We start from the raw sequence: 115,343 nt of genomic DNA, 5'->3' as shown, positions 1-115,343 counted from the left end.
TCGCTAGATTCAAAGCCACAATCTGCATGATGCTAATCCGGTCTTGATAGCTTTCAAGGGATCCCCTCTCTCCACGTTCCGTTTTGATTTGCCGAATGGAGTATTGTGTGAGTGCTGCTGCCAGCAAAGGCAAGAAAAGGATCCAAAACAAGCCTGACAATAAAATTTCAACATTTAATTCGACTAAATCTCCTGCCAAAAGCAAAAGATAAACTGGCAAAAGCAAAACTTGCAGAACCAAATTAACAGGCAACAGGGCCGTTGCTAAAACCACATTTCCACCCGCTATCCCTGTAAAAACCAAATACCAATCCGTACAAGGAGTTACCATCAACATGAGCAGGCCAACCCACAAATCTGGCAGATCCGATAAAAAAACAGCCCCCAATCCCCAGGCAAAAATCGGAGTCCACAGAAAGTTGATCGACAAACTGGCCAACGCCACTGCCAATACAGCTTTAGAAGCGCGATTAACCTGCTCAAGTTTCTGAAAAAAACCTTTCCCCCAGATGCGAGTGGAATGCCCAGGAAAGTGAGATAAAGCAGCAAAGCCAACAGAGGTTGTACCCAGCCTCTTAAGATTTGGACAGAGTTTGGCCATCCTGTGAGGGCCAGACCCACGCCGATCGATACCACAACGAGCAAAGGTTGAGCTCTTTCAGAGAAACGCATGGATACAACTCGATGGATAGTGAGCAGCATTTCCAGTCTCTCAGCCCCTGTCAGTGTGGGATCCCACCTCGCAAGAACCAGAGAAACGGCTACAGTAACCTGGAAAGCGTTCCGCTCCTTTGTGCCATGACTCAGCAACTGACTCTCGACGGACTGGGATTGGGATCGAATGGGGGATCCCGTCTGGGTCGGGTGATTGTAACCGATTTGCAGGGGGAGATGCAGCGCTCCTACCTGGAATACGCCATGAGCGTGATCGTGGGGCGGGCCTTGCCGGATGTGCGGGATGGCCTCAAGCCGGTACACCGCCGCATCCTCTACGCCATGCACGAGCTGGGCCTGACGCCGGATCGCCCCTACCGCAAATGCGCACGGGTGGTGGGGGATGTGCTGGGGAAATATCACCCCCACGGGGATCAGGCAGTTTATGACGCGCTGGTGCGCATGGCACAAGACTTTTCCAGCCGCTATCCCCTGGTGGCGGGACACGGCAACTTCGGCTCTGTGGATGATGACCCACCGGCGGCCATGCGCTACACGGAGTGCCGGCTGGCGGAGCTGAGCCACACAGCGCTTCTGGAGCAGGTGTCGGAAGAGATCGTCGATTTCATGCCCAATTTCGACGGATCCCAGGCGGAGCCCACCGTTCTTCCGGCCCGCTTGCCCATTTTGCTGCTCAACGGCTCTGCCGGCATTGCTGTGGGCATGGCCACCAATATCCCACCCCACAACCTGGGGGAAGTGGTGGATGGCCTGTTGGCTTTGATCGACCATCCCGACCTCAGCCCTGAGGAGCTGTTGCGGTGGATCCCAGGGCCGGATTTTCCCACCGGCGGCCAAATCCTAGACAGCCAAGGGATCCGCGCAGCCTACCTCACCGGGCGCGGTTCCATCACCCTGCGGGGGGTAGCCCGATTTGAGGAGATCCAGCCGGGCAAAGGACGCCACCGGCGGCCTGCTCTAGTCATCAGCGAGTTTCCCTATCAGGTGAACAAAGCCGCTTGGATCGAGAAAGTGGCAGAGCTGGCCAGCCAGGGCCGCCTCAGCGACATTGCCGATCTGCGCGATGAGTCGGATCGCAGCGGCATTCGCGTGGTGGTGGAGCTCAAGCGAGAAGCCAACCCGCAGGCGGTTTTGCAGCAGTTGTATAAGCTCACCCCTTTGCAAAGCAACTTTGGAGCCATCCTGCTGGCTTTGGTGAACGGGGAACCGCGGCAGCTCAGCCTCAAGGACATCCTGCAACACTTCTTGCAATTTCGCGAGGCCACCCTCAACCGGATGTTCCGTGCCGAGTTGCAGCAGGTGCAGCGCAAGGCGGAAGAGGTGGCAGGAATGTTGCTGGCGTTGGCGGATCTGGAGGGGGTGATCGAGCTGCTGCGGCAAGCGCCCGATGGCACCACGGCCAAAGCCCAATTGCAAACTCGCCTGGGCTGTACCCCCCAGCAGGCAGAGACGATTTTGGCCATGCCTCTGCGTCGCCTGACGGGATTGGAGCGGGAACGGCTGCACCAGGAACACGCCCAGTTGCAGACCCGCATCGAAGAACTGCAGGGGCTCCTCAGCGACCGCCGCAAGCTCTTGAACTACCTGAAAAAAGAGCTGCGACACCTGAAAAAGACCTTCGGGGATCCCCGGCGCACCCAGATCCTCTCGGCCTCGGAGCTGGAAGCGGAAGTGGCCCAAATCCCCAGCGGCGAAGAGACGGAAGAGACCCACTTCTTGCTGCAATTCACCCGCAAGGGCTATGTGCGCCGCCTGCCTCTGCCTGGCCGTCGCTCCCGCAGCAACCCCGCGCAGCGGGAAGTGGGGGAGGATCTACTGGTCGGCCTGGAATGCGCCACGCTGGAGCAGGAAATCTTGGTGCTCACCGCTGGCGGCAAGGCTTTTACCGTGCCCATCGCAGGGATCCCCCTCAGCACTGGGTCCTCACGGGGGGTACCCCTGCTCACCCTTCTTCCCAACCCTGAGCCGATCGTCGCCACCTTCACGTTGGCTCCGGATCCGGGCAAGGCAAGTTTGGTGGTGCTCAGCCGGCAGGGGCGGATCAAGCGGCTGGCCCTGGCAGAGTTGATGGGCCTTACCCAACGGGGATCCACCGTCCTAAAGCTAAAAGAGGGAGATGAGCTGGGCTGGGCAGCCCTTTGGGATCCCGGCCACCAAGGCTACAGCGTCGTCCTGGCTACTTCAGGGGGACGGGTGCTGCGGCTGGATGTCCAACAGATTCCCCTGATGGGTCGGGCGGCTATGGGATCGCCGGCCCTGCGCCTGGGGCGCACCGAACAGATTGCAGGTATGGCGCTGGTGCCCTCCCAAGGGATCCTGGTTCTGGCCAGCCGGTCGGGCTATCTGAAGCGCTTGTCTCTGGAGGAGATCCCCATCTTGGAGCGGGGTCAAGTGGGCGCGCCGGCCTTTCACTTCTCCGACCGAGGGGATGTGCTGGTGGGCTTGGTGGGTCTCCCCCCCGAGCTGGAGAGGCCTTCCCATCTGCAACTGGATGTGATCACAGAGTCTGAACAGGTGTACTCCTTCTCTCCTGCCGAGATCCCGCTGCAAAGCCGCTCCGGGGGCGGATCCCTCCTGGTCAAAGGGGAGCGGGTCAGGGAGTTGCGCCTGTTCTGGCCGCAGTGGCTGCCGGAAGGCGATGTGGGATAGCTCTTGGGGGAGCAGAAGATCCCTAGGACGAAGAGCCTTCCCCAGGCGAGGCCGAATCGGTCGGCGGGGAGCCGGGATCCGTCTCCGGCACTTCGGGATGGCGAACGGGCTTGGGTAGGGTGCCACCTGACCTGATAACCAAACAGCGCACGGTTTGGTGCAGCTCCTCCAGCAAAATGCTGATGGCAGAGCGGAAGTCTCGGTGGTCATCTCGCATTTGCTCCAGCATGGCGCGGATGACTTCCTGACAATCCTTCAGGATGTGCTGCTGCTGGGCAACAATCTGCACCAGTTCACTTTGTTCCTTGAGCAGCTCCCGCAGACAAGAGCGCAGCTCTTCCACATGGCTCTGCCAAAGGGCCTGTCCTTCCCGCAGCTCCATCACGCTGGTGCGCAAATCGGCGGTCGAGTCTCTTAGGGCTTCGCTGTGGCGGCGCTCGGCTTCCAGTTGCTTTTGCTGCTCCTGCTGCTGTTGGCGCAACTCAGAATTGGCCCGCAAGTTGGCTTCCGCTGCCCTGAGCAATTGAGCCAATCGAACCTCAGTAACAACCCAACGCTCTTCCGGGGAGAGAGATCGACCTCGGCCAACTCGCCTGCAGAAGTACTTCACAGTCGCTGCACCCTATACACAACTCTCTACTTTAAATCAAAGCACCATAGGACTTCAGCCCAAGCAGAGACCTGTCTATCGGGCTTTGTCCCGGCTGTTTTCTGGGTTTACCCAATGTAGCCATGATAGCGGATGCCGAATCCAGAAGTTCGGAAGGCGAGGCTGCCCCTCTCCAGGGATCCCGGTCGTTCTTCTAGGATGGTGGAGAGTTTGGATCAAAGAAACCATGCCTTCACTTGCAAATCAGGTGGTGCTGATTACCGGCGCCTCTGCTGGAATTGGGGAAGCAGTCGCTCTGGAGGCGGCCAAACGCGGGGCTCGCTTGGTGCTGGCGGCCCGCCGGGAAGGGCTGCTGCGAAACGTCAAAGACTTGGTGGAGAGTCGGGGAGCGGAGGCGCTGGTGGTGCCCACCGACATGGCCGATACGGCCCAGGTGGAGGCGCTGGCCCAAAAGGCTCTGGATCATTTTGGCCGGGTGGATATCCTGGTGAACAACGCCGGCTATGGCCAGATGGGGCCGGTGGAAGAGGTGGATGTGGCGGCCATGCGGCGCCAGTTTGAGGTGAATGTGTTTGGCCTGCATGCTCTCACCCGTGCCCTCTTGCCCCAAATGCGGGAACGGGGCAGTGGCCGCATCCTCAACCTCAGCTCGGTGGCCGGCCAGCTGTCCATGCCTTTCAGCGGCGTTTACAGCGCCACCAAGTTTGCTGTGGAGGCCCTCAGCGACGCCCTGCGGGTGGAAGTGGCCCCCTTCGGCATCAAGGTTATCTTGATCGAGCCGGGGCCGGTGGCCACCGAGTTTGGCCGCGTGGCGGAAGAAACCTTTGCCGCTGTTGTCAACCCCAACGGCCCCTACAAGGCGATCTTGGACAAGACCGCCGATCTGGCCAGCTCGTTCAGCAAAATGGCCTGGCCGGTGGAGAAGGTGGTGGAGCCGATCCTGAGGGCGATGACCGATCCTCACCCTTCCGACCGCTACACCGCTTTCACGGGGGGTAAGGTGGCGTTGGGGCTGATGCGGCTCATGCCCGCTGCTCTGGCTGACTCCATGTGGCGGCGCGTCTATGGGCTGGATGGTCTGGGATCCCCCGGCTCGGCCTAACTGCAGGCTTGTGGCGGGCATCGGATGGGGCAGGGATCCCTCAGGAGCTCATCCTTGCGGGGGTAGGGTTGTGCCTTCCAGGAGGGACAGGTTAAGTTTGTTAAAGGACTTTTAATAACCGAGCGTTCTCTTCCCTATGAACAAGCCTCTATCTCCCCAGCGCTGGCTGATCGCCCTCATGCTGGGCTTCTGTCTCTGGCAGGGATCCGGCCTGGTGCTGCAGCCTGCACCCGCCCATGCAGCTTTGGCCTCGGCCCTCACCTACGATCGCTTTTTGCGCTACGTCGAGGAGGGGCGGGTTACGGATGTGCGCCTCACGGACAACAATCTGGTAGCTGAAGTTACGGCTGTGGATCCCCAGACCCAGCATTCCACCCGCTACCGAGTGAACCTGCTGCCCAACACCGTACCGCAACTGGTGAACCGCCTCACCGAGCAGGGGATCGAAGTGGCAGTGGTACCCACCCGCAATGGCAGCGCCTTTTGGGCGCTTCTGGGCAACCTGGTGATCCCGCTGTTGCTGTTGGGAGGGTTGTTCTTTTTCCTGCGGCGTGCCGGTGCTGGAGCGGGCGGCCCTGGGCAGGCAATGAACTTCGGCAAATCGCGGGCCCGCTTTCAGATGGAAGCCAAAACCGGCGTTAAGTTCGACGATGTGGCCGGGATTGAAGAAGCCAAAGAAGAATTGCAAGAGGTGGTTACCTTCTTGAAGAAGCCGGAGCGCTTCACCGCTGTTGGGGCCAAGATCCCCAAAGGCGTGTTGTTGGTGGGGCCGCCGGGGACGGGCAAAACCCTTCTGGCCAAGGCCATTGCCGGCGAGGCAGGAGTGCCTTTCTTTAGCCTGTCCGGCTCTGAGTTTGTGGAAATGTTTGTCGGGGTGGGTGCCTCTCGCGTACGGGATCTCTTCAAGAAGGCCAAGGAGAATGCGCCCTGCATCGTCTTCATCGACGAGATTGACGCGGTGGGCCGGCAGCGGGGGGCCGGCATTGGCGGGGGCAACGACGAACGCGAGCAAACCCTGAACCAGTTGCTCACCGAGATGGACGGCTTTGAGGGCAACACCGGCATTATCGTGATTGCCGCCACCAACCGCCCTGATGTGTTGGATGCGGCTCTCTTGCGTCCGGGCCGCTTCGACCGCCAGATTACGGTGGATCGGCCTAGCTTTAAGGGGCGCTACGAGATCTTGCGGGTGCATGCCCGCAACAAGAAGCTGGCGGAAGAGGTCAGCCTAGAGGCGATTGCCCGCCGTACCCCTGGCTTTGCCGGTGCGGATCTGGCCAACCTGCTCAATGAAGCGGCCATTTTGGCGGCCCGCCGTCAGCGCATGGCCATCACCAACCAAGACATTGACGATGCCATTGACCGCATCACCATTGGCCTGACCAAGCCGCCGCTTCTGGACGGCAAGAGCAAGCGCCTGATCGCCTACCACGAGTGTGGCCATGCCCTGTTGATGACACTTTTGCCCCACGCGGATCCCTTGAACAAGGTGACCATCATCCCCCGTTCCGGCGGCGCAGGTGGCTTTGCCCAGCAACTGCCCAACGAGGAGCAGATCGACTCCGGCATGTACAGCCGCGCTTGGCTGCTGGATCGGGTGGTGGTGGGCTTTGGCGGTCGGGCGGCCGAAGAGATCGTCTTCGGCTACTCGGAAGTGACCACCGGAGCCAGCAACGACCTGCAGCAGAACACGAATCTGGTGCGGCAGATGGTGACCCGCTTTGGCATGTCTGAGCTGGGGCCCTTGATGCTGGATCCCCCCAACAACGAGGTATTCTTGGGCGGCGGCTGGATGAACCGCGTCGAGTACTCGGAGGATGTGGCCGCCAAGATCGACCGCCAGGTGCGGCAGATCCTGGAGAGCTGTTACCAGAAAGCCAAGCAGATTTTGCTGGAGCACCGCCCTCTGCTGGATCGATTGGCCGATACCTTGGTGGAACGGGAAACCCTGGATGGCGACGAATTCCGGGCGATTGTCTCGGAGTATGTGCCCATCCCGGAGAAGGTCGGCCTGCCCAGTCCACTTGCGGAAGCGGGACGGAGTCCAAAGCTGGTCTAGGGGATCCCATCTCCATTGCCAGATAGACAACTGGGGGGGTTGTTGGGGCTGGATCCCGGCAGCTGCCCCCTTTTCCTCGCGAGTTTTGGGTTGCGTTGGGCTGTCGCATGCTCTCTTCGCTCTCTGCTTTGCCGGTTCACCTTTATCGCTGCCTGAGCTGCGGTCGGGAAGGGTTGACCCAATCACCAGGGCGGGAACAGGGATCCGTGGCGGATCGGGTTTATTGTCCCAGTTGTGGCCAAATTTACCCCATCACCGCTTCTGGGGCTGTGGATTTTATCGGCAGCTCATCGGACCTGCATCTCACGCCGGCCCAAGCCATTGCCCATCTGCCTGGGTTTGCCTGGGGCTACGATCGCCTCTGGCGGCCCTGGGCTCTGTCGCTACTGACGGGGGAGAGCTTTGGCAGCGAGCGGGAGGGTCAACTGCTGGCCGAGCTGGTGGGGGAGGAAGATCCCATCTTGGATTTGGGCACTGCCGGGGGGTACTGGAGCCGCTTGCTCCTGGCCAAGGATCCGCAGCGGACGGTGATCGGCCTGGACAATGCAGCAGGGGTATTGGCGGAAGCCGCTCAACAGGCACAGCCCCACTGGCAGCACTACAGCCTGATGCGGGCCCGAGCCGAACAGCTTCCCCTCGCCTCTGGAACTTTTGGGGCGGTGATCAGCGGGGCCACCTTGAACGAATTGCCTTTGGATCCCTGTTTGCGGGAAATTGCCCGCGTCTTGAAACCGGGAGGGGCCTTTGTCTCGATGCACAGCCAGCAGGTACAGGGATGGGGGCAGATGGTGCAGCAATGGCTGGAAGCCACCGGCCTTCATTTTTTCTCGGAAACCCAGTTGCGCGAGCACCTTCAACAGGTGGGGCTGCAGTTGGAGCGTTATCTCAGCTTGGGTTGGGTGGCCTTTGTGCGGGCAGTGCGCCTCTGATCTGGGCCGGGTTAAGTTGTGCAGTGGCCATCGAGTCGATGTCGGAGCCATTACCCCAATCCAAGTCATGCCGATCCCCAGCCCTCCTCTTCCACCGGGAGAGGGCCTGGGAGTGAGGGCGAGAGCGGAGGCTAGGGGATCCACTCCAGCCCAACGCCAAAGCTAAACTCCCGATCCAGGGTCGAGTTGCGCAGGCTATAGCGAGCAGAAAGACGAAAGGAAGGGCTAATGGCGTAGGCAGCAGTGATCTCCGCCAGGGTGGCCTGTCCTTCTTCCGGCTCCTGGGGGGCAACCCAACTGTAGCTGCCGGTCAAATCTACACCTCCCGGAGCCAAGGCCAAAACGGCAAAAGCCCCATAGCTAACTCCGCTGAGGCTGCGGTTCTTTTGTTCCAAAGCCCGATACCCCAGTTGTGGCGCCAGATTAAAACGGGATCCCATGGGGGCCAGAAAGTAACGCATTTCCGACCCGTACTGGCGCACTTCGGGATGTTCGGAAGATTGGCGATAGTCACCGCTGAGGGTGAGGCGATCTCCCAGACGCAAGTCTTGTAGGCTGATTCGCCAGTGCGAAGAGGACTCAAAGCCGGCCTGCAAGCGGGTGGGCAAGACGGGCGTGTTGCGGATTTCTTCCAGGAGATTGGGCGGGTTTTGCAGCCAGCGGCGCAACACGGGGCTGTCTTCTAAAATTCGGTCATCCAAGCCCAAATCCAAAGCGGCTGAGAGGGTGGCCGGCACCGGATCTGGAATAGGGGCTTGCTGGGAATTGGCCCAAACTGGCCGCTCAGGCACCAGTCCAGCCCAGAGGAGCAGCATACCCAGGCGAAGCCCTTTGCCAGACTGTCTCACCACCTGCAACCACATTCATTGCGTCCCTACTGTAGCCGCTTTCCGAGGGATTCTCCACGCAGACGGGCAAGGCTGGAGGTGCTCCACAGCGCGGCAACAACACCTCAAAGACGGCCCAGCGACAACAGAAAGCCTAGCTGCTCCGGCTGTTGGCAACCACCCGCAAGCGCTCGACCAATTTTTGCAGTTGCCGTTCAAACTGCAGACTTTGCCGCTGTAGCTGACTGACCTTTTCACAGCTATAGAGAACGGTGGTGTGATCTTTTCCCCCAAAGTAATCGCCAATTTTGGGCAAGCTGAGGTTGGTGTAGTGGCGCATCAAAAACATGGCAATTTGCCGTGCTTGGCTGATGTCACGCTTGCGGGAGGATCCCAGTAAACTGTCTCGGTCGATGCCGAATTCTTCACAGACCACATCGGTAATCATGTCGGCGGTGATCTCTTTCGGCTCGCTGGGGGGATTGAGGATGGGCTGAATCGTCTCCACGCTCATCGGCAAGCCAGAAATGGAAACATAGGCGACGGCGCGGATCAGGGCACCTTCCAGCTCGCGGATGTTGCTGGTGTAGGTGGTGGCAATGTACTCGATCACGTCGGCGGGCAGGTTCATCCCCTCGTACTCGGCTTTCTTCTTGAGAATGGCCATGCGGGTTTCGATATCCGGCGATTGAATTTCGGCAATCAGGCCCATCGAAAACCGAGAACAGAGACGTTCCTGCAGACGAGGGATCAAATGGGGGGAACGGTCGGCGGCCAGTACGATCTGTTTGCCGGACTCGTGCAGCGTATTAAAGGTGTGAAAAAACTCCTCTTGGGTGTACTCTTTGCCTTCGATAAATTGAACGTCATCCACCAATAAAATATCCACATCCCGATAGTGCTCCCGGAAAGACTGCATGCTGTCTCGCCGGATGGCATCGATTAAATCGTTGGTAAACCGTTCGGTGGACACGTAGAAGACCTTGGCGCGTGAATTGGCCTCCAGTTGGTAGTGGCCAATGGCCTGCATCAGGTGGGTTTTGCCCAGACCCACCCCACCGCAGAGAAACAGGGGGTTGTAGGCGCGCCCAGGCTTGTCGGCCACAGCCAGAGCTGCAGCGTGAGCCATGCGGTTGTTGGGGCCAACCACAAACCGCGAGAAGGAATACTTGGGGTTGAGATCCGGCGCCCGCATGGGCAGGCTGCCGCCGACTTCCAGTCCTAAGGTGGTGGAGGCAGGTAAGCTGCCGGCTCTGCCCGATGTTGGGGAAATCGCCCTTGAAGGGGGTTCTGCCTCGACAGAAGCGTGGGGGGAAACGGAAAACTCCACCTGCAAAGGGATCCCGGCTACCCGCTGCACCACCTCGGTGATGGTGGAAGCGTAGTGCTTTTGCAGCCAGCCCCGTGCCCATTCGCTGGGGGTACAGATGGTGAGGCGGTTGTCCACCAACGATTCAGCCCGCGCCGTTTTGATCCAAGCCTCAAAGGTTGGGCGGCTGAGCTGCACCTGCAGATGACACAGGGCTTCATCCCAGAGCTGATCCAGGGAAATATCCACACCACACACTCAGAGCGACACAGCAGAAGCCCAGAGGAAACAGCGGCGGCTTCCTCGACAGGGGCTTTAGGATCCCCAATTTAACTGCTCGGCGCGGGGTGGCCAATCTAGCAATTTTCCATTGAGTCTGCTAAGATTAACCACCTGTGATCAGTTGCCAGCAGGCTGAATGGCAGTCTGGTCAGCTCTGGCAAATGATCTTGGCTTCATTGGTTGGCTTCTCACCATGACTCAGCGTACCCTTCGTGGCACCAATCGCAGACGCATTCGGGTTTCTGGGTTTCGGGCCAGAATGCGAACTGCAACCGGGCGGCAGGTCTTGCGGCGACGGCGGGCCAAGGGGCGTTATCGCCTGGCGGTTTCCTAAGCCCTTTGGTTGGATATTGGATCCTAATCTGGGATTTTTGGAGCGTTGCAGCCCAAAACAGGCTGACTTCGGGGCCCAAATAAATGTTGCCTGCTCCTCATCGATTGCGGGATCGACGAGCTTTTCAGGCGCTCTACCAGGGAGGCCAACGTCGTTCCGGTGCAGGCTTAACCCTGCTGTTTCAGCCGATGCCCGCAGGGTGCGAAGGGATCCCCAGCCAGGTGGGACTGGTGATCGGCAGAAAGGTGAGCAAATCTGCCGTAAAGCGGAATCGGCTGCGCCGCCAGTTGCGAGAAATCTTGCGCCCCCTGTGCCCAAACCTGAAACCCGGCTACCGGCTGCTGTTCATCTCCAAGGCAAACCTGCTGACCTACCGATGGCCGGAGCTGAGGGCAGAGGTGCATCGTCTTTTACAAAAGGCCGATCTGCTCGTCGGCACAGATGTAGACTCAACAGGTGCAGACTCAGATGCCAAGCTGTCCTAAGAAACTTGAGCTGCACAGGTTTTTGCTACCCATGCTAGCCTGTTGCCATCATCTGCCGGTGGTCACGCTAGATATGGGGTGTGATGTACGTCAAGCGGATTGAGCTGACCCGATTTAAGTCCTTTGGTAGCACAACCTCGATACCCCTGTTGCCGGGGTTCACGGTTATTTCTGGCCCCAATGGCTCCGGTAAGTCTAACATCCTGGATGGGATCCTGTTCGCGCTGGGTTTATCGTCCTCGCGGGGGATGCGGGCAGAGAGGCTTTTGGATCTGGTGCATTCCGGCAGCCTCAACGGCAATCGGCAGGTGGAAACCCATGTTTCTGTCACCTTTGAGCTGGGGCCGGGAGAAGATGGTCAGCCCAGGGAATGGAAAGTCAGTCGCCGGCTGCGGGTCAAGCCCGGAAAGGCTGAGGATCCCACTCGCGATAGCGGGACGGATTCTCTCCCCTACACCAGCACTTTCTACATCAACGATGTGCCCTGTACCCTGAGCGAGCTGCACGAACAACTGGAGGCGATGCACATCTACCCCAACGGCTACAACGTCGTTTTACAGGGGGATGTCACCAGCATCATTTCCATGCACCCCAAGGAACGGCGGCAGATCATCGACGAATTGGCGGGGGTGGCCACCTTCGACCGCAAGATCGCCCAGGCCAACAGCAAGCTGGAGGCGGTACGGGAACAAATTGAGCGCTTTCGGCTCATCGAACAAGAATGGCAAGCTCAAGGAGAGCGGCTGCTCAGAGAGAGCGAAAAGGCCCAACACCATCAGCAACTGCGGCTGCAGTTGCAAACGCTGGAGCAGCAGCAACAGGTGTTGCTTTGGCGGCATTTGCAAGTCCAAGTGGAAGAAACCCAGGCGGCCATTCAGCGGTTTCTGGAAACTCAGGAGCAGGCCACTGCTCAGGTGCAGACCTTGAACGATCATTTGCAACAGGCCGAAGCCGCCCTGGCCGAGTTGCAAAGCCGCATCCATGCTCTTGGAGAGGAGGAATACCTGCACCTGCAAGCCCAAATCGCCGCCGCCGAAGCACAGCGGCAACAGGTCAGCCGACAGATCGCAGCCTGGCAGGAGGAGATCCAGCAAGCGCAGCGCCTACATCAGGAGTGCCAAGCCCAACAGCAGCATCTGCAGGCGGAGCTGGAACACCTGCACAGCCAACAAGAGCAACTGGCCCAAGCCCAGGGATCCCTGCAGGCCCAGGTTCAGAAAGCCCAAATTAGCTTGGAACAGAGCCGCGAACAGCTGCGCGCCCTAGCCCAATCCGCTGATGCCTGGGTGAAACAGCAGCGCTACCTCACCCGCCACATTGAGGAACTCCGCGCTGAACAGGAGCCTCTCCAACAGGAGCAAATTCGCCTGCAAGAGCGACAACGGCAACTGGAACGACAAAGCCAAGAGATCCAAGCGGAGATTGCCCAGATCGAGGCGTGGCTGGGATCCCACCTGGCCCTCACCGCCGAGCTGGAACACACTTGCCGACAGTCGGAAGCTCAGGTTCAAACTTTGGCCCAAGAGCTGGCGCAACTGCAGGCCGGCCTGGAGCTGGATCGCGCCACCCACGAGCGCCTGGCCGCCGAGCTGCACGCCAAGCAGCGGCAACTGGACAAATGGGAAACCCGCCGCCAAGTGTTGCAAGAGTCCCAGGGATCCCGAGCGACCCAAGCCATCCTGAGTGCCCGTCTGCCGGGGGTTTTGGGGTTGGTGGCCCAGTTGGGGCAGGTGGATCCCCAGTATCAACTGGCCCTGGAGGTTGCAGCAGGCAACCGGCTGCACTTTGTGGTGGTGGAGGATGACACCGTGGCCGTGAGCGCTGTCAACTTTTTGAAACGGGAAAAAGCCGGACGCGCCACCTTTTTGCCCTTGAATAAGCTCCAGCCCACCCGCCCCCCCAGCCCCCTGAAATTGGACGGCCTGATCGACTACGCCATTCGTTTGGTGCGCTTTGAAGAGCGCTACCGGGATGTTTTCGGCTTTGTGTTCGGCTCCACCCTGGTTTTCCAAAGCCTAGAGCTGGCCCAGCCCCACATCGGCAAGCACCGCATGGTTACTCTGGAAGGGGAGCTGTTGGAAACTTCGGGCGCCATGACCGGCGGCAGCGCCCCCCAGCGAGCTGGGATCCATTTTTCTGTCGGCGGACACAAGGGCTCCGTCTCGCTATCGCCATCGGAAGAAGAAGCCTTGCGCTCCCGCTTGGCCGAGCTGGAGGAACTGCTGGCCGCCCTCACCCTGCGCCTACAAGCAGCCCAAGCCCGCGAAAAACAACTGGCCCAAGCCCTGCTCCTGGCTCGCCAAGACGCCCTGCAAGCCCAGCAATATCTGGAGCGGCACCAAGCCGACTGCCAAAAGCAACAGGCCCGCCTGCAACACCTGCAGGGATCCCTGGCACAACTGCAAGCCGAAAGCCAACAAGCCCAACAGCGGCTCGACCAGATTCAACTGCGTTGGGATCCCTTGCAACAGCGCCTAGCCGATCTCGCCCTCAAGCTCAGCCAACTGGAGGGATCCCCGGTAAACCAGCATTGGCAGCAACTGCAGCAGGCGGTGCAGCAGCAAGAAAGTCGCTTGGCAGAGCTGCAGCAGCAACTGACCCAACTGGAGCGGCAACAGCAGGAGAACTCCGGCCAACAACACCTGAAACAGGCCCAAATCCAGCACCACCAGGAGCGCCTGCAGGAGAGCAAACAGCGCCAAGCCTATCTGCAGGAGCAAATCGTCCAAGCCCAAGCCACCCTTGGCCAAATCCAGCAACACCTTGCCGAGCAACGGCAACAGATGAGCCAGATCGAGGCCCGACTTTCCCACCTGCGCCAAGAGCGGGATCGGCAAGAATTCCAATTGCGGGCCCAACAACAGCAAATTCAACGCCTGGAGTGGGAACGCTACAACGCCCTCACCCAACAACAGGAAAAAGAGGCTCTGCTGGCCCAACTGCAAACCCAACTGCAAGCGGTGGTTCAAGAGCTGCCGGATCCGCTGCCCGACTTGCCCGCCACCCTGACCTTAGACGAGCTGCAGCGGCAAAAACGCAAAATCGAAGAGCAATTGCGATCCCTGGAGCCGGTAAACATGCTGGCCATTGCCGAATACGAACAGACCCAAGCTCGCCTGCGGGATCTCAGCGCCAAACTGGAAACCCTGCACCAAGAGCGCACCGAGTTGTTGCTGCGCATCGAGAACTTTTCCACCCTGCGTCGGCAAGCCTTCTTGGATGCCTTTCATGCCGTCAACAGCCATTTTCAGACCATCTTTGCCCAACTTTCCGATGGGGATGGCCATTTGGAATTGGAAAACCCAGAGGATCCCTTTGCGGGCGGTCTAACCTTGGTGGCCCACCCCAAAGGCAAGCCGGTGCGCCGTCTCAGCGCCATGTCGGGAGGAGAAAAATCCTTGACAGCCCTCAGCTTTATTTTTGCTCTGCAGCGATTCCGCCCTTCCAGCTTTTACGCCTTTGATGAAGTAGATATGTTTTTGGACGGGGCCAATGTGGAAAAATTGGCCAATATGATCTGGCAGCAATCTCGTCAGGCGCAGTTTTTGGTGGTCAGTTTACGCCGCCCCATGATCGAAAAAGCTGAGCACACCATTGGTGTAACCCAGGCCCGCGGTGCATACACTCAGGTGATCGGCCTGACCAAACCCGCCCCTCACCCCAGTTAAGATGTGGCTTGGTTAAGAGCAGAGGGCAAATCCTGAGGTCCCATTAGACTCATTCTAAGAATGGTTTAGGAGTGTCCAAACGCCTGCCATGGTTGCTCTGACTCTGAATCTATCCCCCCTGACAACCCTGAGCCGAGCAGATTTTATTCGGCTTTGTGCCGCCAATCCTGACCTGAAGCTGGAGCGTACCGCTCAAGGAGAATTGGTTATCATGTCTCCAACCGGCGGGGAAGCCGGCCACTGGAATGCCGAAATCACCACAGACTTAACCCTTTGGAATCGGCAATCGGGCCGAGGGAAAAGCTTTGATTCTTCCACCGGATTTTCCTTGCCTTCAGGCAGCGACCGCTCCCCGGATTTGGCCTGGATCCCGATTGAAAAGTGGGAAGCTTTGGATCCGGAAACCCGCCAAGGGTTTTTGCCCTTGTGCCCCGATTTTGTGGTGGAGATCCTCTCGCCCACCGATTCTTGGATCCAAACTCAGGCCAAGATGCAAGAATACATGGACAACGGCTGCCGGCTGGGGTGGCTGCTGGATCCCAAGGCCAAGCGGGTGATGATCTACCGACAAGGGCAAGCGCCGGAATTGGTCGAAGATCCGGAAACCCTATCAGGAGAGGACGTGCTGCCGGGCTTCACCTTGCCCATTCGCAAGATCTGGTCGGCTTGATATGAGTAGCTTTCACGGATTTACGATCCCTGATACAGCTTTTTTCCACACCCTTAACCCAGCCAACTCTGATGGATCTCTTGCATGACAGGGATCGGAATTGCAGAACTCTCCCAACGTTGGAAGAAGCCGCAGTAAAAATGTTGAGCGATAGGCTAAAAACAGGCGGAGTCACACTACCATGGCTGCTCTGACTCTGAATCTATCTCCCCTGATAACCCTCAGCCGAGCAGATTTTATCCGGCTTTGTGCCGCCAATCCTGAGCTGAAGCTGGAGCGTACTGCCCAAGGAGAATTGGTCATCATGTCTCCAATCGGTGGGGAAACGGGCAATCTTAACTTTGAAATTGCCGGGGAAGTTTATGTTTGGAATCGGCAATCGGGCCGAGGGAAAAGCTTTGATTCTTCCACCGGATTTTCCTTGCCTTCAGGCAGCGACCGCTCCCCTGATTTGGCCTGGATCCCGATTGAAAAGTGGGAAGCTTTGGATCCCTCAGTCCGTCAAGGATTTTTGCCCCTGTGCCCCGATTTTGTGGTGGAGATCCTCTCGCCCACCGACTCTTGGATTCAAACTCAGGCCAAGATGCAAGAATACATGGACAACGGCTGCCGGCTGGGGTGGCTGCTGGATCCCAAGGCCAAGCGGGTGATGATCTACCGACAAGGGCAAGCGCCGGAATTGGTCGAAGATCCGGAAACCTTATCGGGAGAGGACGTGCTGCCGGGCTTCACCTTGCCCATCCGCAAGATCTGGTCCACCTGACATTCTACGGTCGTTTTATAGTCATTTTAGACAGGAATGAAACATTTGTGTATTGGTTTCTAACTCCCCTCTCCCAAAGGAAGAGGGGCTGGGAGTGGTCGCAGAAGCTGCACGGAATGCTTGAGGAGTGTCTCAATCTAGTTTGGAATGACTATAGTCCTCAGATTGGGGTCTTTCGCGCAATTCTGGCGAGACTGGGATCTTGGCCAGGCTGGATAAGGCCCACCGATGCCTTTTGCACCTGCTGGACTTCTTGCAAAAGCTGCAAGTAAAAAGTCCGTCGTTCCCAATCCAGATCTCGGAGCCCACAGCCCGGCTCTCGATGGTGCAGGCAATCGCGAAACTGACAGGCGCCCAAGCGATCCCTTACTTCGGGGAAGCACCGTATCAACTGCAAAGGATGCACCGGCGGGATCCCTTCGCCGACATTGAATCCCGGCGAATCGGCGATCCAACCGCCTTCCGGCAAAGGAAACAGCTCCACATGGCGGGTGGTGTGCCGACCATGGCCCAAACGTCTGGAGACGGCCTGAGTGGCCAGCCGAACGTCCGGCAGCAGCCGATTGAGCAAGCTGGATTTGCCCACCCCGGAAGGGCCCATCACCACCGAGATCTGATCTCGACAGCACTGTTGCAACTGGGGGATCCCAGCTTGGGTGTGGGCACTGACCAACAGAGGCTCATATCCCCACCTCTGCAGACGCTCCACCCAAGTTGTCGCCACTTCTGGATCCACGCAGTCGCATTTGTTCAACACCACCTGAACCCGCAGTTGGCTGGCCTCGGCTTGCACCAGCAGACGACTGAGGGCGTTGGGCTCAGGGTCGGGCTCGGCCAGGGCCACCACCACCAGAACTTGGGTCGCGTTGGCAATAGCGGGTCGAGGCAGCTGAGTGCGCCGCGGCAGGATCGCCTCGATCACCCCCCGCTCCGGCCAGAGGTCGGCGGCAGCAGGCGGCAAGCGCACCTCCACCCAGTCCCCCACCATCACCTGCTGACCCATTTTTTTCAGCTTGGCCCGACTGGTACAGAGAATCTCTGCCGGCGTGGGCTTTTCAACCGGAAACCGAGCCGGGATCTCGGGAAAGAGGGCAGCCAAACTTGGATCGATACGCACGCGATAAAAGTTGGCCTGCGCTGCTCGCACCCAGCCGGTACAATCTTTTCCTTCCGGTTTCACCGGGTTCATGGCGACGCAGGTGTGCCGCGACGCACCCAGAGAATGTAATGGCCTTCGGGGGAAGCTGCCTGTCCCTCAATCCGATGCCCGGCCATGGCTAGACTGTTGGGCACCTGCTCCAGGGGTTCTCCCGCATCCAGCCATAGCTCCAGCAGTTCTCCAGGAGCCATGCGCTCCAGGCGCAGCTTCGCCCGCACGTAGTTAAGTGGGCAAGGGATCCCGCGCTGGTCAAGGATAAACTTGACCTCTTCCGACGAAACAGCCTCTGCAGTCATTCTTCCTCACGCTCCCGGTTGCCAGGCATCTGGGCCAGCCCCCGCAACAACCCGCCCAAGAAACCATCCCGCTTGTTGATGCGTTCTCCGTGCAGCTCAGCCAGGCGCATGAGCAATTCCCGCTCTTCTGAGCTGATGCGGGTGGGGATCTCCACCACCAAGGTGATTTGGTGGTCGCCCCGAGACATCGGGTTGCCAATGCGAGGTACCCCCTTGCCCTCCAGGGTCAGCACTGTACCCGGCTGGGATCCGGCTGGGATGGTCAGCTCCACCTCCTCCTCCAGGCCGGCTTTCGAGTCCACGGTGGGCACAGAGACTTTGGCCCCCAAGATGGCCTGCAAATAGCTCACCCGCACCTCCGAGAGAATGGTCAGGCCATCTCGCTGGAAGTCGGGATCCGGTTCCACAAATAGGTAGACGTAGAGATCCCCGGGCGGGCCACCGCGTCGACCGGCATCGCCTTCCCCGGAAACCCGCAAACGGGTGCCACTATCCACGCCGGCTGGGATGTTAATGCGCAGTTTCTTCGTGGTTTGGGCCAAGCCCTCGCCATTGCAGTTGTGGCAGGGCTCCTCCAACACCTGACCGCTGCCACCACAGGTGGGACAAACCGAGACCTGGGTAAAGTTGCCAAACGGCGTGCGGGTTGCCCGCCGCACCTGACCACTGCCCCCGCAGGTGGGGCAAGTTTTCACCTCCGTACCGGGCTTAGCCCCGCTGCCTCCACAGACGTTGCAGACTTCCAAGTGGCTAATGCGAATCTGCTTTTCGCCGCCGAAGATGGCTTCCAGAAACTCCAGTTTTAGGTCAAAGCGCAGATCATCGCCCCGTACCGGCCCCTGGCGACTGCGGGCATAGCCGGCTCCTGCCCCTGCAAAGTTGGTGAAAAAGCTCTCGAAAATGTCGGCAAAGCCACCCATCCCCGCAAAATCCTGGAATCCACCGGCTGCCGCGGCAGCTCCACTCAAACCCGCTTCTCCAAAGCGATCGTAGCGAGCTTTCAGCTCATTATCAGAGAGCACCTCATAGGCACGGTTGATCTCTTTGAAGCGCTCCTCGGCGCCTGGCTCCTTGTTGACATCCGGGTGGTACTTACGAGCCAACCGTCGATAGGCGCGCTTGATCTCCTCTTTGGAGCTATCGCGGCTAACCCCCAAGATTTCATAGTAGTCGCGAGCCATAGAAGCGCTTCAGAAGAGGTTAAAGATCAAAACACCAGACACACTTGAGATGCAACTTGTCAGGCAGCACAACCGAAGCAGACCTACAAGGCACCGGAGCTGGGGGAGAGCAAGCAGTTGCCTAGAATCCTCAGCGAGCTCCATAGATCTCGCTACCCATCTCCAGCAGGACAGCCCGCAGTTCTTCCATTGCGTTCCGTAAAGTTGCTAAGTCTACGTTATCATTTGCCAGCAATGCCCTCAATGTGCCCGCCACTTGAGCCCCCCGCTGGATTCGAGCTTCGCTGAGGCGATTGCCATGCTCCTGCAGGGTTTTGTCGTAGTTGTAGAGCAGGCTATCTGACTGGTTGCGGGCTTCCACCAACTGCCGCCGGCGCTGATCTTCTTCGGCATAGGCCTCCGCTTCCCGACGCATTCGCTCGATCTCGCTGCTGCTCAGGCCACCGTTGTTGGTGATCTTGACGCTCTGCTCGATTCCTGTCCCCTTTTCCCGAGCCGAGACTTTCAAGATCCCGTTGGCATCGATGTCAAAAGAAACCTCGATCTGGGGCACCCCACGGGGAGCCGGCGGGATCCCGGTCAGCTGAAAGCGGCCCAAGGTTTTGTTGTCTTTGGCCATGGCCCGCTCTCCCTGCAGGACGTGAATCTCCACCACACTCTGGCCATCGGTGGCAGTGGAGAAAATCTGGGTTTTACTGGTGGGAATGGTGGTGTTGCGCTCGATGATGCGGGTGAAGACTCCCCCCAGCGTTTCCACCCCAATCGAGAGAGGGATCACGTCCAGCAGCAGTAGATCTTTCACTTCTCCACCCACCACGCCTGCCTGGATGGCAGCGCCAAGGGCCACCGCCTCGTCCGGGTTGACGGAGCGATCTGGGTTTTTTTTGAAGATTTGCCGAATTTTCTCCTGGACAGCGGGAATACGAGTAGAGCCGCCCACCAGCAGCACGCGGTCGATGTCTGCAGGGGAGAGGCCGGCATCCCGCAGCGCCTGTTCTGTAGGCTCCACGGTGGCCTCCACCAGATCCCGCACCAACTCCTCAAACTTGCCGCGGGTCAGCTCCACTTCCAGGTGTTTGGGCCCCGAGTCGTCAGCGGTGATAAAAGGCAGGTTAATGAGCGTAACCTGGGTGCTGGACAGCTCAATTTTGGCCTTCTCAGCAGCCTCCCGCATCCGCTGCAGGGCCATGCGATCCCGCGAGAGGTCGATCCCTTCCGTCTCCAAAAACTGACGGATGAGCCAATCGACAATTCTTTGGTCGAAATCATCCCCCCCCAGGTGGTTGTTGCCGGCAGTCGCTTGCACCTCAAACACGCCGCTGCCCAGTTGCAGCACCGAGACATCGAAGGTGCCGCCACCCAAATCGAAAACCAGAATGCGTAGGTCTTGATCTTGTTTGTCTAGGCCATAGGCCAGGGCGGCTGCTGTCGGCTCGTTGATGATGCGCAGCACCTCCAGGCCGGCAATGGTGCCCGCATCTTTGGTGGCCTGCCGCTGGGCATCGGTAAAATAGGCGGGAACGGTGATCACGGCTTGGGTCACCGGCTCCCCCAGATAGGCCTCCGCATCGGCCTTCAGCTTTTGCAAGATCATGGCGGAGATCTCCTGCGGAGTGTAGGCGCGATCTTGCACCGCCACTTCCACCATGTTGTCTCGACCGGGGATGACTTTGTAGGGAACCCGCCTCCGCTCATCTTCGGTCTCGGCAAAGGTGCGGCCAATGAAGCGTTTGATGCTGAAGATGGTGTTTTCAGCATTGGTAACCGCCTGGCGCTTGGCCAGTTGGCCCACCAAGCGGGTGTTGTTCTTGGCAAAGCCGACAATGCTGGGGGTAGTGCGCCCTCCCTCGGCGTTGGTAATCACAACGGGCTGACCACCTTCCAAAACCGCCACGCAACTGTTGGTGGTTCCCAGGTCAATCCCGATGACTTTACCCATAGCCCCCTCTCCTCGTGCGCCAAGTCTCAACCCAAGAACGCGATTCCACGGATCTTAAAAGCATTCTGCCCAGAATCCCGCAGAAACCTTCAGACGTTGCTTTCGTCTCCGTAGCTTTACTGTAGCGTTTCTGAGACTGCTCTGGCTCTGTTTGTCAAGGTTCAAGTGAGCAAGTTCGGCTAGGAAGGTTGGGAGTTTTGGGGAGAGGCGGGCGTGTTTTCCGGACCAGCTTCGATGGTGGCTTGGGCTGGGGGGGATGGTTCAGAGCTGGGGCTGCCCGCCGAGACGGCCACCATGGCATGACGGATCACCAAGTCCCCCAGCTTGTAACCCGGCTGATATTCGACGGCTACCACATCCTCGGGATAGTCTGGGCTGGGCTGACGGGCTATGGCTTCGTGCAGGTTGGGGTCGAAGGGCTGGCCCACCGATTTCATGCGGGAGACGCCCATCTTCTTCAGGCATTCCACCAGCAGGCGGTAGACGCTCTGGTAGCTGTTGTGCAACTCCCGCTCGCGGTCGGTTTCCAGCTTCAGCTGCTGCTGAGCCCGCTCAAAGCTGTCCACAACAGGCAAGATCTCCAGCACAAATTTCTGCCGTTCTTTTTGGCTGAACTCTTCTTTTTCCCGCTGGGTACGCCGCCGGTAGTTTTCAAAATCGGCGTAGAGGCGCAGGTAGGCGTCTTCTTTCTCTTTGAGTTGCTGGCGGACAACTTCCAACTCGTGCTGGAGCTGCTTGAGAGCTTCACCGGGATCTGGAGAAGGCTCAGCTGCGGTTTCTCCGGAGGAGGTACCGGCTTCTGCTTCGCTATCTTCCAAAATCAGCTTCTCCAGCTCTGCCTCTACGTCGATCTCTTCTTCCTGTAGTTCAGGATAGGTATCTTCTGGGGCCATCGGTTGCTTCTCTTCGGCAGTCATGGGCGATGTCGGCAAGTGTTAGCAATGAGCAGTGACTCGGATATCCCCAGTTTGGCAGTTTCAAAACCGCCGCTGCACTCAGCCAAACCAGGCTCTGTGTTGATCGTATTCTACCGGGTTCTCTTTCAGCCAGTTGAAGTCAATATCTTTTCTTTCCTAGCCGACCAGCAGATGTTCCCGTGGCCGGCCCAGGCAATCGGGGAAGTAGATCTTGGCCAAGTCGGGGATTAGGCGCCAGTTGGGGCTGTAGATGGGTTGAATGGGGGAGTGGGTGTGAATATAGTAGACCAGAAAGTCGCGGATGCTATCGGCTGAGATCCACAGGGTTTGGGCTTCTTGGAACATGCTGTAACCGCCGCCGCCGCCGGCTCGGTAGTGGTTAATGGCCAGGCGAAAGGTCTGTGCTGGTTCCACCGGCTGTCCGCGGAATTGTAAGGTCACCAGGCGCTTTCCTACGGGGCGGGTGAGATCGAAGCAGTAGTCGATGCCGTGGTAGAGGTCGAAGGTGTAGCCGCGGGCTTCGGGGGCCACGACGGCAGCAGGATCGGCGGGAAGGTGATTGGGATCCAACTGGCGAAAATAGCCGGCAGTCTGTTCCAGGGCGCGCCGCAGAATATCTCCGGTGATCTCCAAAACGCAGAGGGTGTTGTCGTAGACGGTGAGGCTGTAGGCATCTTGCAGGGAGATGGGGCCTGCTGACAGGCCGGCGCTGCTGCAGATGTTGACCAGGGAGAGCTCTGCGGGGAATCCTGCCTCCCGCACTGCTTGCAATTGGGCCTGATGGAGCAGCTCTGCCAGAGGGTTGGCCCCCAGACGGGCTGCCAGACCGCCGCTATAGGCAGAACGGGCTTGGCCAATGGGCTGACGGATGTAGCGCAGGGTGGCTTGATGATAGGGCTCTGTCAAGGCCAAGAGTTCGGGATCGGGAGGGATCCCTTCGGCGGAGAGGAGCTGTGCGCTTTTGCTGATGATTTGCCAGCGGCTGCCCTGGCGCTCCAGCTCCAGGGATACCTGGGAGAGGTGGCTGCCCCAATAGCCGGGCTGCACCACTAGAGCTGGGGATCCCCCCAGACCGGCGATAGTCTGGTGGGTATGGCCGGAGAGGATGACGTCAATGCCGTCCAGTTCGGCCAGGGCCAACAGTTCGTTTTCCCCTGCCAGGCTTTTGTTGCTGCACCAGCCGGAGCGATCTGGGTTGTGCCAATGCTCAGGGGTGCGCAGGGGGGGCAATTGGTTGGGGCCGCTGTGCAGGATCAAGATCAAAACATCCACCTGAGGTCGCAGCAGCGATAGGTAGTGTCGGGCGGTCTCCAACAAGGGGGCAAAGCGCAGCCCCGCAATGTAGTCGGGTCGCTCCCAGGTGTCGATGCGGGGGGTGGTCAGCCCTAGCAAGCCAACGCGAACCCCGGCCAATTCCCGGATCAGGTAGGGCTGGAAGAGGGGATCCCCATTCTGGCGGAGGATGTTGGCACAGAGCACCGGACAGCGGAGATCGCCGACAAAATCCCGGAGAACCTGAAGCCCAAAGTTAAAGTCGTGGTTGCCGGGGGTAAAGGCGTCGTAGCCTAGGGCGTTGAGAGCATGAGCCAAGGGGTGAGGGGAGACGCGCTCCACTTGCGCATAGTAGGTGCCCAAGGGGGATCCCTGAATGGTATCGCCGCTGTCGATGAGTAAGACGGGATCCTCACTGGCTGCTCGCACGCGCTTGATGAGGGTGGCCAGCTTGGCTAAACCGTGCTCCGCAGGGATCCCGGTGAAGTAGTTCCAGGGATGTAGATTGGCATGGAGATCCGAAGTGTGGAGAATTGTTAATCGCATTCTCATATCATAGCCAAAGTCAAAGCCCAACCCAAACTCGTCAGCCCAGCAAGAACAGCACCTGCACACAGCCCACCAAAAAGCCGAGGAGGCCGCCTAAGTTGACGATGGCCTGGAGTTCTTGGCGCACGATCTGCTGGATGGCCTGCTCCAGGTCGGCAGGGGAGGTGGCGTTGACTTTATCGGCAATGACCTGATCCAGGTTCAACACCGGGATCACCTGCATCATCAGGGATTCGAGATCCCGTTCTAGGTAGCGCTCCAAGACCAAAGCCAGGTCGGCGCTGATCTGATCGATGGAGGTGATCAACGCCTTGGAGTTGCGCAGGCGTCCCAACACCAGGCTGGCCACTTTTTCCCAATCGATGGTCTCCCCCAGCCCTTTGATAACCTCTGGCCCTTGGCTGCGCAGGTAATCTTGGATCCCGTCGCGGAGGGCACGGCGCAACTGACGCACGGCGGAAACCGGCAGGTTTTGCAGCGAGAGGTTCTGCAGGATCTCGGTCAGGCGGCGGGAGGCGTTGATGTCTTTGAGCAGATCTTCCAAGATGGCTTCTGCCCCTTCCGGCTCTTCTAGACAATAGGTGCGCAGGCGCAACAGGGCATTTTTCAGGCCGAACAAGTTGGCCACCACCCAGTAGGAGCCGGTCGCTCGTTCACGAAACTCCTCGTCAAGGGATTCGATGTTGCGATCGGTGAGAAAGTCCACCAAGTTCTGCCGCAACACCTTTGGGGGCAGCGCCTGCTTCAGGATCCACTCCGAGAGCTGCTTAGCCTGCTCGGCACTGAGACGCAGCTCCAGCAACACCTGGTCGAACAGTTGGTTAATCGGCCCTTCCAAAAAGGTTTCTTGGCGGGCCAGCACCTTCACCAGGCGGGGCAACGACTCGTTAAACAGGTCGGCTAAAATGCGCGCCAACACCTGAGCAGTTTGCTGCTGTTGCTCAGGGTTTTGCAGCCGATCCAGGGCTACCCCCAGCAGCCAGCGGATCCCTGCTTGCATGCGCTCGGTTTGCAGCAGCTTACGGGCCAGATTGTGCAGTTCCTCCGGCGTGAGCAGGGATCCCATGATGGTCTTGGCGATCTGCTTGGCCAGACGAGGCTGGTTCTGCGGGATCAGGCCGGGGGTAAAGGGGATGCGCCAGCCGAAAACCCGATAGGGGCGGTAGGGCCGGAACAGCATTTTGATGGCAATGTCGTTGGTGAAATAGCCGATCACCAGCCCGGCCAGCGGGGGCACAACGTAGATCCAGAAGGCCATGGAAGCAATTGAGGGTGCTCTCTTCTACTCTACTGACCTGCCCCAGCGCAAGAGAGCGTTGACCAGTTATTGGATGATCAGGCTATCGGTCAGTTCCAGCTCCACCAACGTATTGGGCTGCAGCGTCACCACCCGGTCAATATTGGTACTGCCTGCCGCAGCGCCGGCCAAGCTGCCGGCCAAGATCGGCAAAAAGCCCCATCCCCCCGTGAGGATCCCCAAGGCCAACCCACCTGCTGCCCCATAGCCTGCCCCGCGGGCTACAGTTGTGCCGACGTCGGCGTTGCGATCCAACCCGACTGATAGCGGCGCAGATTGGCCTCTCACCAAGTAGGTGGAAGAGCCGATGGTGAGGCGGTTGGCCACAAAGCGGCTGCCGACGACCCGCTCTTGGGGATCGGCGCTCTCCGACTCCCGACCAGGAAACTTCTGTTCTCGGTAAACCGGCTCAAAAGTGCCCCACACCACACTCCCTGCCGGGATCACCACCTGGCCAAAGCGATCCACCACCGGCTCGGAGACTTCCAGGTGGCCGTTAATGGCCTGGTAGGGCTGGAAAGTGATGGGGCGGTAGACCGTGAGGAGAATACGGGTGCCGGCAGGCAGCTCGCCCCGCGTGGCTCCAGGGAGATCCCCACCTGGACTGAGGTCGGGCCGACGTTGATAGGAATAGGCCTCGCCTTGGGGGAGTTGTCCACCTGGGGCCGCTTGAACGGGCACCACCGGGATCGGATCCAAGGCCGGAGCTGTGGGATCCAGCGGCATTTGCGGCACCTGAGGTACCGGTGGCAGGGCCGTGGCAGAGCCGGGGGAGGGCGGAGGGCTCAGCAAGGGCAGGGTAGGGACGGGATCCCCCCTGGGGGGCACCGGCTGAGGGGTGAACTCGAACTGCTGAGCGGCAACCGGGGCAACAGCAGCGGCCATCAACATCCCACCCAACACCCCCCAAAAGGAACTCCTCTGCAACAAATGCAGGAACGGCTGCAAGGTTGAGCTCATGGATCCCATCCGGTCGCAACTGGCAGTAGCTTAACATCCTGCCCCGCTTGTGCCCACTAGATTTAGTAGGTATTAAGGGATCGGAAGCTCTTAAAACACTATTGAGCCTGTTCGGGGTCTGGATCGAGTTTTCCCTAGGGGCTGGGGGAAGGAGAAGGAGTCGGTCCGCCGGGATCCCCTGGCTGGGGGGCTGGGGATTCTGGCTTAGGAGACTCTGTAGCCTCACTCTCCTGAGCCTCGGGGCTGGACTCCGGCTTGGGTTCTGCAGGAGACCGTCCTTCTGGAGAAGGAGAAGGTGAAGGCTGATACATTTACGCTGAACACTGCTGAACATCACTGTTCAACTATGCAGCGATAGCATTCTGTTTGTTTCCAAACAGAATGGCGGTATCCCGCAAAGCTTTGAGTAGAATACCCAAAGCGCAGTTTCCGTGTCGTCTTACTACCAATTTTCTGCTTTGCTTTGGCTACCATGTTGGCAGACTCGAAAGTAAACAGAAAGATCAACTGGTAGTAATCCGTACTGAACATATTATACATTATTTTCAGTATAGTTGAGCTTATTATTGACTAGAGTCATACTCCCCGCCAGGCTGTGGAGTGGGAGTGGGTGTAGCTTCCGGCGTGGGTGTGGGAGTAGGCGTAGCTACCGGTGTTGGGGTTGGCGTTGGGGTCAGAGCTGGAGTCGGCGTTGGGGTCGGTGTGGGCGTGGCTGTCGGTGTCGGGGTTGGTGTTGGAGTTGGTGTGGGAGTGGGCTGGGCGGCCTGCACCTGGAAAGACCACTGCTGGATGGCAGTGTTGCCGCTGGTATCGGCAATTTGGACGGCGATCAAGGTCGGTCGATCGGTGGGCAGCGGCTCGGCAGGGGTGTAGGTAAAGCCGGTGCGGGTGAGCTGGGCTTGGGCGGTGACATCCGCGTTGTTCACCAGCAAGGTAAAGCTATTCAGGTCAATTCCTTGGTCATCTTGGAAACGGGCTGAGATGGAGGGGCGAGGGTTGTCTGTTAGGGATCCGTTGGGAGGGGCCAGTTCGCTGATGGTGGGGAAGGTGGTGTCGGTCACCCGCCCGATGGTGATGGTCTTATCCGGCAGCTGCACCAGGGTTACCAGTCCATCCCGCTCCAAGCGGGCAAAAACAGGCGCTTCTGAGGCCCGGTCTTGGCTGCGGAAGGTGTAGCTGCCCTCGTATTGCCCTGGGCGGGTTTCCTGCAGTGGCAGGTTGTAGGCAATGCCGGGGATGGAAAACGATCCCTGCGCCCCTGGGGATCCCAGCAAAAACACGGTAACGGTATCCCCTGGGTTTACGGATCCCAGCTCTTCGCGGGCGAAGAAGGTTCTCACTTCTGGGGCGGCGGGCAGCGTTTCCACCAGAGGCTCAATGGGAATGTCCGGCGTGGCCAGGGGTTCGGGCGTAGGAGTGACCTGGGCAAGGAGCTCGGTACGGATCCCAGGGCCGGGAATGGCAGCCCCCACCGGCGGATCCAAATTGGGCACCCGGCCCACCTTGGCCAGCGCTTGGTAGGTAAGAGCAGCCACTTCCCCCCGCGTGGCCACCGCCTGGGCATTCAATTGGGTGGGGTTGGGGTAGAGCACCAACAGCCCTTCCTGAACTGCTGTCGCGATGGGGGCGCGGGCAAAGTTGGGAACCAAATTGGCATCGCCGAACGCGGATAGGATCGCGTCAATTTGGCCGGCATCTTCGATGAGCCTGCCGTTGGTGGCTGCACGGGTCAGGACAGTGATGGCCTGCGCACGGGTGAGCACATCGTTGGGGCGAAAGGTGCCGTCCGGAAAGCCGGAAACAAACCCTGCCGCTGCCGCCGCGCCGATGGAGGGAGCCGCCCAACTGGGAATCGGATCGGCAAAGGAGCGCACAGGAACGTTGGTATCTAGGCCAAAAGCTTTGGTGACAATGACGGCAAATTGGGCACGGGTGATGGATTCATTGGGACGAAAGGTGCCATCCGGGAAGCCGCCGATGATCTGCCGTTCATTCAACCCAGCAATGTACTGGGCACCCCAATAGGTGCTGATATCAGAAAGTTGGGCCCAAGCGGGATCCCCAAGCCAGGCCAAGCTGCTGCAACTGATCACCAGAGCGGCGGTTTTCCAGCCCTGCCAAAGGGAAAGCTCACGCATCGTTCACACCTCAGGTTCTGGGTACGGGATTTACAGTCTTGGATCCCCACTCTCGGTTGGGAGGGGCCCTGGAAGTTGGCCGGACAGAAGTGTAGGAGAGGATATCCAAACCGCACACCCAGACGAGGAAACCTTCTGAAAAGTTCTGTCTGGCCACCGGTTTCGCCAACCTTTCAGGGGGCAGGATTGGGGTAGCGCTGGTGAACCGCTTCGATCTCCGCCAGGATCTGCGGGGACAGCTCCACATCCAGGCAACTGAGGTTCTCTTTGAGTTGGGTCAGGCTGGTGGCCCCAATGATGGTGCTGGTGACAAACCAGCGGCTGCGCACAAAGGCCAAAGCCAACTGGGCCGGTGTCAGACCGTGCCGGCGGGCAATTTGCACATAGGCGGCCACCGCTTCTTCCACATTCGGCTTGCGGTACCGCTGGCCAAAGCCTTCAAACAAGGCCAAACGGGATCCCGGCGGCTTCACCCCCCCCAGATATTTGCCCGTCAGCAGCCCAAATCCGAGCGGGCTGTAGGCCAGCAAGCCCACCTGCTCGTGGCGGCAGACTTCCGCCAGGCCCATTTCAAACGTGCGGTTGATGAGGCTGTAGGCATTCTGAATCGAGACCACCTTGGGCAACCCCAGTTGCTCGGCCACCTGGCAGAACTTGCTCACCCCCCAAGGGGTTTCGTTGCTCAGGCCGATGTAGCGAATGAGACCCTCTTGCACCAATTCCGCCAGAGCCTGCAACTGCTCGGCAATGGGAACGGTGGGCCGCTCCTGGCTGGGATCGTAGGCAACGCCCCCAAACAGGGGCACGTAGCGATCCGGCCAGTGGATCTGGTAGAGGTCGATGTAGTCGGTCTTCAGGCGCTTGAGGCTGCCGGCCACCGCCTGCTTGAGGTTGTCGCGGGTAATGGACAGGGATCCGCCGCGAATCCAATGCCAGGGCCGACCAGGGCCGGTGATCTTGGTGGCCAGGATCAGGCGATGCCGCGGTTGGTGTTGCAGCCACTCGCCGATGTAGCGCTCGGTGGATCCCTGGGTTTCCGCCCGCGCCGGCACCGGGTACATCTCGGCGGTATCGATGAAGTTGATCCCGTGCTCCACCGCGTAGTCGAGCTGTTCGAAAGCCTCAGACAAAGTATTCTGCTGCCCAAAGGTCATGGTGCCCAGGCAGATCTCGGAAACTTGCAAAGGGCTGTGGCCAAGCTGGCGGTAGCGCATGGGGAATCTCCGTCTCCAACCCTAGACAGCGCGCCAGTCCCCATTGTGCCCAAAACCTGTCGGCCTACGGGATCCGCCGCTCTGCCCCCCTCCTACCTCGGTGCGGATCCCAGCAGGGGAACGTACTCGCGGTAGAGCTGACCCAAAATTTCCAGACCGATGCGGGTGCGGCTATCGGGGGGGCGAGCCTCAATGGCCGCCTTGACTTGTAAAATCGTGCCCACCGGATAGGGGGAGCGCAGCTCCTCCCGCTTGCCCAAAAACACATCCGTAAAGTAGTCGATCAGCCGCTTGACTTCCCCCACGTCTTTGCGGGAAATGTCCATATCCAAAACGGTGGTCAACTTGGCCCGCATGGCCTGAAAACTTTGCTGGCCGGTGTTGAGGGCCACCCGCTTGGCCAGGCTATCCACCACAATTTGGGTGATCTTCTCCACATTTTGGGTGACGATTTCTCGGTGGCGGGCGGCAAAGCGCAACTGAACCTCATCCAGAAATCGTTCTCGTTCCAGAATCTGGATGCCCTGTTGCTCCAGATCCACTCCATAGCTTTGCAACTGCTTGTACTGATTCAAAACCCATTGGTTGTAGAAGGAATCGGCCAAAACTCGCCAATAGCCGATGAGGGTGGCCTCGGCAAAGGGAACGCTGACCAAATAAGCTTCGCTGGTGATGTGGCGCAAATGCTCTGTCAGCTTGTCTCGCTCCTTCTCATCCAAGTAGGAGGTGCGCGGCACCCAAACTGCCCCGTACTCGCTTTTCACCTCTCCGGGCAGGGATCCGAAGAGGGTGTCAAAAAACTGATGAATGCTGAAGAGAAGAAACTTTCCCGGATCCTGAAGGCGGTTGAGCAGTTCCTGTTTTTTCTCCTCCTGATATTGAGTTACCAACTGCTGGGCCTCGGCGATCTGGCCGCGGGCCACCTCCACATCTTGCCGCAGCTTTTCAATCTCCTCCGAGCTCACCATCTCAACACCAGTAGGCTCCCGTTCCCCACTGAAATAGCTGCCCCCCAGCCCGCTGCCCCCAATGCCCACCAGGGGAGCGTCGCTGTCGTTGTCCAGGGTTAGAAGGCGAGCAAGAGCCTGGAGTCGAGCCTGCCGATTGGAGGAGCGCAGGGATCCCAGCTCCACCGGATCCCCACTTTCCCAACCGTCCAGCCCGCCGATGCGGTAGAGCGTGTAAAAATACTTGCTGAGTAGAAGCGCCAGCAGATGCCTGTTCTTGACCTCGTTGTACTCCAGGTAGGCTCGCAGACACAGTTGGAAGGCGATGTTGGGCAAGCTGCGACACACCTTCATAATCTGGGTGTAGACCCTTTGCAGGTGAGGCCGAAAGCTGCGTGGGATCGCCTCGGGCCGTAGGCCGCGCAACAAGAACTCCTGCTGGCGCAGATCTTGAGGGGTAAAGTAAAAACTTTCTTGCCAAAGCAGCTCATCCAAGTCGCGGGCAAAAATCGGTTTTAAATGATCGATAATCTGCACCACAACCGACTCGGTGAAGACCGGTATAATCTTTTCGATGTGAAGCTGATCGTAAACGGAGCGCAGCCGCTCGCTGCGGAAGTCTTCGATGGAGATCAGCCCCTTCATGGTTCCGATCCGACCATCGCTCAGCAGGAACTTATAGACCACTTCTGCAGTGGCCCCTGGGGAGAGAACAAGAGTTCCCGTCAAGTCAGGGCAGATTTGCAGGGGGCGTAGCAGGCGGCTGGTTTCACTGACGCTGAAGCAACTCCAAGCTGCCGGGTTTAACACCACCGACGATAGGGAGGCCAACAATTGCTTCTCGTCCAAGTCCTCCAGCCGAATTTCTCCCCTGTGAGCTTCGCTAGGTCCCGGAGGCAAGCTCGCCCGCGAATCCTGAACGGCGGAAGGAGATAAGGATGGGGGAGATGTGCTCATGCGGTAAAGGCTATTGAATCTTAACGTTCACTCTAAGTCGGCGAAGGATGGATGAGTGTGATCTGTATCTCTGTATCCAATGAAAGTCTCTCAAGAAGAATCTGCCCAGAATCTGCCTCGAATTGTCTCCCGCCACCAGTATCTGGAAACGGTTAGCTTTTGGGTAGCGTGCAACCACGGTTTTGAGGATCCACAAATCGATACGTACCTTCAGCTCTGATGGATGAGGCTGCTGAGGCTTCACCCCTTTGTCGTGGACTGCTTGCCGAGCTGGTTTTCCTGACGCAACGCCTAAGCTACGATAAAAGGTCTGCCTACCAGTATGGGGTATTGGGCTGGAGTTGGGTTTGGATGCGTTTTGACTTCAGGATTGGGGTGCAGCGGTCATGGCGGCCATTTTGATTGTCGACGACGATCCGACGATTCGGCTGGTGTTGAAGCGATCCCTGGAACGACAGGGCTACACCGTGGAGATGGCCAGCAACGGTTCCGAGGGGCTGGAGCAAGCCCACCTGCTGGTGCCGGGGCTGATCATCTGTGACTGGATGATGCCGGACATGGATGGGCTGGAGGTTTGCCGACGCATCAAAGCCGATCCCAAGTTTTCCACGACGTTTTTTATTTTGCTCACCGCTCGCACCGAGGTCGAAGACCGCATCCAGGGCCTGGATGCCGGAGCAGATGAGTTTCTAAGCAAACCCATCGACCCCAATGAGTTGCGGGCACGTGTGCGGGCCGGGCTGCGCTTACACCAGCTCAGCTATGACCTGCAGCAGCAAACGGCCAGGTTACGGGCAGAATTGGCCGAGGCGGCCAGCTATGTGCGTTCTCTCCTGCCGGAGCCGGCCTATTTTCCCGACTGCAAAGTGACCCTCGAGTGGCGCTTTTTACCCTCCCAGGAATTGGGGGGAGATTCGTTTAACTATCATTGGCTGGATGAGGAACACCTGGCCATCTATCTGCTGGATGTGTCGGGGCATGGGGTGGGATCCGCTCTGTTGTCGGTGTCGGTGATGAACCAGTTGCGCACTCAAGGCTTGGCCGATGCCGATCCCCGCCAGCCGGACGCGGTCTTGCGCGCCCTCAACCACTCTTTTCAAATGGGATCCCACCATGAGATGTACTTCACCCTTTGGTATGGGGTTTACCAGCCGGGATCCCGTTTGCTCTCTTTTGCCAGTGCCGGCCACCCACCTGCCCTGCTCATCCAGGGTCAGGATTCGCTCCTGCTGAAGACTGCCAACTTGCCCATTGGCATTTTGCCCGACCTCACTTTTCAAAGGGATCAGGTGCGGATCCCCGAGAACAGCCATCTCTACCTGTTCAGTGATGGAGTTTACGAAGTCATAAACCCCCAGAGAGAAATCTGGGGGCTGGACAATTTGATAGCCCTGCTGAGCAAGGGCGCTGGCAATAGTTTGGATCAGGTGATCCATCAGGCCCAATCCTTTCAGGGGCGGACGGACTTTGAGGATGATTTCTCCCTGCTCCGGATCAGCTTTGGTTAGAGGTGAGTTATGGCTATTGCAAGCTGCTTTGAGGCGATCCCTTGAGGATTCCCGTTTGCGACAGCTCCAGCCCCTTTCCCAAAGGAAGAGAGGAGCCGGGAATCGAGGCGATGCCCAGCGCGACCGGAAATGACCCTCTTGGCTCAAGGGGACTCTGTCCTGCTGTCGCGATCAGCCATCCGGCCCCTGGAGTTGCTCCCACTGAGCGGGGGTAAAGGTGCGCAGGGCCAAAGCATGTAGGCGGCCATCCTGCAGGTAGGCTTTCAGGGCCTCATTCACCAGCCGGTGCTGTTTGATCAGGGGCAAGCCCTGGAATTGTTCCGCCACCACAATGGCCTGGAAATGGTGGCCATCGCCGACCGTGTCTTCCACCTGTACTCTCGCACCGGGCAGGGCGGCCCGTACCAACGCCTCAATTTCTCGTGGATCCATGCGCTGTTGTCCCCGTGGTCTCACTGTGTCCAAGCTCAAGATCCCGCCTCGGATCTCGACCTGCTCATCCATTGTGCTCCGCACCGCTATCGCGTCCACCTTAGACGGTTCTGGGGCAAAACGGGATCCCTTCCGGCCCACTACGGGCAGAGGCCAGGCTGGGATGGCTCAGCACCAAGACCTCGGTGATGGGGCCGCGTTTGTGGCCCTGGGCGTTGATGGCACGGCTGGCGGAGATGGTCTGGATGGGGTAATCCCGGTACAGTTCCCGCACGAAGGGGCAATCGGAATTGGAGAGCAGCACCTGCACGCCTCGGTCGGCCAAGGTTCCAAACACCTCTCGCAGGCGGATCTGTTCCGCTTCGCCGAAGGCAAACCGGCTGTAGGCTGTGAAGCTGCTGCTGGCAGAAAGGGGATAGTAAGGGGGATCCAAATAGACGAAATCCCCGGGTTTGGCTCGTTCGAGCACCTGCCAAAACGGCTGCACCGCGATCTCCACGCCTTGTAAAACCCGTGCCACAGCTCGTAGGTTCTCCGCGTCGCAAATGCGGGGATTGCGGTAACGGCCCAAAGGAACATTGAACTCTCCCCGCGAGTTCTCCCGGTAGAGGCCGTTGAAACAGGTTTTGTTCAAGTACAGCAGGCGGGCAGCCCGTTGCGCCGGATCCTCGAAACGAGCCGCGCGGATGGTGTAGTAATGGTTCCGGCTGTGGTGGGCTTGGTGGTGGCTGAGCAGGGCAATGATCTCCTCCACCTGATCCCGCACGCAGCAATACACGTTTACCAGCTCAGGGTTGATATCCGACAAAACAAAGTGTCGAGAACCCGATGGGATCCCTTGGGCCAGATGAAAAAAGACCGCTCCACCCCCCAAAAAGGGCTCGTGATAGGTGTTCCAGGCGCGAGGAAAAAAGGGTTCGTATTGGCTGAGCAGTTGCCCTTTTCCCCCTGCCCATTTTAGGAAGGGACGCGCTTTAACGGCTGGCTCCGCTGGGGTGGGTTCGCAGGAGTCGGGTACAGGGTTCCAGAGTTCTTCCCGCCGCAGAGCACGCCTATGTCCAAGAGAACAAGGGTGGGTCATCGTTGGTTCAGTGATCTGGATTCTCTTCCAGCAGCTTTTCTAGCGTCTCGATCCAATGCTCCAGCTCCTCCAGCGCCTGCAACACTCCCCCTGGGTCGCTCAGATCTGCCTGCAGCAGCTGGGTGGTTTCTTCCAAAGTCAGGGATCCGGGCGGGCTGGCCAACCAACGGAGGTAGTGGGGCAGAAAGTTGCGCGGAGAACTGTGATAGCGGCGGTGACAGGCCAAGGCCACCAGGCTGGCAAGGCTAGCCTGATAGGCACTAAAGGGGTGGAGAAACAGCTCCGGCATCCCCACCCAGTAAAACTGGTGTTCCGGCAACAGTTCCACCGCATCTCCGCACAGCTCTTGACACAGCTTCAACCACTCTTCGCTCACCCAGGAGGAGTAGGTTACACCGTTTTCCCATTCGGGGATCCCCGACCGATAGAGAATCAGCTCCAGCCGACTGATCAAGCTCTGGTAAAACACCGCCTGCAACTGGGCTTCCAAATGGTGTATCAACAGGGCCTGGGCCAACTGGAGGCTGCCGGAGCGTTCCCGCCAGCGCTGCGGAGCAGTTTGCCCCTCTGGGTCGTAAAGAGCAGGCCTGCCCATGCGAGGGGATCCCACTGCTGAGGCAACCAGGTGATCCAGGAGTATTTGCTGCAAAAAGACGGTGTGAGCCTGCACCCCCCACGCTCGCGGCAGCAGTGCGGAACTCCCCTGCATCTCCTCCAGATCCAGCCAAACTTGGGGATCCTCAGGCCGGAGCCGCCGGCTGAGGGTGGCAAGGGTCTTCAACAAGAGCTCGCTCCCGCCGGATCCCGTTTCTCCTGGTCTAGACGAGGACTCTGTTTCGCTGACGCGAGTGGGCTTGTCTGCCTCGGTTGCGATAGCGCCGACTTCCAGCAGCCAGGGTTTGGCCTGGGCAGCACACTCAGGGCAAAAGTCTTGCAAAGCAGCCCAGATTAGAGAGGTGGCCTCAGCAGGGGTCAGGGGTGGAACGGGATCCCCCCAGGGCGCATGCAGATCGCAGATGCGAATGGAACGTCCCATTGTTCTGCTTTTGAGGCGGTAATAGTGCTGGAACAGGTCAAACCGATCGCGGATCCCTTCCAATAGGTTCTCCAAAAAGGTCTGAGTCAGGCCCTGGCGGGCCAGATACAGCTCGGCAGCAGAGTCATAGCCCCGCCATTGGGCCTCCCACAGGTGGTCGCGGATCAGGGTGCTGAGGATAAACCCACCCAGATCGGCATGGGCTTCTAGGTGTTGGACTAGCCGCTGGTAGGCCACCCAGCGGATCTCCGCGCTGGCGTGAGTTTGTAAGCTCTGCAGCTGGACAAGAGTGTGCTCTGGGAGCGCAGCAGGCGAGTTCAGGGTCACTTGCCACAACTGCCGCCAAGCTAACCTTCCTGTTGGGTACTGTTGGTGGAGCAGGCACTCCAGAGGCTCCGGTTGTTGGTGACCCCGCTGCTGCAGGAGGCGACACAAAAACTGGCGAAAGGGGCGCAGCTCCGGCTCGGCACAAGCAGCGGCCAAGGGATCCGAGGGCCGATCCTCTCGCTCCTGCGGCGTCTCAGCTGCGGGTTCGCCGAGGGGAACGGCGGTCAGGGATTGCAGTTCCAGGGGGAAAAACAACAGCTGGCTCTGCAGGGAGATGACCCGCTCCAGATCCCTCCAGCTGGGGTCTGCCTTCGTCCAGGCCATCTCTGGTTCGGCCTCAGCCGGGATCGCTGTTGGAAGGCTGCTGCTCTCGCAACCCTCGGCAAGATGGGCTGCCAGGGCGAGCGCCTGCGTCAGCTCCGACAACTCCTGCAGCGCCACCGCCAGCTCTGGCGGGCTGAGCTGGACCACCTGCCCCCGGTAGCGCTGGGCAAACTGCTGCACCTGCTCCTCCAGTTCATTCCAGGTTAGGGCGCGCTTTTTCCCAGAGCCAGAGAAACGCTCGAAAGGGGGTTCAGCAGCAGGAAAGACCACCGGCATCAGCCTCCTAGAGATGGGGTCGTCCCTCTGTTGGCTTGTCGGCAGAGGGGTGTGCCCGCCTTTTGACCTCTGCCAAAGGGCAAATGGCTGGGGAAATCTGGGTTGGAGGTGCAGGCTGCGATCAGAGGGATCCGGATCCCTGCTATCCCCCCCTGGGGGTTCCCATCCTGGTCAGAACATAGCCTCACCGCTGCTGTGCTGCGCAAAGGCGGCAGCAACAGCCAACCCAAGCCTGAGCCATTCGGCAAGCTCGGATCCGGGATCCCGCATTCATTAAAGACTGCGACTGCGAAAACCGACGTGCCTCCTTGGGGGCAGGAAAAACCTGAGATGATTGTGACATTCTCCTTGGGCAAATGCAGCCGGCAGCGTGGGGATCCCAATTTCGGCCAGGATACGTGTTGGGACAGAATAGGCCTGCGGCCACTTGTGCAAAGGGTAAAAGAACTATCCGAGGGAGGTGACAGCATTGTTTGCCCAAGTCACTGCTGCCGCTCTGCTGGGACTCCGGGCCGTGCAGGTTACGGTGGAGGTGGATGTGGGCGGTGGCTTGCCCCAGATCACCTTGGTGGGACTGCCCGATACTGCCGTTCAGGAGGCCAAAGAGCGAGTGCGGGCGGCGATCAAGAACTCCGGCTTTGCTTTACCCCAGCGGCGGATCATCGTCAACTTGGCCCCTGCCGATCTGCGCAAAGAGGGCCCCAGCTTCGATCTGCCCATTGCCATCGGGATCTTGGCGGCCTCCGGGGTGATCGAGGGGGAAGCGCTGGCCAACACCCTGATGGTGGGGGAATTGGCCCTAGACGGCACCCTACGCCCGGTGGCCGGGGTTCTGCCTATTGCCGCCAGCGCTGCCGAGATGGGGATCCGCCGCCTGGTGGTACCCCAGGAAAATGGGCCGGAAGGAGCGGTGGTGCAAGGGATCCAAGTGTATGGGCTGCCCTCCTTGGCGGCGGTGGTGGGCTGGCTGCAAAACCCAGAGGGAGTTGAGCCGGTGCGGATCCAGCCAGAACAGATGTTGCCAACCGAAACGGAACCCCTGCTGGATTTGGCCGATGTGAAGGGGCAAGAACATGCCCGGCGGGCTCTGGAGATCGCGGCAGCCGGCGGGCACAACCTGTTGCTGGTGGGCAGCCCGGGAGCGGGCAAGACCATGCTGGCGCGGCGACTGCCCGGCATTCTGCCCCAGCTGCAGTGGGAAGAGATGTTGGAGATCACCCGCATCTACTCGGCAGCCGGCCTGTTGCGGCAAAACCTGCACCTGGGACGCCAGACCCCCCTGATCGCCCAGCGGCCCTTTCGCGCTCCCCACCATTCGGCTTCGGCAGTGGCGCTGGTGGGTGGCGGCCCCTACCCCAAGCCCGGGGAAATCTCGCTGGCCCACCATGGCATCCTGTACCTGGATGAGCTGACGGAATTCCGGCGGGAGGTGCTGGAGGTGCTGCGCCAACCCCTGGAAGATGGCAAAGTCACCATCTCCCGCGCCCGCGTTTCCCTAGAGTTTCCCGCCCAAACCACCCTGGTGGCCTCCACCAACCCCTGTCCCTGCGGCTTCTACGGGGATCCCGTTCACCCCTGCACCTGTACGCCGCAACAGCGGGAGCGCTACTGGTCCAAGCTCTCCGGCCCGCTGCTGGATCGCATCGACCTGCAGGTGCGGGTCAACCGCCTTAAGCCGGAAGAAATTGTCCGCGCCCAGGGCGGCGAATCTTCCCAAGCGGTGCAGCGGCGGGTGGAGCGGGCACGACAACGGCAGCGGCAGCGCTTTCAAAACGAGCCTGGGATCCACTGCAACGCCCAGATGCAATCCCGCCACCTGCGGCAGTGGTGCTCCCTTTCGGATCCCTGTCGCAAGCTCTTGGAAAGCGCCATCCAAAAGTTGGCCCTGTCTGCGCGGGGGAGCGACCGCATCCTCAAGGTGGCCCGCACCATCGCCGATCTCGAGGGCGCGGAGGCCATTGCCCCCACCCACATTGCCGAAGCGATTCAATACCGCAGCCTGGATCGCGCTCGGCTGTAAAGCCCAAGCGCTCGGCGCCGCTGACGCGACCACCCCCAGCCCCCCTCCCAGATAGGGTTTCCCTCACTGCCAGAGCTCCGGTCTGTCCTACGGGATCCCATCCCCTGTTTTGCTGGGAAAAAGCTGCCCCCCTTGCACCTGAAGGATTTGGGCGGCCTTGAGCCAGCTGGCGTCGAAGGATCCCAGATGGGTGGTGGTAACCAAGGTTTGCACGCGCTCCTGAATGGCTTCCAAGAGCTGGTTTTGCCGCTGCAGATCCAGCTCGGCCAGCACATCGTCCAAGAGCAGCAAGGGCGGATCCCTGACCACCTGCTCGATCAGCTCCAGCTCGGCCAGCTTTAGGGCCAAGACCAAGGTGCGCTGCTGCCCCTGGGATCCGTAGGCGCGGGCGGCGGCTCCGTTGATGCACAGCTCCACCTCGTCCCGGTGGGGGCCGACCAGGGAAGTGCCCAGGGCCTGTTCGGCGGCGGCCTTGGCGCGGAGCTCCGTCAAAAATTGGGCCTGAGCCACCTCGGGATCGGCCTGGGGATCCGGCAGGGGCACCTGGGGTCGATAGGTGAGGGTGAGGGTCTCCCGTCCGCCGCTGATGGTTTGGTGCCAGCGGGCGGCCAGGGGTTCCAGCCGTTGCAGCAGCCGGGCACGACGGCGCATGATCCGGCTACCGGTGGTGGCCAGTTGGGCATCCCAGAAGTCCATCTGCGAGAACTTGTCGCCGGCAGCCGCGGGATCCTGCTTCAGTAGGGCGTTGCGCTGCTTGAGGATCTGGCGATATTGCTCCACCAGGCCGAGGTAAGCTGGCTCCAGCTGCAGCAACACCCCATCCAACCAATTGCGCCGCGCCTCTGGCCCCCCTCGCACCAGCTCCAGATCCAGGCTGGAGAACACCACGGCATTCACCTGTCCCAAAAAGTCCACCTGGCGGCGCAGCACCTGCCCGTCCACCTTCAGGGATCGCCTGCCGCTGCTGCGCAGCTCCATCACCAGCTCGTGGGCCACCCCCAGCCGTTCCACCGTGGCGGCAATCCGGGCTTGTCGCTCCTCTTGGTATACCAGCTCCCGATCCCGGCTGGCCCGCCGCGAGCGCAAGGTGGCCAACAGCTCCACCGCTTCCAGCAGGTTGGTCTTGCCCTGGGCGTTCTCCCCCACCAGGATGGTTTTGGGCGCGTCAAAGGTGATCTCTTGATCCCGGTAGTTGCGAAAGTGCCACAGGTGCAGGAAACGCAGGTACACCAAGGGAGATGTAAAGACGCGATCAGTCAGTATTCGAGAAGAACAGCCCCCGCTCTGGGGGCTTTCACTTTAACCCAACTGCAGCAGGGGCCAGAGAAGATAGAGGGGTTAACCCCGGAAACTCAGCCAGCAGGGATCCCTTCTATCCCCTCAGTTCAGGGTAGGCCAGATCAGCGCCTACTCAGGGCAGCCACCCCTCCGAGGCGCTCAGCCGCCAACAGATGGAGGGCTGCGCGGGCAGAGTAGCGGGCAGCTTTGCTGCGACTGTAGTCGGCGAAGGTGTAGCTGCCGGGATCCGTACTCACGTTGCCCAACAGGTTCTGCACTTGATTCTGCAGGTCAGAGACGCTGCCGGAGTTGATGTTGGCGAAGGCCATCTCCGCTTGCAGCCGGCTGAGGTACTCCTGAGCCCGGAAAGGGGCCTCGAAGAAGGAACGGCCAGGGCGGCCCATGAAACCCAGCTCCGCCTCATAGAGAACTTTGGCTGCTTTGGCTAAGTTTTCCGCTGCTTTGGCCTGCTCGCGGGCGGCGAAGAAGTTCCCCGCCTCAAGTGAGGCTTGGGCGTTGGTGAAGCTCTCCTGGCCGTGTTCCAAAAGGCGGGCAGCCTCTGGGGAAGACCCCCGCTGAGAGAGGAAGCTGGCTTCGGCCAGGTGTCGCTGCGCCTTAGCCAGATCGCGGCTGGCTCGCTCAAGATCCCGCGGGCGCTGCCAAGTTGGCTGTACCTGAAGGGGAGCTGTGGCTTCAGGAGCAGAGCGTCTGCCCCGCTGGGCTTGCGCCGGGGATCCCAGCACCAGGGGGGTGAGCAGAGCCAAAATCGTCAGAGAACAACCCAGAGCGCGAGCAAAAGAGGAACGAATCGTCATTGGTCATAGACTCCAATCGACAGGACAAGCCGGTTTGGGTTATCGCGGCTCATCTTGAGAATGGCGGAGAAAAATGACGTGAAGATGACAAGGGCAGCTCTACCGTAAATATCGATCCCTCTCCCACTTGGCTGGCCACTCGCAGGGATCCCCGATGGGCGGTGACGATCTGCTGGGCCAAGGCCAGGCCCAGACCGAACCCACCCGTATGGCGAGCACGGGTTTCATCCACCCGGTAAAACCGCTCAAACAGATGGGGCAGATGCTCGGGGGGAATGCCAATGCCTGTATCCTTGACGTGGAGGTAAGCGCGCTGGCGCTGGCTTTCCAGGCTCACCTGCACTGTGCCGCCTGCAGGGGTGTACTGCAGGGCATTGCGCAGTAGGTTCTCGATGGCCTGCCGCAGCAGGGCAGCGTTCCCCCGCACAAGCCAACCCCCAGAAAGATCCGTCTCAGGCAGGTGGCATTGCCAGTGAAGGCCAAGGGCCTCAGCTTGGGGGCGGTATTGCTCGCTCAGCTCCTGCAACAGCGCTCGCAAATTCAGAAGCGGCAGATCCTCCAGGGGCAGGGATCCCTGCTGGCGGGCCAACTGCAGCAAGGTATCGATCAGCACGCTGAGGCGGCGGGCACCGCTCACCACCTTTTCCAGGCGAGGTTGAGCTTGTTCCGGGGCCAGCAGAGCCATTTGAGCATTGCTCATCAGGGCGGCCAGGGGGGCGCGCAACTCGTGGGAAGCATCGGCAGTGAAGCGTTGCAACTGCTCGTAGGAGCGACGAATCGGCTGCATCGCCAGCCCCCCCAAGATCCAGCCGGCCCCGCCGATCAACGCCAGCGTCAGCGGGATCCCGATCCCCAACCCCCAGCGCAAGCGACCCAGGGTAAGTTGCAGCGGTTCCAGGGGCACCGCCAGTTGCAAGTAGCCCAGTAGCTTTTCCTCCTGCTGCACCGGCAGCGTGAGCTGGCGCAACAGTAAGCCGCTCTCTCCTTCCACCGTTTGGAAACCCAGTTGGAGATGGTGAGGCGGGCCATCCAAGTCAAACAGCTCCAGAGGAGGCCGGGATCCCGTGTACTGGCGTAGGGATCCCAAGCTTTCCCTTCCGGTGCCGGGAGCAGGATCGAACCAGCGCACATAGGCCAAGTGATGGTCGAGGGGTTGGGTTTTCCCCCCCAAAAAGGGCACCTCGTTCAACACCAACCGCCACTGCCCCTGGCGCAGCTCGTACTTAATGGCTGCCGCCATGATCCCGGCCTGAACCTGCAGCTCCTCGTCAAAAGCCTGCAACTGGTTCTCCACTTCCAAGCGGTAGAAGACGGCGGCAAACACCAGCAGGATCCCCCCCATGACCCCGGCAAAGCTGCGGGCCAAGCGACGGCGGCTGTGGTGAAACACCAGGGATCCCGTCCCTCTTGTCGCAGCCTTCTGCCCCAGGTGCGGCTGAAGGGGGTGTGCCAGGGAAACCCAGTTCCAGCCCAGCCATGGGAGAGAATGCTTGTGTTCAGCTCTTTTCACCTCCATCGCCACCCCCTAGAAACTGCTTTCATGGGTTCTCTTCTGGAGAGGCTATGCGCAGCCGGTACCCCTGGCCATACACCGATTCCAGCCAATCTTGGGCCTCCACCTCTTTTAACCGTAGCCGCAACCGCCGCACCAATGCAGCCACGGCATTGCTCTCCGGCTCACAGCCCCATTCCCACACCGCCTGCTCGATCTGGCCCCGACTGAGCACCTGGTTGGGATGGCGCATCAGGTATTCCATCAATTGAAACTCCTTGCCCGAAAGCTGTACCTGCCTCCCCTGCCGCTCTAGGGTCAGGCTGGCCAAGTGCAAGTGCAGGGATCCCAGGCTGAGGCTGTCTCCTTGCCATTGGGGGGAACGGCGTCCCAAAGCCCGCACCCGTGCCAGCAGCTCCACCAGATCCACCGGCTTGACCAAATAGTCGTCCGCCCCCGCATCCAACCCCTGCACCACATCCGATGTTGCGTCTTTGGCAGTTAACATCAGCACCGGCGCACATCCCCCCGATTGGCGGTATTGCCGACAGAGCTGGATCCCGCTTGGCCCCGGCAGCATCCAATCCAAAATCAGGAGATCATAGGCTTTCTCCTCCATCAGCCAGGCAGCCATCTCCCCTTCCTTGGCACAGTCAACCACGTGGCCGCACTTGGACAGGGCAGCCTGTAAAGGCTCCAACTGTTCCGGGTCGTCCTCCACCAGCAAAATTCGCATCGTCCTGTGCGCCGTTGACCAAGACGGCCAGTTCCCACTGCCCAGGCTAGGATGGATCACGGAAATAGCCCTCTGCAAGGGAGAGAACAACGGTGGGGTGGCCCAAAATCCATCGGTGGCAAGATCTAGGGTTTGATTTTTGGCTGGTGCTGCCCTTGGCAGGGCTTCTTTTTGTGGCGGGGGGAGAGTGGGTGACGGGCCAAGCGCTGAGCCGTCCTCGCCGGCTAGAGCAACCTTTGGCGATTCGCAGCCAGCAACAAGCCACCTTGGCTCTGGATATTCTTTCCATTCAGGCGGAGATCCGCCGCTCCCGTGGCTACACCAAGGTGGAGGTGACTACCACCAATCCCCACCTGCGCAAGCTGGAATTTGAATTTCCACAACTGGATCCAGACCAGGTGTCGGCTCAGATTGCCCAAGAGCTTGGCCTTGCTCCCGAGCAAGTGCAGCGCCTGACCCGCTATAGCTTGGACTAGAGAGACACTCCAAGTCCGTTCAAAAAATGCGGGCTAACTGCTCGCAGGCAACTCTAATTTTCTCCAAGCTACCGGGATTGACCAAGCCGTAGTAGTCAAATCCATAAACTTTCCCAGTTTGGACGGCTTGCAACCGATTCCAAAAGGGGCGGGAACGGAAAAACGCCAAGGGATCCGCCGCCTCCGGGTTGACCACTAGCAGAACTTCTGGGTTGGCTTCCAGGATGCGCTCTGCCGAAAGGGTGACGTAGCCCCGAAAAGGCCCTTGGCTTTGCAAGGTAGCGGTGAGATTGTCCGCGCCAAAGCGTTCCAGCAGATCCCCGGCCCAGCTTTGCCGGTTGGGAGAAAGAATCGGCTGGGTGCCCACCAAGAGCAAGGTTTTGGGTCGAACGCGGGGCAGTTCCTGGGGCAAAAGGGATCCATACTGCCGCAGCAAGGGATCGGGATCCGCCCCCAAAGCAGCAGCCAGGGTGGCAATCGTCTCTTCCAAAGCAGCCCAACTGTCCACGCGGGTGAGGTAGGTGGGGATCCCCAGCTCCTGCAGCCGTTCTGCCAGAGCCTCGTGAAAGCCACTGGCCCCCACCACCCAGTCCGGTTGTAGGGCCACAAGCTGCTCCAGGTTGGGTTGGTTGCCCAGCCCCAGGCGGGTCAAGCCTTGGAAGCGGGGATCCTCCTCCAACAAACGACCGGCAGGGATCCCCACCAACCTATCGGGGGCCAAGCGATAGAGGATATCGGCAGTCAAGGTGGTGAGGCTGGCTACCCGACGAAAAGGACTCTGTCTCGCTGACAGGAGTGGCTCCTGAGGGATCCGACCTTGGGCTTGGGCCAAACGCCCCATTCCCCAGGCCCCCACGCTGGCCAGACCAAAGGCGAACAGTTGACGGCGAGAAAGACGAGACAGCATAGACAATCTCCAAAACAATTCCCAAACAGCAATCAATTGAGGGTGAACTGGATGGGCACCACCACCCAAGACTCGATGGGGGCGTTGTTTCTCAAGGCCGGGCTGAATTCCCACCGCTGCACCGCCTCCTGCGCTGCCCTATCCAGGGCGGGAAACCCACTGGAAGAGGCGATCTCCACCTGCTGCACCTGCCCCTGGGCATTGACCTTGGCCCGCAGCAGCACCTGCCCCTGTTGGCCGAGACGGCGAGCTTGAGGAGGGTAGGGGGGCGGAGGATTGCGACCGGGGATCGGGCGGGCCAGGATGTCCGGCTGGGGGTTGGCAGCCACTGTCGGTGGGGAGGAACTGGGGGTGGCAGGTGTTGGGGCAGAGGAATGGGGTTGGGCTGCACCTATACCGCCAGGTGTCCCAGTTTCAGGATCCCTTGGCCCCAATCTGCTCTCGCTGCCGGGGGAAGGCGGAGCGGCGGCAGTCTTTACGCTGGAACGGATCCCTTGGATCAAGGGGGTAAAGCGGGGCAGAGGGGTGCTTGAGGTAACCGGGGCGGAGGTGAGTGGAGTCGCTGTAGAGGTGGGGGTAACCGCCGGAGTTGGGGTGGGCTGTTGTGGCGGAGGAGTGGGTTGCGGGGTGGCTGTCGGTAATGGGGTCAGTGGAGGAGTAGGGGTGGGTTCTGGCTTTGCCGTGGGAATGGGTGTAGGGGTCGGTGGAGGCGTAGGGGTCGGAGTTTGCAGGGCCAGCAAAGATTCAGCCTCCGGGATGGCTGGCATCTCGATCTCTTGGGGCACAGGCTCCGGTGGGGATAGATCGTCTGCAGGGGGCGATTCCGGGGCCGGGCCGGGCGGCTCTGCTGTTGGCTCTGGTGGGAGAGATTCTATGGATTCTGAATCCGGTTCGAGCAACTGTGGCTCGGGATCCTCCAGCAAAAGCGTGACTGGGATCCGGAGTTCTGCGTCTGATAAAGGCCGGGATCCCCACCAAGCCAGCCCCAGCAGCGCCATCAGGTGCAAGAGGAGGGAAATCAACCCCTCCCGGCGCAGCGGTCGGGGATCCCTGGCTCGCAGGTGGAGGACGGTCCCCGGCGGATCTTCCCCCTCCTGGCAAGCTGTCCAGAGGGCAGCCCAGCTATAGCCGGCCACCCAAGCCTCTTGCAGCAGCTCCTCGGCACACTCCAGCCAGCCGCTCTCTCTTGCGCCAGCCCAAAGCCACAACGCCAACCAAGCCAGCCCCGCCTCCCAGGCCATGCCCGCCTGCTGCCAATACCACCCCTGCAGTCGCCACAAAAGCTGGGGACAGGACTTCCGAAGAAGAGAGAGGGATCCCTTGGGGGTGCGGGCAGGTGGCTCGGCAAGCATCGGTTAGAGCAGGATCCAGAGTAAACACGGCCTCAGGTCTTGGCCCCTAAAACCGGGTGGAAAAACTGAGCGCAGCATGCCGTCCCGGCTGGGCCCGCCGTTCCACTTCAGGGCCGACAAAGAGAGAGCGGGTTTCGGAGTAGAGAAAATACTTTTCATCAAAGAGATTGAACACCCCGAAATTCAATTGCCAGTTGTCGTCCAGGTTGTAGTAGCCCAGCAGATCCACCACGGTGTAGCCCTTGGGCACAAACGGAATTTGAGGTGGAGCGTTGGGGTTCGGTTGCACTACCTCCCGTTGCGGGTCGCGGGGATCCGCCACCAGCGTGGCCACCAACCTGGCTCCCCAGATCTGGCTGGGATCGTCGTAGTGCAGTCCCAGTACTGCCGTCAGTGGCTCAATGGAAAGGAGGGGTTTGTTTTCGGTGAGGTTATCCCCCACCGCCCAGGCAAAGCTGCCATTGAGGCTCCAGCCGGTCAAATTGGGGCTGAAGAAGTACTGCCCGGTGGCTTCTACACCATAGATGCGGGCCCGACTGACGTTCTGGCTCTGAAAGAGAGTCACCGGTGGAGGTGGCGGGCTCCCTGGCGGGCCGGGGGGTGAAGGCTCGGATCCCACCTCCCGGAAAGCCTCGATAAAGTCGTTGTAGGTGTTGTAGTAGGCGGCCAAGCTAAAGCTGGCCTGGGGGTAGATCCCCCGCAACCCCACTTCAAAGCCTTGGCTGGTTTCCGGTCGCAAGTTGGGATTGGAAAGGGTGCGGTAGCGGAAGAAGGGGCTGACCAGGTTGGTGAAGCCGCTGTTGATTTCGTTGTACTGAGGGGCCCGAAAACCGGTGTTGTACTGGGCCGTAAAGGTGAGGTTGGGATTAATCCTCCACACCAGGCCCACCTTGGGAGAAATGGCATCGGCAAACAGGCTGGCGGCTTCTGCCCCACTTTTCAAGAAGGCTTCGTCAGGGCTGGGGGTGAGGCGGTAGGTGTCGTAGCGGATGCCGGGGATGAGGGTAAAGTTGCCGCCCCCAAAGTCGATCTCATCTTGCAAATACAGCCCAAAGCGCACGGTATCGGAGTCGGGAAAATCTTTGGTGGGAAAAGTGTCCGGGGGGATGTTTTGGGTGACTGCCCCGGTCAGCAGGTTGGTTTGGAAGCGGTTGCGGGGACGTTCGTTGCGGGTGGTGGAGATCTCCATTCCATACACCAAGCGGTGGGAGAGATCCCCGGTTTGGAAGCGGCTCTGGGCCTGTACGCTGGCTCCCAGAATGTTGCTGACCAGCTCGTTGAAGGTATCCCGACGCACAGGCACGGGCCGACCTTGTACCGTGAGGGTGCGTTCTTCCACGCTGGGCTCCTGGGTGCGGGCCGGCTGGTAGTAGATCTGGACGGTGGCCAGCTCAAAAGCGGGGGTATCGGGGTTGGCGTAGCGATATTCCAAGCTGAGGCGGCTGCGCTCGGTCTCAATGGTCTCCCTGAAAAAGCGGATGCCGGGATCCAGGTTGCGGGGCGAAAAGGTGGTGGTGGTGCGGTTGTGGAAGTATTCCGCCGTCAGGGTGAGGCTGTCAAAGGGACTGAAGCGATAGACCAGCTTGGCCAGAACATTGTCTCCCTCCACCGTCTGCCGATCCTTGAAACTGGGATCCGCCTGGATATCCGGCTCTCTGGCGTCGCGGCGAGTGTAGATGAGCAGGGCCTCTAAGTTATCCTGCCGACCCGCCAAGCTGAGGGTGTTGACGTACCCTTGGTTTTTGCTGTCGTACTGGCTGGACAGGCCCACATGGCTGTCCCGTTCCCCCAGCAGATCGGCTGGATCCAGGGTGGTATAGGTCACCACACCCCCCAGCGCGTCGCTGCCGTAGAGGGTGGAGGCGGGGCCGCGGATAATTTCTACAGTTTTCAGGGTCTCCAGCTCAAAGGTATCCCGGCCAATGGTGAAGGGGCCGAAGGAAAATCGCTCCGGCTGGCGGATCCCATCCACCTGGATCAACACCCGGTTGGCGTCGAGGCCGCGGATGTTGAAGTCCTGCAGGCCGTAGCGAACGCTGCGCCGCACGCTCACCCCCGGCTCGTAGCGCACCAGATCCTGAATGTTTTGAACCAGCTCCCGCCGCAACCGCTCCCGGTCGATGACGGTAATGCTGGCGGGCGAGTCGGCCAAGGTGCGCTCGGTGCGAGTACCGGTTACGGTGACCTGTTGCAGGTTAAAGATCGGCGTGCCTTCCTGCTGGAGAGCCCGAAGTTCGGCCTGTAGCCGCTCCACCTCTGCCTGATCCCCCCGCTGGCGGGCAGCTTCGATTTGCGCCTCCAGCTCCCTAATCTGCTCTGGCAGGGTGGTCGGTGCAGGGGTGGCCTGGGCCAACAGCGGCGGAGTTGTCGAATCAGGGATCCGGGCATTGGGCTGAGCCTGGGACAGGGATCCCCAGCCCACTCCCAAACTCAACCCCAAACTCACCACCCGCCACCAACGACCGTTCATGCGCATAACCTCTCAGACTCCTCAAATCCACCCCAGGAAAAACTCACTGCAAAACCGGACAAACCCTCCCTCAGCACCCTGACACCGGCAGGGAGAGGAGCCTTGCTGCCGCTGGAGCTGTGCTGCGCAGGGGGCAAAGCTGTGGCCCTACCGGAGTCGAGATCCACTCCACCTCCAGGCCAAACACCTGTCGCACCCGGCTGGGGGTCAACACCGCCAAGGGAGACCCCAGGGCCTGCATCTGGCCGGATCCCAGCAAGGCAATCTGCTCGCTGTAGCGAATGGCCAAGTTCAGGTCGTGCAGCACCGTAACTACCGTCAGCCCCTGCTCCTGCTTCAGCCGTTGCAACAGCTCCAGCAGCTCCAGTTGGTAGCGCAGATCCAAAAAGGTGGTGGGCTCATCCAACAGCAACACCTGCGGCTCCTGCACCAAAGCCAACGCCAGAAAAGCCCGTTGCCGCTCGCCCCCCGAGAGGGTTTCCACCCGCCGCAGCGCCAGGGATCCCAGTCCTGCTTGCTCCAGAGCCCACTCCACCCGCTGCCGATCCGCCGGCGTCAACTGCCACGCCCACCAGGGCTGGTGGGGAGAACGCCCCAGACTCACCAATTGCCGCACCGTCAGCCCTGCCGGGATCCTCGGCTGCTGGGGCAAAAGAGCCAACTGCCGGGCCACCTGCTGGGGAGTGAGTTGAGTGTGCAGATCCCGACCGTCCAGGTACACGCGCCCAGCTTGGGGAGTCAGAACCCGACTCAACAGCCGCAGCACCGTCGATTTGCCCGAACCATTGGGGCCGACAATGCTCAGCCATTCCCCCTGTTGCACGCTGAAGCTCACCTGTCGCACCACCGTCCGGGATCCGTAGCCCCCGCTCAAGTCCTCGACCTGCAGGATGGGCTCTCTCATCGCCCCGCCCCCTGCTGCCGCAGCAGCCAGCCGAAAAAGGGAGCCCCCATCACAGCGGTGACAATCCCCACCGGCAGCTCTATCGGGCCCAAACGGCTCAGGATGTCGGCACCGCTCAGCAGGGTCGCCCCTGCCAAGGCAGAAAGGGGCAACAGCCAGCGGTAATCGGATCCCACCCCCTGCCGCACCATGTGGGGCACCACCAAACCGACAAAGCCGATCACCCCCCCCACACTGACAGCGGTTGCCGCCAGCCAAGCCGCCACCAGACCAATCACCACCCGCGTCCGCGCCAGAGGGATCCCCAAACTCACCGCCATCTCTTCCCCCAAGCTCAGCAGGTTTAAAGCCCGCGCCTGCCCCCATCCCAATCCCAAGCCGACCAGGATATACGCCCCGGCCACCTGCACCTCTGGCCAGCCCCGCCCGCTCAAGCTGCCGATCAACCAGGTGAGAGCCACCTGCACCCGGTCATCTGCCATCAACAACAAGGTGGAGCTAATGGCCCCAAACAGGGCGCTGACGGCCACCCCCGCCAAGATCAGCCGCTCCACCGCCAGTCCCGAGGGAGTACGCGCCAACCCGTACACCAACACGGTAGTCAGCACCCCGCCCACCCAAGCGGCCAGGGGCACCCAAGCCGTCCACTCTCCCAAGGTGAGCAACCCCACCGCCGCCAGGCCCGCCCCCGCCGAAATGCCCAGCAGGTAGGGATCCGCCAGCCCATTGCCCAGCATCCCCTGCAACAGGGCCCCTGCCATCCCCAGAGCCGCCCCCAGCAACTGGGCCAAGAGCGCCCGCGGCAGCCGCAACTGCCAAACAATCGTCTGCCGAATGGGATCCCCCTGCCCCCACAGGGCTTGCCAGAGTTCTGGGAAAGTCATGGGAACGGATCCCAAAGCAATCGAGACCAAAAGTACTAGGAAAATGAAACTCAATAGCAAACAGGTCAAACCGATTGGCGAGAGCAGCCGCTTTCTTTGCCCCCAGCCTCTGCCCCCCTCAACCTCTGTATACGGACACTCGCGATCGACCAGCACCGGGAAAACCTCTCGAGCTTTGCCCAGGAAGAGAGCCTTCTGAGGCCAAGAAACCCCCTCCGCCCGCAAGGGCGGGATGGAAAACTCAGCCAAGTTGGCCAGGCCTCCCTCCCGAGCTTTATTGAAAGTCAAACTCAACAAAACGTAGTCGCTAGAATAGCAAGGCTTCTTGGATGTTGCAAGTCAGTTTCAATAGCTTGTGCCTAAATTTCTCCCTCTTGCGCTTCAGGGCTTTTGGACAAGACCGGGCAGCGCCTCTGCCCAGCCATTCAGACTTACCTCAGGGGGGATCCAACTACCCTGAGCGAGGTCATGGCAACCAACCGCGAAATGGGAATCAGGGGAGAAGGGCTGGGGAAACGTCTCAAACTTCATCTAGACCTGGATCTAGAATGGCCCAAGCTGGTCGGCCCGAGTTGGCTAGACTCCGAACCTTCAGCCCATTGCTTGCCCACGTTTTGATGCCATGAGTTCTTCCGCCGAGCCTACTTGGGATGCCTTAGAGGTGGATCCCGCCCTGCTCACCCCCATGATGCAGCACTATGTGGAGCTGAAGCGGCAGTATCCCCACGCCATCTTGCTCTACCGCCTGGGGGATTTCTACGAGATGTTCTTCCAGGACGCCCAGCGGGTGTCGCGGGAGCTGGAGCTGGTGCTCACCGGGCGAGAGGCCGGAGCCATCGGCAGGGTACCCATGTGCGGGATCCCTTACCACGCCTTTGACCGCTATGCCGCCCAGTTGGTGGCCAAAGGCTATGCCCTGGCCGTCTGCGACCAGATGGAGCCAGCAGAGCAAGCCAAGGGCTTGGTGCGGCGGGAAGTAACACGGGTGATCACCCCTGGCACCGTCCTCGAAGAAGAGCTGCTGCAGGCGCGGCAGAATAACTACCTGGCGGCCATTGTGCAGCTCAAAGGATCAAGGCAAGCTCCCTGCCGCTGGGGCCTGGCCTACGCGGATGTCTCCACCGGCGAGTTCTGGGTGTGTCAAAGCGAGGGGCAAGAGCCTCTGGAGCAGGAACTGGCGCGGCTGCAGCCGGCGGAGATCCTGCTGCCCACCGAGGAGGGACTGGGCCTGGGTCTACTGCGGCCCGGGGATCCCCAAGGGCCTTTGGGGCTACCCGGCCAGTACGCCTATACGCTGCGCCCAGCGGAGCCTTTCGAGTTGGCGGTGGCGCGGGAGAACCTAATGCAAACCTACGGCCTGCGCTCTCTGGAGGGATTGGGCTGCGAGGGGCTGCCCCTAGCTATTCGAGCGGCGGGGGGGCTGTTGCACTATTTGGAGGAGACGCAAAAGAACCTAGTGCAGCCCTCTCCTCAGGGGGGCCATCCGCTCCTGCGTCCCCCTCGCACCTATCAGTTGACGGATTACCTCATCTTGGATCCCCAAACCCGCCGCAACTTGGAGCTGACCCAGACCATCCGCGAGGGATCCTTTGTCGGATCCCTGCTCTGGGTGCTGGATCACAGCCGTACAGCCATGGGGGGGCGCACTTTGCGGCGCTGGCTAATGCAGCCTTTGCGGGATTCGGAGCAAATCCGCCTTCGCCAAGACACCATCCAAGAGCTTTTGGAAAACCCTTCTCTGCGGGCCCGCCTGGGATCCCTCCTGGACTCTCTGTACGACCTGGAGCGCCTGGCCAACCGCGTCGCCTCCGGCACCGCCAACCCACGCGAGCTGGTGGCCCTGGGATCCTCCTTGGGCAAACTGCCCCAACTGGCCGAGCTAGTGGCTGAGGCCAAAACCCCCCTCCTGCAGAGCCTACAGCAAGTGGATCCCGCCCTGGTGGATCTGGGCCGCCGCATCGAGCACACCCTCCTGCCCTCGCCCCCGCCCATCCTTACCGAAGGGGGGCTGATCCGGCCCGGGGTGGATCCAGAGCTGGACAGGCTGCGGCAGCAGGTGGAGCAAGACCGCCAGTGGGTTGCCCAGTTGGAAAAAAGCGAGCGCGACCGCACTGGGATCCCCACTCTCAAGGTGGGCTTCAACAAGGCCTTCGGCTACTACCTCAGCATCAGCCGCGCCAAGGCCCACCAAGTCCCCAAAGAGTACATCCGCAAGCAAACCCTGACCAACGAAGAGCGCTTCATTACCCCTGAGCTGAAAGAAAAAGAGGCCCGCATTCTCACCGCCCAGACCGACATCAACCAGCAGGAATACGAGCTGTTTGTGCAGCTGCGCCAGCAGGCGGGATCCCAGACCGAGGCCATTCGCCAAGTAGCCCAGACCCTGGCTGCTGTCGATGCCCTGTTTGGCCTGGCGGAAGTGGCCGTGCAGCAGGGCTACACCCGTCCCGTAATCACCGAAGACCGCCGGCTGATCATCGAGGAGGGTCGCCACCCGGTGGTGGAAAAATCCCTGCCTCAGGGCCTATTTGTCCCCAACTCGGTGCAGCTGGGATCCCCCCACGGCCCCGATTTGATCGTCCTCACCGGGCCCAACATGTCCGGCAAGTCCACTTACCTGCGGCAAATTGGGCTCATCCAAATCCTGGCCCAGATGGGCAGCTTTGTCCCCGCGCGGCGGGCAGAGTTGGGCCTCTGCGACCGCGTATTTACCCGCATTGGCGCTGTGGACGATCTGGCTACCGGCCAGTCCACCTTCATGGTGGAAATGAACGAGACCGCCAACATCCTCAACCACGCCGGCGAGCGCTCCTTGGTGCTGCTGGACGAGATTGGCCGAGGCACCGCTACCTTCGATGGCCTTTCCATTGCCTGGGCGGTGGCGGAATACCTGGCCACTCAGGTGCGCGCCCGTACGGTCTTTGCCACCCACTACCACGAGCTCAACCAACTGGAGACCTTGCTGCCCAACGTGGCCAACTTTCAGGTGGTGGTCAAGGAATTGCAAGATCGCATCATCTTCTTGCACCAGGTACAGCCTGGGGGGGCAGATCGCTCCTATGGCATTGAGGTGGGGCGCATGGCTGGCCTGCCGCAGCCGGTAATCCAGCGGGCCGAACAGGTGCTGGCCTTGGTGGAAAAACACAGCCGCATTGGCCTGGGCTTGAGAAACCAAGGGAAAAGCCGCCTCGCCCAAAAGAACTCCAAAAAAGAGCCCGCTCCCAATGGGATCCCCGACCCTGCCGTTGGGGATCAACTGTCTTTGATCCCAGCACCTCTCTCTCCCGATTGGCCTTAGACTCCCCTACCCCTAATCCAGATCCCGTTCTTGCAACCCCAGGGCTGCAGCCAGCCCATCCAGCTCATCCCGATGCCCCTCCACCCACAGGTGGGATCCAGAAGCCGTTGGCGTTCGTTCCCAGGACGAGAGCGGGACAGAGTCCTCGTCGGCTTCCTGCAGTTTCAGGCGGATTTGTTCCGGGCGTTGGTTGCGCTGCCGGTAGTACCAACCCGCCCAAGGAGAAGCCAGCACCACCATCCAGGGCCAAGCTCCCCACCCCGGCTCAAGGGTCTGCAGCACCAAGGCCAAACAGGCCAGTCCCGTCCCCGCCAGCCCCGTCAAAAAAAGGGCCAGCCCCACGCTAGCCTGACCCTGCCCTGCAAAGGTGGCGATCCCCTCGGCATCGGCGGACTGGAGACGATAGCCACGCCTTTCCAAGTGCTCCCGTAGAGCGGATCCCATTTCTTCCAGGCTGCGACTGCTAAAGTAGAGGCGACTCTCCACGCGATCCTTGCCCGCAGCTCGCAGAAAAAAGAATAGACCGATGGCCAATAGAGTCGTCAACGCCAAGGTTGAAACCTTTTCCCCCGTCAGCGGCGCTATGGCCAACCCAAGTGCCTGAGCAGAGCCCAGTCCGCCCAGAGGAAGGGGGTTGACCTGTTCGGGGAGTCTGGCTCCCCCACAGCTGGGTGGGATAGGTGAATGGGAACAGTTCATCGAATAGAATCGAATAGATTGGAATAGGCAAAGCAATTTACACGCTACCTTTGAAGTTTAGACCCTCTAGGATGGAGGGGTTACTTCCCCCAAGGACGAGCTGCTGGGTTCACCCTGAGGGCAATACGCTTTTTCGCAGTGGCGGTGACGGTTGAACTGGGGGGATCCTACGCTGGATCTCATGCCTCTGAAGATGAGAAATGCAACTATAATTAAGTTATGATAAGGGACTCACGCTCTACCCGTTGCGTGATCCCTTCACTGCCACGTTAGCCTTTCTCTGTGGGGTATGGGCATGAGGTCGGGTTGAGGAAGAGGTCAATGTGTGATTTTCCTCCGAATGCCGCAAGGCGTTGAGCAAAGGGGAACACTTAAGCTTAACCCGCTCCACATCGTTTACTATCCCTCTCTCAGCCCACCGGACTGTCCACCCCTGTCGCTACATCAGCAACACCCTACATGTCTAACTACGAACCTGAACTCAACGACATTTTGTTGGATGGCCCCGCCGATCTCCTCGATGCTGCCGAAGAAGCAGAGGTGGATCTGGCCGATGGCGAGTTTCTGGAAGAGGAGCCAACCCGCCGCTCCACTGATCTGGTGCGCCTCTATTTACAGGAGATTGGTCGTGTTCCTCTGTTGGGGCGCGATGAAGAGGTGGCCCTGGCCCAAAAAGTCCAAGACTACATGAAGCTCTTGGATTTGCGTCTGCGTTTGCAGAAAGAGTTGGGACGGGATCCCACTCTTGCGGAATGGGTGGCCAAGGCTAACCAGTACCCCGAGTGGGCGCAACTGACCCCTGAAAAGCTGCAGCAGGTTCAGCGAATTGGCAAGCGTGCCAAAGAACACATGATCAAGGCCAACCTGCGCCTGGTGGTGTCGGTGGCGAAAAAGTACCAAAACCGCGGCTTGGAGCTGTTGGATCTGATCCAAGAGGGTACGCTGGGCCTAGAGCGGGCGGTGGAAAAGTTCGACCCAAAAAAGGGCTACCGCTTCAGTACCTACGCCTACTGGTGGATCCGGCAGGGCATTACCCGTGCCATTGCCACCCAAAGCCGCACCATCCGCCTGCCCGTTCACATCACCGAGAAGCTGAACAAGATCAAAAAAGCGCAGCGCAAGCTCTCCCAGGAAAAGGGCCGCACCCCCACCATCGAAGACATCGCCTCCGAGTTGGAGATGACGCCGCCTCAAGTACGCGAGCTGTTGGTACGGGTGCCCCGCTCGGTTTCTCTGGAAACCAAGGTGGGCAAAGACAAGGACACCGAACTGGGGGATTTGCTGGAAACTGACGACATTTCTCCAGAAGAGACCATGATGCGGGAAGCCCTGCATCGCGATCTACAGCAGTTGCTCTCGGATCTCACCAGCCGCGAGCGGGATGTGATCCGCATGCGTTTCGGCTTGGGGGATGGGCGCACCTATTCGCTGGCGGAAATCGGTCGCGCCTTGGATCTGTCGCGAGAGCGGGTGCGGCAAATTGAGGCCAAAGCCCTGCAGAAGCTGCGTCAGCCGAAGCGGCGCAACCGCGTGCGAGATTACCTGGAAGCTATCAGCTAGTTCCGGCTTGCCAACTTGCTCCCCCGGCGTCCTACCCGTTTCCGCAGTCGGGCTGCTACCCACTCCACTTCTGGGATCCGCAGGTAGAGAGCTCCGGCGGCGAACAAGCTTAGACCTAAACCCGCGGCCAGCCCGGCCCAAATGATGACGGTGAGCAGGGGAGACCCCACAATCTCGTAGGAGCGCAGTTGGGTCCACAGCCAATGGCTGAGCCCCCCGGCCAAGACGGTGATCCCCAGCAACGGCAGCAGGGCTTGTCCCATCTCCCGCCAAGGGATCCCCGGCAGGTGCCGGTGCAGCCGGATTCCCAAACCGATCAGCGCCACCAGATTAACCCCCGCCGTGGCCAGGGCAATGCCCGGCGCTCCAAAAGCCTGCAAAAATAGAAAGTCCAGTAGGGCATTCAGGCCAATGGCCATGCTGCTGATGCGCAGAGGCGTAGCCCCATCCTCCAGGGCATAGAAGATCCGCACCAGCACATCCCGCAGCAGGTAACCGGTCATCCCCAGACCATAGGCCATGAGCAGGGCTGCCACCTCTTGTGTCACCTCCGGCGTAAAGCGCCCCCGCTGGTAGGCCACTTGGACAATGGGCTCGGCCAAAGCCACCAACAGCATCGACAGGGGCAGGGTCACAATTGCCGTAAGCATCAGCCCTTGGCGGATACGCTGGCGCAGCTCCGGCCAACGGGATCCATCCCCTGCCAACTGGGCATAGAGAGGCATCAAGGGCACCAGCACCATGTTGGAGAGGATCCCCAGCGGCGTTTGTACCAGAAGCTGGGCATATCCCAAGTTGCCGATGGTGCGATCCCCAGGTACGAAAGAGGCAAAAAACAGATCCACATAAACATTGATGTGGATCATCCCGGAGGAGATCACCGCCGGCAACATCAGCAAGCCCACCGCCCGTACCTGCGGGGATCCCCACTCAAAGCGCAGGCGCGGTCGCCCCAGCCCTAACCGCATCTGGAGCGGAACTTGGGCCAACCATTGGGCAATGGCCCCGATGAGCACGCCCCAGGCCAGCAAAGTTGGGATCCCCGTCCATCCCAGCGTGACCAGGATCCCGATCACCGCCAAGCTGGAGATCAGCGGGCTAAGGGCAGGCAAGGCGTAGTGTTCGGCAGCATTCAGCGCTCCAAAGCCGATGCCAATCCACCCCGAGAGCAAGGCCAAAGGGGCCATGATCCGCAGTTGCGCAGCGGCCAGAGCATGGACTTCGGGGCTGGCTCCCGGCGCATTCAGGCGCACCACCCAGTCCGCTCCCCACCAAAGGCCCAAGCTGACCAGCAGGAGCAGGCAGCCTACCAAGGTGGAAATGGATTCCAGCCAGGCAGCCGCATCCTCCCTGTCCCGATCCCGCTGCTTTTTGAGGACACTGACGATGGCGCTGTGAAAAGGGCCGTTGATCCCTCCCAGCAGAATCAACAGAAAACCGGGCAGGATGTAGGCTACCCCGAAGGCGCTGTACTCCGGCCCCGAGCCATACACTGCTGCAATCAAAGCTTGGCGAATAAAGCCTATGCCCTTACTGAGCAAGGTCGCCCCGGCCACCAAGCCCGCCACCGACATCAACGAACGGGATGGCCCTGCTGAAGGAGATCCCCCAGGGATCTCTTCCTGAGTGGCAGACTCCTCCATTACCTTGTGTCCTGCACCCCAACCACTGCCTCAACAACAAACTGATCCCGGATCCCTCTTTGAATCCCAGGAGCCGCTTCCCATTATCGGGAATATCGAACCCTTCTGGGCAATTGTCGGGCATTAGCTGGATCCCTTGGGCAGGCAGCGAGCTTGTCAGGCCAACAGTTGCCGTTCCTGTTCCAGTTGCTGCAACAGATGCTCATCCCCACGGGCTTGAGCAGAACGGATGCGCTCCTGCAGCCGGTGCAGCAGGTTCCGCCGATGGGTTTCCTCGACCAAGGTCATGAAGTGCTTCCGAGAGGAGACAGCCGCTGCCGGGCTCCCTTGCACCTCAGGGATCCTTGCTGTTGCCCTTGCTCCAAAACTGAGGGCGGCACCTCGATACGGGAAGGCAAAAGACTGAGGCAGTGCTACAGCCACGGAGCCCAACCCTGGTGCCGAGCGGACAGATTCTGACGGCTTTGAATCGCTGCAGAGGGATGCACAAACTCATGGGCAATGCCTTGATAGGTCAGTTGCAAAGGACTCCGTCCCGCTAATGTGAACAGCAAGGGCCCAGAAGCACCACCGCTCACAGCAGCTCGTCGATCAGCCGGAGCACCTGCTGCAGCTCAGTGCCGGGGATCCTTTGATGTTGTTCCAGGTTGATCTCCACCAACTGTTTGAGGGCGAGGAGCTTCAGGTTGACCTCCACCGCCGCCACCGCAATGGCTTGTGCTGCCGGCAAATAGCCACTGGCCCCCAAATCCAAAAGGGCAGCCCGCCGCAGATGGATGTTGTGGTGATTCAACACCGACAGCAGGCGCTGAGCAAAAGTCGGATCCCCAGTGAGACGATAGCAGGCCCGCGCCGCCGCACATTGCAAACGGATGGAAGTGTGCTCTAGGTAGGGACAGATTGGCTCCAGGGCAGCAGCCACCTGCAGTTGTCCAAGAGCCTCGATAATGGCCTCTAGGGCGGCTTGGGCTTCTGTTTGCAGTCCTCGCTCCACACGGCGCAGCCCTTCCAGCAAAGCGGATCCCAGCTTTTCCACTTCGTCGGGATCCCTATGGAGGTTGTTGGCAAAGGCAATCTCAACCAGTGCCTGGGCAGCGGCTGCCACCACTTGGCCATCGGAGCAAGACAAAGCCGCCTTCAGGGGAGGGATCCCGGCGAGGGATCCCAGTTTACCCAAAGCACGAGCAGCATTGCGCCGCAGCGGATATCCCCCTTGAGCGGTGCGATCCGTTTCATCGGCCAGGGCCTCGATCAGGGCCGGGATCCCTTCGACGATGCGCATGCGTCCCAGCCACCAAGCGGCATAGTAGCGTTCCCCCGGATCCCCGTGGCGCAGCTTGGCGATTTGTCCAGCCGGGGTGAGATCCACCGATGGATCGGGATCCAGAGGAACAGCAGTGGTCATGGAATCGACAACGGAGAAGACACCGAGAAGGGATCAAGCGCTGCGGACACTGACGATCTTGGCGCCCGATTTGAGCAACCGCTGCATTGTCGCCGACAGTTGATCGGCAGAGACGAAGATCTGCTGGTTGGATTTGCGCACTCGGCTGGAAGTGGCCAGCGCCGAAGGCGGATTCAGCAGCCGGGTCACTTCCACACAGAACATGCGATCCGACTGGCCCGTTGGCGGCCCCAGGTGTTTGGAAATGGGGCTGGGCGGCAGCAGGCCCCGCACCCCAATGCGGCGAATGGCCGGGGTAAACCCGGTGGCCAAAGGCATCATCAGACGGGGTCTGGGCCCTTGGGAGCGATCGTTGTTGGCGTAGCCCCCGTAGAGAGCGAAGAGATTGGTAAAGTCGCGGGTGGAATGAGCCTTGCGGTATTCAAACCCACGCGGGTAGGGGACGATGTTGTCTCCAAAAGCTTCTAGGTATTCTGGGCTGTCGATGTAGGAATCGATCTCCGCGCTGTGGCCGCCAGATTGGTAGATGTCCAAATGGCGGGCGATGTCTTTGGGGCTGGTGGGAGCGCGTCCCAGCAGATGCTTGAAATTGAGCTCGATGGCCCGGGTTTGCGAGTTGGGGTAGAAAAACCGCTTTTTGTAGGCTTCGGACTTGGCGATCCATCGCACAAACTCCCGCACCGTCAGGCTGCCCTGGCGCAGCAGCGATTCCGCGCTGGCTAGCTCCTTCCTATCGGCCCCAAACAAATGGTCGTTGCCCAGCACCTGACGATAGATGGCCCGCAGCACCGCATTGAGCTGATCCTGGCTGGCGTTGGGGCGCAACTCCAGTGGGGTGGTCTCCGTAATGCCCCGGATCCCCATCCGGCTTGCCGCTGTAATTGCACTCATGCTAATTCCCCCGATTGAACTGAATGGACACAGATTGAGAACAAGCTTGCGTTTAGGGTCATTTCGATTCAAGCTAGGACATTGCACCCACACCTAAAGTGTTGGTTGCGTCGTCGCGTCGGCGTTGCGGAGCAATAATGCAGGGGGCCAAAAGGCTTTTCAAGGACTCCGTCCCGCTGGCGCGATCAATAGCCCAGGCGTCTCACCCTAGCCTGAAACGACTGTAGAAATCGAAAACTAAAATTAGAAATCAAAAATCGGCAGCCCCAAGCTGCAGAAGAGCAACAGTGGCGCCTTCCTATTGGGGAGACTGATCCGCAAACCCACGTGGTCAAACGTATCTCTCCGCAACGTAGCAGGCTCACCACCGTTGCCCTCAACAACCTTTCCTCGCCATCCCCCCTGGTTTATGGGATGAGCCAACTGGCTAGCCGGCGTCACCCTTTTAGAGGGATCCCAAGCTCCAGAACTTAGCTGAGCGCGTTGATGGCGTAGTCGATGTAGGTGTTGGCCTCGGTGGCCGCTTGCCCGGTCAGGCCGTGGTTGGCTTTGATGTAGCGCAGGGCTTCGATGAACCAACTGGGGGAGAGCTCAAAAGCGGCGTTGATTTCGCGGATCCCGGCCAACTGATACTCGTCCAGAGGACCGGTGCCACCGGCTACCAAGCAGTAGGTGATGTAGCGCAGGTAGTGGCGCACGTCGCGGGCGCACTTGTCTTTGCCGGCTTGGGTGTGGCACTGCCCACCGGGTTGGGTGGTGTAGGGGAACTTGGCGTAAACCGCTTCGGTGGCACCGCGCACCAGCTCGTCGGCACGGCTGCTCAGAACTCGGGCGGCTTCCATGCTGGCGGCAGCCCGCTGAAAACGGCCATTGATGGCCTGCAATTCGCTGTTGCTCAGGTAGCGCCCTTGGCTGTCGGCAGTGGCGATGGCGTCAACAATTGGGGTTTGCATGATTCAAAACGCTCCTTTACTTAACTCAAGCTCAATGCAAAAAACAAAGCAAAAGATTCAAAGTCTCAACTGCAAAATCGCTGCAAAACAGGTTACTTTTCCAGGGATCCCCTGCCAACCCGAGTTGTCTTAGATCCCAGAGAGGTCTTCACAACTGGATCCGGACACAACAGAAACTTCAGTCCACAAGGGATCAAACCACAGCAGCAGCAGCGCGATCGAAGTAGGATTCGATTTCGGCAATCAGAGCGCTGCAGTCACCCCGGGTGATGCCGTTGGGGTCGTTTACCACAGCCACTGCAGCCTTTTTCATCTTTTGGATACCGTTGGCCACTGAGCTGCCGGGGGTGCCCAAGGCTTGATAGGTTTCCCGCAGGCCGTTCAGGCAGCGCTCGTTCAGCACACTGGCATCTCCGGCTGCCACTGCGTAGGTGATGTAGCGGAGAATAATGTCCATGTCCCGCATACAGGCAGCCACATTGCGGCTGGGGTAGGCAGGGCCACCGGGAGCGTTCAAATTGGGCTCCTCGGCGAACAACTGACGGATGGCATCGGTCACGATCTTGGAGGCATTGCTGGTGAGGCGGTTCACAGCGTCCAAACGCTTGTTCCCCTCGGCAATTACCTGCTGGAGAGCGGCAAACTCGTTCTCTCCCAAAAAAGCGCCTTTGGAGTCAGCTTGTGCAACCACTTTGCCAAATACATCGTTCATGGTTTTGAATCTCCCTAGCAAAAGTAAAAGAGGTTATGAATCCACATTCCCTGCAACGGCCCAGAGAGCACCTGCCGGCCAGGAATGCAACACCGCTTGGATCCCCAGTGCCGAGAGGTGCTGTTTAACTCACAGAACCGCCGACGGGATCGAAGCCGATAGAACCAAGATGAGCAAGCGAAGCTCGCTCCCAGATCCAGGCCTTCATCCAAGGGATCGGACTTGGGCTAAGGAGCCTCAGCCGCTGCTGGCAACCTCAACTGGGCAGACGAGGAGAAGCTGGCTCGCCTTGTTTCCAGTCTTTTTCTACCGCGAAGGCAAGAAGCGATGAAATCAAAAAATGTAAATCGGCTTTACCTCGCGCAAAAGGTCTTAGATCGGTTTCCAACCTGCTTCCCATCTCGGATCCCAGGCTGTTCTCCCTGTCCTTCGCGGGAGTAGTTTTTTACAAAAGAGAATGTTTCTTTGCCTAGCTTTACAACATGAACAAAGATGTCAGCCCCGATCGCGGCTTTGCAGCTTGCAAGGGATCCATTTTCAGTATCGGAGCGAACATTCTCATAAAGGATACATAATTTAACACTTGCTGCAATCCTCGGTCGGGCCTGAGGTTGGGGCAAAATCTGAGAAGGTTCCCCTTGCTCTCCGGAGATTTTCGGTACATACCTTTACAGAATTCTCGATGCCCGCTTATGTCTATTGAGTCGGATCGCACTCCTTCCCCGGAGCTGCTGCAGATGGCGCGCTGGTTGGCAGGAGACTTCAGCAACCAAGAGCAAGCCTGGGAAAATCCACCGTTTTTCGCCCAGATCCGGGTGGCCTATCGCCCCTTGCCGGCCCACGTTTTGGGCGGGATCGGCTTTTATGTGGAGCAAGCCTACAGTGGCCATTTGGAAGATCCCTATCGGCAGGCGGTGGTGGAATTGACTCAGGCAAGCGCTGGGATCGTGATTCGCAACTACCGCCCTCTGGAGCCGCAGCGGTGGCGGGGCTGTGCTCGGGAAAGGGCAGACCAACTGAGTCAACTGCAGGCTGCCGACCTAGCCTATCTAGAGGGGTGTGATGTGCATGTGAAGAGGCAGGGATCCCTCTTCATCGGCGCGACGGAGCCGGGGTGCCGGTGTTGCGTGGTGCGCAACGGCCAAGCCACCTATTTGCAGACCACCTTGCACCTGAGCGAGAGCGAGTTTTGCAGCCATGACCGAGGGATGGATCCCATCACCCACCGACAGGTTTGGGGGGCCCTGGCGGGCGCTTTTCGCTTCCAAAAGGTAGTCGATTGGCAGGCGGAGCTAATGCTGTAGGCTGCAGCCCATCCAGCCCCACAACTCCACAGTTGACAGCGCTATTGCGCACTCTCCCTCAGCCAGCTTTGTGTACACTGTCCTTGGCCGGGATCCAAATCCCCCAGGTTTGAGCGTGCTGTTTACCGGTTGCAACCGGGCTAGGCTCCTTTTAATTCAGTGTGGGTGTTCAATGCAGGCGAGGTCGGGCCCAAAGGATGAGCCACGGTCTGGGTGGGCTTGGCACAGCCCTTGGGGAATGGTGATCGCCCTGGTTGGGATCTTGACCTTGCTGCTGCTCGGTGCCGGCTGTTCTGGCCAGGGGGAATCTGTGGCTTCCCCCCCTGCGTTGATCCCTCTCCCACCTCAACCGGGAACCGAGTCGATTCCCATGCCGGTGCGTACCCTGGGCAACAGCCGCTTCAAGCTCCTGGGCCTGACAGTGGGGGTGGCCGGGAGCGGAGCTGAGGTGTTACTGGATACCGGCTCGGCAGGTTTGCGCATCATAGCGACAGCAGCAGGTCGCTTTGGCCTGGAGCGGACGGGGATCCCTTCCACCGTGACGTTTGGAGATGGCACGCAATTTATCGGCGTGTTGGCCCGCGCCCCCTTCAGCATAGGCGGGATCCCCAGTCGAGAGCCGGTAACAATTCAGTTGATCGACCAAATCACTTGCGTGGAGCCACTGGTGGCCAACTGTTCCGACAATCTGTTTGGGCCAGGACGGCCTTTTGCTGGGATCCTAGGCACATCCTTGGATGAGCGCAGCCCCAACCGGGAGCTGTTTAGCCCGCTCACCCGTCTTCCGGGCAATTTCCGCTCTGGGTACATTATTCAAACGGAGGGCTTCAACTCCACCCAGGGCCTGTTCACGGTTGGCCTAACGGCTGCCAACACCGTCGGCTTCAATTTCCGGCAGTTTCCCCAGGTGGGAAGCTTTCCCGACGGCACCCCCATCTGGCGGGATGAGGCTTTACAAGTGGCCTACAGCATCAGCAACACTTCTATTCAAAATGCCCTCAGCCCCACCGTTTTTGACAGTGGTTCTTCCGACATTTTTCTCAATGTCAGGCTGTTGGGGGCAGCTCCTTTCTCCACCTCGACCTTGCCCCCCGGCGCTGAATGGCGAGCTGTGCTGGAGGGGGCTTTTGACTACCGCATTCGGGTTGGCTTTCCCATTACGCCCAGCTGGGATCGGATTTTTGTTAACGGCAACCAAGGAGTGCAACTGTTGGGCATGCCACTGTTTTTCAACGCCGACGTTGCCTTTAATATTGAAGGCGGTCGGATCGGCTTTCGCCTACGTTGAGACGAAGTTGTTTTCAACATCCAAAAGCATTGGGATCACTTGCGGAGAAGAACTTGCCATGTTCGGCCGAGCCTTGAAAACCGGGAACAGCACGCTGCACAGATGGCCTTGGGTTTGGGGGCTACTGCTGCTCTGTTGGCTAGGGCTGAGCGGGCCGGCTTGGTCGATCAGCTTGGGGGATCCCTTGCCGGAGTGGGCTGAGTCTGTGCAGGTGGGACGACAGCGGCTGCGCGGGGTGGAGCAATACCGCGGCCAGGAACAAATCCGCGCCTATGGCAACGAAGCAGGACGGGTGTTTTGGATTCAAATCAACAGCAGCGCTGACTTGCCCCCGGATTACCGAGACTATTTGGGCGAATACCAACAATTTCTGGTAGAAGCTGTAGAAGTGGCGCCGTTGCGAGCCCGACGGCTGCGCTTCCGCCAGGGAAATCGCAGCGCCGAGTGGCAGGTGGTGGGCATGAGCGGTCGGTTTCAGGCGGAGGCGATCAGCAGAGATTTGGCTCCGCCAGGGTTGTTTGGAGATCCCTCCTGAAGAGCAGGAGAATTAGAGCTTATCCTAGAGATCCTAGAGAGAAACTTGAAACTAGAGTCTGCCAATGAATTTACTCCAGAAGAAAGTTGAGGTTACTCTTAATCGCTTCTTCGTCAAGGAGCTAACTCAAGAAGAGCTCACCTTCTATGAGTATAGTTGCAGGCCAAACCCTCTTCCAGATCTAGGAGAGGAGCAGAGGGCTCTCTCCAAGATTTGTAATCAGCTAGGTGTAATGGCTGTTCGTCTGGGAAATCGCATCATAACCCGAGAAAAAGTTCCGGCCAGTAAACTCAAAACAGAGGAATGGGAGTTGGAAGAGCTTGGTTCTAAGGCTCTAGATTGTACAGACCCTACAGAGAGACAGGCTCTAGAAACTTTCGAGCGCAAGAAACTAGATTGGAGTCTAAGATCTAAGTACAAAAGAACAGAGATTGAGCGATCAACAGGAGGAGGATTGATCTGGTGGGTTACGGGTCTGGAAGGAGTAGAACGGATTGAAGGAGTAAAACCACTTTGCGGAGATGGGTGGGAGGTTCACAGAGGAAGAGAGCTAGACGTTGTTATTAGACAAGATAAGAAGCTCTATCTAGAGATCGACATCCGATACCATTTCTACAGCCCATGGACGCTGCATGAGTGGCTGGAAAATTACCCAGATTTCTCAATTGAAATTGTACGAAACACATACAGGACAAAAAATAATAAATACCCAACTTGGGAGTATCGAGGCATTATTTCCAATCAGTCGCCAAGGGAAGTATGGTTAGCGGAGCTAAACACTAGCTTAGCGGATTATCATGTACAGAAGTACGGAGCAACTCCAGAAGAAGTTGATGGCTCTCTGGTGGTTCAAGTGGTCTCCAGAGAACGCAATTTCAGACAAAAGGCAGAGCCTATCCTTCATCTATCGCGGAGACTGTCGCCTGTTTTAACTTTGGAGATGCTAGCAAGTATAGAAGATCAAAGATGGACTGGCAAAAAAGTTAGCTCCTTGGTTAGCGAGCACATCAGAAAAAGTTTAGAAGAGAGATTGAAAGAGTCTAAAGAGACCGCAAAAACTATTATAGAAAATGTCTACAATATTTCTGACTTTCAGGCTGATCCCCTAAAAGCAGAAGGATACATTATGCCAAGTCCAAGGCTATTGGGGTTTGGTCATAGACAAGTCCAAAACCCCGCGAGAGTTAGGTACCAAGGATGTGCAAGAGTTGGCGAGACAAAGTTTGGACTTCTAAATCTTGACGATAATAAACGTGAGTATCCTACTGAGGTTCGCAAGTGCCTACTTGAAGTAGCTAAAAAGAGCGGAGCAAGAGTTGAAATAGACTTTTACGCAACCCGTCAAGATTTGCCTGAAGGCGACCTTGCTCAACAGAGGTTTTGGCAAAGCTGGGCCGACAAAGGGATCAAAACCGTTCTGGTTGTCATGCCCTTGTCGCCTAATGAGCACAAGCAAAAGATCCGCTTGCAAGCACTTCGAGCAGGAATAGCAACTCAGTTTATGATTCCTGGAGCTGACCCCTACAAAGCTCTAAATGTCGTACTAGGACTTCTGTGTAAAGCTGCGTGGCAACCCGTGTTGCTTGAACCCCTCGATCATCCTGAGTGCTCCGAGCTTACCATTGGTTTTGATGTGGGGACGAATCGAGAGCTTTACTACGGAACCTCTGCCTTCGCGGTACTGGCCAATGGTCAAAGCTTAGGCTGGGAGTTGCCCGATATACAAAGAGGAGAAACTTTTTCCGGCGAGGCAATTTATCAAACCGTGTCCAAGCTCGTCAATAGATTCTACAACAAATTTCATCGATACCCTAGAAAGATTCTTTTGATGAGGGATGGCTTAGTTCAAAGAGGCGAATTTGATAAAACAATTGAGGAACTAAGAAAAGAAAAGATTGCTGTGGATATTGTTGGGGTGCGCAAAAGTGGCGCGGGAAGAATGGGGATTCAAGAAGAAGGCAGATATAAAGATGCTGCAATGGGCACTGTCATTTTTGACCATGAACGAAGGTCATTTATGCTCGTAACAAGCCAGCCCATTAAGAAGTCCTCGGTGCCAATTGGCAGCGCAAGACCGCTGCGAGTTGTCCATGAACACGGCAACACTCCTTTGGAAGTTCTGGCTATACAAACTTACCATCTCTCCCAGCTTCATCCCGCCAGTGGTTTTCAAGCCTGTAGGCTTCCTTGGGTATTGCACTTTGCCGACAAAAGCAGTAAAGAGTTCCAGCGCATTGGCAACAGCATTTTTAGTGTGCTGCAGAACATAAACCGAGAGAAGTTGATTGCCGTCTAGCCAAGGGAGGGGATCCCCACCTGCCGGCCTTGCTAGGATTGGGGGGGTGGTTGGTGTTGCAGCTATGGAGATGAATGAGGTCTGGAAGACCTTTCTGAGCAATCCTGTTCCGTTCTGTGGCGGTTTTCTCAGCGGCCTGCTGCGTTTGGATGTGAAGCAAGATCCGCTGCGCAGTTGGCTGGAGTCCCAGGGGCTGAGGGTGGAGGAGCCCCCGCCTTCCGGTCGCTCCGACGGCCCCCAATCCATTTCCATTGAATAGGCGTACTCAATCGGCGGGCAGAGAGTAGGGATCCCTTCCGAACGCTTTCTCTCAGGTGTGGGAAGCACTCTGATCCGGGCACAAGCAGCGACAAGAAGGGCAACAAGAGCAGGGTTGCGAGGTGAGCTGATGTTCCCTGAACAGTCCCAATTCAGGAAGTGGCAGGGATCCCTTCGAGGCTGGGGCTATCTCGGCGGGGTGGTGTTCCTGGCAACGGGACTGGTCGGTCTGCCGTCAGGGGATCCAGCCGTGGCCCAATCGGCTCCCTCTTCTCTTGCCAGCCCTAAGCAGGATCCCCAAGCTTGGCTGGAGCGCTACAACGCCGCTCTAGAGCAATTGCCCCCTTTGCCCAACTTGCAATATCGCCAACAGGTGCGGGTAGAGGGATCCCAAACCTTCACAGCCACGTTGGATGTGCTCTACCGCCGCGACGGCAGTTGGCAGGCTTGGGTAGCCGAAGGGGATCGCATCCGCCTCTTGGATTCGCGCCAATTGGAAGTGGTGAACCAGTCGGATCTGCTGCAGCTGTATTCGGTGTATGTGAGCCGACCGGAAGCCCTCTTGCCCTCGGTGAGCTTTTACTTGAAGGCGGATCCCAGCCGCTACCGCGTCCTCTCCTCAGAACGGGTGGATTTGGCTGGATCCCCTGTCCAGCACTTGCGCCTAGAGCCCATTCAGGAAGGCCAGTTGCGGGAGCTGTGGCTGGATCCGCAGTCGGGGCTGCCGCGGCAGGTGTTGCTGTTTTTGTCGGGGGTGTGGGGGCAGGCCTATGTCCTGATGGGGTTTACGGCGGTGCCAGCTCCCGAGGGAGGGGAGCGCTACTGGCTGCCGGAGAGCACCCGCATCAATTTGGGCTATGGCTTTTGGACCCTGGAGGGCCTGAACCGCCGCGTGTTCAGGGGATCCCTGTCCATCCAGCATGACTACCAGGACTACCGCATTTTGCCAGAAGGGACGCAGTTGCGCTTTTTGCCTTCGCAGCCGCCGGTGGATGCGCCGCCGGTGGTAGCCGGCCTGCCGGGGAGCGCTCCTCAAGCGGAGTTGGGAGATGTGCGGGCCTTGGGAGTGGATGAGCAGGGCAACCAGCAGTTCAGCATTGGCCTGGGCCGGCGCTCCAGCCCGGACAATTCCTTGGAAGACCGAATCGTTGCTTTCAACCTAACCCGACCCACCAGCCGCAACGCCCTGACCCAAATCGATACTTTAGCTCTTTTGCCTCTGGGGAATGGCCAGTTGCCCATCTATCTCTTCCAATTCGACACCGGTCGCCCCCTCTCGCCCCTGCAGGGGGTAGAGCGCCCGCAGGTGGATCCCAACGAGGTCTTCGCTCCTAAGCCGCCAGCCATCAAACTCTTTGGAGATTAGCTCCCCAATGCTGATAGATGCTGCCTATGGGGTGATCCCCATCCTGCCCCACCCACCCGCCCAGGAAGCTCCCGGACCCGGCTCTTCGCATTTGTATCTGCTCATCCAGCACCAGAAGGGGCATTGGGCTTTCCCAAAAGGGCACAAGGATAGCTCCGAAAGCGACCTGGAGGCGGCGCAGCGAGAATTGCGAGAGGAAACCGGCTTGACCGACTACCAGCTTCTGACCCTGCCCGGCCAGTCTGACCCTTTGACGCTGCAGGAAGCCTACACCTTTACGGATCCCGAGGGGAACCGAGTGGCCAAAACCGTTACCTACTACGTGGCCTTGTTGCCGCCCCAATTTCCTCCTCCGGCCCTGCAGGTGCAACCGGAGGAGGTGGCCGCCTACCGCTGGTGCTCCTACCCCGAAGCCTTGGAGCAGATCAGCTTTGAAGAAAGTCGGCAACTGCTGCGCCGCTGCCAAGCCCACCTGGAGCAGCTTTGGAAATTGGAGAAGACCTAAGTTCCGTATTTTTACGGAAGAGGTTTATCGGGGTTACCTTTATCTTGTCTTGCAGGCTTTCCGTGGGAAGTTCCCGAGTAAGAAAGCCAGCAGACAATCTGAGAGCTAGCCTTCACCTTTAGAGATTGGCTGATGAGCAATAGTCATCGATCTCCCCAGGAGGAGAGTTTTTCTGAATACGGATTGAACGCTGAAACTGCCTTTGAGTTCGTGCAGCCTTGGCCGTCTTGTTGGGCTTGGCTCATCTAAAGATCTCGTCTGGGTCAGGGCTGGGCTTGAACTGTATTCTGGAAAGCATTTTTTCACCGGCTTGTGGGGTAGCTAAGACTTCAGTCGTGTCATCAACCTCAGCGCAGGAAATTGTCCGAGCACGTCCTCTCGACCCATGAACCGTCCCCCCGTCTGTACAGAAGTCTCGGCCCATCTGCTGAACGCAGAGGTCAGCTTCACAGGAGTTGTTCGGTATTTCAGTGCCTTGGACAAAGGGGAGGGGCTGGGCACTTGGTCATTGGTGTTTCACCAAGGTCGCCTGGGGTTTGCTCACCACAGCTTGGAGCCCTTGGAGCGCTTGGATCGCCACCTGCGTCGGCTCAGCCATCAAGTCTTTTCTCTGACTCGCCAAAATTGCCTACGCATCCATCGGCAGGTGGAGGCGCTATTGGCTCAGGAGACTGGGCCTCTACCTGCAGACCTTCTGGGGCTGAGTTGGATGGTAACGGAGCAACTGCTGCCTTGGGAAGCTGCGCGCAGGTTGAATGCTTGGATCGGCGAGGAGGTGCTGCAAAATCTGTTGCTGGTTCCAGGGGGCTTTCAGCAGGAGATCATCCCACTGGACAACGTGCCCACCCTGGGCCAGTGGGATGGGGGATCCCTGCTCGACCTGATCCAGAAGCGGCTACGGGCATGGCAATCTTTGGGGCCTGAGATCACCTCCCCCTACCAACGGCCCTACTTTGCCAGCCGGGCCCAGGCAGAACGCCTTCCCGCCGAGCAACAGGAACGGCTAGGCCGGTTACTGAAGGGGTTTAGCTTCCGCCAGTTGAGCGCCCTTCTCGATCAAGACGACCTCCAGATCGCTCGCCGCCTACATCCTCTGGTCAAAGCCGGTATCCTTGTCCTGCGGGATCCCCAGCCCCCCTTTGATCGGCTGCCCAAAACCTACTCGGCCAAGCTTGAGACAGAATCACAGCCCTCAGAAACTCCTACCGTCCCTCTTCACCTGGCCAACGGGCTTGCAGATCTAGGCCCATCTCCCCAAGCCTCGAAAACCTGGATTGTGGCCTGTATTGACGACAGCGAAGCCATGCTCAGCGAGTTGCAGCGGTTGTTGGAAGGGCACAACCTGGTCATTCACACCATCAGCGACTCTTTGAAAGCCCTGATGAAGCTGACCACCCTCAAGCCAGATTTGATCCTGCTGGACGTGGGTATGCCCAACGTGGATGGCTACCAATTGTGCAGCCTCATCCGCAAATCCTCCGTGTTAAAGGATGTGCCGGTGGTGATGGTCACAGGCCACAAAGGTCTGATCGATCGGGTGAAGGCGCGCCTGGCCGGTGCCACCGATTACCTGACCAAGCCCTTTCGGCAGGAAGAATTGCTGCAGATGGTGTTTCGCTATCTCAGCTAGGGATCCCTCTAAAGGTTCGTCGAAAAAGAGATAAGGAGATGTCGATCATGGTGAAAGTTCTTGTGGTGGAAGATGTGGCCTCGGAGCGACAGCTCATCAGCGATTACCTCCGCTCAGAAGGCTATCAGGTGGTAGCGGTGGCCAACGCCCAAGAGGCATTGCAGCAGATCCGCAACGACAAACCCGATGTGGTGCTGACGGACTTGGTCATGGAAGGCATGAGCGGGCTGGAATTGTGCCGCCAAATCAAGAAAAACCCGGAAACCCAAAAGTTGCCCGTTGTGGCCTGTACTTCTAAAAATCAAGAGCTGGACAAACTCTGGGGCATGAAGCAAGGGATCGATCTTTATCTGACCAAGCCTTTTACCCGCGAAGACATTTTGCGGGCCGTGAAATCAGTAGTGCTCAGCCCGAGCTCATGATTTTTGCCACTCCTGTCCTTGCTGAGCTGCGCCTCCAGTTAGGATCCCTGTGATTATCACGAATTGTTCTCAGGAGATGTCTTAGAATTGGCAGAGCGAGAACGGCAATGGCGGTAGCTTTCTCCCCACACAGCCCTACTTCTACCCGTACCGGCGAGCTGTACTTACATCTACAGTTGGGGGTAGACTGTCGGGCCCTTTTGCCCATGGCATTTGCCCAGGAAGCTCTAATTGTTGGCCCGCACCACTTTACCCTTCTCCCCAACCAGCCCGCATGGGTGCTGGGCTTGTTCAACTATCGCAATCGCATTCTCTGGGGACTGGATCTGCCGCAATTTCTCGGCCTAGAGCCCTTGGACTTTGGGCAGCCCGAACACCACTTGGTGGTGATGCGCCCAGAATTTGGGGGCTCTGCATCGCCAGTGCGAACAGGCTTGGGCCTGGCAACCCAACACGTGAAAGGAGTAGCTCGAGTGCCCGCCGAGGAGATCCAACCCTTAACAAAAGCCCAGGCAGCACAAAACAACTTTCGACTGGAGAACTTCTACGACTCTTGCAAAGGGCTGGTGTTGGAAGGGGATGAGCCTCTCTGGGTGCTCGACCCTCTTGCCATTGTCCAAAAGCTCAACTCAGTTGATTCCTCGGCAAACCCTTGATCTTGGCGACCTTTTCCCCGACTTACCCTCACTTAAAGGCAAAATTCTATGGTTTCCTTCCGTCCCCTCTTTCTCAGGCCTGCTCCATCTTCCCGGCCCCAACGCAAAGTCGCGGGATCCCGCCTGGCCCTGGCAATCAGTTTTCCTCTGGGCATCAGCTCCCTGCTGTTTGCCGTCTCTGCCGGCAGCGTAGCCCGCACCTATTTCGAGTTCGAGCCGGCGATCTCGCGGCAGTTCACCCTGCAAAACCTGAGCGATCAGGTGATCTATTTGGATGAAGTCTTGACCATGTCTGCCCGCATGGCCGCTGCCAGCGGGGATCTGTCCTGGGAAGAGCGCTACAACATCCATGTCCCTCAGTTGGATGAGGTGCTGGCGGAGATTCAGCAATTGGATCCCGCCTCTTACGAAGCCTATGCAGCCAAAACCACAGCAGCCAACATCAAGCTGGTGGAGTGGGAAGTGCAGGCTTTTGATCTGATTCGGGCCGGCGAGCAGGAACGGGCTTTCAACTTGCTGCACAGCCCTGAGTACGAAGAGCAAAAGCGCATCTACGCCGAAGGGATCAACCAAACCCTGGAGGCCATTCGCAGCAACATTCAGGCCAGCGTCCAGCTTTACGAGCAAAATCTGCTGCAGGCTTTGATCTTTTCCGGCATCAGCTTCCCGATTCTGCTGCTGAGCTGGGGGATCATTTTGATCCTGGTGCGCAACTTTGTGCGGGAACGCAACGCCACCTACGAGCGACAAGTTTCCGACACCCGACTGGCCCAGCGGTTTGCCGATATTGCCCGGATTCGCCAAGAGCAAGAGCTGATCGATCCCCTAACTGACTTGTTGGGCGAGATGCGCCAGCGCTTCGGTGCCGAACGAGTGGCCTTCTATCGCTTGACCGCTCCCGAAGAGGCGCAGGTTATCGCTGAATCTCACGACAGCCGCCTGCCCGACACCTTGGGCACCCTCCTCCGCAGGATCCCGGCTCCGATCCAGCAGGCTCTCCACGGCGGGCAAGTTTACGCTTTTGGCCCGGTGCCTAGGCCAGATCTGGGCGCCGACTACCTGCAGAGGCTGGCCACAGCCCAACTGAAAGCCGAGATGATAGCGCCGGTGGTGCGTGGCGATGAGCTTTACGGTTTTTTGGCAATAGGCCGCGCCCAAAGCCAGAGCTGGTCTGACGAAGAACAGAAAACCTTGGCAGAGCTGGCCAACCGCCTGGGTCAAGCTTTGGGTAACCTGGGGGCGCTGGAGCAAAAAGCCGTGGCCGCCCAGGAACGGGAGCGGTCGGAAGCGCTGCAAAGAGAGCTGCTGCAGCTTATCAGCGAGGTCACAGAAGCCTCGCGGGGGGATCTCACGGTGCGGGCGCAGCTAACAGCCGGACAAGTTGGCATCATGGCGGACTTTTTCAACGTCATTATCGAGAGCTTGCGCGACATCGTGATTCAAGTGCAGCAGGCCGCCGGTCAAGTCAACCAATCCATTGGTCGTGACGAGGCAGCCATTCGCGAGTTGGCCGAAGCCGCTCTCCGACAGGCCACCCAAATCGAAGAGACCTTGCGCTCTGTCGAGCAAATGACGCTCTCAATCGAGGAGGTAGCCGATAAAGCCCAACAGGCCGCCACCGTTGCCGAATCTGCCGCCGCCACGGCCATCAACAGCAGCTTGACTATGGATCGCACAGTGCAAAACATCCTGCAACTGCGGGAAACGGTGGCCGAAACGGCCAAGAAGGTGAAGCGGCTGGGGGAATCTTCCCAGCAGATTTCCAAGGTGGTGTCCTTGATCAACCAGATTGCGCTGAAAACCAACCTCTTGGCGGTGAACGCCAGTATCGAGGCAGCCCGTGCCGGCGAAGAAGGGCGAGGTTTTGCGGTGGTCGCCGAGGAAGTCGGGGCACTGGCGGCCCAGTCGGCAGAAGCCACCCGCGAGATCGAGCGCATTGTGGAAGGGATCCAACGGGAAACCGGCGAGGTGGTACAGGCGATGGAAACCAGCACCGGCCAGGTGGTGGAGGGAACCCGCTTGGTGGAAGCAGCCAAGCAGAGCTTGGGACAAATTGTGGAAGTCTCGCGGCAGGTGAACCAGCTCTTTCAGGCCATTGCCCGCTCCACCGATGCCCAGGCAGATGCATCTCAAACGGTGCGCCAGTTGATGCAGCAAATCGCCAACATTGCCGCCCAGACGGCGGCAGCCTCGCAGCAGGTGGCCAACTCTCTCCAGGCTACGGTGGCGGTTGCCCGTCAGTTGCAGACTTCTGTGTCCACCTTCAAGGTGGGGGAGGCGGTTTAGCATGGGGCCGAATCCCACTTCCCTCGACCCACGCGAGTGGCAGGTTAGGCTGCAGTTTTTGGACGAAGCCCAGGCTTACCTCGACACCCTGGAGGCAGGGGTGTTGGGCCTGGGATCCCAGAGTTTGGATCGCCCCCGTTTGGATCGCTTGCTGCGGGCTGCTCATTCCATCAAGGGCGGGGCGGCCATGATGGGCTTTCCGGTGCTTAGCGACTTGGCCCATCGCCTGGAAGATGGTTTCAAGATCTTGCAGGTGGATCCCCAAAAAGCCGACCCCGCAGTGGAGCGCAACCTCTTGGCGGCGTTGGATTGCATGCGCCAAATAGCCCAGCAGCACCGCCAGCAGCGGCTTTTGGACGAATCTTGGCTGGCAGAGCGGGTGCAGCCTCTTTTCGATCAATTGCGAGAGCAGTTGGGAGAGTTGCAGCCTGAGGACAACGTCCAAGTCCTGGCAGCAGAGGCCGGGGGCGATATGCGGGTGCTGCTGTTTGCAACCGAGGTGGAGGCCTGTCTGCAGCGGTTGGAAGGTGTGCTGGCCCACCCCGAGCAGCCCTGTTTGCGGGAGGAGTTTCTCATTGCTGCCCAAGAGCTGGGGGCGCTGGGGGAAATGTTGGATCTGCCTGCCTTTGCCACCCTGTGCGGCTCAGTAGTCCAAGCTCTGGAGACGCTGCCGCCAAATGCCAAGGAGCAGGTGTTGCCCGTTGCTCAGGCGGCTTTACAAGCTTGGCGACGCTCGCAGGCCCTGGTGCTAGTCGGTCAGGTCGCTCTTCTCCCCAGCTCCTGGGATCCGGCAGAGCCTCCAGTTTCCCCCCCGCCAGAAGCCCCTCCCCCTGCAATGGCAGGAGCCACCGAGCTGCCGGATTCGATTCCAGCCGGGGCCAAAAGCGCTGCCGAGATGCTACGGGTGCCGGCTCGCCCTCTGGAACAGTTGGGGGAGCTGTTGGGAGAGCTCATAGGGGAGCGCAACCGCTTAAACAGTCGCCTGCAACGGCTGCGGGAGCTGGTCAGCTTGTTCAAACGGCGGGTTCGCACTCTAGAAGAAACCAACAGCCGCCTGCGCAGCAGCTACGACCGCGTCGCTGCCACCGTGCCTGCTTCTGTGCTCTTGAAAAAAGAAGGGGATCCCGGCCTGACCTTGGCCGATACCTTTGACCTCTTGGAGATGGATCGCTATGGAGAGATGCACCTGCTGACCCAAGAGGTGATGGAAACCGTTGTGCAAATTGATGAGGTAACCCACGATATCGACACCACCCTGCAGGAGACCGAAGGCAGCGCCCGCCAGCTCAGCCGCCTCTCCAGGCAAATGCAAACCCGTCTCGACCAGGTGCGCATGCAGCCTCTATCGGATTTGACGGATCGCTTCCCCAGAGCGCTGCGGGAGCTGAGCTTAGCCCATGGCAAGCCCGTGGAGCTGCGGGTCTTGGGGGGATCCACCCTAATCGAGCGCTCGATTTTGGAGGCCTTGGCGGATCCCTTGTTGCACTTGGTGCGCAACGCCTTTGACCACGGCATCGAGGCTCCAGACACCCGCCTGGCCCAGGGCAAGCCGGCCAAGGGCCTCATCGAAATTGCCGCCAGCCAACGGGGCAACCGCACTCTGATCACGGTGCGAGACGATGGGGCAGGGATCTGTCTGGATAAAATCCGGGCCCGCGCCTTGCAGATAGGGTTTTCCGCTGCCGACCTGGCTGAGGCCAGCTCCCAGGAGCTGCTGGAGTTGATCTTCCAGCCGGGCTTCAGCACCGCCGAGCGAGTCAGCGAGCTATCTGGACGGGGAGTGGGTCTAGACGTGGTACGCACCAACCTGCAACGAATTGGCGGCCAGGTGCAGGTGGAATCTTGGCCGGGACGGGGCACGCTGTTTACCCTCACTCTGCCCGTTTCTTTGAGCGTCACCCGCGTGCTGCTGACAGAATGCCAGGGGTTGATGTTGGCTTTTCCGGCCAACGCAGTGGAAGAATTGCTTATCCCCCCGCAGTTGCCTGCCGATTCCTTTCTCTGGGAAGGGGAGCAGATCCCTTTAATTCCTGTGGGCCACTGGTTTCGCTTCGCGCGCTGGCAGCCTCGCCGGGAAATTGACGAGACCCCCCTTCTCGACCGACCTGTGGTGCTGCTGGTGGTAGAAGACAACCGGCCCTATGGCCTGTTGGTGGATCGCTTTTGGCGGGAGCAAGAGGTAACTCTGCGCCCGGTGGAGGGAGGTCTGCCTCTGCCGTCGGGATTCTCCGGCTGTACGGTTTTGGCCGATGGGCGAATCGCTCTTTTCGTGGATCCGCCTGCCCTCTTGAGCTGGCTGCTCGCCCAGCGGGATCAGCCCTGTCAGTCGGCAAGGGATCCCCTTCCCCAGCCCAGGTTTGCCGCCCAGCCCACCCTGCTGGTGGTGGAAGATTCGGTCAACGTGCGCCGCTTCTTGGCCATGACCCTAGAAAGAGCAGGGTTCCGGGTTGAACAGGCTCGCGACGGACAAGAGGCCCTCGAGCACTTGCAGAGAGGAATTCCCATCCGAGCGGTGATTACCGACATTGAAATGCCGCGGCTGGATGGCTTTGGCTTGCTGGCCCAGATTCGTGCCCACCCCCTGTATGACCAGCTTCCCGTGGTCATGCTCACCTCCCGCAGTGGCGAGAAACACCGCCAACTGGCCCAGCGGCTGGGAGCCAGCGCCTACCTCTCCAAGCCCTTCCAGGAACAGGAGCTGATCCAAAAGCTGCGGCAACTGCTGCAACCAGCCTCTTCGGCACCTTCCACCGGCGTTTTGATGGCGAGGTAGTCCATGCCCCTGCTTTCCCCTCTGCGCCTGCGTCGTCTGGCTCGGCAAGAACAACTGAGAAACCGGCAGACCTTGATTACTTTCCAACTGGGCTCCTACTGCTTCGGCCTCCCTGTTGATCGGGCGCGGCGAGTTTTTAGCTGGGCAGAGTTTCAGCTTGCTCAGGAGGGCGGCCCCCAGCTTTTGGATACCGGTCGTTTGTTGCTGGGCCGAGGGATCCCTTTTCAACCGGAAGGGGTTATTCTGTTGCAGCCAGGCAGTTCTGAGGACGGATTGTCCGACCAGATCGACAACCCAGAAACAGGGGCTCTGCCCATTCCCACTCAGCCCCTCCTGCGCCGCCTGACATCCTCCCAGTTGCAGCCTCTCCCCAGCCGCTATGCAGCTCAGGCCCGCCAAAGGGGTATTGTGCAGTGGATCCCGCCAGTTGAAGGTCAGCTCCCCCTGTTGGTGTTCGACCCTCATCTCTGGCCTGCCTGTTCTTGAGAAGGGAGAAGGGGCAGTTGCAGCTCTGGATTCTCCACGCGGGTTAGCTCCCAGCGGAAGTGCTCCCCACCCCGTCGCTGCCAATTCAATCGGAAGGGTTGCTCCAAGGCGTTCACCTGATCCCGCGTCAGGTTGGCTAAGGGGCCGCCGGATCCCTCGATCACAAACCAGAGAGTGGCCTGTCCTTGGCGACTGGGATCCCCTAGGTCGAGCTGCACCTGCAGCGCTTGGGGTTGGAGGCGCAAGCGAAAAAATTGCCCGAAGATCTCGCGGCTGTAGGCCAGCGCCCGCTGCTTATCCAGGCCCCAACCATCGCTATAGGCCTCAGATACCAACATCTCCACCTGATCCCAGTTGCGCTGCTCCACCGCCCGCAGCAATCTCTGGGTGTGGGCCCGGATTTGCCGCTCGGGCCGCCCGTAGTGCCAAAAGGCTCCCACCCCGATAGCCAAGACGACGGATCCCACCACCCCCCAGCGCAGCCAGGGGGGAAGGGGTGAAGGGGGAGAATGGAGAGAGGCAGACAAGGGATCCCTCTTGGGCTGCTCCCTCTAGCCTACGGGATCTACATGTGAGAAGATCAAAGTCCCATCCCCAAATCTGTGCAGCCTTTGCCGGTCACAGCACGCTCCCGAAATTTAGCCAACCGGTCATGACCAAGTCCACCGACCGCCTGCTGCTGGAGTTTGAGCAGCCTGTTGCCGCCCTGGAGCAACGAATTCAAGAAATTCGGGCCTTGGCAGAAGAAAACGACATCGATGCTTCTGAGCAGATTCGCCAATTGGAAGCCAAAGCCGAAGAGCTGCGCCGCGAGATCTTCAGCCAGCTCACGCCAGTAGAACGGCTCCAGGTGGCCCGTCACCCCCGCCGCCCCACCACCCTGGATTACGTACAGACCATCTGTGACGACTGGTTTGAGCTGCACGGGGATCGCCACGGCCAAGACGATCCGGCCATTGTGGGCGGGTTGGCCAAGCTGGGGGAGCAGCCGGTGATGATCCTCGGCCACCAAAAGGGCCGCGACACCAAAGACAACATCCACCGCAACTTTGGGATGCCCAATCCTGCCGGCTACCGCAAAGCCCTGCGGCTGATGGAACATGCCCACCGCTTCGGCCTGCCCCTGCTCACCTTCATCGATACGCCGGGGGCTTACCCAGGCGTTAAGGCGGAAGCCGAGGGCCAAGGAGAGGCCATTGCCACCAACCTGCAGACCCTTTTCCGGCTGGAGATCCCCATCATCTGCACCGTCATCGGCGAAGGGGGATCCGGAGGAGCATTGGCCATTGGCATTGGCAACCGCATCCTGATGTTCGAGCACGCCGTCTACTCCGTGATCTCGCCGGAAGGCTGCGCGGCTATTCTCTGGAAGGATGCCAAGAAGGCTCCCCAAGCGGCGGCAGCCCTGCGCATTACCGCCCAAGACCTGCTACAACTGGAGGTGATCGACGAGATCCTGCCAGAGCCGGTTGGCGGCGCCCACCGCGCGCCCTTGGAAGCTGCTCAAACCCTCAAAGAGGCTCTTCTCAAGCATCTCAAGGAACTTTCTAGCCTGAGCGGGCGAGAATTGCGCGAGGAGCGCTACCAAAAGTTTCGCCGTATGGGAGCGTTTCTGGAGCTTTCTGAATAGACTTATGCATCCCTGATTTATAGTCGTTTCAGATTAGGGTGAGACACCTGGGCCATTGATCGCGCCAGCGGGACGGAGTCCTTGAAAAGCCTTTTGGCCCCCTGCATTATTGCTCTGCAACGCCGATGCGACCAACATTTTAGGCGTGGGTGCAGTGTCCTGGTTTGAACTGAAATGACTATATTTGGGGTTTAATTTGGGGTTTATTCGAGGGGAGAGGCCCTTTAGGAGCTGCTCTGGGATGAACTTCCGAAAGCACTCCGCGCCCTCAACCTGACCAAGAGGGGGCTAACTCCTACCAGGTTACCCGATCCCGCAGCTGCTCAATCCGGGCTGGGCCAATGCCATTGACCCGTTGCAGATCCTCCAAAGAGGAGAAGGGGCGGGCCTCGATAATGCGCTGCGCCAGGGCGGGGCCAATGCCGGGCAACTGTTCCAGCTCCGCCGCCGTGGCCGTATTCAGGTTAACGCGAGGGGATCCCCCAGGAGACGCCACCGGAAAAGCAACCGACGGGGAAGGGGATCCCGCCTCAGGAGGAAGAACGACCTCGACTTCCAGCAGCTCCGGCTCCGGTTCAGGCAAGGAAGCGGCAACGGGGACGGGGTTGGGGCAGCGACGGGACGCCTCTTCTGCCTGCTGTTGCAAGCGGCGGCTGGGGCCAAAACGGGCCTCGGCCATCAGCCGGTCGAACTCCCGCACAAAGTGATCCACCACTCGGCCATTGCGGATGATCAGGAAGTTTTCGTCGTTGAGGTGGTTGGCCGAGACCGACCAGTTGTTGGATCCGGTGATCACCGTGGCCTGAGGAGTGCCGGGATCGATGATGGCAAACTTATGGTGCAGCTTATCGCCGGGGGCGAGGTTGGGTATGCCTACAGACTGGGCCGGCAGCGTCCAGGGCAGGCGCGCCGCCTCCACCTGGCACTTTTCGTCGGGGAGCAACAGCCCCCACATCTCCAGGGTGCGGCTGTAGTCCCGGAAGGCAAAACCAGGGTCGAACACCCCGCGGATTTCTACGTTGCGCTCCTGGCGCAGTTGCCTGAGTTGGTTGGCAATGCCCGGATCCGTAAAGACGAACAGAGCCAGATCCACCTGTTGCCGGGCTTGGGCCAGGGTGGCGGCAATAATGCCGTTGGAGGTGGCTTCGTAGGGCAGGGAGCGACTGGCAGGAGAAAAGTGAACCCCCACAATGGCATCGTCAATGTACACCGTTTCCAGGGAACGCTTGAGCTTCTGCACGCCGAAGCGGCTATCGGTCAAGCCACCGGGGCCATCGCCCCACATGAGATCGAATTCCTCGGTGTAGAGGCGGGCCAGCTCCGGGCTGTCCAGCAGCAGCAGATGGTTGGCATTGCCGACACTGCCAGGCGCATCAAAGTCCCCGTGAATATCAGAGAGGGTGAAATTGGCCGAGCCGGTCAAGACTTTCTGCCCGTCGATCACCACAAATTTGTGGTGCATCAGGCCACTGCCCTTGGAACCATCGGCGGTATCGTCCAGCCAGGGCACCTGGCCTCCATCCAGCAAGGCGTACACATCTCGGCTGGCAATCTCCTCGGGCGAAAACCGTCCATCGCGGTTCACATCCACCAGGTTGCGGTACTCCTCGAACTTGCGACGGCTGCGCTCGTCCAGCGCCCGCACTTCGGCAGGGGTGAGCTGGTGCCAGGCTCGCACGTAGGTGTTTTCAGTAATAAAACGCACAGGGATCCCCGCCTGCCGCCGCTCCACTAGGGCTTGGGCAATGAGCGGTAGGTTCAGCTCTTGCACGGCAATATCCACCGACTGCCGAGCGGAGCGAATCTGGGAAATGATCAACTCTTCCAGGTTGTAGCCGTAGCGGCGGATCTGGCGGTAGGGATCCCGATAGGTGCTCTCCCGGCTTTGGTTGAACTCCACCCGGATGCGGGGGTGCTGCGGCAGAGGGGCCAGGGTGGGCAGCTCCGGCTCTTGGGGGTAGGGTCTGGGCCGAGGACCCACCCAGTAGCCGATCAAGACCAGAATGAGAAGCAGAGCAGCCCAGGGCAGCCAGCGGCGGAGTTGCCGCAACCACGACGGGATCCCGTTCATGGCCTTTCTCCTCTCCAGCAATCACACCCCCAGGATACCGAACTTTATCGCAGCCACTTCTGGGGCAAGGTGTCTCTGGGGGGTATTCTCACCTATCACGTGGTTCCCGGTTTGGCCCCTTCCGACGCCCTCAGAGCCGGCCAGCAGGTGGCGACCTTACAGGGATCCCCGGTGACGGTCACCCTCGAGGGAGGACAGATCCGCATCAACAACGCCAAGGTAGTTGTGGCAGACATTCAAGCCTCTAACGGCATCATCCACGTCATCGATGCAGTCTTGATCCCGCCGCGTTAGGAATTGGGCCACCACTTCGGGCATCATAGAGGCATCGAGATCCAGCACTTTATTGGGGAGATTCAGCGTGGAGCGGCCTAAGTGGGTAGCAATCGTTACAGGGATCCTGGCCATTGCTCTGGGGGTGGGCTACTTGCTGCTGGCACAGCTGTTGGATTATCGCGGGGGCGAGTTTTTGCCGGCACCGCTGGAGCCGCCGGCGATTTTGGGAGAGGGGATCCCTGGCTCATTGGGCCGGTTGAGCTGAGGGTGTTTTTGACTCCCCGCTCCCTTCTCTGGTCTCTTGCTCAGCTACTTCTCAGCAAAGCTCTTGACAAAAAAGCTCTCGACAAAACTGTATGCTCAGCTACAGCAAGCCCTATGCTGGAGAAGCGACTCGGATGGCTCAGCAATTTTGGGTTGCTTGATTTGAAGATTTGGGCAGGCTGTGGGTTGGGATGGTGTTGTCGCGCTCCACTTGGGTGTGGTTGTGGGCAGGGCTGGGTTTGGCGGCCCTGAGCCAATATCTGCAGTGGGTTGGCGGGATCTACAGCTTCGTGGCTCCCCACTCCGAGCCTCTTGCGGATCTGGTGGTGGGCGCCATCCTTGGGGGGACAGCAGCAGCAGGTCTGGCAGCGCGCCATTGGTGGCAGCAGGCTGGCCGACGGCAAAGTGCTCCAAACCAGCGGACACAACCGCTGCGGCGGGTTAAGTTAACTCGGAATCAGGTGCAAGCCGATCTGGAAGATGCCGATCGCCTGATCCAGAAGCTGCAGAATGACATCAGTCGCCGTGCCCTGCGTGCCAAGCTGCAAGAGATCAATCAGCGGCTTAACCAGGAGGAATTGCATCTGGTGGTGTTCGGCACCAGTTCCGCCGGCAAGACCTCGTTGATCAATGCCTTGATGGGCCGACCAGTGGGCGAAACAGCCCCCACCCTGGGCACCACCCAGCAGGGATCCATCCACACCTACCAATTGGAGGGCTGGAACGGCCCCATTTCCCTTACCGACACACCTGGGCTGCTGACGATTGGGGGAGCAGGTGAAGCGGAAGCCCGCGCCCTGGCCCAGAAGGCGGATCTGCTGATCTTGGTGGTGGCCGGAGACCTGCTGGCTTCGGAATATGCCGAAATGCTGGAGTTGGCCCGGCTGGGCAAATTCGCCATCCTGGCCCTCAACAAAACCGATCAGATGCTGCCGGAGGATGTAGAGACCATCTTGGCCCATTTGCGCCGACGCACCGCCGGTGTGATCCCCGCCGAACAGGTGGTGGCCATCGCCGCCGATCCAGAACCCCTGAAGGTTCGCTACTACTCCGAAGATGGCTCTGTGCGGGAAACTTGGGAGCCGCAGCCCCCCGATACGGAGGCCCTCATCCAACAGATGGCTCAACTGCTGCAGCAGAAGGGATCCCACCTGCGCTTGGCCAATGCCTTGTTGCAAACCCGAACTCTCAGCGAAGCCGTCCAGCAGGCCCTCCAAGAAGAACGTCGCCAACAGGGTCGCCAGATCGTGGAACGGATGCAGTGGGCCACCGCTGCTGCCCTGGCGGCAAACCCTCTTCCTGCTTTGGATGTGCTGGCAGGAGTAGCCATTCAGGCGCGCATGATTGGGGAACTGCACCAGGTGTTTGACCGACGCATTACCTTGCGCCGGGCCCAGCAAATTGCCCAGAGTTTGGCGCAAATGGTGGTGCAACTGGGGGGGCTGGAGCTGGCCACTCAGGCTTTGGGCTCTCTGCTCAAGGCCAGCCCCTTGATGGTGATGGGGATCCCCCTGCAGGCAGTGACGGGGGCCTATCTGACACGGGTGGCGGGGCTCAGCTACCTAGAGTGGCTGTCTTCCGGGGATCCCTGGCAAGAGGAAATCCTGCAAGAGCGGGTTAGGCAGCAGCTCCAAAACCGTCATCCTCTGGCTTTTCTCACCCAACTGGCCCGCCAAGCCCATTCCAATAGCTAGTCCAAGCATCCGTCTTTTCGCCGCCACAGGCCCAACCTATCCCGTTCTCCGCCCGCTGCGGAAAATCCATTACTCCATTACACTGAATACAGCTTTCTAAATACAGCTTTTTCTGATACAGCTTTTTCTGGGCTTGACTTTGTAGAAGTTCTGTAAATCAGCGGGATCCAAGTCACAGAAGAGAGAACATTAGGAACATTAGTCAGTGTTGCCGGAAAAAGCTGCCCAGGTCTTATCATGGGTCAAACCAAGCCCATCATCCTGTAGTCTGCTGCCCTAAACTGGCTCCGTTGGCACCTTATGTCTTCCCCCAACCTGACCCTGCCCATTCAGTGGATTGATGTGGATTCAGGAGAGGTGGTGGAGGAATGTCCTTGGCAGAGTAGTCCCCATCCGGGCACCTACGTCCAACTGGCAGAGCAGCACTACCTAGTTCTGGAAAAGCGTCATTCCTACCGGCTCCGGCAAGGCAAATACCACCTGTGTGGGATCCGCGCCTTGGTGCGTTCGGTAAACCCACCGCAGGAAGCAGGGAATTGCCTGGGGGATCCCTCCTGTCGGTTTAATGCTCACTCGCCCTTGCTGCGTTGTGCCGTCAACCCCAGCGGGCCCTGTCAGGGCTGCCCCCACTACGAGTCGGCCCCGCGTTGCTAGCCCTCCAGCTCCAGAGCCAACACCTGGGTCAGCGCACGGTTGGTCTTTTCGCGAAACTCGGCCACGCTCACCCGCCCCAACAAATACACAGCCAGCAACATCACCGCCGCCTCTGTCCCGAACACCGTGGCATAGGCAAGTATTGGCGAGCCGGGAAATAGGATCCGCCCCAGATCGAGCAAAGCCCCACCAAGTAAGGTGGAAACCGCCTGGGACATGGCCTGGGCCAGACCCCAAGCCCCGATAAAGGTGCCTGCCGTCTCCGCTGCCGTCAAGTCCAACATGAGGCTAATGGCGCCATTGGTGGTGATCCCAGAAGCCAAACCAAACAGGATCATGCACAGTTGCAACAGCCGTGGATTGCCTGTAAACCCTGAGGCAATGGTCAGCCCAAAAGAGATGGCCACCAGCAGGCAGCCCAGACGAGCCGTTGTCTGCTTGCCTAGCTTAGGCACGATGAAAAATCCGGTCAGCACAATCCCTGCCAAAATACCCAGGCTCCAAAAGGCATTGAGTTGGGTGCTCTGGGCCACCGTCATGCCAAACACCTCGCCGCCATAGGGTTCTAGGATCGGCTGTTGGATAAACAGGCCCATGGTCATCAACACCAAGAAGCCGAAAAAGATCAGGGTTTGGCGGCTGGCGGTCAGCACCTTGATGGCCGTACCCAGGGTGATTTGGTCTTCTCGTCCGGCCAAGGTGGAACGGGATCCGTAGCGGGAATAGCGCTTTTCCACCCCCCAGGTGGCAACCACCCCCAGCAGGATCACCACGGCTGGAATGATGATGAAGAGGCGATTAATGGTGCTCTGCAGGTTGTCCGGATCCAAGCCCCGCAGCAGCACCGCCGAGCCAATGGCCCCGCCGGCAATCCCCACCATCAACATGGACCAGACGATCCCCACCAACTTAGAGCGGTTGTCCTCGTCTGACACATCCACCAGCAGAGCCGCAAAAGGTGTGGAGCAGGCGCTGAGGCAGAGACCATAAAGGGCAAACATCAAACAGGCCAAGCCTATCCAGCCATAGGTGGCTCCAGACCAACCCGTAGCCGCAAAGCTATCCCCCAAACCCCACACCACCTGCACCCCCAGGAAGATGCAGACCGCAAACAGCACCGATCCCAGGCGCACATAGCCGGTGCGATGCAGGCCAAACAGGGGCTTGGCATCCGAGAGCTGCCCAAACCAAACCCGAGCCGGGGAGACCAACTGGTGCATGGCCAGGGATCCCCCCACCACTGTGGCCGGGATGGCCAGCAGCTCTGTATCGATCATGACACGGTTCAGCACTCCCAAAGTGAGCAACGACATCATTCCCAAGCCCATCTGAAACAGGCCCAGGCGGAACATAACATGCAGCGGCAAGGGCTGAACCTGCGCCTGAGGCTCTGGAGAAGTTGAAGTTACAGAAGCGTTGACCTCGGGATCCCGGCGAATACTGGCCATGATCTGGAATATTTCGAAAGGGTGCTACAGCTTTTTATCGTAGCCCAGGCGGCCTGGGATCCCGGCAAAAGCATGGGGTTGCCAAAAGTGAAACCGCCACGTCCTCTCCCCTTTTGGGAGCTATTGTCAGGGTATAGTCCCCCAATTTCCAATCCTCAGGAATATTGCTATGCGCGCCCCCATCCCCTGGCTGCTGAGTTCACTGAGCTGGGTGGGCATTTCCCTGGCCGCTCCGCCGATGGTGTCTACTTCTCAGGCAACCCCTATGGATTTTCCCCTCCACCAGTCCCTTTCTTCCCCCTCGCCTTCAGAGTGGGCAGAGTACTTGGCCTACAGGCAGGTGATTGACCAGACGATCTCCATGACCTGGGATCCGCAAGCGCGAGCCTTGGCAAAGCAGTATGGGCTGGATATCGTCAACATCACCTGGGAAGATACCGGACGCCACAAGGGATCCGCCCTTGGCCCCAACATCAGCGACATGACCATCCAGGTACAACAGCTCAACCCCAGAACGGGTCACTACGAGCTGAGCTTGATGCCGGTGATCCGCTACCCCAACTTTGCCGATCTGTCTGCCGACCTGCCCCTCGACAGCCTACAGGTGCTGGTGGGCAACGAAAAAGGAAAACCCCTGCAACCCGTGTCGTTGCGAGAGCTGCTGGGGAATCTGCGCCGCTACTTACATGATCCCGGCTCTTGGGCCGGCAACCGGAACTCCCTGCTGGCTCCACGGGATAGCCATGTGTTGGTGAGCGCCCAGGCCGCCTTTTTGCCTATCCCTGCCGGGGGCTCCGCTCAATTCAACCCGGTGCTGTTCAACTACCAATCCTATCCCGGCAACCCAGCCGTGCTGGCAATCTTGGCCACCCGCGAGGGCACCAGCATTACGGTGATCGAGAACCGCACCGAAGATAGGGTGGGCGGGGCTATTTGGGGCCAGCGCCTTTTCTTCAATCAAAACGGTGAACGGGCCAGCCTCACCGGGCAGCGCCTCAGCGATTTTCGGGCCGAGCAAGCCGCCAACCCAACCCCCAGAGATCCCCATTCGGCGGAAGTAGCAGAAGAAGCCCTGAACCTGGTGATGGTGATCCAAGTACCTCTCCAGCAGCGGCAGCCGCCGCGAAGGGAAGTTGAGGATATCTCTGTCAATTTCGGACCCGCAGCCGACCTGGCCGGCCTCAGCAATGTAGAAGCCGCTGTCATCGGACATGGAGAGGTAGAGGGCCCCTTCACCGAGATCAACAACCTGGACATCGAGCGGGATCCTCGCTTTCCCATTCGGGTCACGATCCAGTTCTACAAAGCCACCGACAATGGCGTGGTCTCCGCCGAGGACATGGCCCAAATCCACCATCAAATTGCCCGCGTCTACCGAGAGGCCGACTATGTGGGCAGCTTGGTGATTCAGCCGGATACAGGCCGACCTACGGAGTACAACCGCGACGCAGAGACAGAGCGCCCCTTTCCCTTTCCTTGGTTTCCTTGGTGGCCGCGACGCTAGGGCCTGCTGCGCATTTTTCCCACAACCTGCCGCCAGGTGGCAACATCTTCTCGCGCCTGGGTTTCTCCACTACACTGACTACTGACCTGACGCCAAGGGGAATGGGTGTCGGCCCGATATCCTCGGCAAGGTCAGGGTCTGCAGAGACAGTTGCCAAGGTCTCATTTCTTGAGGCCATGGTGCTTGTCTGTGCCAGCTCTTGCCCAAGGCAGTGGGGAGTTTTTCCTGCAACACTATGGCTGACGCAGTTCCCGTTCGGCGCTACGACCTGTTTGTGCAGGCTTCCCGGCTGCTGCAGCGCTACCGGCAGCTCACGCCGGAACTCCGTCCGATAGGGCTAGAGGTGGCCCTGGCCATCCAGTATCACCGCGCTCAGGCCGGATCGGGATCCCTGCTGCCTTGGGTGGGATCCCCTCGCGGACTGCCCTTGCAGCAAGTGGCCCAGCGCATTTGCGACCCGTTTTACAGCAAAACCCACCCTCTTTTACCGACCTTGCCCGAAACCGGCGAGCCTTTGGTGTGGCCTCTGTTCAACCAGGGGGAAAACGGTTTGATCCGGCCCCTGGCCCCGAGCAAAGTGGGCGGGAAACTGGCGGAACGGCGCTGGCTCAAAGCCTGCAACAGCCAGGAAGGGATCGGCTGTCATGCCTTGGCGGCCCACTTGTGGCAAGACGAGCGCTTTTTGGCCGAAGACCGGGATCTCTGTCCTTTCCGCCTTTATGACGGGCGCTACCCCTTGAGCGTGGATCAAGGGCGACAGACTTGCGGCTTTGACGATCACCCCTGTGGCTGGCAGCCGGGACACCCCAAAATGTTGCAGGTGGTGGGCAAAGGCAAACAGGCCGAGATCCTGCTCCCCCACTGGACGGATGACATGTGGGCGATGCTCATTCCCTCCCATCGTCCGCTGCCGATTTACCCGCTCTTGGTGATGCTTTACTTTGGCCAGGAAACTTTGCAAAAGGGGCGGAGCAGCCTCTCCATCGAGCAATTTCGTCTGGATTTTCAGTTTAGCCAGTCTCAACTGCGCCTGTTGTTCGACACCCACCCTGAGCACCCCTTGAATCGACACCTGCTTACCTGGGCTCAGCAGCCAGAGGTGGAGTGGGGATCCACGGAACTCTTGCCCCAGATGCCGCCCCTCCTGCATCAACCTGCCGGGGGCAAGGTGGTCTTGGATCCCGATGAGCCGCCCCAGTTCCGCAGCAGTGGGATCCCTCACAGCGCCGGGACAGACCCGCTGATGGCAGAACGCCGCCGTCGCCGTCAGTTGGAGCGCAGCGAGCGCCACAACGAGATCTTGCACCAGTTTCGCCGCTGGTTCCGCCTGGCAGGATTGGAAGTCCGGGAGGATCAGCATACCTTTGACTTTTTGGCCGTGGCGGACGGGCATCTGCTTTTGGCCGAAGTGAAGCTCCTGCACCACAAGGATGCGGCAGAGGCTTTGCAGGAAGTGGTGGGACAGTTGCTCTACTATGAGCGCTTTGCCCTCGGCCCTTGGATCGAGCAGGGCTTTTCCGTTCAGAAGGCCGCCGTTTTCGATGGGCCACCGCCAGATCCCTATGTGCGATTTCTAGAAGACCTGGGCATTGCCACCTACTGGATCAACGAGCAGCAGATGATCGATGGGCCAGAAAACTCTTTACGCCTGCTGCGCCAGATGGGGGTGCGGGTACGACCGGATCCCGAATTGGGGGATTAGGGGAAAAAGCCTGCCCATGTTCTCCCCTGAGTTTTGACTCAGGCGGGGGTAACTTCTTGTCTTCTTAAGCGTACCTTAACTGCCCCTTTACTCAGATTCCTTATGGATACCATCTTCATAGACGGTAAAAATACGGGATCCTTTGAAGTTTCGGGAGGAGTGAAGCAGATGTGGTCTAGGGTTACTTCGCGTCGTGTTGCCCAATCAATTGCGGTGCTAGTTTTTGGTTTGGTGCTTTTGGTTTCTCTGCAAGGGTTCGGCTCCAGAAGAACTCTTTTGCCAATACTTACACCTGTGCCCACACCGACCCCGACTTCAACACCCACAGCCACGCCAACACCGACGCCCACGCCGGGAGGCTGTGATCCCAACGCCAACCTGATCCCAGTTGGCACTGTCCAGGGCACTGGCTTCACTTCCCCCCTGGTGAACCAAACAGTCACGGTTTCTGGAATCGTAGTAGGAGACTTTGAAAATGAGGGGGTGGCTGGCCAAACCTATCTCCAGGGCTACTACCTACAAGATGATGGTGACGGGAATCCCGCCACATCAGATGGCATCTTCGTTTTCAGTGGCACAGCTAATAACGTCAGGCTTGGGGATAGGGTTCAGGTGACCGGAACGGTTGCTGAGTTCCGCCAGCAAACCCAGCTCTCCAACGTCACCAGCTTTACTGTCTGTAGCTCTGACAATCCGTTGCCGGCCCCAGTGCAGATCTCTCTACCGCTGACTGCGGAGCAAAGGGAAGCTCTGGAAGGAATGCTGGTCACATTTGGAAATCAGCCCCTGTTTGTAACCGACTCCTTCTTGCTGGGACGCCACGGGGAGCTGAGTGTGGCCACAGAGCGGTTGTTCACTCCTACGCAAATTGCGGCTCCCAGCCAGGCAGCTGCCATTCAAGCGGAAAACGACCGAAAGCGGATTCGCATTGATGACCGGCTGCTCACCCAAAACCCAGATCCGGTTATCTACCCCACTCCGGGTGGCCTGAGCGCGGCTAACACTGTGCGCGGCGGCGATCGCGTCAGCAACATCACCGGGATCATGACCCAGTTGCGAGGCCGGAATGTCAGTGGCGATGTGGATGCGACCATCGACTACCGTATCCACCCCAATGATCCCAACAACTTGCCCAGGTTTACAGCCACCAACCCTCGCCCGCAAAACCCACCCTCAGTAGGGGGCTCCCTGAGGGTAGCTAGCTTTAACCTGTTCAACTACTTCAACACCTTCGGCAACGCCTGCTTCCCCAATAACTCCTCCTGTCGGGGAGCCAGCAACGCCACCGAGTTCACCCGCCAGCGGGATAAGCTCATCGAGGCTATTCGCCGCATGGATGCCGATATCGTAGGCCTCAACGAGTTAGAAAACGATGGATACGGTTCGAATAGTTCCATTCAGGATTTGGTGAACGGGCTCAACCAGGTCATGGGGGCAGGAACCTACGCCTTTGTGAATGTTGGAGTGCCCAACCTGGGCGGCGATGCCATCACCAACGGCTTTATCTACAAGCCAGCTACGGTTGAAATTGCCCCCGGCACTAACCCGGCCTTCCTGGACACAGGGGAATTCACCCAAGGCCCCGGATGCTTCCATCGTCCTCCTCTGGCTGTAACCTTCCGGCAGCGGAGCAACAACGCCACCTTCACTGTTGTGGTCAACCACTTCAAGTCCAAGGTTTCTCCCTGCGATCCCATTGACAACGATCCATTCCAAGGCAATTGCAACGGCAACCGCACCCGGGCCGCTCAGCAACTCTTGAGCTGGCTCGCCACCAATCCAACTGGCTCCACCGATCCGGATGTGTTGATTATGGGGGATCTCAACTCCTACGCTATGGAGGATCCGATCAAAACTCTGGAGGCGGGCGGGTTCATCAACCTCAATGGCTCCAACAGCTACTCCTTTAGCTTCCAAGGACAGTGGGGATCTCTGGATCATGCCCTGGCCAACAGCAGTCTGAGACCCCAAGTTACAGGCTCAGCTAAGTGGCACATCAACGCTGATGAGCCCGTGAGCTTGGACTACACCCTGAGCTTCAAGAGTCCCTCTCAGCAGAGCCTCTTCTACGCCAGCGATCCCTTCCGCTCTTCCGACCACGATCCGGTGCTCGTTGGCTTGAACCTGACTCCGGCCCCAACACCGACGCCGACGCCCACACCGACACCAACTCCTCCTTCCGTTAACCTGCCTTTGACTGAAGGCTTTGATAACTGCAACCCTGCTCCAGCCGGCTGGCAGATTGTGGATGTGGACGGCGACACCAGTCGTTCCTGGCGTTGTGTCAACTCCCTTGCCGAGGCCAACGCTTTCAACGGTCAGCAACCGGGTAATGACTGGCTGATCACTCCTCCTCTGAACCTGGCTTCCGTCAGCAACCCAGTTCTGACCTTCCACAATCAGAGTTTTTTTAGCGATAACGGCCTTCTTCCTTCGCAACAACTAAGCGTTCTTTACTCCACCAACTACAGCGGTGCAGGCACTCCAGCGGCAGTGAATGCAGCCACTTGGACTGCTCTGACGATTCCCACTCTCTCTACGGGCAGCTTCGTCGACTCCGGCCCGATTTCTCTGGCTGGGATCCAGCCTTCCAACCGTGTTTACATTGCCTTCCGCTATCGCTCTTCTGGTACAGCTTCCGGCTCGGCCACTCGCTGGCGGGTGGATAGTGTCAACATCTCCGGGAACTAGGTGTGGGATCCTAGTGCCAACCTGAGTCTGATTGGCAGTGGCTGGGAAAGTGGATCTGCTTCCTCAGCCGTAACGCTCTCCTATGTGGTCTTGGCCGGGATCCACCGTTGCTCAGCGGGTTTCGAGCAGAGGGAGTGACTTTTGGAGCACGGACTAAAGGGAGAGGAGCCGGGGGTGGTTGCCTTTGGCGGCACGGAGCGCTTAAGACACTTCGGGAGAAAAATGGTTGAGGATCCGGGGGGATTGCAATGTCCTCGTCTCAATCGAAATGACCTCATTATGGGATCCCCACCTGGGCGCAGATTTGCCCCTGTCGGTCGAACAACGTCACCTCCAACAGCAGGGATCGACCGGCATACTTTTGCACATAGCCTGTGGCTCGCTCCAGGATTTGACGGGCCAACTCCTCCATCACGGGTGCTGCCCAGCCAAGGCCATCCAGATAGTGCACCGCTGCCTCTACTGTCCGCAACTCCAGCACTTGCCGTGCCTGTTCTGCCGTTCCCCCACGCCGGATCAGGGCTGCCGCCAGAATTTCCAAGCGGGCATCGGCCACGTGGCTGGAAGTGGTGAAGATCCCCCCTGCCAGCTTGATCAGCTTGCCGTGGTAGCCGATCAAATGAATGGACTCCGCCCCCCGCAGCGCCGCTTCCACCAGCAACGGCCCTATCCAATTGGCTACTCGCAGGATCTGGTCTTCCGGGATCCCTTGCCCCAGCGCCACCTGCTGCCCATGGCTGCCCACGCAAAAGATCAAATGCTTGTGCCGCTCCAACTTTTGTTGCAGCTCTTGGCGGGCTTGCTCTAAGCTCTCAACACTTGAGGAAGGCTCCACCTCCGCCCGCGTTCCCAACAGGGCCAGCCCTTCCAGCACCCCAAAAGCGGCATTGGAGGTGCGCTCCGCCAGGAGCTTTCCTTCAGGCAAGATAATGCGAACCCGCAACCGGCAATCGGGGGGGATCCCCGGCAAAAGATTGATCTCAAACAAACGGCGGGCATAGGCATAAATGGCCGGGCTACCATCGGCTTGCCGCCCCAGCCCTTCTCCGGCTTCCAAGATCAAGGGGGGATCCTCGGGATCCCTCTCCTCCAACCTCACCCAAGCCCAGACCGGTGTGTCGCGGGTGAGATCCAGGTGGGGGCCGGGATCCGAGCGGGTAATGGCCAGAGCTGTTGTCTTCTCCAAGGCAGCTACCTGCTCCACTGGGATCCGGATCCAAGCCTCAAGGGACCGGGGCTCAGCCTGCACCGCAATCGCCAAGCGCCCCCCTTCCTTCTCCAAAGGGATCCCCAGAAGGTGGTGAAGAGCAGCTCTGGCCGAAGCAACGGCGAAAACCGGCAAGGTGTAGCCCCGCGGTCGGGATCCCTGAACAGCATCCTGCATCTGCACAGCTTTTTGCTTGGGAAATGGGTAACCGGAAAACCAAAATCTCCGGAAAATGCACACCTCAATTGTGGCTTGTGAGAGAACCCAGGAGTTTCGGGGAACACCTCCCGGAAGCAATCGTTAAATGATCTGGGGGAAGAAGGGGGGATCCGAAATTTGCCTTTTTCAATGGAGGTAGTCGAAAACTGGGGCAGCTATGAGCGAAGCAGTGCAGCACTACCTTGAGCGTCTGGAGTCGCAAATACAGGAGCTAAAAGCTGCCATCGAGCGGATGCCCGAGCAGGTGGTGGCTGTTCTCCTGGCTACCCAGGAAGCCAAAAAAAACACCCCCGCCCCCTCCCGTTACAGCGTTCTAATCTCAGACTTGGTGGAAGATGGCAGCCACAACTTCCTGCTGGATGATGAACCCACCGTGGTGAGCAACCGCAGCATGGGGCATGAGCTGGCCCCCGAAGCCCAAATACAGCGCCTGAGTGCCCAGTTAACCGCTGCCTACAACCGCATTGCCGCTCTGGAAGAGCAGCTCTTGGCCCAGCGCTTGCAACACTAAACCAAACCGACAGTCGTCCGGACCGGTCTGGAAAGGCTTCAACGGGGAACAGCAGAGGGCTTGCCTTTGCGTTGCACATCCTGCATCTGGAAGCCGTGTTTGCGCAGCTCTTGATCCAGCACCAGCTCGTTTTCCACGTGATCCACAAACAACACGCCGTTGAGGTGGTCGATTTCGTGCTGGATCACCCGCGCCAGCAAATCGTCCGCTCGAAGGGTGCGGGGCCGCCCCGTTTCATCCTTAAACGAAACCACAATCCCTTCTGGGCGCACGACCTCGCAAAACACCCCCGGAATGCTCAGGCAACCCTCTTGCCCGGCAACGGCCTCGCCAATGTACTCGCGAATCTCCGGGTTGATCAGCACCAGCGGTGGCACCTCCGGCTTATCGGGATAAAGATCCACCACAATCATGCGCTTGGGAATGCCAACCTGCGGAGCCGCCAGACCAATCCCATCAAAGCTGTACATGGTCTGCAGCATGTCCCGGGCAAGCTGGCGGATCTCGTCGTTGACCTGGCTGATGCGCTTGGCCGGCTGCCGCAGCACCTTGTCCCCCATGCGATAAATGCGCAGGGGCGGATGCTTCAGCTTCGCTTTGGGAACGGCAACAGAAAGGGTAGCCACCATCTGGCAGATCTCACAGAATAACAGCAGGTATTAGGCCTGGATCCCCATTCTACATTCAGTCCTGGTTGTGCTGAAACCATTGTTGCCTAGCTCTCCTCTCCCTTTGGAGAGGGGGTAGAGGCTTGTTTGGGATGATCATGGCTCAGGGTTGCCGTCGCCAGCCTCTGGAAGTCGTTGGGCCTGTTGGTCAATTCCCTGCTTAAAGCCCAAGGCCACCAAAATATTGGAGAGGGTGAGAAAAGCCTCTGCCCCTCCATGCAAGGGATCCACATTGGCCAGGGAAGTGCCGTAGTGCATCTGAGCGTACAGCCCTGCCGGGATGCTGACGGCAACAAAAAGCAACAACAGCCAAAATCCAACCAAAGCCAAACGTGGGATCCGGCGCAGCCGCGACAGAAAGAATAAAAAGACCAGGTAGGGGAACAAAGAAAGGGCAAATAAACTGTTCATCGCCTAGTCGGGATCCCCCTCCTGTGCAGGCTCGTCGGCTCTCTCAGCTCGCCAAATGCGGTAGGCAGCCCAAGCCAGGGTACAGTTGCCCAGCAAGGTCAAGCTGGCCTGTGCAGTGACCACCCAGTCCAACTTGGGGTCGTTGTCAAACCAGTGCCAGGTGATTGCGCACATTGCCCCCGACAAAGCGGGCAGCATCGCCCAGCTCAAACTTCGCCATTCGGGCTGGCCCACCCGCTCCCCAAATTGCCACACGAGCACAATAGCAGCGATCCACTCCAAGACGCTGGCAATGTGAATCCACCAGGTGGGAAGCGAAAGGGCGTGCATCAGGCGCTGAGGGAATGACGGAGCAGTTGGCGGTAAGTGGCCTCCTGCAACAGCATTTGCTTGTGCAGTTTGACCAAAATGTCTTTGGCCTGCTCGGGGCTCATGCGAGAAACCAAAGTCTCGAAAGCCCGCTGGCGAAATTGCTGCTCCAAAGAGAGCTCTAGCGTTTCATCCATCATTATCACCTCAGGGTGCTCAGGTAGAGAGGTCTGCAAAGAGTTCCAACAGCGCAGATCTGGCCAGGTAGTGCAAGCAGGATAATACATATCTTAACAAATCGCAACAACGTGACAAGATGCCAGATCTCGGTGGTGTCTGAGGGTCTGAAGAGGTTTGGCCGAGGCGAGAGCAGAGGCATTCAACCCAATGGCAGAAAAAGCACAGGCCCGTCAAGTTTGACGAAAGCGCATTTTGGATGGGGAAGTGGGAAGATTCTCCGGCAGGGATCCCTTTACATCCTTTCACGTTGTGCGACTTAGCAAGGCTCCATGATAGAAGTGAAGTACTCTGGAGCTTTGTTGCCACCCTTGCTGATTGGTGACTTACTTTGCTTGAATTGATTGCCATGACCATTTTTGTGGGGAACCTAAACTATAAAGCCTCAACAGAAGAACTGAAAGCTTTCTTCCAGCAGAGGTGGAACGTTAAGTCGGTTACAATCCCGATAGACCGAGAGACAGGTCAGACACGAGGCTTCGCGTTTGTGGATCTGGCAACCGAAGCTGAGGAGGACGAAGCCATCGAGAGCGCGAACGGGCAGGAATTCATGGGCCGGCCTCTGCGTTTGGATCGAGCCAGGCCCCGCCGCCAAGCCTAAGCAAAGATTGTTCAACCCTGGGTTTGCCATTCTGGACAACCAAAGGACTCCGTCCCGCTAACGCGAACGGCAAGGTTTATCCCAACAGATGGGAGAGCTGCAAAGTCTCCAAGAGCGCCCAAGATGGTAAGGTTGCTACATCTTTCCGACATTCATCTGGGCAGTGGTCTTGCCTACGGCCACATTAACCCAGCTACCGGCCTGAATACCCGTTTGGAAGATTTTGTAGCTTCTTTGCGCTTGTGCATTGACCATGCTCTCAACCAAGCGGTGGATCTGGTGTTGTTTGGGGGCGATGCTTTCCCCGATGCGACACCCCCCCCTCTCCATCAAGAGCTTTTTGCCCAACAGTTTCGCCGCCTGGCCGATGCAGGGATCCCAACCGTCCTGTTGGTGGGCAACCACGATCAGTACGGGCAGGGACAGGGAGGCAACAGCCTGGCTATCTACCGCGCTTTGGGGGTCTCAGGCTTTATTGTGGGGGACAGACTGGAAACTCATCGGATCGAAACTCGCGGTGGCCCGGTGCAGGTGACCACTTTACCTTGGCTGAGTCGCTCTGCTCTACTCGCCCAACAGGAAAGCTTGGCGCTTGAAGGGGAAATCCTCGCGCATCAGCTCCTGCAGCGCCTCCGCCTAGCCCTAGAAGGGGAGATCCGCACCCTGCAGCCAGGGATCCCGGCGATTTTGTTGGCTCACGTCATGGTGGAGACAGCCCGCTACGGAGCAGAACGCCATCTTTCGGTGGGCAGAGGATTTACGGTGCCCCTTTCGCTGCTGGCTCGGCCTGCCTATCAATATGTTGCCTTGGGGCATGTACACCGTCACCAGGTGCTGTGTCGGGATCCCTTGATGCTCTATCCCGGCAGCATTGAGCGGGTGGATTTTGGCGAAGAAAAAGAGGAAAAAGGCTGTGTGCTGGTGGAAGTCACCCCTACGGGGGCCAGCTATGAATTTTTGCCCCTGCCAACCCGTACCTTTCACACCATTCGCCTGGATCTGAGCGCAGATCCACCCCAGCAGGCGCAGTCCAAGCTGCTGGCCGCCATCGCCAAAGCCCCCGTGGCCGGCTCCATCCTGCGGTTGATCTACCGCATACGGCCCGACCAGCTAGAGTGCATTGATGAGCGGGCTCTGCACAACGCTCTTGCCCCTGCTTTTAGCTACACCATCGCCCCAGAAGTGGTCAGCCCCAGCCGCATCCGTCTGCCGGGATGGGATCCCAGCCGACTTGAGCCCCTGACGGCTCTGGAGCAGTATCTGGCCGACCGCAGCGATCTGGCCCCCTTGCACAACGATTTGCTGGCCGCGGCCCGTCAGTTGTTGGAGGAATATGTGGATCCTTTACAAGACTGGGCCCCCAACTGGGAGGAGCCGGGATCTTCAAGCCTTGCCCCAGTGGAAGAGGAGCAGTTGCCTTTGTTTTGATTGGTTTTGAGATGCTCTCTTTGTCGCCTCAGGGTTCATAGGGGTGGGGATGGGGGATCCCTGTACGAAGAAATCAGGACAGGAGTGCTTGCCAAAGCTGCGGGCTCCTCAAGTTTCAAGTGATCTGAATCACTTCGAAATGGCAAAAAGCAACACAAACTGGGAATCGGGTTGAAGACGTTGGCAACGACGGCATCAGCTCACTCACAGGGAACTGACTCAGACTGGTAGACCTCACACTGCCAGTCTTTTTTTGTTTGAGGTTTAGGTATTGTGAAGCTGCAGCAAGCAGGGGATCCCTTTCTAGCATTCATGAAATTCCCATCTTCTTTTCTATAGAGTCAGTCTATTAAATCTATAGAGTCTGTATATTAAAAGACAAATAACGATCTGTTCTCGGCAGAGGCTACCAATTTGTCAAGTGGGCGTCAAGTGTGCCAAGTGTACAGAAGGTTGGTTCTCAGGGAATTTATTTTCTCACAACAATAGGTATGCTGTAGAAACAGCATACTATGGAGAAGTAGGTTCTATGGACAGTATCCTTTGGTTTCTCTTGATCGGAGCCCTGGCGGGTTGGCTGGCAGGGAATATTCGACGCGGTTACGGATTTGGATTGATAGGCAACATAATCGTTGGTGTTTGCGGGGCATTTTTTGGCGGGTTCCTCTTCGATTTGCTTGGCCTGTCGGCTACAGGTCTTTTGGGAAGTTTGTTGATGGCTACCGTTGGGGCTTTGGTTTTGTTGGCGTTAATTGGCTTCGTTCGTCAGGCTTGATCTTTAAGATGGCCCGCAAGGGCTTGTGTTTCCGTTGGGATCTTGATCGAACATTTAATCGAACATTTACCGGAGAATTTTTATGAGCATTCGTGTTCTTTCGGCAGCGATGATTGGCTTAGCCATCCCCAGCATGGGTCTGTTGACAATGCCATCTGCTTCTGCCCAGCACTTGTTTGATTTGGGAGTGCGCCAACTGCAGCCGGGCACCATCATTCCCGTCCAGAGCTTCAAGGGAGAAGAGCCCCAGTACTTCAGTCCCAACAGCACCCACCCACTTACCCTGCGGGTAGCCCAGGACATCTACAACGGCAGCGGCCAATTGGCGATTCCAGCAGGCAGCGAGGTGCGAGGCAGCTTGCGACCGACTCAGGGAGGGGCCAGGTTCTTCGGCACAGCTTTGATTGCCAATGGGCGACTTTACTCGGTGCAGATGTCTTCTGATTTGATCCACTGATTTGATCCACACTGAGAAAGACCCGCGCCACTATTCTGCCGAAGCGATTGCTCAAGATGCAGCCATTGGTGCTGTGGGGGGTACGGTGCTGGGCTTGCTCACAGGAGGCGTTTCTGCTTTAGGGGTTATTGGCGGAGCTGGAGCCGGAGTGGCGGTGGGCAATATCACGGCACCTCAAGTCGTGGTGTTGCGCCCTAACCAAACGATTAACTTGGCTTTGGACAGTCCGGTGCGTCTGTGATCGACAAATTTTTGATCTGGTTTTGATTTGGTTTGATCTGGAAGCAAAAAGGATCCCGGTTTTAGGCCGGGATCCCTGTTTGGTTTTAGGGATTTTTTCGAGGAACACCACCTTCAGTGCAAGTAGGTGTAGGCCCGCAGATTGTCTTCAAAGTGCTGCTGCAAGGCGCGGGCTTGATCCAGCGTGATCTGCCCTCGCTGCAGGGCGGTCTCGGTGGCGTGGTGGAGGGTCTCCACCAGATCTTCGCTGTTGTACTGCACCCAGCTCAGCACTTCGCCAATGGTGTCCCCCTTGATGACTTGGGAAACGTGGTAGCCGCCGGGGCGGGAGCGAATATGCACCGCGTTGGTATCGCCAAACAGGTTGTGCAGATCTCCGAGAATCTCCTGGTAAGCGCCCCCCAGAAACACCCCCAGCAGGTAGGGATGTCCGTTGGGGTCGTGCAGCGGCAAGACCGAGGTGATCTGCCCATCTTCGCCGAAGAAGCGGTTGATCTTGCCGTCGCTGTCGCAGGTGAGATCGGCCAGGGTGGCCCATTGGCGTGGCTCCTCATCCAGACGGTGGATGGGCATGATGGGGAAGACCTGGTCGATGGCCCAGCTATCCGGCAGGGATTGGAACAGGGAGAAATTGCCGTAGTAGATGCTGGCCAGCATCTCGTCCAGATCCAAGAGATCCACCGCCACCGGATGCCCCGCTTGGTGCTGCTCGTAGGCCAAGGTGCAGATCTTGTCGGAGCAGTTCCAGAACAGCCGCTCCACTTCAGCTCGCTCCTGCAGGCTGAGGGATCCCTCGGTGAACTGACGCAGAGCAGCCTCCTTCAGCTCCTGACAACGGCGATAGTTGACCACCAGAGTATCGGGCTGGATTTGGTAGTAGAGCTGGTTTAGCTTCTGGATCACCTCTGCATCGGAAGTAAGCTGGGTGGGCATCGGGTAGGGGCTGGCAGCGTTGACATCTTGCACGTCAAACACCAGCACCGACTGGTGGGACATCAGGGCGCGTCCGCTTTCGGTCACCAGTACCGGCGGCTGGATCCCGTGGGGTTCTAGGGCGGTCAGCACGGTCTGCACCACGGTGGCGGCGTAGTCCTCCATGCTGTAGCTCTGGGAAAAAGGATTGGGGGACTGGGATCCGTCGTAATCAACCCCCAAGCCACCGCCGATATCCAGGTAGCCCATGGGGGCCCCCAGCTTGACCAGCTCGATGTAGATTTGGCTGGCCTCCCGCACGGCCCGTCCATGCACGCTCACCATCGAGATCTGGGAGCCGATGTGGTAGTGCAACAGGCGTAGACAATGCAGCTTGCCCGCTTCCCGCAGCCGTTCCACCACTTGCAAAATCTCGGTGGCCGTGAGGCCGAACTTAGCCCGATCCCCAGCCGAGGTGCCCCAGCGTCCACTGCCCTGGGCGGAGAGCTTGGCCCGTACCCCCAAGATGGGGTCAATGCCCAGTTGGTCGGCAGCCTGCAGCGCCAGCTCCAGCTCTTGCAGCCGCTCCAAAACGATGATGGGTGTGCGCCCCAGCCGCTGGGCCAAGAGAGCCGTCTCCATAAAATCCCGGTCTTTGTAGCCGTTGCAGATCAGCAAAGCCCCGGGAGTATCCAGCAAAGCTAGGGCAATCAACAGCTCCGGCTTGGATCCCGCCTCCAGGCCAAAGTGGTAGGCACGACCGTGTTTCACCACTTCTTCTACCAGGTGGCGCTGCTGGTTCACCTTAACGGGGTAAACCCCCCGATAGACGTTGGGGTAGCCAAAGCGCTGGATGGCCTGCTGAAAGCTCTCGCAAATTTGCCGCATGCGGTCGGCCACGATCTCGGGAAAGCGAATCAAGAGGGGCAACTGCAGGCCCCGCGCCACCAGATCCATCACCAAGTGGTACAGGTCAATGCCCGGTTCCTGCTGCTGTAAGCCCTGTGGGGTCACCTCCACATGACCGGCGGCGTTGATACGGAAGTAGGGATCCCCCCAACCTGAGATGCGATAGAGCTTTTCGCTGTCTCGCAGTGTCCAGGGAGAACGAGTCAAAGTCGGCATAGTAGTCCCCCAGATACCGAGATGTGAACAGCGCAGGATTTCTGCACAGAATCCACAATATATTGCCTTATTCCAGAATATGTCAAGATTTTTCTGGTGCGGGGGGACTCAGGCCCAAAAACCGCTAAGCCTTGCCAGACAAGGCTTTGGCTTGGGGATCTCTGTGCAACTGCCGCAGAACTCAGCTCGCTCAATCTCTTGTTTGCGCTGTTTTTCTTTGTTTTTCTCTTGAATTCTCCATTTTCTGTCTTTCCTTTCTGGACTTGGGTTGGATCCTGAGTTTTGCTGGGAAGCGTAGCGAGGAATACGGGGATGGCGCAGAGGGAAAAGACAGCCACCTGGGGCAAGTGGACCTACGCAGGGGATCCCACTGGCAACCCTTGACAGGGCCCCGCAGGCAAGACAAGGATCGGGGCGGTGACCTCGGAGAACCTGAACCATGGCTCAACTGCCCCGCTTCCGTCGCCGAGAAGTGTTGCTTTCTTTATTGGCCACCGGCGCTACCTTGAGCGCCTGCCAAAGGGGATCCCGTTCTGACCAACCCAGCGGCAGGGATCCCGTTCCTGCCTCCGGCAGCCAGTCCTCCGACAAAGTTTTGCTGATCAACGGGGCCGGGTCCACCTTTCCGGCTCCTCTTTACTTGCGCTGGTTTTCCGATTACCGCCAGGTGGATCCCAAGGTGGAGATCAATTTCCAACCGGTGGGCAGCGCCGCTGGGATCCGGCAATTTATTGACCAGACAGTGGACTTTGCCGCCAGTGATGTGGCCATGACCGATGCCGAGATCGCCGAGGTGAAGCGGGGTGTGGTCATGATCCCGATGACCGCAGGCAGCATTGCCGTAGGCTACAACCTGCCGGGGATCCCTTCTGGACTCAAGCTGTCTCGACCCGTTTTGGTGAAGATCTTTCGCGGCCAAATCGACCAGTGGCGGGATCCGGAGATCCTGGCCCTGAACCCGGAGCTAACCATTCCCGATCTGCCCATCACCGTCTGCTACCGCTCCGATGGCAGCGGCACCACCGATACCTTTACCCGCCACCTGGCGGCCATCGATCCGGCTTGGGCCTCGGAAGTCGGTGCTGGCATGTCGCTGGAGTGGCCGGTGGGCATTGGGGTGAAAGGCAACGAGGGCATGAGCGCCCAAATGCTTCTCAGCGAAGGGGTGATCGGCTACGTGGAGTCGGTCTATGCCCGCGAGCTGGATCTGTCGGTGGCAGCTCTGGAGAACCGCCGCGGCGAGTTCATTCTCCCCTCCCCGGAAGCCTCGGCCCTGGCCTTGAGCGAAATTGAGCTGCCGGAAAACCTGCGGGCTTTTGTGCCGGATCCCGCTGGCCCTGGAGCGTATCCCATCGTCACCTACACCTGGATCCTGACCTACCGCCGGTACTCGGATCCCGCCATGGCCGCCGCCCTGCAAGCTGTGCTCCGCTGGGCCCTTACCGAAGGACAAGCCCTGGCCGAGGAGATGGGCTACCTGCCCCTGGCCGCAACCGTTGTGAACCGCGGCCTGGAGGCGCTGCAGCTTATCCAGAGTTAGCCTGGCAGCAGTCCCCCAAGAGTTGCCAATAGCTGCCAACCCAGGCCATACCCCAAGCGGCACCGAAAGCAAGGCTGCTGCAGGTACGGAGATCCGTAACCGGTCTGCCCTTCAGCCCCGAGAAATGGGCGGCATTCTCGCCCTGGCCTCGCCAACCAGCTGGTTAGGATCGACCCAGGAAGTGACCAAGCATCTGCCGGATTTTCACAGATTGGCTGCCCAAGCTACTTCACACAGGCTGGCGGCGGTAACCGAAGCAATGTACTCAAGAAGAGGAGAATAAGGAGCCGATGGGAAAAGTTGTAGGAATTGACCTGGGCACAACCAACTCGGTTGTCGCCGTAATGGAGGGGGGTGTCCCCACCGTCATCGCCAATGCTGAGGGTACTCGCACCACACCCTCGGTGGTCGCCTTCACCAAAGATGGAGAGCGCCTGGTGGGCCAAATGGCCCGCCGCCAAGCGGTGCTCAACCCGGAAAACACGTTTTACTCGGTTAAGCGGTTCATCGGTCGTAGGTACGATGAGCTGAATGCCGACTCCAAGCGGGTCTCCTACCAGGTACGGCGGGATGAGCGGGGCAATGTCAAGTTATACGCCCCCCGCCTGAACAAGGAATTTGCGCCGGAAGAGATCTCGGCCATGGTGCTGCGCAAGCTAGCGGATGATGCCAGCCGCTACCTGGGCCAGCCAGTCACCCAAGCGGTGATCACGGTTCCCGCTTACTTTAACGACTCGCAGCGGCAGGCCACCAAAGACGCGGGCCGCATTGCCGGTTTGGAAGTGCTGCGCATCATCAACGAGCCGACAGCAGCCTCTTTGGCCTACGGCTTGGACAAGCGCAACAACGAGACCATCCTCGTCTTCGACCTGGGCGGTGGCACTTTCGATGTGTCCATCTTGGAAGTGGGGGATGGCGTTTTCGAGGTGAAATCCACCAGCGGCGACACGCAGTTGGGGGGCGACGACTTCGACAAGAAGATCGTCGATTGGATGGCCGAGCAGTTCAAGCAAATGGAAGGGATCGACCTGCGGCAAGACCGGCAGGCGCTGCAACGGCTAACGGAAGCCGCGGAAAAAGCCAAGATCGAGCTGTCCAGCGTTTCCGAAACCACCATCAACCTGCCCTTCATCACTGCCACTGCCGATGGGCCCAAGCACCTGGAGCTGAAGCTCTCCCGCGCCCAGTTTGAGCACCTCTGTGCCGACCTGCTGGAGCGCTGCAAGGGGCCGGTGGAGCAAGCCCTGCGGGATGCCAAGCTCACCAAGGCCGACATCAACGAAGTGGTGCTGGTGGGGGGATCTACCCGCATTCCGGCGGTGCAGCGGCTGGTGAGGGAGCTGCTGGGCAAAGAACCCAACCAGAGCGTCAACCCCGATGAGGTGGTGGCCGTTGGGGCAGCCATTCAGGCTGGCGTACTGGCGGGCGAAGTCAAAGACGTGCTGTTGCTGGATGTCACCCCCTTGTCCTTGGGGGTGGAAACCCTGGGCGGCGTGGCCACCAAGCTCATCCCGCGCAACACCACCATCCCCACCCGCAAGTCGGAGATCTTCTCCACTGCCGAAGATGGGCAGACCTCTGTGGAAATCCACGTGGTGCAAGGGGAGCGGGAGCTGGCCCGCGACAACAAATCTCTGGGCCGCTTCAAGCTGGACGGGATCCCGCCGGCCCCCCGCGGTGTGCCGCAGATCGAGGTCACCTTCGACATCGACGCCAACGGCATCCTCAAGGTGACGGCCAAAGACAAAGGCAGCGGCAAAGAGCAGAGCATCTCCATCACCGGCGCCTCTACTTTGGATAGCAAAGAGGTGGAGCGCATGATTGCTGAGGCAGAAAAATACGCTGCCGAAGACCGGGCCCGCCGGGAGAAAATTGAGCGCCGCAACAAGGCCGACTCGCTGGCCTACCAAGCCGAGCGGCAGTTGAAGGAGTTGGGCGACAAGATCTCCTCCAGCAAACGCAGCCAAATCGAGACTCTGGTGCGAGAACTGCGGGAGGCCATCCAGCGGGAGGACGACAGCGCCATCCAGAGCAAAGAGCGGGAGCTGCAAGAGGCTCTCTACGCCATGAGCAGCGAGCTGTATCAACAGCCGGGGGCCTCCTCTGGCCCCACTCCCGGCTCAGGGAAAACCTCCGGCGGCAGCGATGATGTGATCGATGCCGACTTCACCGAGAGCAAGTGACTGCTCAGGGATCCCTCCGTGGGCCGCGGGCCCAGGGCGGATCCCGCCCTTACTTGTAGCGCCGATAATGAGGAGGGACGGGATGGGCGATGGCGTCTAGCCCGCCTCCTCATTTTCTTCAGTAGGTCGGAGGGAAGGAGCCCTTGCCGGGGACGCCTAGCCTCGTGGTTTTCTGCCCACTCTCAGCGATTTGCCTGCGGACGCCTCCATGCAAAACTTTAAGGACTACTACAAGATTTTGGGGGTCAGCAAAACGGCCACTGCCGATGAGGTGAAACAAGCCTATCGGCGCCTAGCCCGCAAGTATCACCCAGATGTCAACCCCAACGACAAAGCGGCTGAAGAGAAATTCAAAGACATTAACGAAGCCTACGAAGTTCTCTCGGATCCCAGCAAGCGCAGGCAATACGACCAATTTGGCCAATACTATCAGCAGGGCGGGTTTCGCTCCAGCCGCGATGCCTACACCTACAGCAGCAGCCCCTTCAGCCAAGACTTTGGGGGGAGCGGATTTGGGGGGAGTGGCGTCGATTTCAGCCAATTTGATGATTTTCAAGACTTCATCGATCAACTGCTGGGCCGGGTGCGCAGCCAAACCACAGACCGCAGCAGCGGATTTTCGGGATCCACTGGCAACACCAGTTACGATGCTGAGGCCACCATCCAGATCAGCATTCCAGAAGCTTTTGAGGGGGGCAAGCGTCGCCTGCGGGTGGGCGGGGATCGCGTGCTCGAGGTAAACATCCCGCCGGGAATTACGCCAGGGAAGCGGATTCGCCTGCGCGGCCAAGGCCACCCCAACCCCAACGGCGGTGCCGGTGATCTGTACCTTAAAATTGAGCTGAAAGACCACCCCTTCTATCGCCTAGAGGGATTCGACGTCTACTGCGATCTGCCCATCAGCCCCAGCGAAGCGGTTTTGGGTGCCCAGGTGGAAGTGCCCACCTTGGATGGGGTGGTGAAGCTGCGGATCCCACCTGGCATGCAGCCGGGGCGAAAGTTGCGGCTGGCGGAAAGGGGATTTCCCAAAGGCAACGGAGAACGGGGGGATTTTTACGTGGTGGTGCAGATCCATTTGCCCACCCAGATCTCCGAAGAAGAGCGAGAACTTTACGAAAAGCTGCAGCGGGTTCAATCCTACGATCCCCGCGCCACCCTTAAGCTCTAGCATTGATATTCTCCGATATTCTCCCACGGCCAAAGCCTCAAGATTCTTGACAAGCGCTCCGCGCCGCCTGAAAGCAGGAAGCCGCCCTTCTAGCTTGCTTCCGGTAGCGGTAGGGCGGGGCTGGAGGCCCAGCCTTGGGGTCAAGATGGGGTCCTGCTGGAATCTGGTTGCGTCGGCGGGACGGGAGCTGCATTTGCTTCCAGAGGTTCCTGACGAGAGCATCCCTGGCTCCATTGCAGTTGCCGCAGGATCCCGCGCAACAAGGCCACCTCGGCTACGGTCAGGCCGGCTCGCTGGAACAGGGCGCGAAACTTGAGCATTTTGCGGCGGGCTGTGTGGGGGTGCAGGTAGCCAATTTGCAGCAACAGCGCTTCTAAGTGGTCGAAAAATCCCTCCAGCAGCTCGAAGGGGGCAAGCCTTTGAGGCGAGGGCATAGGAGGAGCAGGGGAAGGGCTCTGGCAGACGAGGGTGTACAGCTCATAGCAACAAATGGCCACGGCTTGGGCCAAGTTTAAAGAGGGATAGGTCGCATTGGTGGGGATCTGGATCTGGCGATGGCAAAGGGCCAGCTCCTCGTTGCTCAAGCCGCGATCTTCGGGGCCAAACACGAGGGCGGCAGGGCCGGCGGCCAGCAGAGCGGGAAAGGCTTGGCGGGGGGACTGAATTTGCCATTCGGGTGGGTAGGTTTGGCTGCGCCCCGTTGTCCCGAAAACCTGCACACACCCTTGCAGGGCTTCGGGCAAAGTTTGCACCTTCCGGGCTTGATGGAGCAGGTCTGCCCCATGCACGGCTGTGGTGATCGCTTCCATATCGAGGGGATCGCATTGGGGATCCACCAGCACCCACTGCCTGAAGCCCATGTTTTTCATCACGCGGGCAATGGCGCCGAGGTTGCGCGGCCCAGCCGGCTGCACCAATACAAGCCGTACCTGCGCCAGTTGTTCAGGGCCAGAGTGGGGTAATATCGGCATCAGGTTGGGATCCCCCAGAGTGCCTAGAGTAGAGAAGAGGAGCTTGATTTTGTCATAGATTGCATCCATGGGATCCGCATACCGTTGTTGGCTGAGCTTGATTTGTCTGGTGTTGGTGGGATGCTGCTGGGGATCCCCGGCGCTGGCTGCCCCTTCATCGCTGGCAGGGCCGGCTCAGGTATCGCCCCAGCTCGTTCGCGATAGCGACTCAGAGCGGTTTTCTCTGGCCGAGGCGCGGCAGCGGCTGGAAGCCATTGCCGAGGTCATGCGCTCGATTCGCCTGTGCAACCGGCCCAACTGCCGCTACCGAGATATCGCTGTGGACGTGTGGCCTGTGGACATATCCATCCCCAATGGTGGTGCCGAGCCGTTCTACGAGGGCAGCATCGACGCCATTATCGACCGTCCTTCCGGCAGCTTGGATAAAGCCCACTACCGGCTGCAGTTTCGCCAGGGGCGCTGGCAGTTGCTGGGGGGCGAAGAGGTGTCCGATGTCTCTTCCTTTTTCTTTGAGGGAGATACCTACGAGGTGTTCAGCGCCTACGGCACCCGCAGCCACAAAGCCAAGTTGGCAGATGCCAGCAGCAACCTGCGCGTGGGCTATCGGGAGCTGTATTACCGCGTTTTCGACCAGGGCCAAGAGCGTTTGCACTAGCGCTGCGGAGCACGATGAGAGGCCGGCAACACACCTTAGCCAGCTCTATTGCCCTAGAAGGCGTTGGCCTGCACACTGGCCTGCCAATTGGCTGCAGTCTGCATCCAGCTCCTGCCGGCAGCGGTCGGGTTTTTGTGCGGGTGGATCAACCGGGATCCCCTGAGATCCCGGCTCGGTTGGGATCCCTGGCCCCTGCCCATCTCTGCACCCTGTTGCAGCAGGGATCCCCCTCTGTTCAAGTGCAGACGGTGGAACACCTGCTGGCCGCCCTTTACATCCTGGGCATTGACAACTGCCGCATCGAGGTGGAGGGGCCGGAGCTGCCGATTCTGGATGGCTCTGCCCTGCCCTTTGTAGAGGCCATTGCCCAGGCCGGGATCCAGGCCCAAGATCAGCCAGCCCTGCTGGGGGTGATCCAAGAACCGGTCACTGTCTGGGCGGGGGAAGCCTTTGTCAGCGCCCTCCCCCATCCTACAGCCCGCTTTACCTATGGCATCGATTTTGCCGATTGCCCGATTGGAGAACAGTGGCTGAGCTGGAGGGAGAACAGGCCGGATTTTGTCCAGTCCATTGCGCCGGCCCGCACCTTCGCCCGCCAGCAGGATGTGGAGCTGGCCCGGGAACGGGGGCTAATCCAGGGGGGCAGCCTGGAAAATGCCATTGTCTGTAGCCAAACCGAGTGGTTGGGGCCATTGCGCTACCCAGATGAGCCGGTGCGCCATAAGCTGATAGATTTACTAGGAGATCTCAGCCTCCTGGGCTGCCGACTGCAGGGGCACATTGTGGCCTACAAGGCGGGCCATGCCCTGCACCACCGTTTGGCCGAGCAGTTGCTCAAGAGTGGATCCCTGCTGATCCATGAAGAGTGAGGGGGAGCAAGGGATCCGGTTGCGCAGCAACAACCCTGCCATCCTCAGTTGCGAGAGCGGTGCGGAGCACTTGTCTTCAAGGGGATCCCCAGGGTGGGATCCGCTTCATTCCCCTCCTTTCCGCAGCTCCCTGGGTGCTCTTTTGGCTGAGTTCTGGCCTGCCGTCCTCCCCGTCCGGGATTTGGTTTTGTCCTCTGCCTCTGTGGGTTCACCATGTCCTCTGATGTCTCTCCTCCTCCTCTTCTCTCGGCTGAAGCAGCCGCTCAATTGGCAACCGCTCCCCCCGTCTTCACAACGGAGCAGATTTTGGAGATCTTGCCCCATCGCTATCCTTTCTTGCTGGTGGATCGGGTTGTGGAGTATCAACCGGGGCAACGGGCGGTGGGCCTGAAAAACGTCACCTTCAACGAGCCTTTTTTTCAAGGGCATTTCCCCAACCGACCCATCATGCCCGGCGTCCTAATCGTCGAGGCCATGGCCCAGATAGGGGGGATCGTGTTGACCAAGTTGCCGGACGTGGCCGGGCGTTTGGCCCTGTTTGCCGGGATCGATGGCGTTCGCTTTCGCCGCCCGGTACTGCCGGGGGATCAGCTGCTGCTCTCCGCCGATTTGCTCACCATTCGCCAGAGGCGCATTGGCAAGATGTTCTGCCGCGCTCAGGTGGGAGGGCAACTGGTGACCGAGGGGGAACTGATGTTTTCCCTGGTGGATTGAGGGACAAACAGCGGCCATCCGAGAGGCGCTCTGCTGTGGGTCTTCTCACCAATTGAGATAAAGTGTTGGCATAGGGAGATGGCTCGGGGACTGCTTGCGCCTTTCTGTCGGGATACGGTAGACATATTGCTGCGTTGGGGTGGCAGCCTATTGGTCACGATGGCGGAGCGTAGCTCTAAGGTTGATCTCCCCCGGAGTCAAGTCTTGGTGATCCTTCGCAGGGTTGGGAGCGTAACCACAGTTGCTGGCTAGGTCGGAAATGAGTTCGTTCGCTTCAGCGGGATCCACTCCCAACATCTCTGCAAGTGCGCCGCACCGCTCACGGGAGCGGATTCATCCCACTGCGGTGATCCATCCGAAAGCTGAGCTGCACGAAACGGTGCAGGTTGGCCCCTATGCGGTGATCGGCGAGCATGTTCGCATTGCTGCCCATACGGTGGTGGGGGCCCATGTGGTGATCGATGGCTGGACGGAAATCGGCGAGGACAACCACATTTTTCCGGGAGCAGTTGTGGGCACCGAGCCTCAGGATCTGAAGTACAGCGGCGCCCCCTCTCAAGTGGTGATCGGCAGAGGCAATCGCATCCGCGAGTTCGTCACCATCAACCGGGCCACCAATGAAGGGGAAGCCACCCTGATCGGAGATCACAACCTGCTGATGGCCTACACCCATGTCGCCCACAACTGTGTCATCGAAAATCAGGTGGTGATTACCAATGCTGTCTCTTTGGCCGGCCACATCCACATCGAGTCTCAAGCCCGCATCGGCGGCATGGTCGGGATCCACCAGTTCACCCGCATCGGGCGCTTGGCCATGGTGGGGGCGATGAGCCGGGTTGACCGCGACGTTCCCCCCTACATGTTGGTGGAAGGACATCCGGCTCGCATCCGCGGTCTGAACTTGGTGGGGTTGCGGCGAGCCAAAGGGATGGAGGGATCCCTGCCCTTGCTGCGGCAGGTCTACCGATTTTTGTACCGCTCAGGGTTGCCTTTGGAAAAAGCGCTGCAAACACTGCGCAGCAGCCTGTGTGTCGTTTGTAACAGCGGTGCGGAGGGAGAGCGCCATGTCCTTTCCCTACAGGGGAAAGAGTGGGTGGACGAGACGAGATCCCTGCAACATCTGCTGCAATTTTTGGAAGACTCCCTCTCCCAGCCCCAACGACGTGGCCCTCTGCCAGCCCTGCGCGGGAGGGGGGAAGATCCGCCGGTGCAGAGCACTTCAGAGCTGGATGACTAAAGATTGGGGTCGGGAGCGTAGCTCTAGTGAGCCACCTGTTCATCTGCACGGGCGAGGTCTCAGGGGATCTGCAGGCCGGCCATCTGATTGAAGAATTGCTGCGCCAGCGCCCTCAGCTGCGCATCACCGCCGTGGGAGGGGAGCGCATGGCTGCTGCGGGGGCCCGTCTGTTGCACCGCACCACCGAGATCAGCTCTGTTGGCATTTTAGAGGCTCTTCCCTTTGTCGGCCCCGCCCTCTGGACGGAGTGGAAGATTCGCCGCTTTTTAGCCCAAGACCCGCCAGATGTGGCCGTGCTGGTGGACTACATCGGCGTCAACAGCCGCATTGCCCGTCTGCTGCAACGGCGGCAGATCCCTGCCGTCTATTACATTGCTCCCCAAGAGTGGGTGTGGTCGCAGGATGCCCGCCTCACCTACCAACTGGCCCAGCAGATGCGGCTGATGTTGGCGATTTTCCCTGAGGAAGCCCGCTACTACGCGGCGGCAGGAGCCCATGTCCAGTATGTGGGCCATCCCCTGTTGGATATTTTGGCCGCTGTGCCCAGCCGTGCTGCCGCCAGAGCCCAGTTGGGGATCCCTGCCGAAGCCACGGTGGTGGTGGTGGTGCCGGCTTCGCGTCGGCAAGAGCTGCGCTCGGTTCTGCCTGTCTTGCTCAAGGCCGCTCAGTTGTTGCAAGCTCACCTGCCTCAGGCGCAGTTTTGGGTGCCCTTGGCCTCGCCCCGTTTTGCTGCCCCGATTGCGCGGGCTGCCCGCCGCCTTGGGCTCAACCTCACCCTTTTGGATCCCCAAGCTCTGCCCTTCTTCTCCCCCCACAAAGCCCATCACCTCGCCTTGGCAGCGGCTGATTTGGTGTTGGCCAAGTCCGGCACGGTGAACTTGGAAACGGCCATCTTAGGGATCCCCCAGGTGGTGATCTATCGCCTTAACCCCCTCACCTTCTGGATCGCCCGCCATTGGCTGAGGGTGTCGGTGCCCTTCATGTCTCCGCCCAACCTGGTGCAGATGCGCCCCATTGTCCCGGAGTTGCTGCAGGAGCAGGCCCAGCCAGAGAAGATTGCCCAACTGGCACTGGAGTTGCTAACTCGGCCGGAACGCCAAGCCCAACTGCAAGCCGACTACGTCGCGATGCGGGCAGCCCTGGGAGAACCCGGCGTTCTGGCTCGCGCTGCCAAGGCCATCCTAGAGGTGTTGGATGGCGCAGCCGGCCCCCAGCGGCATCCCTTTTGCCGCTAACTCCGGTGACCCAGCACCTGAGGCACGGCTCGTCCTCCCGCCAGGGCTGCTGTTGAATCTTCCTCTTCCAGATACTCAGCATCTTGGTTGACGCGCCACCCATCGTAGCGCCGTTCCCCCGCCACAATGTTGCGAGCGGCCAAAAGGCCCGTCATCATGGCGTGATCTTGGTTATTGTAGCGGTGCATGCCGTTGCGGCCTGCCACCTGCAAATTGGGCAGTGCTTCTTCCAAAAAGGTTCGAATGGTCTGGATGTGAGCTTGATAGCCGTGATTGTAAACCGGGTAGGCTTTCGGGGCGCGAATGACTGTGCCGCCCAAAACCTTTGCCTTCCCCAGCAGGCCCAACCGCTGCAATTCCAGCGTTGCCAAGGCCATCAAATCCTCATCGGTTTGTCCCCAAAAGGGATCCGTCGCTGAGCAAAAATACTCCAAACCCAAGCAGGTGACCGAGGGATCCGGAACCATGTCCGCGCTCCAATTCTTGAAGTTTTGGATACGCCCCACCCGCACCGAGGGATCGTGAATGTAGATCCAGTGATCTGGAAATAGGTTGGGCTCATCCACCAGCAAAGCCACCGTCAAAAAATCCCGATACCGCAGTTGTTCGGCAGCCTCTCGCACCGGCTCCGGTGCTGCAGGTACCAAAGCCCGCACCAGAGAGCGCAGCGGCATGGTGGAAATGAACTGCTCGCCGGTCACCCAAAAGGTCTCTCCCCCTTGAGAACGGGCTTGTACAGCTTGAACTCCGGCCCGGTTCCAGTGGATTGCCGTAACCTTGCGATCCAGTTGTACCGGCTGCCCGGCTTCTGCCAGCAAGGTTTGAACGCGCTCCCACATCTGGCCTGGCCCTAGGCGAGGATAGCGAAAGCGATCGATCAGGGTTTTGATCACCCCCTCTCGGTTGGGGAAAAAGGTTTTACGGATCAAAGAAGCCATCGACAGACCCTTGATCCGCTGGGCTGCCCAGTCGGCGCTGATCTCGTGACAAGGGATCCCCCACACTTTCTCGGTGTAGGTCTTAAAAAAAGTGCGATACAGCCGTTCCCCAAATTGGTTAATGACCCAATCTTCAAAAGATACAGGATTGGGCCTGGGAAAGAGGCGCGCCTTTAGGTAACTGAGCAGACAGAGGGTGGTAAACCCTGGCCCCAGTTTGGCAAAAACATCCGTAGGTCGAATTGGATAATCAAAGAAAACACCTCGGTAAAAAATGTGGGAAAGCCGACGGCAAACCTGCATTTCCGAGCCCAAAATCTCCGTCCACAGAGCCTCAATTTCCGCCGACTTGGAGAAAAAGCGGTGTCCACCGATATCAAAGCGATAGCCTTGGTAGGTTACAGTGCGGGATAGCCCCCCTACCTGCACCGGATCCGCTTCCAAAACCGTTACCGGGTAGCCCTGCTTGTTCAGCTCGTAGGCGGCACTCAATCCAGCTGGCCCCGCCCCGATCACCACTGTGGACTGCACTCTGGATAGCTGCCTTGAGGTACCATCTGGTAGTGGGGTCATTTCCTCAGAAATGTTCTCAGAAACAGTCATGGCAACTTCTCACACCACCTCGTCAATCCTAACGGAAATAGGTCTGTTCAAGGGATCCCCGGCCTGGGCGCGAAAGTGCTATGCCTACGGCACCCCGTCGGGAACCGCACCGCTAACGCGAAAGATTAAGCTGGAGACAGATTAGAGATCCCTTTTGTGTGCAAAGAAAGCCTTGGTGCTTCGCACCGCCGTCGCGAATGGCCGACTCTGTGGAGTGAATTTTGTGCAATCTCCCCCCATCCCCAATCCTGGACATCTGCTGACAAATGCTTCGCCGACAGTACTGTTGGCCGATGACGACCCATGCATACGCGGGTACTTGACCCACCTGTTGGTTCATGAAGGCTATCAAGTGGCAGAGGCTGAAGACGGCGACCAAGCCTTGCTGCTCTTCGGTCAAACTCAGCCTCAAATTGCCCTGCTGGACGCCCTCATGCCCGGCACGGATGGGTTCGAGTGTTGCCGCCGCCTGCGGGCTTTGGATGCGAATCTGCCCTGCTTGATGATTACCTCGCTCGAGGATCAAGCTTCCGTAGACAAAGCCTTTGCTGCCGGAGCCAGCGACTACATGACCAAGCCCATTCACTGGCCGATAATGCGTCAGCGCATCCAACACCTGATCAAGGCCCGCCAGAACTTGTTGAACCTACGCCAACAGGCGGCCCGCGAGCAAGCCCTGAACCGCATCGTCCGAGCCATTCCCACTTCTTTGCAGTTGGATCAAATCCTTGCTGCCGTCACCCGCGAGATAGGCCATCTGCTAGAGGCGGATCGGGTAAGCATCAGCATCTATCAGCCTCAGCAACAGCATTGGCGCATTGTCTCCGAGTACAGCACTCAACAGGATGGCTACCTGGGCTGTCTCATTCCCGATTCCGAAAGCCCCATTGCTCAGCAACTGAAGCAGGGGAAAGTGATGTTGCTGGAGGCAGCCGACCAAGCCAAAGACTGGGTCTACATCTCCGCCATGGCCAAAGCCTATCCTGGCAGTTGGCTGCTGGTACCGCTCTACGGTGGCGAAAACCCCGAATCTGGCCCGACCCACCCCACCCTTTGGGGCAGCCTGTGCCTGCAACTGAAAACAGCACGTCCCGGTTGGCTGGCCACCAATCAGGATCTGATCTTGGCCCTGGCCGATCACCTCTCCATTGCCATTCAGCAGGCGGAATTGTTCCAACAGGTTCAGGAGCTGAACCGCACCCTGGAAGAAAAGGTACAGGCCCGCACCGCCCAACTGGATCGCCAAGTACAGGAATTGCAGCGGCTGGATTGCCTGAAAAATGACTTCCTTAGCACGGTGTCCCACGAGCTGCGCACCCCTCTTTCCAACATGAAAATGGCCATCCACCTGCTCAGCTCCGTCCTGCTGCCTGCCCAGGGCGCTCCCAGATCCCCGGATCCGGCCAAAATCTCTCAGTACTTGAAGGTGTTGGACAACGAATGTGAGCGGGAGATCAGACTGGTCGAGGATCTGCTGGAACTGCAGCAGTTGGAGATGCTCAAGGGACTCCGTCCCGCTAACGCGAACGGTTCACAGCGGCCCTGCTGGTTGGAGCTGCAAGAGTGGTTGCCCCAGATCGCGGAGCCCTTTGCTCAGGAGGCCCATAGCCGCCATCAGCGCTTCAGCCTTGGGATCCCTCCAGAACTGCCTGCCATTTTTACTCTGCCGGGAGTGCTAAAGTCGGTGCTGGCGGAATTGCTGAAAAACGCTTGTAAATTCACCCCTGCTGAGCACCTGATCAGCCTTCAGGCCACCTGCCATTCCGACCACCTGGACATCCAAGTCCTCAACACCGGCGTAACCATTCCCCTGGAAGAGCAAAAGCGGGTATTTGAGAAGTTCTATCGGGTGCCCAGCGCGGATCCCTGGCGGCAAGGGGGGACAGGGTTGGGGTTGGCCCTTGTGCGGCAGCGGGTAAGCCTGTTGCAAGGAAGCATTCACCTCAACAGCGAGGCCAACCACACCTGCTTTACCTTGCGGCTGCCTCGGGTTCTCCCTGTCTTTGGCCAAGGCAAGCCAGCTCAGCCTAGGGTGTAGGCGTCGGGGTGGCCGGCTTTGGAGAGTTGGAAGCTTCCCCTTCCTGCAAAACTTCTTGCAAGCGGGCCCGAACCCGCTGGTTGAGAACAGGATTTTCGTTCGCCAAGGTCATCAATTCGCGGTATTGAAGCACTGTCAGCCCTTGCTCCTCGACAATGCGGCTGGCTTGGGTTTCTGTGCGCTGCATAATTTGCTCGTACTCCTCCTCGTTCTGGGTTTCCCGCAGTTGGGCGCTCGCTTCCCGGATCAGGGGATCCAACTCCAACAGAATCCGCACCAACTGTTCCACCTGGGCATCGGTGACTTGCTCTGGGGTCAGGGCTGGAGATGCCACAGGGCTGGGAGTTGCTGTGGCCGGAGCCCCCCCCGAAGTCGGAGAAGCAGTTGCAGCAGGGCCAGGCGACGGGGTTGCTCCCTGTGCCCAAGCCGGCAGGGATCCCAAGCTGAGTCCCAGACCCATCAGCAACGCGAATTTCATCATGCCCAAAACTCCCCAAACCCAGACAAGATAGACCTAAGCCCTTGAGGTGCAGCCAAACCTGAAGCCAGACTAGCAAGATGCCTGAATTCCGTCTAATCGGTTCAACGCAGTCCTGAATGCCCATCAAGCCCATTCCAGCTTGCCGGCACCTGAGGCGGGATCCATCCAATCCCTACGGTACCAGAACTCCTCACTCCAGGGCTCCCAGGATGAACTCGCGAAAGGGCTGTGTGGACATGCTGGGGATCTGCAGTGGATCTCTTGTAGAAACAAGAAGTTGGTTGTACAGTCTTACATGCGCTGTTCAACGGTAGCCCGGCACCGGAGTGCCCCTTTCTCTCCTCGGTTGAGCAGCTCCAGACTTGCAGCATTGGCAATTGACTTAGCACTTCAGCCCAAAGGGGGTTGTCTTGAAGCTGAGCTTAGGTATATGTTCTGTTGAGTATCGTTTTTGTTAATGTTAGGCTAGGGGCCAGATTTGATGCGGATCTCCCACATCGGCATCTGACTTTCTTCGCAGGTGTCAGAGCCCGTGGATCCCCTATCAATATCAGCAGTCAACCTAGCAAACGCCCAATCGCCAGCTCTCTTTGCAGGCGATTGTTGGAGGATTTTTTGTTCGGAGAAAGGTTCTCGATTAGATTTTTTTGGGCGCGTCCATAAGTAACCCTTCAAGGGCTTTGAGGGCGACTGCTGTCTTTATTGCCTTTGTAAAAGATGATAACAAAAATGGGTAAAAGTTATTGCTTTTCTTAAGCAGCGCTGATATATTCTTTGCGGTTGCGGTTGTTCGGTCATCCTTCTACAGGAGGCTTACATTGGTTAGGAGAAGAAAGCGTAAGAGCCGCCGTCGTCTGGAAGGGCGCAAGATTTTAGATCACATTCCTCAATTTAATTTGGACAGTGGTGAGGAGAAGTCTGTAACCGCTGCTCGAAAATATATTCAGGAGAAGTCTATTCAGCCCCCCGCACTTATTTTGGTGCGACGAAATGAACATACAGTTGATCGGTTTTTCTGGGCGGAGAAGGGGTTGTTCGGCGCGCAATATGTCGAGGAGAACCACTTCCTTTTTCCCAGCCTGCGAGCTTTGTTAGCAGAGGTTGCGGCTGAAAAGCCAGAGAAAAAATCCTCGAAGACCCTTGCAACTGCCGCTCGCTAGCTTCTGGCCAGCTTTTCCTACAGCAGGAGCTCAGGAAACAGCCCC

Annotated in this window: 97 protein-coding genes (1 of these 97 only partly in view); 51 read left to right on the top strand and 46 right to left on the bottom strand. The window is 59.1% G+C overall.

What is annotated here, in order from left to right; all coding sequences use genetic code 11:
- Nucleotides 1-601: the 5' portion of an arsenic resistance protein gene (locus tag ACVWZG_RS03370; RefSeq protein WP_083757623.1), read on the bottom strand. The gene continues 350 nt to the left of window position 1, outside the view; the window shows 601 of its 951 coding nt (coding positions 1-601); the start codon lies at nt 599-601; its stop codon lies beyond the left edge, outside the window.
- Nucleotides 602-798: 197 nt separating this feature from the next.
- Here ACVWZG_RS03370 and ACVWZG_RS03365 point away from each other — a divergent pair, with 197 nt between their 5' ends.
- Entirely contained in the window at nt 799-3,324 is a 2,526-nt protein-coding gene (locus tag ACVWZG_RS03365) for a DNA gyrase/topoisomerase IV subunit A (protein WP_457405061.1), read from the top strand.
- A 22-nt stretch (nt 3,325-3,346) separates the two neighbouring features.
- Here ACVWZG_RS03365 and ACVWZG_RS03360 read toward each other — a convergent pair whose 3' ends face one another.
- The gene (locus ACVWZG_RS03360) at nt 3,347-3,856 is read right to left on the bottom strand and encodes a hypothetical protein (RefSeq protein ID WP_414342192.1); all 510 of its coding nucleotides are present in this window, start codon (nt 3,854-3,856) and stop codon (nt 3,347-3,349) included.
- A gap of 304 nt (nt 3,857-4,160) precedes the next feature.
- Here ACVWZG_RS03360 and ACVWZG_RS03355 point away from each other — a divergent pair, with 304 nt between their 5' ends.
- The 3 genes from ACVWZG_RS03355 (at nt 4,161) to ACVWZG_RS03345 (ending at nt 8,024) form a co-directional block, all read left to right on the top strand.
- Nucleotides 4,161-5,036, top strand: coding sequence for an SDR family NAD(P)-dependent oxidoreductase (locus ACVWZG_RS03355; RefSeq protein WP_414332084.1), 876 nt, complete (start codon nt 4,161-4,163; stop codon nt 5,034-5,036).
- A 136-nt stretch (nt 5,037-5,172) separates the two neighbouring features.
- Nucleotides 5,173-7,095, top strand: a complete 1,923-nt coding sequence (ftsH, locus tag ACVWZG_RS03350) for an ATP-dependent zinc metalloprotease FtsH (RefSeq protein WP_457405062.1) — start codon at nt 5,173-5,175, stop codon at nt 7,093-7,095.
- Between the two features lie 107 nt (nt 7,096-7,202).
- Nucleotides 7,203-8,024 carry a class I SAM-dependent methyltransferase gene (locus ACVWZG_RS03345; RefSeq protein ID WP_457405064.1) on the top strand — a complete coding sequence of 274 codons (822 nt, stop codon included), beginning with the start codon at nt 7,203-7,205 and terminating at the stop codon, nt 8,022-8,024.
- A gap of 131 nt (nt 8,025-8,155) precedes the next feature.
- On the opposite strand, the gene ACVWZG_RS03340 is transcribed toward ACVWZG_RS03345, so the two are convergent.
- Together ACVWZG_RS03340 and dnaA are read right to left on the bottom strand one after the other, a co-directional pair.
- Nucleotides 8,156-8,839 (bottom strand): hypothetical protein, encoded by a 684-nt coding sequence (locus ACVWZG_RS03340; protein ID WP_457394202.1) that lies wholly within the window; start codon nt 8,837-8,839, stop codon nt 8,156-8,158.
- A 166-nt stretch (nt 8,840-9,005) separates the two neighbouring features.
- Nucleotides 9,006-10,409, bottom strand: a complete 1,404-nt coding sequence (dnaA, locus tag ACVWZG_RS03335; RefSeq protein WP_414382552.1) for a chromosomal replication initiator protein DnaA — start codon at nt 10,407-10,409, stop codon at nt 9,006-9,008.
- A gap of 226 nt (nt 10,410-10,635) precedes the next feature.
- Between dnaA and rpmH the strand changes: the two genes are divergently transcribed.
- From rpmH to ACVWZG_RS03310, 5 genes are all read left to right on the top strand, one after another.
- Nucleotides 10,636-10,776 (top strand): 50S ribosomal protein L34, encoded by a 141-nt coding sequence (gene rpmH / locus ACVWZG_RS03330; protein WP_011434477.1) that lies wholly within the window; start codon nt 10,636-10,638, stop codon nt 10,774-10,776.
- 83 nt (nt 10,777-10,859) lie between these two features.
- Nucleotides 10,860-11,261, top strand: coding sequence for a ribonuclease P protein component (rnpA, locus tag ACVWZG_RS03325; protein WP_457405067.1), 402 nt, complete (start codon nt 10,860-10,862; stop codon nt 11,259-11,261).
- Between the two features lie 83 nt (nt 11,262-11,344).
- Nucleotides 11,345-14,929 carry a chromosome segregation protein SMC gene (gene smc / locus ACVWZG_RS03320; RefSeq protein ID WP_457405068.1) on the top strand — a complete coding sequence of 1,195 codons (3,585 nt, stop codon included), beginning with the start codon at nt 11,345-11,347 and terminating at the stop codon, nt 14,927-14,929.
- Between the two features lie 88 nt (nt 14,930-15,017).
- A complete protein-coding gene (locus ACVWZG_RS03315; RefSeq protein WP_457405070.1) occupies nt 15,018-15,599 on the top strand; it encodes a Uma2 family endonuclease in 582 nt (193 codons plus the stop codon).
- A gap of 181 nt (nt 15,600-15,780) precedes the next feature.
- Entirely contained in the window at nt 15,781-16,362 is a 582-nt protein-coding gene (locus tag ACVWZG_RS03310; RefSeq protein WP_457405073.1) for a Uma2 family endonuclease, read from the top strand.
- 160 nt (nt 16,363-16,522) lie between these two features.
- Here ACVWZG_RS03310 and rsgA read toward each other — a convergent pair whose 3' ends face one another.
- The 11 genes from rsgA to ACVWZG_RS03255 all read right to left on the bottom strand — a co-directional run bounded on the left by rsgA (nt 16,523) and on the right by ACVWZG_RS03255 (nt 31,131).
- The gene (gene rsgA / locus ACVWZG_RS03305; RefSeq protein WP_457405076.1) at nt 16,523-17,551 is read right to left on the bottom strand and encodes a ribosome small subunit-dependent GTPase A; all 1,029 of its coding nucleotides are present in this window, start codon (nt 17,549-17,551) and stop codon (nt 16,523-16,525) included.
- Complete coding sequence (locus ACVWZG_RS03300; protein WP_414329168.1) at nt 17,548-17,817, bottom strand: sulfurtransferase TusA family protein; 270 nt, start codon at nt 17,815-17,817, stop codon at nt 17,548-17,550. The genes rsgA and ACVWZG_RS03300 overlap by 4 nt, the downstream gene beginning before the upstream one ends.
- The gene (gene dnaJ / locus ACVWZG_RS03295; RefSeq protein ID WP_457405077.1) at nt 17,814-18,998 is read right to left on the bottom strand and encodes a molecular chaperone DnaJ; all 1,185 of its coding nucleotides are present in this window, start codon (nt 18,996-18,998) and stop codon (nt 17,814-17,816) included. The genes ACVWZG_RS03300 and dnaJ overlap by 4 nt, the downstream gene beginning before the upstream one ends.
- Nucleotides 18,999-19,128: 130 nt before the next feature.
- Nucleotides 19,129-20,937 carry a molecular chaperone DnaK gene (gene dnaK / locus ACVWZG_RS03290; RefSeq protein ID WP_414329166.1) on the bottom strand — a complete coding sequence of 603 codons (1,809 nt, stop codon included), beginning with the start codon at nt 20,935-20,937 and terminating at the stop codon, nt 19,129-19,131.
- Between the two features lie 179 nt (nt 20,938-21,116).
- Nucleotides 21,117-21,854: a nucleotide exchange factor GrpE gene (gene grpE / locus ACVWZG_RS03285; RefSeq protein WP_457415200.1), complete on the bottom strand. Its 738-nt coding sequence runs from the start codon at nt 21,852-21,854 to the stop codon at nt 21,117-21,119.
- Between the two features lie 156 nt (nt 21,855-22,010).
- A complete protein-coding gene (locus ACVWZG_RS03280) occupies nt 22,011-23,672 on the bottom strand; it encodes a bifunctional metallophosphatase/5'-nucleotidase (protein ID WP_414416413.1) in 1,662 nt (553 codons plus the stop codon).
- A 40-nt stretch (nt 23,673-23,712) separates the two neighbouring features.
- A complete protein-coding gene (locus ACVWZG_RS03275; protein ID WP_414374087.1) occupies nt 23,713-24,933 on the bottom strand; it encodes a DUF445 domain-containing protein in 1,221 nt (406 codons plus the stop codon).
- 66 nt (nt 24,934-24,999) lie between these two features.
- A complete protein-coding gene (locus ACVWZG_RS03270; RefSeq protein WP_457405082.1) occupies nt 25,000-25,932 on the bottom strand; it encodes a hypothetical protein in 933 nt (310 codons plus the stop codon).
- A gap of 563 nt (nt 25,933-26,495) precedes the next feature.
- The gene (locus ACVWZG_RS03265; protein ID WP_457405083.1) at nt 26,496-28,070 is read right to left on the bottom strand and encodes an S-layer homology domain-containing protein; all 1,575 of its coding nucleotides are present in this window, start codon (nt 28,068-28,070) and stop codon (nt 26,496-26,498) included.
- A 173-nt stretch (nt 28,071-28,243) separates the two neighbouring features.
- Entirely contained in the window at nt 28,244-29,284 is a 1,041-nt protein-coding gene (locus ACVWZG_RS03260) for an NADP(H)-dependent aldo-keto reductase (protein WP_414424739.1), read from the bottom strand.
- Between the two features lie 92 nt (nt 29,285-29,376).
- Nucleotides 29,377-31,131 carry a hypothetical protein gene (locus ACVWZG_RS03255; protein ID WP_457405085.1) on the bottom strand — a complete coding sequence of 585 codons (1,755 nt, stop codon included), beginning with the start codon at nt 31,129-31,131 and terminating at the stop codon, nt 29,377-29,379.
- Nucleotides 31,132-31,574: 443 nt separating this feature from the next.
- On the opposite strand from ACVWZG_RS03255, the gene ACVWZG_RS03250 reads away from it, so the two are divergent.
- A complete protein-coding gene (locus tag ACVWZG_RS03250; RefSeq protein WP_414351703.1) occupies nt 31,575-32,696 on the top strand; it encodes a PP2C family protein-serine/threonine phosphatase in 1,122 nt (373 codons plus the stop codon).
- Nucleotides 32,697-32,867: 171 nt separating this feature from the next.
- Here ACVWZG_RS03250 and ACVWZG_RS03245 read toward each other — a convergent pair whose 3' ends face one another.
- Genes ACVWZG_RS03245 through ACVWZG_RS03235 form a run of 3 tightly spaced genes read right to left on the bottom strand, consistent with a single transcriptional unit; the run spans nt 32,868 to nt 36,172 of the window.
- On the bottom strand, nt 32,868-33,200 hold the full coding sequence (locus tag ACVWZG_RS03245; protein ID WP_414330062.1) for a BolA family protein: 333 nt from the start codon (nt 33,198-33,200) through the stop codon (nt 32,868-32,870).
- 28 nt (nt 33,201-33,228) lie between these two features.
- Nucleotides 33,229-34,209 (bottom strand): DNA adenine methylase, encoded by a 981-nt coding sequence (locus ACVWZG_RS03240; RefSeq protein WP_457394173.1) that lies wholly within the window; start codon nt 34,207-34,209, stop codon nt 33,229-33,231.
- A 7-nt stretch (nt 34,210-34,216) separates the two neighbouring features.
- Nucleotides 34,217-36,172: a peptidase M3 gene (locus tag ACVWZG_RS03235; protein ID WP_457405086.1), complete on the bottom strand. Its 1,956-nt coding sequence runs from the start codon at nt 36,170-36,172 to the stop codon at nt 34,217-34,219.
- Nucleotides 36,173-36,641: 469 nt separating this feature from the next.
- Between ACVWZG_RS03235 and ACVWZG_RS03230 the strand changes: the two genes are divergently transcribed.
- On the top strand, nt 36,642-38,192 hold the full coding sequence (locus ACVWZG_RS03230; RefSeq protein ID WP_011434260.1) for a YifB family Mg chelatase-like AAA ATPase: 1,551 nt from the start codon (nt 36,642-36,644) through the stop codon (nt 38,190-38,192).
- 87 nt (nt 38,193-38,279) lie between these two features.
- Here the strand turns inward: ACVWZG_RS03230 and recF are convergent, their stop codons facing one another.
- The 4 genes from recF to rppA all read right to left on the bottom strand — a co-directional run bounded on the left by recF (nt 38,280) and on the right by rppA (nt 42,513).
- Nucleotides 38,280-39,422, bottom strand: a complete 1,143-nt coding sequence (recF, locus tag ACVWZG_RS03225) for a DNA replication/repair protein RecF (protein ID WP_457405087.1) — start codon at nt 39,420-39,422, stop codon at nt 38,280-38,282.
- A gap of 170 nt (nt 39,423-39,592) precedes the next feature.
- A complete protein-coding gene (locus ACVWZG_RS03220) occupies nt 39,593-40,285 on the bottom strand; it encodes a DNA-binding protein (RefSeq protein WP_457405089.1) in 693 nt (230 codons plus the stop codon).
- Nucleotides 40,286-40,334: 49 nt separating this feature from the next.
- Nucleotides 40,335-41,801 (bottom strand): sensor histidine kinase, encoded by a 1,467-nt coding sequence (locus ACVWZG_RS03215; protein ID WP_414374970.1) that lies wholly within the window; start codon nt 41,799-41,801, stop codon nt 40,335-40,337.
- Between the two features lie 22 nt (nt 41,802-41,823).
- Nucleotides 41,824-42,513 carry a two-component system response regulator RppA gene (gene rppA / locus ACVWZG_RS03210; protein ID WP_414355523.1) on the bottom strand — a complete coding sequence of 230 codons (690 nt, stop codon included), beginning with the start codon at nt 42,511-42,513 and terminating at the stop codon, nt 41,824-41,826.
- A 92-nt stretch (nt 42,514-42,605) separates the two neighbouring features.
- Between rppA and ACVWZG_RS03205 the strand changes: the two genes are divergently transcribed.
- Nucleotides 42,606-42,989, top strand: coding sequence for a hypothetical protein (locus ACVWZG_RS03205; RefSeq protein WP_011434266.1), 384 nt, complete (start codon nt 42,606-42,608; stop codon nt 42,987-42,989).
- A 19-nt stretch (nt 42,990-43,008) separates the two neighbouring features.
- Here the strand turns inward: ACVWZG_RS03205 and ACVWZG_RS03200 are convergent, their stop codons facing one another.
- The 5 genes from ACVWZG_RS03200 to ACVWZG_RS03180 form a co-directional block, all read right to left on the bottom strand.
- The gene (locus ACVWZG_RS03200; RefSeq protein ID WP_011434267.1) at nt 43,009-43,896 is read right to left on the bottom strand and encodes an ABC transporter substrate-binding protein; all 888 of its coding nucleotides are present in this window, start codon (nt 43,894-43,896) and stop codon (nt 43,009-43,011) included.
- A 32-nt stretch (nt 43,897-43,928) separates the two neighbouring features.
- Nucleotides 43,929-45,248 carry an energy transducer TonB gene (locus ACVWZG_RS03195; RefSeq protein WP_414408478.1) on the bottom strand — a complete coding sequence of 440 codons (1,320 nt, stop codon included), beginning with the start codon at nt 45,246-45,248 and terminating at the stop codon, nt 43,929-43,931.
- 46 nt (nt 45,249-45,294) lie between these two features.
- A complete protein-coding gene (locus tag ACVWZG_RS03190; RefSeq protein ID WP_457415197.1) occupies nt 45,295-47,724 on the bottom strand; it encodes a TonB-dependent hemoglobin/transferrin/lactoferrin family receptor in 2,430 nt (809 codons plus the stop codon).
- A 64-nt stretch (nt 47,725-47,788) separates the two neighbouring features.
- Nucleotides 47,789-48,622 carry an ABC transporter ATP-binding protein gene (locus tag ACVWZG_RS03185; protein ID WP_457405093.1) on the bottom strand — a complete coding sequence of 278 codons (834 nt, stop codon included), beginning with the start codon at nt 48,620-48,622 and terminating at the stop codon, nt 47,789-47,791.
- On the bottom strand, nt 48,619-49,662 hold the full coding sequence (locus ACVWZG_RS03180) for a FecCD family ABC transporter permease (RefSeq protein WP_414424714.1): 1,044 nt from the start codon (nt 49,660-49,662) through the stop codon (nt 48,619-48,621). The genes ACVWZG_RS03185 and ACVWZG_RS03180 overlap by 4 nt, the downstream gene beginning before the upstream one ends.
- A gap of 466 nt (nt 49,663-50,128) precedes the next feature.
- Between ACVWZG_RS03180 and mutS the strand changes: the two genes are divergently transcribed.
- Nucleotides 50,129-52,804, top strand: a complete 2,676-nt coding sequence (gene mutS, locus ACVWZG_RS03175; protein WP_457405094.1) for a DNA mismatch repair protein MutS — start codon at nt 50,129-50,131, stop codon at nt 52,802-52,804.
- Nucleotides 52,805-52,816: 12 nt separating this feature from the next.
- Here the strand turns inward: mutS and ACVWZG_RS03170 are convergent, their stop codons facing one another.
- A complete protein-coding gene (locus tag ACVWZG_RS03170; protein WP_414428372.1) occupies nt 52,817-53,395 on the bottom strand; it encodes a cofactor assembly of complex C subunit B in 579 nt (192 codons plus the stop codon).
- 567 nt (nt 53,396-53,962) lie between these two features.
- Between ACVWZG_RS03170 and sigC the strand changes: the two genes are divergently transcribed.
- On the top strand, nt 53,963-55,063 hold the full coding sequence (gene sigC / locus ACVWZG_RS03165; protein ID WP_414374965.1) for an RNA polymerase sigma factor SigC: 1,101 nt from the start codon (nt 53,963-53,965) through the stop codon (nt 55,061-55,063).
- Here sigC and murJ read toward each other — a convergent pair.
- The 6 genes from murJ to ACVWZG_RS03135 form a co-directional block, all read right to left on the bottom strand.
- On the bottom strand, nt 55,060-56,706 hold the full coding sequence (gene murJ, locus ACVWZG_RS03160) for a murein biosynthesis integral membrane protein MurJ (protein WP_457405096.1): 1,647 nt from the start codon (nt 56,704-56,706) through the stop codon (nt 55,060-55,062). The genes sigC and murJ overlap by 4 nt on opposite strands.
- Nucleotides 56,707-56,862: 156 nt before the next feature.
- Nucleotides 56,863-56,994, bottom strand: coding sequence for a hypothetical protein (locus ACVWZG_RS03155; protein ID WP_414408485.1), 132 nt, complete (start codon nt 56,992-56,994; stop codon nt 56,863-56,865).
- 286 nt (nt 56,995-57,280) lie between these two features.
- Nucleotides 57,281-58,111, bottom strand: coding sequence for a HEAT repeat domain-containing protein (locus tag ACVWZG_RS03150; protein WP_457405099.1), 831 nt, complete (start codon nt 58,109-58,111; stop codon nt 57,281-57,283).
- A 33-nt stretch (nt 58,112-58,144) separates the two neighbouring features.
- The gene (locus tag ACVWZG_RS03145) at nt 58,145-59,002 is read right to left on the bottom strand and encodes a phycobilisome rod-core linker polypeptide (RefSeq protein WP_414332161.1); all 858 of its coding nucleotides are present in this window, start codon (nt 59,000-59,002) and stop codon (nt 58,145-58,147) included.
- A 470-nt stretch (nt 59,003-59,472) separates the two neighbouring features.
- Nucleotides 59,473-59,955, bottom strand: a complete 483-nt coding sequence (locus ACVWZG_RS03140; RefSeq protein ID WP_011434281.1) for a globin family protein — start codon at nt 59,953-59,955, stop codon at nt 59,473-59,475.
- Between the two features lie 193 nt (nt 59,956-60,148).
- On the bottom strand, nt 60,149-60,667 hold the full coding sequence (locus ACVWZG_RS03135) for a globin family protein (protein WP_011434282.1): 519 nt from the start codon (nt 60,665-60,667) through the stop codon (nt 60,149-60,151).
- A gap of 692 nt (nt 60,668-61,359) precedes the next feature.
- Here ACVWZG_RS03135 and ACVWZG_RS03130 point away from each other — a divergent pair.
- The 13 genes from ACVWZG_RS03130 to ACVWZG_RS03070 all read left to right on the top strand — a co-directional run bounded on the left by ACVWZG_RS03130 (nt 61,360) and on the right by ACVWZG_RS03070 (nt 76,472).
- Nucleotides 61,360-61,971, top strand: a complete 612-nt coding sequence (locus ACVWZG_RS03130) for a chromophore lyase CpcT/CpeT (protein WP_457405101.1) — start codon at nt 61,360-61,362, stop codon at nt 61,969-61,971.
- Nucleotides 61,972-62,281: 310 nt separating this feature from the next.
- The gene (locus ACVWZG_RS03125) at nt 62,282-63,259 is read left to right on the top strand and encodes a hypothetical protein (protein WP_457405103.1); all 978 of its coding nucleotides are present in this window, start codon (nt 62,282-62,284) and stop codon (nt 63,257-63,259) included.
- 58 nt (nt 63,260-63,317) lie between these two features.
- Nucleotides 63,318-63,794 (top strand): hypothetical protein, encoded by a 477-nt coding sequence (locus ACVWZG_RS03120; RefSeq protein WP_457415193.1) that lies wholly within the window; start codon nt 63,318-63,320, stop codon nt 63,792-63,794.
- 64 nt (nt 63,795-63,858) lie between these two features.
- Complete coding sequence (locus ACVWZG_RS03115; RefSeq protein ID WP_457415190.1) at nt 63,859-66,090, top strand: argonaute PAZ domain-containing protein; 2,232 nt, start codon at nt 63,859-63,861, stop codon at nt 66,088-66,090.
- A gap of 70 nt (nt 66,091-66,160) precedes the next feature.
- Complete coding sequence (locus ACVWZG_RS03110) at nt 66,161-66,349, top strand: hypothetical protein (protein ID WP_414374286.1); 189 nt, start codon at nt 66,161-66,163, stop codon at nt 66,347-66,349.
- Nucleotides 66,350-66,478: 129 nt separating this feature from the next.
- Entirely contained in the window at nt 66,479-67,714 is a 1,236-nt protein-coding gene (locus tag ACVWZG_RS03105; protein ID WP_457405107.1) for a hypothetical protein, read from the top strand.
- 7 nt (nt 67,715-67,721) lie between these two features.
- The gene (locus ACVWZG_RS03100; protein WP_011434289.1) at nt 67,722-68,219 is read left to right on the top strand and encodes a bis(5'-nucleosyl)-tetraphosphatase; all 498 of its coding nucleotides are present in this window, start codon (nt 67,722-67,724) and stop codon (nt 68,217-68,219) included.
- Between the two features lie 385 nt (nt 68,220-68,604).
- Nucleotides 68,605-69,849: a response regulator gene (locus ACVWZG_RS03095; RefSeq protein ID WP_011434290.1), complete on the top strand. Its 1,245-nt coding sequence runs from the start codon at nt 68,605-68,607 to the stop codon at nt 69,847-69,849.
- A gap of 47 nt (nt 69,850-69,896) precedes the next feature.
- Entirely contained in the window at nt 69,897-70,271 is a 375-nt protein-coding gene (locus ACVWZG_RS03090; protein WP_011434291.1) for a response regulator, read from the top strand.
- A 107-nt stretch (nt 70,272-70,378) separates the two neighbouring features.
- On the top strand, nt 70,379-70,927 hold the full coding sequence (locus tag ACVWZG_RS03085) for a chemotaxis protein CheW (protein WP_011430974.1): 549 nt from the start codon (nt 70,379-70,381) through the stop codon (nt 70,925-70,927).
- A 48-nt stretch (nt 70,928-70,975) separates the two neighbouring features.
- A complete protein-coding gene (locus tag ACVWZG_RS03080) occupies nt 70,976-73,213 on the top strand; it encodes a methyl-accepting chemotaxis protein (protein WP_414402785.1) in 2,238 nt (745 codons plus the stop codon).
- Nucleotide 73,214: 1 nt separating this feature from the next.
- Nucleotides 73,215-75,986, top strand: coding sequence for a hybrid sensor histidine kinase/response regulator (locus ACVWZG_RS03075; protein WP_011434294.1), 2,772 nt, complete (start codon nt 73,215-73,217; stop codon nt 75,984-75,986).
- Between the two features lie 3 nt (nt 75,987-75,989).
- On the top strand, nt 75,990-76,472 hold the full coding sequence (locus ACVWZG_RS03070; RefSeq protein WP_011430968.1) for a hypothetical protein: 483 nt from the start codon (nt 75,990-75,992) through the stop codon (nt 76,470-76,472).
- On the opposite strand, the gene ACVWZG_RS03065 is transcribed toward ACVWZG_RS03070, so the two are convergent.
- Nucleotides 76,448-76,999, bottom strand: a complete 552-nt coding sequence (locus tag ACVWZG_RS03065) for a hypothetical protein (RefSeq protein WP_457405110.1) — start codon at nt 76,997-76,999, stop codon at nt 76,448-76,450. The two genes, ACVWZG_RS03070 and ACVWZG_RS03065, sit on opposite strands and share 25 nt — an antisense overlap.
- Before the next feature lie 125 nt (nt 77,000-77,124).
- Between ACVWZG_RS03065 and ACVWZG_RS03060 the strand changes: the two genes are divergently transcribed.
- On the top strand, nt 77,125-78,102 hold the full coding sequence (locus ACVWZG_RS03060; protein ID WP_457405113.1) for an acetyl-CoA carboxylase carboxyltransferase subunit alpha: 978 nt from the start codon (nt 77,125-77,127) through the stop codon (nt 78,100-78,102).
- 295 nt (nt 78,103-78,397) lie between these two features.
- Here ACVWZG_RS03060 and ACVWZG_RS03055 read toward each other — a convergent pair whose 3' ends face one another.
- A complete protein-coding gene (locus ACVWZG_RS03055) occupies nt 78,398-80,173 on the bottom strand; it encodes a phospholipase D-like domain-containing protein (protein WP_457405114.1) in 1,776 nt (591 codons plus the stop codon).
- Between ACVWZG_RS03055 and ACVWZG_RS03050 the strand changes: the two genes are divergently transcribed.
- From ACVWZG_RS03050 to ACVWZG_RS03035, 4 genes are all read left to right on the top strand, one after another.
- Nucleotides 80,144-80,467, top strand: coding sequence for a fasciclin domain-containing protein (locus ACVWZG_RS03050; RefSeq protein ID WP_414416458.1), 324 nt, complete (start codon nt 80,144-80,146; stop codon nt 80,465-80,467). The genes ACVWZG_RS03055 and ACVWZG_RS03050 overlap by 30 nt on opposite strands.
- 67 nt (nt 80,468-80,534) lie before the next feature.
- The gene (locus ACVWZG_RS03045) at nt 80,535-80,714 is read left to right on the top strand and encodes a hypothetical protein (protein ID WP_414349732.1); all 180 of its coding nucleotides are present in this window, start codon (nt 80,535-80,537) and stop codon (nt 80,712-80,714) included.
- A 190-nt stretch (nt 80,715-80,904) separates the two neighbouring features.
- Nucleotides 80,905-82,407 (top strand): DUF697 domain-containing protein, encoded by a 1,503-nt coding sequence (locus ACVWZG_RS03040; protein WP_457405117.1) that lies wholly within the window; start codon nt 80,905-80,907, stop codon nt 82,405-82,407.
- A gap of 300 nt (nt 82,408-82,707) precedes the next feature.
- Complete coding sequence (locus ACVWZG_RS03035) at nt 82,708-83,061, top strand: DUF6464 family protein (protein ID WP_071818178.1); 354 nt, start codon at nt 82,708-82,710, stop codon at nt 83,059-83,061.
- Here the strand turns inward: ACVWZG_RS03035 and ACVWZG_RS03030 are convergent.
- The gene (locus ACVWZG_RS03030) at nt 83,058-84,509 is read right to left on the bottom strand and encodes a BCD family MFS transporter (protein WP_457405120.1); all 1,452 of its coding nucleotides are present in this window, start codon (nt 84,507-84,509) and stop codon (nt 83,058-83,060) included. The genes ACVWZG_RS03035 and ACVWZG_RS03030 overlap by 4 nt on opposite strands.
- 169 nt (nt 84,510-84,678) lie before the next feature.
- On the opposite strand from ACVWZG_RS03030, the gene ACVWZG_RS03025 reads away from it, so the two are divergent.
- The 3 genes from ACVWZG_RS03025 to ACVWZG_RS03015 all read left to right on the top strand — a co-directional run bounded on the left by ACVWZG_RS03025 (nt 84,679) and on the right by ACVWZG_RS03015 (nt 90,406).
- Nucleotides 84,679-86,013 (top strand): hypothetical protein, encoded by a 1,335-nt coding sequence (locus ACVWZG_RS03025; RefSeq protein WP_457405122.1) that lies wholly within the window; start codon nt 84,679-84,681, stop codon nt 86,011-86,013.
- 235 nt (nt 86,014-86,248) lie between these two features.
- Nucleotides 86,249-87,715 carry a hypothetical protein gene (locus ACVWZG_RS03020; protein WP_011434306.1) on the top strand — a complete coding sequence of 489 codons (1,467 nt, stop codon included), beginning with the start codon at nt 86,249-86,251 and terminating at the stop codon, nt 87,713-87,715.
- A gap of 168 nt (nt 87,716-87,883) precedes the next feature.
- A complete protein-coding gene (locus tag ACVWZG_RS03015) occupies nt 87,884-90,406 on the top strand; it encodes an ExeM/NucH family extracellular endonuclease (protein WP_457415187.1) in 2,523 nt (840 codons plus the stop codon).
- Between the two features lie 277 nt (nt 90,407-90,683).
- Here the strand turns inward: ACVWZG_RS03015 and cbiD are convergent, their stop codons facing one another.
- The gene (gene cbiD / locus ACVWZG_RS03010) at nt 90,684-91,790 is read right to left on the bottom strand and encodes a cobalt-precorrin-5B (C(1))-methyltransferase CbiD (RefSeq protein ID WP_457405126.1); all 1,107 of its coding nucleotides are present in this window, start codon (nt 91,788-91,790) and stop codon (nt 90,684-90,686) included.
- Nucleotides 91,791-91,989: 199 nt separating this feature from the next.
- Here cbiD and ACVWZG_RS03005 point away from each other — a divergent pair, with 199 nt between their 5' ends.
- The gene (locus ACVWZG_RS03005) at nt 91,990-92,343 is read left to right on the top strand and encodes a hypothetical protein (protein ID WP_414350209.1); all 354 of its coding nucleotides are present in this window, start codon (nt 91,990-91,992) and stop codon (nt 92,341-92,343) included.
- A 38-nt stretch (nt 92,344-92,381) separates the two neighbouring features.
- Here ACVWZG_RS03005 and def read toward each other — a convergent pair whose 3' ends face one another.
- The 4 genes from def to ACVWZG_RS02985 all read right to left on the bottom strand — a co-directional run bounded on the left by def (nt 92,382) and on the right by ACVWZG_RS02985 (nt 93,928).
- Nucleotides 92,382-92,972 carry a peptide deformylase gene (gene def, locus ACVWZG_RS03000; protein ID WP_457405129.1) on the bottom strand — a complete coding sequence of 197 codons (591 nt, stop codon included), beginning with the start codon at nt 92,970-92,972 and terminating at the stop codon, nt 92,382-92,384.
- Between the two features lie 135 nt (nt 92,973-93,107).
- A complete protein-coding gene (locus tag ACVWZG_RS02995) occupies nt 93,108-93,422 on the bottom strand; it encodes a DUF3593 domain-containing protein (RefSeq protein ID WP_011434312.1) in 315 nt (104 codons plus the stop codon).
- A 3-nt stretch (nt 93,423-93,425) separates the two neighbouring features.
- Nucleotides 93,426-93,752 carry a DUF2499 domain-containing protein gene (locus ACVWZG_RS02990; protein ID WP_457405130.1) on the bottom strand — a complete coding sequence of 109 codons (327 nt, stop codon included), beginning with the start codon at nt 93,750-93,752 and terminating at the stop codon, nt 93,426-93,428.
- Complete coding sequence (locus tag ACVWZG_RS02985) at nt 93,752-93,928, bottom strand: NblA/ycf18 family protein (protein ID WP_041437678.1); 177 nt, start codon at nt 93,926-93,928, stop codon at nt 93,752-93,754. Before ACVWZG_RS02985 ends, ACVWZG_RS02990 begins: the two co-directional genes overlap by 1 nt.
- Before the next feature lie 389 nt (nt 93,929-94,317).
- Here ACVWZG_RS02985 and ACVWZG_RS02980 point away from each other — a divergent pair, with 389 nt between their 5' ends.
- The 5 genes from ACVWZG_RS02980 (at nt 94,318) to ACVWZG_RS02960 (ending at nt 97,470) form a co-directional block, all read left to right on the top strand.
- A complete protein-coding gene (locus tag ACVWZG_RS02980) occupies nt 94,318-94,569 on the top strand; it encodes an RNA recognition motif domain-containing protein (protein WP_011434316.1) in 252 nt (83 codons plus the stop codon).
- 123 nt (nt 94,570-94,692) lie between these two features.
- The gene (locus ACVWZG_RS02975; protein ID WP_457405131.1) at nt 94,693-95,997 is read left to right on the top strand and encodes a metallophosphoesterase family protein; all 1,305 of its coding nucleotides are present in this window, start codon (nt 94,693-94,695) and stop codon (nt 95,995-95,997) included.
- A gap of 529 nt (nt 95,998-96,526) precedes the next feature.
- Nucleotides 96,527-96,772, top strand: a complete 246-nt coding sequence (locus ACVWZG_RS02970) for a GlsB/YeaQ/YmgE family stress response membrane protein (protein WP_011434318.1) — start codon at nt 96,527-96,529, stop codon at nt 96,770-96,772.
- An 82-nt stretch (nt 96,773-96,854) separates the two neighbouring features.
- A complete protein-coding gene (locus tag ACVWZG_RS02965; RefSeq protein WP_414350220.1) occupies nt 96,855-97,229 on the top strand; it encodes a hypothetical protein in 375 nt (124 codons plus the stop codon).
- Between the two features lies 1 nt (nt 97,230).
- Nucleotides 97,231-97,470 carry a hypothetical protein gene (locus tag ACVWZG_RS02960; protein ID WP_414329398.1) on the top strand — a complete coding sequence of 80 codons (240 nt, stop codon included), beginning with the start codon at nt 97,231-97,233 and terminating at the stop codon, nt 97,468-97,470.
- 113 nt (nt 97,471-97,583) lie between these two features.
- Here the strand turns inward: ACVWZG_RS02960 and speA are convergent, their stop codons facing one another.
- Nucleotides 97,584-99,506, bottom strand: coding sequence for a biosynthetic arginine decarboxylase (gene speA, locus ACVWZG_RS02955; protein WP_414407052.1), 1,923 nt, complete (start codon nt 99,504-99,506; stop codon nt 97,584-97,586).
- Between the two features lie 439 nt (nt 99,507-99,945).
- Between speA and pstS the strand changes: the two genes are divergently transcribed.
- The 3 genes from pstS to ACVWZG_RS02940 all read left to right on the top strand — a co-directional run bounded on the left by pstS (nt 99,946) and on the right by ACVWZG_RS02940 (nt 104,397).
- Nucleotides 99,946-101,046 carry a phosphate ABC transporter substrate-binding protein PstS gene (gene pstS, locus ACVWZG_RS02950; protein ID WP_414349959.1) on the top strand — a complete coding sequence of 367 codons (1,101 nt, stop codon included), beginning with the start codon at nt 99,946-99,948 and terminating at the stop codon, nt 101,044-101,046.
- A 290-nt stretch (nt 101,047-101,336) separates the two neighbouring features.
- Nucleotides 101,337-103,229 carry a molecular chaperone DnaK gene (gene dnaK, locus ACVWZG_RS02945; RefSeq protein WP_414329477.1) on the top strand — a complete coding sequence of 631 codons (1,893 nt, stop codon included), beginning with the start codon at nt 101,337-101,339 and terminating at the stop codon, nt 103,227-103,229.
- Nucleotides 103,230-103,437: 208 nt separating this feature from the next.
- Nucleotides 103,438-104,397, top strand: a complete 960-nt coding sequence (locus tag ACVWZG_RS02940) for a DnaJ C-terminal domain-containing protein (protein ID WP_414349958.1) — start codon at nt 103,438-103,440, stop codon at nt 104,395-104,397.
- A 140-nt stretch (nt 104,398-104,537) separates the two neighbouring features.
- Here the strand turns inward: ACVWZG_RS02940 and ACVWZG_RS02935 are convergent, their stop codons facing one another.
- Nucleotides 104,538-105,368, bottom strand: a complete 831-nt coding sequence (locus tag ACVWZG_RS02935; RefSeq protein ID WP_457405173.1) for an RNA methyltransferase — start codon at nt 105,366-105,368, stop codon at nt 104,538-104,540.
- 67 nt (nt 105,369-105,435) lie between these two features.
- On the opposite strand from ACVWZG_RS02935, the gene ACVWZG_RS02930 reads away from it, so the two are divergent.
- The 5 genes from ACVWZG_RS02930 to lpxB all read left to right on the top strand — a co-directional run bounded on the left by ACVWZG_RS02930 (nt 105,436) and on the right by lpxB (nt 110,078).
- A complete protein-coding gene (locus ACVWZG_RS02930) occupies nt 105,436-106,023 on the top strand; it encodes a hypothetical protein (protein ID WP_414329482.1) in 588 nt (195 codons plus the stop codon).
- Between the two features lie 14 nt (nt 106,024-106,037).
- The gene (gene lpxC, locus ACVWZG_RS02925; protein ID WP_011434326.1) at nt 106,038-106,892 is read left to right on the top strand and encodes a UDP-3-O-acyl-N-acetylglucosamine deacetylase; all 855 of its coding nucleotides are present in this window, start codon (nt 106,038-106,040) and stop codon (nt 106,890-106,892) included.
- Nucleotides 106,893-107,105: 213 nt separating this feature from the next.
- Nucleotides 107,106-107,606, top strand: a complete 501-nt coding sequence (gene fabZ / locus ACVWZG_RS02920; protein WP_011434327.1) for a 3-hydroxyacyl-ACP dehydratase FabZ — start codon at nt 107,106-107,108, stop codon at nt 107,604-107,606.
- Between the two features lie 259 nt (nt 107,607-107,865).
- Nucleotides 107,866-108,843, top strand: coding sequence for an acyl-ACP--UDP-N-acetylglucosamine O-acyltransferase (gene lpxA / locus ACVWZG_RS02915; RefSeq protein WP_457405135.1), 978 nt, complete (start codon nt 107,866-107,868; stop codon nt 108,841-108,843).
- Between the two features lie 26 nt (nt 108,844-108,869).
- Complete coding sequence (gene lpxB / locus ACVWZG_RS02910) at nt 108,870-110,078, top strand: lipid-A-disaccharide synthase (protein WP_457405137.1); 1,209 nt, start codon at nt 108,870-108,872, stop codon at nt 110,076-110,078.
- On the opposite strand, the gene ACVWZG_RS02905 is transcribed toward lpxB, so the two are convergent.
- A complete protein-coding gene (locus ACVWZG_RS02905; protein WP_457405176.1) occupies nt 110,075-111,589 on the bottom strand; it encodes an NAD(P)/FAD-dependent oxidoreductase in 1,515 nt (504 codons plus the stop codon). The two genes, lpxB and ACVWZG_RS02905, sit on opposite strands and share 4 nt — an antisense overlap.
- 205 nt (nt 111,590-111,794) lie before the next feature.
- On the opposite strand from ACVWZG_RS02905, the gene ACVWZG_RS02900 reads away from it, so the two are divergent.
- On the top strand, nt 111,795-113,657 hold the full coding sequence (locus ACVWZG_RS02900; protein WP_457415211.1) for a response regulator: 1,863 nt from the start codon (nt 111,795-111,797) through the stop codon (nt 113,655-113,657).
- On the opposite strand, the gene ACVWZG_RS02895 is transcribed toward ACVWZG_RS02900, so the two are convergent.
- A complete protein-coding gene (locus ACVWZG_RS02895; protein ID WP_414329775.1) occupies nt 113,647-114,138 on the bottom strand; it encodes a DUF4168 domain-containing protein in 492 nt (163 codons plus the stop codon). The two genes, ACVWZG_RS02900 and ACVWZG_RS02895, sit on opposite strands and share 11 nt — an antisense overlap.
- An 818-nt stretch (nt 114,139-114,956) precedes the next feature.
- Between ACVWZG_RS02895 and ACVWZG_RS02890 the strand changes: the two genes are divergently transcribed.
- Nucleotides 114,957-115,298, top strand: coding sequence for a DUF3155 domain-containing protein (locus tag ACVWZG_RS02890; protein ID WP_049749658.1), 342 nt, complete (start codon nt 114,957-114,959; stop codon nt 115,296-115,298).
- Nucleotides 115,299-115,343: the final 45 nt, after the last annotated feature.

The sequence above is a fragment of the Thermostichus sp. OS-CIW-33 genome, assembly GCF_054059615.1.
The sequence above is the reverse complement of the archived record's forward strand: the minus strand, read 5'-3'. Positions and strand labels throughout refer to the sequence as shown.

Bases quoted from the DNA above. Each gene is read 5' to 3' on its own strand.
- ACVWZG_RS03070 (WP_011430968.1), top strand. From the start codon at position 75,990: ATGCCCCTGCTTTCCCCTCTGCGCCTGCGTCGTCTGGCTCGGCAAGAA.
- ACVWZG_RS03240 (WP_457394173.1), bottom strand. From the start codon at position 34,209: ATGACCCACCCTTGTTCTCTTGGACATAGGCGTGCTCTGCGGCGGGAA.
- ACVWZG_RS03265 (WP_457405083.1), bottom strand. From the start codon at position 28,070: ATGCGTGAGCTTTCCCTTTGGCAGGGCTGGAAAACCGCCGCTCTGGTG.
- ACVWZG_RS03075 (WP_011434294.1), top strand. From the start codon at position 73,215: ATGGGGCCGAATCCCACTTCCCTCGACCCACGCGAGTGGCAGGTTAGG.
- ACVWZG_RS03005 (WP_414350209.1), top strand. From the start codon at position 91,990: ATGAGCGAAGCAGTGCAGCACTACCTTGAGCGTCTGGAGTCGCAAATA.
- ACVWZG_RS03025 (WP_457405122.1), top strand. From the start codon at position 84,679: ATGCGCGCCCCCATCCCCTGGCTGCTGAGTTCACTGAGCTGGGTGGGC.
- pstS (WP_414349959.1), top strand. From the start codon at position 99,946: ATGGCTCAACTGCCCCGCTTCCGTCGCCGAGAAGTGTTGCTTTCTTTA.
- ACVWZG_RS02905 (WP_457405176.1), bottom strand. From the start codon at position 111,589: ATGACCCCACTACCAGATGGTACCTCAAGGCAGCTATCCAGAGTGCAG.
- ACVWZG_RS03085 (WP_011430974.1), top strand. From the start codon at position 70,379: ATGGCGGTAGCTTTCTCCCCACACAGCCCTACTTCTACCCGTACCGGC.
- lpxA (WP_457405135.1), top strand. From the start codon at position 107,866: ATGAGTTCGTTCGCTTCAGCGGGATCCACTCCCAACATCTCTGCAAGT.
- ACVWZG_RS03080 (WP_414402785.1), top strand. From the start codon at position 70,976: ATGGTTTCCTTCCGTCCCCTCTTTCTCAGGCCTGCTCCATCTTCCCGG.
- ACVWZG_RS03055 (WP_457405114.1), bottom strand. From the start codon at position 80,173: ATGAACGGGATCCCGTCGTGGTTGCGGCAACTCCGCCGCTGGCTGCCC.
- ACVWZG_RS02985 (WP_041437678.1), bottom strand. From the start codon at position 93,928: ATGGATGAAACGCTAGAGCTCTCTTTGGAGCAGCAATTTCGCCAGCGG.
- ACVWZG_RS03015 (WP_457415187.1), top strand. From the start codon at position 87,884: ATGTGGTCTAGGGTTACTTCGCGTCGTGTTGCCCAATCAATTGCGGTG.
- ftsH (WP_457405062.1), top strand. From the start codon at position 5,173: ATGAACAAGCCTCTATCTCCCCAGCGCTGGCTGATCGCCCTCATGCTG.
- ACVWZG_RS03195 (WP_414408478.1), bottom strand. From the start codon at position 45,248: ATGCTTGCCGAGCCACCTGCCCGCACCCCCAAGGGATCCCTCTCTCTT.
- sigC (WP_414374965.1), top strand. From the start codon at position 53,963: ATGTCTAACTACGAACCTGAACTCAACGACATTTTGTTGGATGGCCCC.
- ACVWZG_RS03245 (WP_414330062.1), bottom strand. From the start codon at position 33,200: ATGGATGAGCAGGTCGAGATCCGAGGCGGGATCTTGAGCTTGGACACA.
- ACVWZG_RS02930 (WP_414329482.1), top strand. From the start codon at position 105,436: ATGGGATCCGCATACCGTTGTTGGCTGAGCTTGATTTGTCTGGTGTTG.
- ACVWZG_RS03115 (WP_457415190.1), top strand. From the start codon at position 63,859: ATGAATTTACTCCAGAAGAAAGTTGAGGTTACTCTTAATCGCTTCTTC.
- ACVWZG_RS03355 (WP_414332084.1), top strand. From the start codon at position 4,161: ATGCCTTCACTTGCAAATCAGGTGGTGCTGATTACCGGCGCCTCTGCT.
- mutS (WP_457405094.1), top strand. From the start codon at position 50,129: ATGAGTTCTTCCGCCGAGCCTACTTGGGATGCCTTAGAGGTGGATCCC.
- dnaJ (WP_457405077.1), bottom strand. From the start codon at position 18,998: ATGGCTCGCGACTACTATGAAATCTTGGGGGTTAGCCGCGATAGCTCC.
- ACVWZG_RS03215 (WP_414374970.1), bottom strand. From the start codon at position 41,801: ATGGAGGTGAAAAGAGCTGAACACAAGCATTCTCTCCCATGGCTGGGC.
- ACVWZG_RS02995 (WP_011434312.1), bottom strand. From the start codon at position 93,422: ATGAACAGTTTATTTGCCCTTTCTTTGTTCCCCTACCTGGTCTTTTTA.
- ACVWZG_RS03035 (WP_071818178.1), top strand. From the start codon at position 82,708: ATGTCTTCCCCCAACCTGACCCTGCCCATTCAGTGGATTGATGTGGAT.
- ACVWZG_RS03030 (WP_457405120.1), bottom strand. From the start codon at position 84,509: ATGGCCAGTATTCGCCGGGATCCCGAGGTCAACGCTTCTGTAACTTCA.
- ACVWZG_RS02965 (WP_414350220.1), top strand. From the start codon at position 96,855: ATGAGCATTCGTGTTCTTTCGGCAGCGATGATTGGCTTAGCCATCCCC.
- ACVWZG_RS03300 (WP_414329168.1), bottom strand. From the start codon at position 17,817: ATGACTGCAGAGGCTGTTTCGTCGGAAGAGGTCAAGTTTATCCTTGAC.
- ACVWZG_RS03190 (WP_457415197.1), bottom strand. From the start codon at position 47,724: ATGCGCATGAACGGTCGTTGGTGGCGGGTGGTGAGTTTGGGGTTGAGT.
- ACVWZG_RS03200 (WP_011434267.1), bottom strand. From the start codon at position 43,896: ATGCTGTCTCGTCTTTCTCGCCGTCAACTGTTCGCCTTTGGTCTGGCC.
- ACVWZG_RS03260 (WP_414424739.1), bottom strand. From the start codon at position 29,284: ATGCGCTACCGCCAGCTTGGCCACAGCCCTTTGCAAGTTTCCGAGATC.
- speA (WP_414407052.1), bottom strand. From the start codon at position 99,506: ATGCCGACTTTGACTCGTTCTCCCTGGACACTGCGAGACAGCGAAAAG.
- ACVWZG_RS03105 (WP_457405107.1), top strand. From the start codon at position 66,479: ATGTTCCCTGAACAGTCCCAATTCAGGAAGTGGCAGGGATCCCTTCGA.
- ACVWZG_RS03020 (WP_011434306.1), top strand. From the start codon at position 86,249: ATGGCTGACGCAGTTCCCGTTCGGCGCTACGACCTGTTTGTGCAGGCT.
- ACVWZG_RS03095 (WP_011434290.1), top strand. From the start codon at position 68,605: ATGAACCGTCCCCCCGTCTGTACAGAAGTCTCGGCCCATCTGCTGAAC.
- grpE (WP_457415200.1), bottom strand. From the start codon at position 21,854: ATGACTGCCGAAGAGAAGCAACCGATGGCCCCAGAAGATACCTATCCT.
- ACVWZG_RS03280 (WP_414416413.1), bottom strand. From the start codon at position 23,672: ATGCGATTAACAATTCTCCACACTTCGGATCTCCATGCCAATCTACAT.
- ACVWZG_RS03120 (WP_457415193.1), top strand. From the start codon at position 63,318: ATGTTCGGCCGAGCCTTGAAAACCGGGAACAGCACGCTGCACAGATGG.
- ACVWZG_RS03155 (WP_414408485.1), bottom strand. From the start codon at position 56,994: ATGACCTTGGTCGAGGAAACCCATCGGCGGAACCTGCTGCACCGGCTG.
- ACVWZG_RS03040 (WP_457405117.1), top strand. From the start codon at position 80,905: ATGGTGTTGTCGCGCTCCACTTGGGTGTGGTTGTGGGCAGGGCTGGGT.
- fabZ (WP_011434327.1), top strand. From the start codon at position 107,106: ATGTCCTCTGATGTCTCTCCTCCTCCTCTTCTCTCGGCTGAAGCAGCC.
- ACVWZG_RS02970 (WP_011434318.1), top strand. From the start codon at position 96,527: ATGGACAGTATCCTTTGGTTTCTCTTGATCGGAGCCCTGGCGGGTTGG.
- ACVWZG_RS03365 (WP_457405061.1), top strand. From the start codon at position 799: ATGACTCAGCAACTGACTCTCGACGGACTGGGATTGGGATCGAATGGG.
- rpmH (WP_011434477.1), top strand. From the start codon at position 10,636: ATGACTCAGCGTACCCTTCGTGGCACCAATCGCAGACGCATTCGGGTT.
- ACVWZG_RS02935 (WP_457405173.1), bottom strand. From the start codon at position 105,368: ATGCCGATATTACCCCACTCTGGCCCTGAACAACTGGCGCAGGTACGG.
- ACVWZG_RS03130 (WP_457405101.1), top strand. From the start codon at position 61,360: ATGTCTATTGAGTCGGATCGCACTCCTTCCCCGGAGCTGCTGCAGATG.
- rsgA (WP_457405076.1), bottom strand. From the start codon at position 17,551: ATGAACCCGGTGAAACCGGAAGGAAAAGATTGTACCGGCTGGGTGCGA.
- ACVWZG_RS03140 (WP_011434281.1), bottom strand. From the start codon at position 59,955: ATGCAAACCCCAATTGTTGACGCCATCGCCACTGCCGACAGCCAAGGG.
- ACVWZG_RS03150 (WP_457405099.1), bottom strand. From the start codon at position 58,111: ATGACCACTGCTGTTCCTCTGGATCCCGATCCATCGGTGGATCTCACC.
- ACVWZG_RS03310 (WP_457405073.1), top strand. From the start codon at position 15,781: ATGGCTGCTCTGACTCTGAATCTATCTCCCCTGATAACCCTCAGCCGA.
- dnaK (WP_414329477.1), top strand. From the start codon at position 101,337: ATGGGAAAAGTTGTAGGAATTGACCTGGGCACAACCAACTCGGTTGTC.
- murJ (WP_457405096.1), bottom strand. From the start codon at position 56,706: ATGGAGGAGTCTGCCACTCAGGAAGAGATCCCTGGGGGATCTCCTTCA.
- ACVWZG_RS02980 (WP_011434316.1), top strand. From the start codon at position 94,318: ATGACCATTTTTGTGGGGAACCTAAACTATAAAGCCTCAACAGAAGAA.
- ACVWZG_RS03250 (WP_414351703.1), top strand. From the start codon at position 31,575: ATGGCGGCCATTTTGATTGTCGACGACGATCCGACGATTCGGCTGGTG.
- ACVWZG_RS02990 (WP_457405130.1), bottom strand. From the start codon at position 93,752: ATGCACGCCCTTTCGCTTCCCACCTGGTGGATTCACATTGCCAGCGTC.
- ACVWZG_RS03060 (WP_457405113.1), top strand. From the start codon at position 77,125: ATGACCAAGTCCACCGACCGCCTGCTGCTGGAGTTTGAGCAGCCTGTT.
- ACVWZG_RS03110 (WP_414374286.1), top strand. From the start codon at position 66,161: ATGAATGAGGTCTGGAAGACCTTTCTGAGCAATCCTGTTCCGTTCTGT.
- ACVWZG_RS02975 (WP_457405131.1), top strand. From the start codon at position 94,693: ATGGTAAGGTTGCTACATCTTTCCGACATTCATCTGGGCAGTGGTCTT.
- def (WP_457405129.1), bottom strand. From the start codon at position 92,972: ATGGTGGCTACCCTTTCTGTTGCCGTTCCCAAAGCGAAGCTGAAGCAT.
- ACVWZG_RS03100 (WP_011434289.1), top strand. From the start codon at position 67,722: ATGCTGATAGATGCTGCCTATGGGGTGATCCCCATCCTGCCCCACCCA.
- ACVWZG_RS03315 (WP_457405070.1), top strand. From the start codon at position 15,018: ATGGTTGCTCTGACTCTGAATCTATCCCCCCTGACAACCCTGAGCCGA.
- ACVWZG_RS03090 (WP_011434291.1), top strand. From the start codon at position 69,897: ATGGTGAAAGTTCTTGTGGTGGAAGATGTGGCCTCGGAGCGACAGCTC.
- ACVWZG_RS03220 (WP_457405089.1), bottom strand. From the start codon at position 40,285: ATGACGATTCGTTCCTCTTTTGCTCGCGCTCTGGGTTGTTCTCTGACG.
- ACVWZG_RS03345 (WP_457405064.1), top strand. From the start codon at position 7,203: ATGCTCTCTTCGCTCTCTGCTTTGCCGGTTCACCTTTATCGCTGCCTG.
- ACVWZG_RS03270 (WP_457405082.1), bottom strand. From the start codon at position 25,932: ATGAGCTCAACCTTGCAGCCGTTCCTGCATTTGTTGCAGAGGAGTTCC.
- ACVWZG_RS03340 (WP_457394202.1), bottom strand. From the start codon at position 8,839: ATGCTGCTCCTCTGGGCTGGACTGGTGCCTGAGCGGCCAGTTTGGGCC.
- cbiD (WP_457405126.1), bottom strand. From the start codon at position 91,790: ATGCAGGATGCTGTTCAGGGATCCCGACCGCGGGGCTACACCTTGCCG.
- ACVWZG_RS03135 (WP_011434282.1), bottom strand. From the start codon at position 60,667: ATGAACGATGTATTTGGCAAAGTGGTTGCACAAGCTGACTCCAAAGGC.
- rppA (WP_414355523.1), bottom strand. From the start codon at position 42,513: ATGCGAATTTTGCTGGTGGAGGACGACCCGGAACAGTTGGAGCCTTTA.
- lpxC (WP_011434326.1), top strand. From the start codon at position 106,038: ATGAGAGGCCGGCAACACACCTTAGCCAGCTCTATTGCCCTAGAAGGC.
- ACVWZG_RS03145 (WP_414332161.1), bottom strand. From the start codon at position 59,002: ATGAGTGCAATTACAGCGGCAAGCCGGATGGGGATCCGGGGCATTACG.
- ACVWZG_RS02895 (WP_414329775.1), bottom strand. From the start codon at position 114,138: ATGATGAAATTCGCGTTGCTGATGGGTCTGGGACTCAGCTTGGGATCC.
- smc (WP_457405068.1), top strand. From the start codon at position 11,345: ATGTACGTCAAGCGGATTGAGCTGACCCGATTTAAGTCCTTTGGTAGC.
- ACVWZG_RS03275 (WP_414374087.1), bottom strand. From the start codon at position 24,933: ATGGCCTTCTGGATCTACGTTGTGCCCCCGCTGGCCGGGCTGGTGATC.
- rnpA (WP_457405067.1), top strand. From the start codon at position 10,860: ATGTTGCCTGCTCCTCATCGATTGCGGGATCGACGAGCTTTTCAGGCG.
- dnaK (WP_414329166.1), bottom strand. From the start codon at position 20,937: ATGGGTAAAGTCATCGGGATTGACCTGGGAACCACCAACAGTTGCGTG.
- ACVWZG_RS03235 (WP_457405086.1), bottom strand. From the start codon at position 36,172: ATGCCGGTGGTCTTTCCTGCTGCTGAACCCCCTTTCGAGCGTTTCTCT.
- ACVWZG_RS03185 (WP_457405093.1), bottom strand. From the start codon at position 48,622: ATGAGAGAGCCCATCCTGCAGGTCGAGGACTTGAGCGGGGGCTACGGA.
- ACVWZG_RS02940 (WP_414349958.1), top strand. From the start codon at position 103,438: ATGCAAAACTTTAAGGACTACTACAAGATTTTGGGGGTCAGCAAAACG.